Below are 115,343 nucleotides of genomic sequence, written 5' to 3' on the forward strand. Positions count from 1 at the left end.
AATGGCGTTCTGCATCACAGTATTTTTATCCGTCTGTGCATTATTTTGCATAAGATGATCCAATGATGTGGTAGGTGTTTATTTTGCTATAATAGCATTTTAATTTTATCTGGTTGTTGGCATGTTGGACACTACAAACGAAATCAATGCACTCAAGGGCTGGATAAAGGCGCAAGCCAAGGCGTTGGGGTTTGCTGATTGTGGCTTTGTCCATCCAACCAATCCCATCTTTGTAAAACAGCTTGATGCCTTGCAAACCTGGCTAGCACAAGGTAAACATGGGGATATGCTGTTTTTTGAAGACAATCATGATAAACGTGCTAACCCTGCCCTGTTAGTTGACAGGACGCAAAGTATCATTAGCGTGCGTTTAGATTATCTGGTCACGCCGCCGCCCAAACGCAGTGTACCAGACAACGAGCGCCCCAACTCAGCGATTATTGCCCGCTATGCTCGAGGACGTGATTATCATAAAACCATGCGAGGGTTACTAAAAACCCTAGCCAGACTGATTCAAGACAAACTAACCACCGATTATCCGCAATATGCCAACGACTTTGTGTTTCGTCCCTTTAGCGACTCCGCGCCTATATTTGAGCGCGCGTTGGCTGAGCAAGCAGGTTTGGGCTGGACAGGCAAACACACCTTGCTGATTCACCCACAAGCGGGGTCATTTTTTGTATTGGGGGAATTATTCACCAGTTTGCCTTTGGCAGAGGATAACAAGCAAATCAAAACTGTGTCATCGCATTGTGGCAGTTGCCGTGCTTGTATTCATGTGTGCCCGACCCATGCCATCCGCAAAACACCCACCGGGCATTATGATGTCGATGCACGGCTGTGTATTTCGTATTTAACCATTGAATTAGATGGCAAAATCCCTGTAGAACTTCGCCCCAAAATCGGCAATCGCATTTTTGGCTGTGATGATTGTCAGTTGATTTGTCCTTGGAATAAATTTGCCAAATTAGCGACGATTGAGGATTTTAATCCGCGTCACCGTTTAGATGAGGTGTCACTGCTTGAATTATGGGCATGGGATGCACAGGATTTTTTGACAAAAACTGAAGGCTCGCCGATTCGCCGCACGGGCTACGACAACTTTATGCGCAATGTGGCGGTAGCCTTGGGCAATGCACCATTTAGCCAAGCAATTATTGACAAATTGCAACAAAAACGCCCCATGCTAAGCGAAAACACACAAGAACATATTGATTGGGCGATCCAGCAACAACTTAATAAAAGTTAAAATGACGAGTTGGGTTGTTGCAAAAAGGCGATTTCCTCATCACTGGATTGTCTGCCCAAAATCGCATTGCGGTGCGGATAACGCCCAAATCTTTCAATAATGGCTTGATGCTTATATTCAAACGCTAATGTATTGTCACTGGCGTATTTTTTAAATAATGGCAACGCCTGCTGATGAATGTTTGCCGATTCCGCATGCATAAAAGGCATTAAAGCAAAATTGCGTTCGTCTTGATTTAACTTGTCAAAATCTGGCTGTTTGACGATTTCTTGCGCCAATACTAACGCCATGCCATCTTGGGCAAAAGCCTGTGAAGAATCTCGAAAAATATTGCGTGAAAACTGGTCCAATACAATGATTTCTGCCAATCGCCCTTTTGTACTGGCTCGCCAATCCCCTAACTCGCCTCGTTTGGCTTGCTCAAGTGTGGCTAAAAATTTAGCCGTTACAGTTTTATCAAAATCCTCATCTTTGGCAAACCAAAATGGCTTAGTATTTTCCTGCAACCAAAAATCTAATACCTTTTTAGCGTCCGCTGATAAGGGTTGCGCTGCTACCTGTGATTGATTGGTCATTTGCTTTCCTTTTGTAGAGTAATTATAGTGACTTGTTGGGTAATGATAGTGACAAATTTTGCTAAACAAGCGCGATTTACCTATAATGTGGCACAAATTTAGATTGAGAACAACCATGTATCCTTTTTTACGACTGGGCACCCATGCCATTAAAAGCGCGATTAAACAAAAGCAAGGTCATTCGCTTCAATTAACCGATACCAGCGAAATCACCTTGACCGCTAATATCAACGACATTGATAATTTTTTTGAAATGAACAACGGGCGTATCTTTACGCTGTTTGATTTGGGGCGAAACGATCTTGCCATTCGCTCAGGGCTTGCCAAAAAATTATTCAAGCATCGCTGGGGGCTGGTGGTCGCTGGTAGCACCATCCAATATCGTAAGCGTGTTCGTTTATTTGATAAGGTCACCATCAAAACCCGATTGATAGCTGTTGATGAGCGCTGGTTTTATATCGAGCAAAGCATGTGGGTCAAAGGTCAGCCGACTTGCTCTGCGCTGCTGCGCACTGGTATCACCAACATCGTGACAGGCAAGGTTTTGCCAACTAAGCAAGTACTCAGCGCATTGGATTATAAAGATATCAATATGCCACCTGATGACTGGGTCAAAGCTTGGTCAGATGCCGATAAAATCCGCCCATTTCCTAAAGCCAATGTCCACCTTACCAAAGATTCTGCTATCACCGAGTAACCCATAAATGCCTTTAACTTTAGATGACTTTGATTATCAACTGCCCGATGAACTCATTGCCCGCTATCCGTTAGCGGTGCGCTCCGCCTCTCGATTGCTGTATTTGCCTGCCCATGGTCAACCCAAAGACCAACAATTTGTGGATTTGCCAGAGTTGTTAAATAGTGGTGACTTGGTGGTGTTTAATGACACCAAGGTCATGAAAGCAAGGCTGTTTGGGCAAAAAGCCAGTGGCGGCGCGGTCGAAGTATTGGTCGAGCGTATTTTGCCCGATGATGCTACTAGCAGCCAAAAGCACACCGCTTTGTGTCATGTACGCGCCAGCCGCAGCCCAAAAGAGGGGCAAACGTTGAGCCTTGCCGATGGTAACATCCATGCCACGGTCATGGGGCGTGAAGACAATTTATTTTTGCTAGAATTTGACCAACCGATATTGCCTGTGCTTGAGCACTATGGCGAACTGCCGATTCCGCCCTATTTTGAGCGCCATGCCGATGACAATGACGAAACCCGCTATCAAACGGTATTCCATGACCCAACCAAACTTGCCAGCGTAGCCGCACCGACCGCAAGCCTGCATTTTGACGACAATGTATTGGCTGCATTCAAGTCCAAGGGCATCAATACCGCCTTTGTCACCTTGCATGTCGGTGCAGGCACATTTGCCCCTGTTAAGACAGAGGATATTTTGCGCCATAAAATGCACTCAGAATATGCCGAGTTGCCCCAAGCGACTGCCGATTTGATTAACCAAACCAAAGCCCGTGGCGGGCAAGTGATTGCAGTCGGTACCACTGTGACACGGGTATTAGAAACGGCGTTTCAAAAAACCACCAATTTTGAAAACCCAATGCTATCGGCTTGGTCAGGTGACACCGATATTTTTATTTATCCGTCATTTAGGTTTGGGGTGATTGATAAGCTCATCACCAATTTTCATTTGCCAAAATCCACGCTATTGATGCTGGTGTCAGCGTTTGCAGGCAGTGAGCCCATCAAACAGGCTTATCAGCACGCCATCGAGCAACGATATCGTTTCTTTAGTTACGGTGATGCGATGTTGTTGGATAAAGTGGTATAATTTCAACCTTTTATGATTTTAACCTTTTAAAAAACCTGTTACAGAAACTTTAGATTATGCAATTTACCTTACATAAAAACGCTACAGGCGAGAGCCGTGCTCGCCGTGGTACGGTTCATCTCGCTCATGGCGATGTGCAAACCCCTGCCTTTATGCCTGTCGGTACTTATGGCACCGTCAAAGGCATGCTGCCGCGGGATATCCACGAAATCGGTGCCGAAATCATCTTAGGCAATACCTTTCATTTGTGGCTGCGTCCCACCACCGATGTCATTAACAAATTTGGTGGCTTACATGACTTTATCGGTTGGAACAAGCCGATTTTAACCGATTCCGGCGGTTTTCAAGTCTTTAGCCTTGGTGCAATGCGTAAAATCAAAGAAGAAGGCGTCTATTTTCGCTCGCCCATTGATGGCGCAAAGGTGTTTTTATCCCCCGAAATATCGATGCAAATTCAATATTCACTGAACTCAGACATCGTCATGCAGTTTGATGAATGCACGCCCTATCCTGCAACGCCTAGCGAAGCGGATACATCGCTTGAACTATCGCTGCGTTGGGGCGAGCGCTGTAAAAATGAGCATGAAAAACTGGGTAACCAGAATGCTTTGTTTGGTATTATCCAAGGCAGTATGTATCGCAACCTTCGCGAAAAATCCCTAGAAGGGTTGCTCGCTATTGGGTTTGATGGCTATGCCATTGGTGGGCTGTCAGTCGGTGAGCCAAAAGAAGAAATGATGGCAGTGCTTGATTACTTACCCGATGATATGCCAGCCGATAAGCCCAGATACTTGATGGGCGTGGGTAAACCTGAAGATATCGTGGAAGCGGTACGCCGCGGTGTTGATATGTTTGATTGCGTGATGCCAACACGTAATGCGCGAAATGGTCATTATTTCACCACTTTTGGCGCCGTTAAAATTAAAAATGCGGTGCACCGATTTGACCAAAGTCCGCTTGATAGCGAATGTGATTGTTATACTTGTCAGAATTTTAGCCGCGCCTATTTGCATCATTTGTTCAAGTGCAATGAAATGCTATCGGCACAGTTGGGCACCATACACAATTTACGTTACTATCAGCGCTTGATGGCAGATATCCGTCAGTCCATTGAAGATGATAAGTTTGATGCGTTTGTCGATACTTTTTATCAGCAGCAAAACTTACCAAAACCAGATTTGCATTTGACCTAAAAAACACTTAAAAACACCTAAAAAAAAGAGCCGATTTGGCTCTTTTTTACTTTTTATAAGCTGCTGTTGATACGCTAAATAGCAATGCTATCCTTTCTTAATATCTTATCTTACCACGTTATCTGACTAAGCCGCGTTCGCTATGAATCAGGGAATCCAATAGCAATTGTACCAAAGGTTCTTGGGGTAATAGCTGCTCGGTCACTGCGACAATGGCTTCTTCTTTGGTCAGTCCTGAACGGAAAATCACCCGATAAGCCTGGCGTAGATAATCGATAGTTTGCTTTGACCAACCTTTGCGGCGCATGCCTTCGATATTAAGACCATGGCTTTTGGCAGGGTTGCCAGATACCATGTTAAAAGCCGCAACATCTTTTAAAATCAAGCTGGCGCCACCAATCAAACTATAATCATCAATGCTACAAAACTGGTGAATACCTGAATTACCACCGACAATCACATGGTTACCGATGCGGACATGCCCTGCAATCCCCACATTATTAGCCACAATGTTGTCGCTCCCAATCACGCAATCGTGCGCAATATGGGTATTGACCATAAACAGATTACGGCTACCAACGCGTGTGATGCCTTTATCTTGTACCGTGCCGCGATGAATGCTACAGGCTTCGCGAATGCGATTGTCATCGCCAATTTCTAGCCACGTCTCCTCGCCTTGGTATTTGAGATCTTGGCAGTCTTCGCCGATGCTAGCGAATTGAAAAATCTGGTTACGCTCACCGATACGGGTAAACTTGCTAACGACAACATGGGGGTGAAGCACGGTCTGTGCCCCAATTGTGACATGTTCACCAATAATACAATACGGCCCTATCTTGACCGACGGGTGTATCGTTGCAGTGGCATCAATAATCGCCGTTGGGTGAATCGTCATGAAAAATCCTTATACCAGCCTACTATTCAAGAACAATTAAAAATACAGGTTTAGCTGAAACCATAGGTAAAGCTAACCATAAACAGCAGGTTAAAATAAAAACGACATTATAGCATTTTTACTAAAGTATGCCATTTTTATCAAGGATTTTGCTTAACTTAAACAGATTTTATCGGTATAGCTTATTAAAAACGCGCCTTATTCAGACCATGTAAAAATGATGTTAAAGTCATGACTGAGGATATTGGGTACGCTGCTCTGCAATGGTGATTTCTGCACTGGCTGCCAACTCATCGCCCACGCAAGCTGTACAACTAAATTTATAGATACTGTGACGCTCCATGGTTTTTTCGGCACGTAAAATGAGCTGATCACCGGGGATGACTTGACGTTTAAAACGTACTTTATCGACCCCAGCAAACAGATAAATATAGCCATCTCTTGGTTTGACATTTTTGCTGATAAAACCCAGTACACCCGCTACCTGCGCCATGGCTTCAATCATTAAAACACCTGGCATGATAGGCTCTTCAGGAAAGTGACCGTTAAAAAAAGGCTCGTTAATGGTGATGTTTTTAAGACCGGTAATCCACTCGTTCGGTTTTACCGCAGTGACTCTGTCTAATAGCATAAAAGGATAACGGTGAGGCAGATAATCACGTAACACAACGGCATTGAGAGGTAATGTCACCCCAATCTGTGCAAGGCCAGCGATGTCTTCATCAATTAACTTATCAAAATCCATGGATATATCCTTTATACTTTTAAATATCTTTATCAAAAAAATAGATTTGTGAAAAACAACCATTGTAACGGTTTTAAGATTGAGTTTACAGTTGTTTTCTCAAATTATTTGATGGATAAAGGTAACGATTAACTTTTTGGTTTGCCAAGTTGCTTAAAATTAATATAGGCTCTTTTCCATAAGCTATTGGGCATCACTGGCATGCCTGAAGAATATACACCCGGTTGGTGAATCGATTTGGTTACCATCGTCATGCCAGTAATCGTGACATCATCACAAATTTTGATATGACCTGCAAAACCTGATGCGCCACCAATCATACAGCGTTTACCAATTTCTGTACTGCCAGCAATCCCCACACACGCTGCAATCGCCGTGCCAGCACCAATTTTCACATTGTGGGCAATTTGCACCAAATTATCGATAATGACATGATTACCGATAACCGTATCATTCAGCGCGCCGCGATCGATACAGGTATGGCTGCCTACGCTGACATGATCGCCCAATACCACTCGCCCTAATTGGTGAATTTTTTGCCACCCTACTTCATCTGTACTGCCTTTAGGGGCAAAGCCAAACCCGTCATTGCCAATGCTGGCATGACTGTGCAAGCTGACATATTTACCCAATACACAATCATGCCCGATATATACGTGCGGCGCAATCAAGCTACCTTCGCCAATCACGACATTGGGCTGAATATTGACTTGGGCCTCAATCTTGACGCCATCACCAATGACGCAGTTATCACCGATTTGGCTATACGCACCAATACGCACATTGTCGCCCAATTGCAGATTGTTACCCAAAATGGCAGTCGGGTGAATCAAACTAGCGGATAAATTAGGGTTGATTGTCTGATGATACGCTTGGGTCGGTTCAAACAATGCCGTCAGTTTGGCATATGCGGCATAAGGTGATTTGACCACGATGGCAACGCTATGGCTTGGGCTTTTTTCCTGTAAGGATGCGGGGACTAGCACGGCACCAGCGCCCGTGGTTTGCAATTTTGATTCAAATAGAGGATTGGCGATAAACGTGATATCGGTGCCAGTGGCATCCTCAAGAGAGGCGATTTTGGAAATTTGTTTCTGCAAATCTTGGTCGGTTTGCGCATCCCCTTGGTCAATGACGTCACTACCTAAAAAATCCAAAATTTGTGTGAGGGTGAACGCCATTTAATTACTCCAATCGTTTGCTTAAAATTTGCCTTAATTTTACACAGAAAATAAAAAACGCAATAGTCGAATATTGCGTTTTTGCTAAAACCTCTGAGCTTAAAAAATATTATTTTACTTGATCGTTAATCGCTTTGGTAAAATCTGCCGTTACATCCCATTCAGGTTTGACATAACTGACCGTTCTATCACGATTATCAATGAGCACATCAATATTTTTTTGACGCACAATAGTTTCTTTAATGGCTTGGATTTTGGGGAGAATTCGCTGCATCACTTCTGCCTCATTGGTATCAATGATGGACTGGATTTGACTGGCAACCTGTTCATAGTTTTGTAGGTTGGTTTGAATTTGCTTACGCAAATCATCCTTCTGTGCTTGGGTCATCTGAGCGTTTTGCGTGGCATATTGTTTTTGCAAACGCTCAATGGTGGCTTTGTAGCTGTCAAGCTGCTGCTGCTTTGGTTTGACCGCCGCTTGCACCACGCCAATTTTGGTTTTGGCGATGTTAGTATTGTTAATGGCAACTTGGGAATTCCAAACCGCAACGGTATTGGCAAAAACTGGCATTGCCAATACACTCAAAATACTCGCTGTGGCTAACTGAGTCATTATTTTCATATACATAGACCTTTTAGAATGTACGTCCAATTTCGAACTGTACATTATCGATTTTATCTTTATCTTTATCATTGAGCGGAACAGCATAGCTTAATGAGATTGGGCCAATGGGGGTAATCCAAGTGAAGCCTGCACCCGCGCTAAAACGCATGTCATTGTCTTTTTCATTTAATAGCGATACGGTATTGTCACCCACTGTGACTTTTTGGTCATATTTATTGGTGGTGTCAAACACTTGCGCCCCTTCAACAAATAACACAGGACGGATTTGGTCTGCCCAATCGCCTTTAAACGGCATCGGCAAGATTAATTCAGTACCCACTTGCGCAAGTGCATTACCGCCAATCTCTTCTGGGTAATTATCGACCCCATTATTATTCTTCACTGGATAATAACGATTACTGGTAGGGCCTAAAGTGGCATTCTCATAACCACGCACTGAGCCATAACCCCCTGCGAAGAAGTTTTCCCAGAAAGGTAAATCGTTACCATATCCTAACTTGGTATAACCGCGCAGTACGGTATTTTTTAGGAATGGTCGATAGTAGTTGCCTTGGTAGACCAGTTTTTGGTAGGTGGCATCACCAAAGGCCAGTTCCAAATTGACGTTATGTGACATACCTTTGGTTGGAAAACGTCCACGGTCAAGCGTGTTCATATTCCAGCCTAAATTTAGGCTAGCGGTATTAAATGGGTCTGATTCGAATGATTCATTGCCATCGGAGTCTGAACCTATTTCAAGATTGCCTTCGTCTTTTAAGTATTGATAGTTTGATACCGCTAACAAAGCGCCTGCTTTGATTTTGGTACTATCAAGTGTGAGACCGGCACTTAAACTCTTATTTTCATCAATCGGATAGCTAAAACCTAAGGTGCCGCCATACGAATCGGTGACATAGTTTGAAATGTTTTTGCTGTCATATTTGGTTTTGCGTGCATAGATACTGGCACTTTGCGATATCCCATCTGGGGTAAAGTACGGGTTGGTATAGCCCAAATTATAACTATCTAACGTCTCAGAACGCGATAACGAAATATTGACCTGATTACCTGTACCCAAAAAGTTAGATTGACTTAAACCTGCTTGGAAAGTGATACCACCACTTTGTGAATAACCAGCCGCAATGGTACTGGTACCTGATGGTTGCTCCTCTACTGCGACATTGATATCCACCTGATCGGGTGTGTTAGGGACAGGTTTGACATCCATGTTGACAGTTTTGAAGAAGCCTGTACGCATTAAACGCGTGCGCGACAAATCGATTTTTTCATTGGCGGCTAATGTGCCTTCCATTTGGCGCATTTCTCGGCGCAATACTTCATCAGCTGTTTTATTGTTACCGGTAAAATTGATACGGCGCACATATACAGGACGCACAGGATCAATAAAGAAATCAACATCTACCGTGCGAGTGTCCTCATTGATACGCGGCACTGGACGGATTTGGGCAAAATAGTAGCCATCGTTACCATACAATGTGCCTAGATTTTGTAAGGTTGTCGTCATTTGACGTTGTGAATAACGCTCACCTGGCTTAAATGCCACCTGCTTACGAAGCTTGTCGGTGTCGTAGTTGGGCGTACCCATAAAGTTGACATTGCCAAATTTATATTGCTCACCTTCAGTAAGATTGAGCTCAATAAACACTTTATCTTTTTCTGGACTTAAATTAATGGTGGCATCATTGATGGTGAATTTGACGAAGCCCGCGTTTTGGTACATGGCAGTGACATTTTCTAAACTTGCCGCAAGCTTTTCTTTGGCATAGCGGTCAGATTTGCTAATCACATTGATCCATGAGCTTTCTTTGATGCTCATCGCCTGTCTGATTTCTTTGTCGCTAAAATGTTTGTTACCAATCACCTTGATATCGACAACACGCGCCGCTTTACCTTCAACAAAATTAAATTTAAGCGCGACACGGTTATTGTCTAAAGGCGTTTGGGTCACATTAACTTCGCTATTATAATACCCTTGCTGATTGTATTGCTGTTTTAGCTCATTTTGGACTTGCTCAACTGTCGCCTGTTTTAATACATTGCCTTCTACGATGCCAATACGTTTTAGGCCTTCGGTCAATGCTTCTTTTGGAATCAGTTTATTACCGTCATAAGTGACATTTGCGATAATTGGGCGCTCTACCACGTCAAATACCAATTTATTGCCTGATTGGGATGCTTTAACGTCTGAGAAATTGCCAGTTTCATAGAGGGCTTTGATACTAGCTGCGATATTGGCATCGTTTGCTACTTCACCGGTATTGACAGCAAGCACGGGATAGAGGTTATCAGCGGATACCCGTGTCAATCCATTAAATTGAATATCGCTCACGGTAAAATTTGCCGCTTGTGCATACGAGGTAACGAGTGCTAACGGTGCAACCAAAAATAACGCTGAATTTCGCATATAACTTGTTTCCGAATTGACGACTGCCCAAAGATAATGCATGAAACCTGTCACTTTTAGGTATCCAAAATTAGTTATCCAAAGGTATTTACCAAAGTTTGGTAATCTAGGCTTGGTAATCTAAGTTTGGTTCGCTAAAAATGACAAATGCTATCAAAAAGGGTGACTTGATTAAACTTCTAGTAATAGTTTGTCTTTGATGTGTAGCTTGTATTATCAAAGTACAAGAGATCCGTAAATAAATTTTACTGGCATAAGGTAAGCTAAATTTTGCGTAAAGTCTAGCGAAAAAACAAAACTACAAATCAATATTTTAGCCAAATTTGGGTCGGTTAAAACAAGCGTGAGATATCGTTACCAATCGCCAACAGCATGAAACCTGCAAGCAAAACTAAACCAATATTCATTCCCATCATTTGTATTTTTTCGGGCATGGGTTTACCAAAAATAGCCTCATAGGCATACATGACAATATGACCGCCATCGAGCACAGGTACTGGTAATAAATTGAGCACAGCGAGGCTTAAACTGATAATCGCCATAAACGACAATACCGCTTCCCAACCGATGCTAAAACTTTGATTGGCGACTTTGGCAATGGTAATGGGGCCTGATAGGTTCTCTACCCCAATGGTGCCCGTCAACATTTTACCCATTGATTTGAGGGTCATGGCACTTAAATCGACAGTTTGATGCACAGATTTTTCCACCGCTTGGATGGGCGTATATTGAATGGTTTTTATATACTCAGGTGGCGGTGTAACCTTAGATGCCATTGCAGCTGCGCCAATCTGTCCAAATCGATTGCCCATGGTATCTTTTTTTGCTTGTGGCATGACTTTTAAGGGGATGATTTTGCCTTGGCGCTGTATTTCAAGGGTTAATAACTGCTCGGGGCTTGATTTGACAACTTGTGAAAACGCCAGCCAATCGCTCACCGGTTGACCGTTGACACGGCTGATGGTATCACCGACTTGCAGGCCTTGACGCGCGGCAGCGCTATTTGGGACAATTTCACCGACCACCGCAGGAATTTTTGGTTGCCACGGAATCGCGCCTAGACTATCAATGGGATTGGTTGCTTTACCCGGTTCTGCTTTCATAAAGCGCTGTATCGGCACGACAACATTGGTTTGACCCTGCGCGGCATTCACCGTTAAATTAACTTGTCCCGACTCACCCATGCGATCGGCTAACGCATAGTTAATATCCTGCCAACTTTGGATAGGTTTATTATCGACCGCAACAATTTCGTCACCAACTGTGAGACTGGTTTGACTGACGGGTGAATTGGGTAAAATACTGCCAACTTTGGTCGCCAATACTTGGGTTGGGGTGATAAATAGCAGCCAATACAAAAAAATCGCAATGAGTAAGTTCATCACCGGACCTGCTGCGACGATGGCGATTTTTTTCCAAGGTTGTTGGGTATTAAAGGCTAAATGACGTTCGGCTGGATTGACTTTGCCTTCTCGCTCATCGAGCATTTTGACATAGCCGCCAAGCGGAATCGCAGAGACAGCATAATTAATCCCAGTTTTTTTACTGGTCCAGCTTAGCAGCTTTGGACCAAACCCAATTGAATAGGTCAATACCTTGACACCGCACAGCCGAGCAACAATGTAATGCCCCCACTCATGTAGCGCAACCAAAGGTCCTAGTACCACAATCGCAGCTAAAACGGTCAAGATGAAATTCATGGCTATCCTTTTGACAAAATCACAGGCTAAAAATAATTTAACTATCGTTATCTTAATAAGTTATGTCGTCATTTTTAACGATTATCAACCAGTGTTGCCAACTATTTTTAAGCTTTTTTTAAGCGTTTAAATCGGCAATACATTGGTGTGCTTGTTCACGGCTTAGTTTATCGACCGCCAAAATCGCTTGCAATGACCCAATCGACTGTTTTTCGGCTTGCAATAGCACTTTTTCATTGATATCAGCAATATCGGTTAAACGGATGTCGCCATCCAAAAACGCTTGAACGGCTATCTCATTACTGGCATTTAAGGCGATACACGCATAGCTGCCTTGTTGCATGGCTTGATAAGCCAACCCTAGGCATTTAAACTTTTCTAAATCAGGTCGGACAAAATTTAAATTACTTAACTTAAAAATGTCTAATCGTTCCACCCCACTGCTGATACGATTGGGGTATGCCATAGCATGGGCAATGGGGGTACGCATATCAGGACTGCCTAACTGCGCTAAAAAACTACCATCGTTGTATTCAACCATGGAGTGTACGATGCTTTGCGGATGTATGACCACTTCAATCTCAGAGACCGGCATATCAAATAAAAAACTCGCTTCAATCAGCTCCAAGCCTTTATTCATCATAGTAGCACTATCTACCGATATTTTTTGCCCCATGGACCAGTTCGGGTGTTTGACAGCTTCTGCAACGCTGGCGCTTTTCATATCATCGAGTGTTTTGTGTAAAAATGGTCCACCTGAGGCCGTTAACCAAAGCTTTTTAATACCATGGTTATCATCATGAATGGCATTGCGCTGTTGTTGCACCGCGGTAGGCAAGCATTGAAAAATGGCATTGTGCTCACTATCAATTGGGAGCAATTTGGCATTTGACTGCTTGACGGCTTTAATCATCAGCTCACCTGCCATCACTAACGCTTCTTTATTGGCGAGCAAAATAGTTTTGCCCGCGTTAGCCGCTGCCAGCGTTGATGGCAAGCCTGCAGCGCCGACAATAGCCGCAACCACCATGTCCACTTCTGCTAGCGTGGCAAGCTCAACCAAACCTTGCTCACCAATCAAAATCTTGCAGCCTAGATTAGCCTCACGGAGCATCTGCGCAAATGTTGTTTCCTTTTCTTTGGAAACACAAACATAAGTTGGCTCAAATTTCTGGCAAATGCTCAACAGTTTATCGAGCCGTGAAAACCCTGTCACCCCGACCACGTTATACAAATCAGGATGCTGACTGACGACCGATAGCGTACTATCGCCGATAGAGCCTGTTGCGCCCATGATAGCAATGTTTTTTTGCGGTATAGTGTGACTTGAAGATAGCATTACAATGACCTAGTAAGTTGCGGGCAGACGGCGGTTAAACCTAACATTTTGCGTTTACAGCGGCAAATTGCCACTGTGGTAAGCATATTAACACGCGAGAAGATTTTTAAGCATCAATCAAAAAGCAGTTGCGCAAAAAAGATTGAATGAAACACAAGCTTGCATTGATTAGTGAATTAAACAAATTGATATTGGCTAGATTGGTATTGAGCACATTAATATTAAGCAGATGTGAAAATTTTTGAAAGCTAACCCAATCTAGCATTAAATTAAGCCGTAAAATTTCATCGCCCAAAACCCCAACGCAAAAATTGGCACTGCTGAAAGCTGCGAATCAATACGATCAAGAATACCCCCATGCCCTGGCAACAATGCCCCGGCATCTTTTACACCAGCATGGCGCTTTAGCATACTTTCAAATAAATCACCGAACACGGACATGATGATAGTGAGCAACGATAACAGCAAAAACAACCCGATAGCCGTCATCGACCAATCGTTTAACAACCCAAAGGATACACCAATCACCACAAGCGTACCCGTGGCAAGTCCACCCAGTAAGCCTTCCACACTTTTATTGGGTGAGACGTGCGGGGACATCTTGCGTCTACCAAGTTTTCGTCCGACAAAGTAAGCACCGCTATCCGCGCACCACACCAATACAAACACATATAGCAGCCACCAAGCTGAAAGTGACCACAGATAATACATCGCCGTGATGGCGGATGACAGTATAATCATACCGATGACGTATAAATGCTTACCATACCAAGCTTGCGTATTATTGGGATAACGGCGAATCCAGCCAATCGCTACCAACCAAATCAGCGCCGCAACCAGCCAAAAAAACACCCAAGAGGCTATACTACCAGTCAGCTTTGCTATCACCAATAACACACTGACAACCCCTAGCATCACAAGGGTATACATATAATCAATTGGCTTGGCAGGTTTGGTGGGAATTTGGGTGATAGGCGGTACATAACTGTCGGGATTTTGTTCAAGTGACGGCATGAGCTTTGACCACTCAAAAGCCCCAAAGCCTGCACCGACAAACAATAGCGGCAACATCAAAATAGGCTCGCGGGTAGCAAACATTGCAACGCCAACAATCACTAACAAAATAATGGCGGTTCTAATGCGTTCCCACATGACAATTCCTATTGATTAATTAAAAGCCCAAACCTAATAATTGCTCGCTGGTCTTACCAAATCGACGCTCACGACCCATGAAAATATCAATCATTTGGTCTAATTCAGCCGCCTTGAAATCTGGCCAAAGCGTTTCGGTAAAAAATAACTCAGCATACGCACATTGCCAAAGTAAAAAATTAGAAATGCGGTAATCACCCCCTGTACGGATTAACATATCAACGGCGGGTAAATCCGATAGCGACAGGTGCCGTGCAAAATCGTCTTGGGTAATGGCATCGGCAGTAAGCGCGCCTTGTGCCACTTGCTTGGCAACTTGGCGGCAGGCATTGACGATATCCCACTGACCGCCGTAGCTGATAGCAATCACCAAACTCATCTTAATAAAATGGGCAGTTTGCTCTTCTGCATCTTGCATAATCGCGCGTAAATGCGGCGTCAAGGCACCCCTATCCCCGATAAAGCGCAAAGAAATTTGATGACGCAGCATCCGCGGTAATTGGTCATGGACGGTTTGCTCCAGTAGCTTCATCAATAACGCCACTTCATTGGCTGGGCGCTGCCAATTTTCGCTAGAAAAAGCAAATACCGTCAACGCACGTATACCAATATCCATACAATGCTCAACCAAAGGGTCTAAATTATCTTTGCCGGCAATATGCCCGCCACCGGTTGGTAGCCCATGTGCTTTGGCATATCGGTTATTGCCATCCATAATGATGGCAATATGTTGTGGCATTGCTGCCTTTGACTCAACCATGACCTACTTCTTATGAATTGGTTCTTTTATTGGATAAATAACGATTAAACGGCCATTAACTCTGCTTCTTTGCTAGAGAGCATCTTATCAATGTTATCAATGTATTTATCGGTCATTTTTTGGATGTCGTCATTGGCGCGGCGTTCATCGTCTTCTGAGATTTGCTTGTCTTTTACCAAGGCTTTCAAGGCGTTGTTGGCATCACGGCGAGCATTACGCACAGATACACGGCGCTCTTCGGCTTCATGACGTGCCAATTTTTGCATATCTTTACGGGTTTCTTCTGTCAATGCGGGTAGTGGTACCCGAATCACTTCTGCGCTCATTGGGTTGAGACCCAAATCTGATTCACGAATTGCTTTGTCGACTGCCTGCACCATGCTACGGTCAAAAGGCTGCACTAACAGGGTACGCGAGTCTTCAACGTTGATGCTCGCCACTTGATTAAGTGGCATCTCAGAGCCATAGTAAGACACCATCACACCCTGCAAAATACCAGGATGGGCACGGCCCGTACGTAATTTGCTAAAGGCATTTTCTAAGGCTTCAATTGCCTTTTTCATTTTGTCTTCGCCTTGTTTTTTAATATCATTAATCATGTTGTATCCTTTTAAAACTCTGTATGTCAAATTTAGAAAGTATTTTAGTTTATAAACTAAACTATTTTAGTGATTGATAACTTTGGTGCCTTCTGCCTCGCCCATCACCACATGAAGTAGCGCATTGGGTTTTGCCATATCAAATACCTGCAGCGGTACGTTATGCTCACGCAGCAAGGCAATCGCAGTCAAATCCATCACGCCCAACTTTTGATCCAGCACTTGGTCAAAGGTGAGTTCGTCGTATTTGACGGCATCGTCATGGTTGTTTGGGTCTTTGTTATAGACGCCATCGACTTTGGTGGCTTTTAGAATTAAATTGGCTTCAATCTCGATGCCACGTAAACAGGCTGCGGTATCGGTAGTAAAAAACGGATTGCCGGTACCTGCGACAAACACGCACACTTCATTGTTTTGTAAATAGCGAATAGCGTTGCGGCTGCTGTAGTTTTCAGTCACTTCGCCAATTGGCAAGGCTGACATCAAACGGCATTTGATATTACGGCGCTCCAAGGCGTCACGCATCGCTAAGCCATTCATTACGGTTGCAAGCATACCCATTTGGTCGCCTGTGACACGGCCCACTAGGCCTTGTTTTTGTAGCGCAGCGCCACGATACAAGTTGCCACCACCGACCACGATACCCACTTGCACACCCAATCCTACCAAGTGCGCAATCGCAAGACTCATGTTGTCTAATACGCCTGAATCAATCCCCATATCATTTTTGCCTGCCAGGGCCTCGCCAGAGAGTTTGAGCAAAATACGTTGGTAACGGGGAGCTTTATCAGACATGGTTGACCTCTTGTTGGCTGTTAGATAGCAAATAATGCAAATGGCGAAATTTTAACAAAATTAACGGTTTTTAGATAGTGTAAAGATAATTTCAACAGTCATTTTAATTTTTACCCTGCTCTAACTTCGAGAATTCAATCGGCTTTAGCCATCAAATTATCAAGGTGCTATATTACTCAAGGCACTATATTAATGCCTGGATTAATGTGTGGCTGAATGAGAAAACAGATTAATCACAATCACACCCAATACAATTAGACTCATACCAGCGATGGCGGGTAAATCCAGTTTATTACCCAAAATAAAGTAACCAATGATAGCAGTTAACACAATACCTATCCCTGACCAAATGGCATAAGCTATCCCCAGTGGTATGATTTTTATGACTTGCGAAAGAAGATAAAAAGCAATCCCAAAACAAATCACGGTGGTGATAGTGGGCAAGGGTTTGCTAAACCCCTCTGATTTCGCCAAAAAAGTTGAACCAGTAACTTCACTAATAATCGCAATCGCTAAAAGACTATACGCTAACATTGATTGAGACATGACAATCCTTATCTTTATAAGAGTTCACCTGTAAAACTGGCAAAAAGGTCATACTCATTGGCTTCATCAATGGTGACAGTCAAAAATTCACCGACTTTAACCGATGCATCAATATTATCTACATACACGTGACCGTCAATTTCTGGCGCATCGGCATAGCTACGGCAAATGGCGATATTTTCTTCTTCATCAATCTCATCCACCAGCACTTTTAAGGTTTTACCGACTTTCTCAGCCAGTTTTTCGGCACTGATTTGTTGCTGTAGCGCCATCAGTCGTTCATAGCGTTGTTGTTTGATAGCTTCTGGCACAGGGTTCGGCAAGTCGTTTGCCGCCGCGCCTTCTATTTCTGAATAGGTAAACGCCCCTACTCTGTCTAATCGCGCCTCTTTGAGCCAGTCAAGCAAATATTCAAAATCTTCTTCCGTCTCGCCAGGGAAACCCACCACGAAGGTGGAGCGAATGACAATATCGGGGCAAATCGAGCGCCAAGTTTTGATGCGCTCCAGTACGTTTTCGCTATGCGCGGGGCGCTTCATGGCTTTGAGCACCTTGGGGCTGGCATGTTGGAATGGGATATCAAGGTATGGCAGTAGCTTGTCTTCACTCATCAGTTTGACCACAGCATCGACATGCGGGTAAGGATAGATGTAATGCAAACGCACCCAAATGCCCAGTCGATTCAGTGCCTCGCACATATCGTAAAATTTGGATTTGATGGGCATACCATTCCAAAAACTGGTTTTGTATTTAAGATCTACCCCATAGGCTGAGGTATCTTGCGAGATAATTAATAGCTCTTTGACGCCTGCGTTTTTGAGCGCAGCCGCTTCAGTCATGATACTGTCAATCGGGCGACTAACGAGGTCACCACGAAAGCTTGGGATAATACAAAATGTGCAACGGTGGTTACAACCTTCGGATATTTTGACATAAGCATAATGTTTTGGCGTAAGCTTAATGCCCGCATCATTGATTAGGTCGATTTTTGGGTCGTAAGTTTTTGATGGCGCAGGTTTTGGCACATAATGCGACACGGCATTGACGACTTCTTCATAGGCATGTGCGCCAGTCACCGCAAGCACGGCTGGGTGCATGGTTTTGATTTTTTCGGCATCTTTGCCAAGGCAACCGGTGACAATCACCTTACCGTTTTTGGTAATCGCCTCACCAATGGCGTCAAGCGATTCTTGCACCGCAGATTCGATAAAGCCGCAAGTATTGACCACCACCAAATCTGCGCCATCATAGTCACTGGCGACTTGGTAGCCATCACGGCTAAGCTCGGTGATAATGCGCTCGCTATCCACCAAGGCTTTGGGGCAGCCAAGCGACACAAAGCCAATCTTAGGCGCTTTTATCGTTGCTATATCTTGAGCCAGTTGGTGCGCCGTTTGGCTAGCGCTTTGACCTACAGTACGGTTTTCGTTATGATTGGCTTGGTGGTGGGTAGCAGGTTTATTGGTAAATTGGGGATTAAAAACTTGCGGTTGGCTTGGCATGACTATCACTTTTAAAAAATTTAATCTGACTATTTTACTCGGTTTAGATTAATTTACCAAATTTTCTAAAAAGATATTACCTGTCCAATTCCTTGAATTACAAAAATTTATCGACTTATGATTTAAAAAATTGACATTTTTAAGTTATGATAAATTTATAATTTTTATAAGCGCAAGGATTAGCAATGAACTTAAAAAATCTATTGTCAATTACCCTACCTTGTTTTGTTGCTTTGCCAGTATTCGCCCACGCGGATTTTCAAAGCCCAAGTGGCAATATCGTCTGCTCAACCAGTGTCAATAATAATCCGAATGGTGGTGTAATGTGCTACATTACTGATATGACAAACGCAAAACCTGCACAACCACGTCCTAGAGATTGTGACTTTGATTGGGGACAAGGATTCCGAGTTGAAAAAACGGGTAAAGCTACAATGCTTTGCTACAGCGACTATCCATTTGATAATCACCCAACTGTGCTAAATTACGGGCAGACACTAAAAGGTAAAACTTATCAATGTACAAGCAAAACCACTGGCATGACATGTAAAAATAACAGCGGTCATGGATTTACCTTGAGTAAAAATTCTCAAAAACTTTTCTAATTATCTTTGCAAATATAAAAAATCCGCTCATTAAATTGGCGGATTTTTGTTAAATATAAAATTTAAGGTGGCGAAATTTAAGTCAAGCTAGTAGATGTATCGATATTTGAGTTGTCAGTTAAGTTACCAATGGGTAGCTATTAAAAATGAAAAATTTGTTGTCTCTTTATTTTCTCTACTTATTTAATTATTTATTTTCATCAATCATTTTCAAAATATCTTCAAAATTATCAGTTCTCTCTGTATTACCATTATGCTCATCAATATCTTTATAATTTGCAAGAAAAAAATCTTTATTCTTCACTAAGTAATCAAAATACTGTTTTACGACTCTTTCATCATCTTGTCCATTATCGGGTATTCCTAGTCTAAAAAATTTATCAGCGAACTCTTCATCCATAAACTCATGAAAAGGCTTAAAGCCATATCCTTTTTCCAAACGATCAAAATATAGGTAATCTACTTTACAGTGTGGTGCATTTTGATAATCTACAATAGCTTCCATAATTTTTTCAATAGGGATGAAATTTATTCTTGAACTTTCTTTTGCTCCCCTTATATGAATACCAATAAGTTTGGACTTTCCATCTTCAATAGTTGCTATAAGCCCACCAGACATACCATTCGTATCTTTACCTAAATAATTTAATTTTTCAAAGAAGTAAATACTATTTTCTGAATTTAATACACCTATTATAAAATCTCTTTTTATCAATGTACTGGTTGTGAACTTATTTTCATCAAAAGGATATTCGGCATTGTTCGGCTGATGAAAAAAAGGATTAGATTCAGATGAATAACCACTTTCAAAAGAAAGTTTATTCTCGGTAAATTTATCAATAGCTAGTGACTCTATTTCTTCGAATAAAAGAAATTCTTTGACTTGCTGATTTGGTAAAGGTGGAAACAACTCTACGAGTATGATATCTTCAAAATCATAATCAGCATTATCTTTAATTAGCTGACCAATATCCCATATTATCTTCGGATAAAGAAAATCATTTGTATTATCAAACCCTTTTTCTACGTCGCTTTGAATCCTAAAAGGTGACGTATTAGGTAAATCACCATCTATGTAATCTTTCAAAACATGCTTAGCAGTTAAAAGAAAAAAAGTACCTGAATATTTTATTAGCACTCCTGTACCGTACCCAGAAAAGTAACTATCTTTGAAGATTTCTTTTTCAGAATAAGTCGCATCAGTTGTAATGTGAAAAATTCTTCTTGTGCTTAATAATGTTTTAAAAAGAGTTTGTATATCTTCATCAGACATTTAATTTTTCCCACAATTTTTCTAGGCGTTTATCTGAGACTGGCACGCGGGTTTTCATCGGCTGGGCAAACAGCTGAATCCGAAACTCCTCAACCAACCAACGATACGGCATAATTGTCTCATCATTACCCTTAACAGACAGCCTTTCCATGTGTTTATCAAGCTGATACACGGCATCAAGATCGGCATCCAAATTATGCTCAAGCCTATCGAGTCGCACCAACAACGCCTGCAAATAACGCGGATATTGCTGCCAATCTTGATAACTCATGCGATACACAAAGTCCGATAAACTCAAATCATCAAGCTGGTCTTCGATATCTTCGATACTTTCTTCAAAAATATCACGGTCAAGTAGCAGCAATTTTTGGCGAACTTGCTGCCACTGCTCATACACCGATTTTAGCTGGGCTAGTACACTTTGCCCAACGCTCAAGAAATTGGCAAGCACCACGGCTTTGGCTTGGTTAAATTCATCTAAAGTCAAAGGCAACTGATTGATGGCAATCACCAACTCTTTATCATGAATCCCTGCCGTGAATTTTTCATGGTCAAACTCTGCAACAAATTTTTCAAAAGTGGCATCAAGCGTGGCATGAATCAGCAAATCTTTGAGTCTGTCAAGCTCACCGAGTGGGGCAAAGGCAAGTTTAAAGTTTTTATCAATTTGGCTGGTAAGCTGTCTGGCTTTTGCGCCTAATTCATTGCCGATTAAAGCAAGCAAGCCTTGACGGTGTTTGTTGAGTGCCACACTGACATCGGTAAATTGCTGAATAGACACAGCCTTTTTATCGCTATAGCTTGGCTGTCCATCAGCAACCAGTGCCGAAAACTGCTTGATCATCACGCCTGCACTGTGGCGGTTTTGCATAAAGTTAAAATGCTCGGGAAACTCGCTATGTACGCCTTTACCACTGGCGACGGCTTGGCTTGTGGTGACCTGATGGCGCAGTTTTAATGCGTCAATATCTCGCCCTTTTTCAATCAGGCGGTTTTTGTCATCCACCAACGCAATTTGTGGCTGCAAATAGGTTTCAACCTCACTTGGATTAAAGTCTTTTGGCTCTACAAATTGATTGTTTGCCCCACGCACACCACGCTGGTTTAAGGCTTGGCACAGTTGCTTTATCAGTCCGCCATGGTGATTTTTTTCAAGCGTGTCAAAAATTTGTTTGGCGGTATCGGGCACAGGTACGATCTGACGGCGAATATCTTTTGGCAACGTCTTTAATAGCTGCAAAACCAGCTGATAGCGCCATCCTGCAATACCCCATAGTAATTCAACCGCATCAACCTGTGGTAAGGCAACGAGTGGGACTTTAATAGTCACACCGTCATCGTCGCTGGTCGGGTCAAAAATATACGACAGGGGTAGTTTTAAATTACCCAGTTGCCACGTTTCTGGGAAAGCTTGGGTAGCGGGCGCTTGTTCATTGAGTACATCTTTATCACTAAAAAATAAAAACTGTGGGTCCGTTTTTTCTACCTCTTTTCGCCAATCTTCAAATACTTTGCGACTTGCGATATGCTCAGGCACTCGCTTGGCATAAAAGTCATATAACTGCTCTTCATCAACCAGCAAATCTCGACGTCGCAGCTTATCTTCAATCAAGGATACATCAGCGACTTTATCTATATTATGCTGCAAAAATGGCGGCAATTTGCCCTTTTTACCATCCCCTGTGGACGGGGCATTTAAATTGCCCAACACCAAGGCATCTCGCAAAAAGATTTCTCGAGACTCAGTAAGGTTGACCCGCTCATAATTCATCAGTTGTTTGTGTACCACAATCAGACCAAACAGGCTTATTTGGGCGTATGCCTTGACATGCCCCGTTTTGGCTGACCAATGCGGCTCAAAATAATGGTATTTGAGCAAATCCCCTGCCATCGCCAAGATCCATTCTGGCTCGATTTTGGCAGCGGTACGCATAAACACCTGCGAGGTCTCAACCACCTCAAACGCCATCACCCATAGCGGATTTTGTTTAAACAAGGTACTGGCAGGAAAAATCTTGGCTTTGTGCTGACGCGCGGTGACATACTCGCCGCGTTTGGCTTTGATTAGCTTGCCGCTTTTATCGACGTCATTGACTTTTTGGGCAATGAACGACAGCAGACCTGTGAGCAATGCTCGGTGAATAGGCACATAACTGGCGGGCTCTTGGTTGATTGTTAATTTTAAACCATCCACCATTTGCAACAACTGGCTATGGGTTTGTTGCCATTCACGTAAGCGCGGCGAGCTTAAAAAATGTTTTTTGGCAAAGCTTTTACGTTGGCTGTTGGTTAATTTGTCGTTTCCATACGGACTTTGCGCGATTGGCGCGGCTTCATCATCTAGCGTTTCATTTTTTTGACGGTCAAGATCACTGTTTTTAAATTCACCGCTTTTAAATAAAGCCCCATGAATTGCCTGCCAAAGACTGAGATAAAATAAAAAATCGCTGTCGGCTTGGCGAAATAATGCGTGTTTTTGGTCAGCTTGGGTTTGCTTATCGCTCGGGCGTTCTCGAGGGTCTTGCACTGACAAGCCCGATACAATCACCAATAGCTCTTTGAGACAACCGTATTGCTCACCTGCAATCAGCATACGTGCCAAACGAGGATCAATGGGCATTTTTGCCATCATTTGACCGACTTTGGTAAGTTGATTTGGATGGCGTTTGGATTGACCTTTGCCTTTGCCTTTGCCATTGTCACTGTCATTAGCTATGCTTAGGCTATTTTCAGGTTTTTTGGTGGCAATCGCACCCAACTCTTCTAACAGTTTACGCCCATCATTGACCAGTCGATTGTCGGGTGGCTGGATAAAGTCAAAGTTTTCTACCTCACCCAGACCCAAGTTTGCCATTTGCAAAATCACTGATGCCAAGTTGGTACGCAGAATTTCAGGCTCGGTAAATTCAGGGCGGCTGGTAAAGTCTTCTTCTGAATATAAACGGATACACACGCCCGCCGCGATACGTCCACAGCGACCTTTTCGTTGATTGGCAGCAGCTTGGCTAATCGCTTCAATCGGCAGGCGTTGTACCCGCGAGCGATAGTCATAGCGTGACATCCGAGCAAATCCCAAATCAATGACGTAGCGGATATTGGGCACAGTCAAGGCGGTTTCGGCAACGTTGGTGGCGATGATAATGCGACGGCCGCCTGTCGGGTGAAAAATCTGCTGTTGCTCGGCAAAACTTTGACGGGCAAATAACGGCAAAATTTGGGTATGACGGGGGGCATATTGGTTTAAAGTATCTGCCAAATCATGAATTTGCGCTTCTGTCGCCGCAAAAATCAAAATATCCGCTTGGTCAGCATGCCCTTTGCTGGTAGCGTCTTGGTAGCACTCTTCCACCGCTGCGGTAATCGCTCGCGGTAAGTTATCTTCGACATCATCAAAGCTGTCATCATCCGAACCTGTGACAATCTCCTCCGTCAACGGACGGTAGCGCACTTCCACGGGATAACTGCGACCTTCAACCACAAACACAGGCGCGGGCGTCGCTTTTTTGGTTTTACTATCAACGCTAGAAAAATACTGGCTAAACCTTGCTGTATCGAGCGTTGCCGATGTGATAATCACTTTTAAATCAGGACGTTTTGGCAATAGACGCTTGAGATAACCCATGATAAAGTCAATGTTAAGACTGCGCTCGTGGGCTTCATCAATGATAATGGTATCATAGCGGCTCAAAAACTTGTCATGCGCCATTTCGGCAAGCAAAATACCGTCGGTCATCAGTTTGACAATAGAATCAGATGAGCCTTGCTCAGTAAAACGTACTTTAAAGCTGACTGTCTGTCCGAGCGTTTCCCCTAATTCTTCAGCAATGCGATTTGCCACACTACGCGCCGCTAATCGTCTTGGCTGTGTGTGTCCGATTTGCCCTGTTACCCCTCGCCCGGCAAGCATGGCAATCTTAGGTAATTGCGTGGTTTTGCCTGAGCCTGTCTCCCCTGCCACGATGATGACTTGGTGGTCTTGGATGGCTTTGATGAGTCTATCGGCTTGTTGGCTGACAGGCAAGTCTTCGTTGAGATGTATCGTTGGTATACTGGCGATACGGCTTTGCACCCTGTCTTGCGAGTGTTTGAGTTGTTTTTGATAGCGATCAAATCTTGACGTATAGTCTTCGCTTTCTTTGTCTTTGATTTGTTTTAATTGTTGGGCAAGGCGTGACAGATAATAGCTGTCTTTTGCCATGACAGGTAATTTCACATTTTGAGGCTTGTCTAGTTGAGGATCATTTAATGGTACAGCAGTCGATATAAGTTCTTTCATTCACTTAGGCTATTCTTATGGTAAACATTGCCTAGATAATGTGGTATGAATAAGCTAAAATCAAGCGTTATCCCTATTTTTAAGCTATCGGCTAATTATTTTTATGACATTTATTTTTTATGACATTTGTGTTTCACATGAAAGGAGAATTTATGAGTTTATTAAAAACGGTTGAAGTCATTCACAATCCCAACAATCTGCCGGTTGATAGAGCGGTGATTTGGCTGCATGGACTGGGCGCAAATGGTCATGACTTTGAGCCAGTCGTCCCTGACTTGGGACTCGATGGTAACCATGGCATACGGTTTGTATTTCCTCACGCCCCCGCCATTCCTGTAACCATCAACCAAGGCTATGTGATGCCAGCTTGGTATGATATTTTGGAAATGTCGTTTGATCGCAAAATCGACACCGCACAGATTGAACAATCCGCTCGCTCGATTGGAGATTTAATCGCACGTGAAGTCGAGCGCGGTGTATCGCCTGAACATATCGTGATTGCTGGATTTTCACAAGGTGGTGCGGTCGCCTATCAAACCGCGTTAACCTATGACAAACCATTAGCCGGACTGTTAACCCTATCGACTTATTTAGCGACCAAAGACAGCCTAACTTTAAGTGATGCCAATAAAAATCTAAACATTGCCATTCATCATGGCACACAAGACCCTGTTGTCCCAGTACAGCTTGGGCAAGAAGCCAAAGCATGGCTTGAGTCAAAAGGTTATCAGCCGCAGTTTTACAGCTATCCGATGGCGCACCAAGTATGTATGCCGCAACTCAAAATTATCGGTAAATGGCTAAATGATGTGTTGGCCTAACGATCTTTTAGCATAATTTTTTAGTATAAAAAGAGCGTACCTGACATGCTGCGCTCTTTTAGCAATTAGCCATTCATTTTTGGCAATCGTTTGAGTAAGATAAATAACCAATAATTCACCAAACCCAATAAAACAAAATCCACCAACCAAACCGCCATCAAATCCCAATGCGTTTGATAGCCGTATTTTAGTGCAACCATACCACTGCCCCCCAAATATACAAAAGTGAGCATACTTAGCAGCAATAGCGCATATGGGCTCTTGCCTTTCACGATATAAGGCGTTGATAATAGCGCGGGTATCAACCACAAAGCTTGCCAAGCAATCCCGCCGACCATAGCAGGCTTTGCACTTGCCAACCAATGCGTCAATAGCGGTACTGCCAGCAATCGAAACCCCAGCCAAACCCACCATACTATGGTTAAGCGTCGGTGGATGGGATATATGGGTTTTGGCGCAGATAGTGAGTGCGGGTCTTTTTTTCTCATAACGCTTGTTTTCTCATAACGCTTGTAATGCCTTGGCAATTTTGGCTAGACGTTGACCTTGGGCAATGGCTAATGTTTTTTCGTCCGCGCTCATGATATGGTCATGCTTTGCGCCACTGACATGGCTTGCGCCATACGGGCTGCCCCCTTGACTCGTGGTATTGAGCGCAGGCTCACTGTATGAAATTCCCACAATCACCATACCATGATGCAGTAGCGGCGTCATCATGCTAGTCAAAGTCGTCTCCTGCCCACCGTGCATGGTGCCCGTACTGGTAAATACAGATGCCGGTTTGTTTTGCAAATCCCCCGCCAGCCAAATTGTGACGCTATTATCCCAAAAATACTTCATCGATGCTGCCATATTGCCAAAATGGGTGGGGCTACCCAATGCCAGTCCCACACAGTTTTTTAAGTCATCCATGGTGGCGTACAGGTCACCTTTATCAGGAATACTTGGCGCAACTTTTTCAGTCTCGCTACTGACCTTGGGTACGGTGCGAATACGTGCGGCGATGCCTGTGCCACTGTCTTCAATACCTTGTGCGACCAGATACGCCAAATCTTTGGTCGAGCCATTTTGGCTGTAGTACAAGACTAAAATATAAGGTTGACTCATGGTTTTTTCTCACATCAATTTTGATAATTGTTACGTCAAGCTAGTTTGGGTGAATGAATTTTGATGGCAGGGTCAAGGCAATCTACTAGCCAGATTGCCAATTGCAAAACACCAAAACTGTTCACAGTAATTCAATAAACAATTTTTTTGAATATGATACCATACTGCCATACAATCACTGCCTTTTTCGCCGATTTGATGGTCAAACTTTGAAATTTTTTATCAATAAGAACTACTATGAATGAACTCATTGCCAAACTAAAAAAATTATCCATTTTTAAACATAAATGGGTGCAGTTTTTGATGTATCTTATCAAAAATTTTATCGATGATAATTGTAGCCAAAAAGCTGCATTATTGACGTATACCACGCTGCTGTCTATTGTACCGATTTTAACCTTGTTGGTTGTGATTCTCTCCACCATTCCGCAGTTAGCAGAAGCGCGTGAGCAGATTCAAAACTTAATTTTTAGCAATATTTTGCCCAGTACCGGATTACAGGTCACCAAGTATCTTAACCAATTTACCAGTAACTCATCGAACTTAACCATCATCGGTGTGGGTATCTTATTTTTTACCACCATTTCCACTTTAATGACGATTGAAACCGCGTTTAACCAAATTTGGCGCGTTGAAAAAAAAGAGACCAGCTGGCTCAATCTTGTGCGTTACTGGGTGATTATTACCCTGTTGCCTATTGTGCTTGCGGTAGTGATGATTATCTCAAGTACCGTGCAAAGTCTGAGTTTTTTAAATCAAAAGATTGGTGGTTATGGGATTGACTGGGCGATTTGGGTGCAAATCGGCTCCATTGCGATTGTGCTGATGGGGTTGGTGACCATGTATTGGTTTATCCCACGCTGCCAAGTACGTTTTAAACATGCGCTGGTTGCCGGTGTTGTGGTTGGGATTATCTTTGAAATCTTAAAACTCACCTTTGGCGCAATTGTTGACAACTTTACCAGTTATAAAGCAGTGTATGGGGCGTTTGCGATTTTGCCGTTGTTCTTACTTTGGATTTATATTTCTTGGAATATTATCCTGCTTGGGGTGCAAATCAGCTACTGTTTGACCATTTTTGAGACCAAAGAAATCTTCCCACGTCATGCGTTGTTTAGCTTGATGGATATGTTAAACGTGTTATACCGTGAGCATAAAAAAGGCAATGTCGTCACCGAAGCTGGTCTGCGTGATGTGCTAGGTCGCCAAGAGATGCCAAATTGGTACACTTATATTAGCTTTTTACAAGATAACAATCTCATCACCACCAGCGACAAAGATGAATATGTCCTTAAACGCTCGCTCGATGATTATAGTTTTTGGGATTTTTATCAAAATATGCCCTATCCTTTACCGCATGAAAAGGATTTGCGAAAACTTAAAAATAACGCGCCTTGGACTGTACAATGGATTAATACCTTAGCCCGTGGTGAAGCCATGCTCAAATATAATTTTGATGTGTCGATGGCAAGTATTTTTGATAGTATCGCACCGCGTCAGACCCCAAATGCTGAAGACATCGAGCCCGATACAGGAAAAAAAGATAAAGGTAAAGGTAAAGGCAACAAACTAGCCGGTCAACGTGAAGGTTCAGGGCTATCAGGCGGTCAAGTCAGTGACGTGGTCAATGAAGATAAACGCATCAAAGAAACTGACGCCGAGCAAGCGACTGGCTTTGATGGTACGCTTGATTTTAAAGGTCAAGGTAGCTTATCGAGTCAACCGCGTGATTTTAATGCCTTAAATAACGATGAGTTATCGGATGAATTATCACATGAATCATCAGTTGATAAGCAAACTCATGATAATCAGAAACACTTGTCAAATGATAAGGGGTTAGATGACAAACATCCGCTAAAAACGCTTGAAGAAAGTAACAGTGAATACGACAGTCATGGCGAAAACAAACCGACTTCCTCATCCACACAACATGGCAATGCCTCAGACGAGCATAAATTTGCGATTGATAATTATTTAAATGCCAATAATTTTGACAATATGCGTTGGGACATCAGTAACCTAGATGACACGAGTTTTAGCAATGAAATTACCACCACCCAAACAGTGCAATCAAAAATCCTAGCGGATGATGACGAACCAAAAGGTGATAATACGGCGGTGATGGCTAAAATTCGTCAGATTGTACCGGCTAGTGTACTCGATAGCCCGTACAATCCTTTCAATTTTATCAAATCAAAAATTGCAGCCAATGCAAGCAAAAAATCCCCGCGTATCATTACGGAAAAAGATAAGCCAAATAGCTAGACCAGACAGCTAGTTTGGCGAGTAAAAAAGGGCAGATTCTGCCCTTTTTTATTGCTTTTTTTATCGATAGCTTAAGCCTGTGTCATCTTTTTACCCAACAACCCTTTGGCGTGCATATTACGATAGACCACCACAACAATGACGACATTCACTAGCAGTATCAAAAAGTTAAGCCAATTAAACCGATGGCTCAACAACTCATAAACCTCAAGCGGCAAAAACACGCCATAGCCCAAAACGCTATACCAATACGCCCATATCTTATCTCGATAAAGACCATAGGTTTCCACAAAACGCAGCAGCGCATAGCCCACGACTATCCAAAAGGCTTTTTGCCAATTTTGGTTGGCGACCCAAGCATAGTGATTTAGGGCTTCTATTTGGTAGTGCAGTGCCATACCCATGATACGATGCAGCGCCTGTGAAACCACCCGCGCAATCCATTGCAATTTAACATGCCCTACAAAAATAATAGCCGCCACCCCTAGCGCTACCAATCCTTTTACCAGCTCATAGATAGCGACCATGATGATGGCGTTCTTGGTATGATGCCTATTAGGCACTGTCGGGGGTAACTGCTTAACTGCCTTTGGCATGATTCATTACCGTATCCAATCTTGAAACAAAATTAAAACAAGCTTCAAACAAGCCTAAAAATAGACTTGCTCGACTTTCCCTGTCAGCTCGCTATTGATAAATGGCGTATTTTTGCCTTGCGATATCATCGATTCTCTTGTCACGGTCCAAGTCAGATTGGGGTCAACCAGCACCGCACCGCCCGTTTGATAATAGCTAGCTTCAATTCCAGCGATTTTGGCAGGATTAAGTGCGATTTTTTCTACTAGCTGCTCTGGGGTCAAAATACCCTCTTTGACCAATTGACAAGCGAGCCCCATAAAAGTATCAAAGTTGCTAATACCGGGTTTGCACTCCGCAAATGGCGCTTGTTTAGCGGTTTTTGCCAATGGCTCATGGTGGCTACAAATCGCATCAATCGTGCCATCTTGCAAGCCTTCTTGCAGCGCTTTTTTGTCTGTATTGGAACGCAGCGGCGGCAACACATACGCCAAGGCATTAAAACCAATCAACGCATCATCGGTTAAATGTAATTGGTGCATCGCCACATCACAGGTCACGGGCAAGCCCCTTTGTTTCGCCCAGCGAATCAAATCAATCGATGATTTGGTGGTCAGCTGACCAAAATGTGCCGATACGCCTGTTTCTTCGACAATCAACAGCTGCTTGGATAACGCCACCGTTTCAGCAATCCAAGGAATCCCTGCCAAGCCGTGATAAGATGCGATATAGCCATCATGGGCGACGCCGTTTTTGGATAAACTGGGTTCATCAGGGTAAAAAAATACTTTGATATCATAAGTCGCTGCATAATCCAGTGCTTGCAGTAGTACGTCATCATTGGCGAATTTGCGGCGAGCATTGCTGACCCCGATGATGCCACCTTGCTTCAGCCCAAGCATATTGGCGGGTTTTTCACCTTCAAGACCTGCGGTCATCGCCCCCAATACATGCAGATGAATGCCACCATCTTGATAAGCCCGCTCTCGCAAGCCTGCCAGTAATGAGCCGTTCTCAAGTACTGGGTTGGTATCAGGTGGTATAACCACATGCAAAAAACCGTTTTTTCGAGCCGCGGCGCCTTCTGATTTTAGTGTACCATGCGACTGGTGCCCAGGTTCACGCAAACGCGCACATAAATCCACTAGCGGCGGTAATAGCCATTTGCCATCGCTGTCGATAGGGTTAAGCTGCGTGGTATCAAATTGCCAGTTGGCAGGTAAAAGATTTTGAAGCGTCATGGTTTTGCCTACTTTGGTTTTGCCTACTTTGTCATTTTTTTCGCTAAATTCAAGATGCGCTGCGTGCGGCACGTTGCCCTTGCATGGCCAGTGCCAACACCGCCATCCGCACCGCAATGCCGTTATTGACTTGTTTTAGAATCACCGATTGCTCGCCATCGGCAACAGTTGATGAGATTTCAACGCCGCGATTCATCGGTCCTGGGTGCATGACAAGCGCATCAGGTTTGGCAAGGGCAAGGCGTTCGGTAGTGATGCCATACGCTTTAAAATACTCGGATGTCGATGGCAACAGCGGCGAGCCAATACGCTCATTTTGAATACGCAGACCAATAATGACATCACAGCCAACCACCGCCGCGTCCAAATCGTTATAGACACTGACACCATAACGCTCAATGCCTTTTGGTAATAATGTCTTGGGCGCCACGACACGAATTTCTTTAACCCCCAAGGTCTTGAGCGCTGCAATATCTGAACGGGCAACGCGGCTATGCTTGATATCGCCGATAATCGCTACCGTTAATTCCTCAAACGGTCTTGGCGCTTCACGATAAATCGTGAGCATATCGAGCATGGCTTGGGTTGGATGCGCGTGCCAGCCGTCACCACCATTGATGATGGCAATGTTTGGAGTGACTTCGGTTGCCATAAAGTGCGCGGCCCCACTCGATGAATGACGCACCACAAAGATATCCGCTGTCATGGCTTCAAGATTCCACAGCGTATCCCGTAAACTTTCGCCTTTTTGGGTACTGGACTTGGCAATATCGATACTGATGACACTGGCGCCAAGACGTTTGGCAGCCACATCAAAGGTGGTGCGAGTACGGGTAGAATTTTCAAAGAACAAATTCATCACCGTACAGCCTTCAAGCTCATCACTGTTGCGGATGCTATTGGGGCGACCGGCATTGTCAGTTAAGTAACCATTGGCTTTTTCGATGATGGCCATCAGCTGGGCTTTGGATAATCCTTCTACACCGATAAAATGCCGCAAGTCACCTGTTTCGGTCAGTTCTGGCTTTGCCATCGCCTGATCAAGCTTGCTCTGTAGCGCTTCATTAGATAGGGTTTGGGTGTTTAAAATATTCATCAGCCACCTAGATTTGTTGTTATTTGTATAAATTTTGCCTATTTTACCGTAAATCGGCTGGAATAAATACGCCAATATTTTGCGATTATCGCTGATACGACGGGTCAAAAAGTGCTACAATTTGCGGCAAATTGTCTATATTTTTTTTAATTCATGAGGTCTAAATTCACCCTGCTTAATCGTATGTGATTGGGTTAAGTTGTTAATTTATAATTTTATAATAAGGTCTACTATGTCAAATCTTGAAACTTATCTTGCCGCGCAAAACGCCCAACCTGCCGTTGCCGATATCATTACCACCATTACCAAAGTCGGTATTCAAATCAGCGACTTGCTCAAACGCGGCGCGCTCGCGGATATTTTGGGCGAAGCGGGTAACCAAAATGTGCAGGGCGAAGAGCAAAAAAAGCTCGATGTCATTGCCAATGATTTGTTGCTAGACGCTTTGAGCAGTAATCCGCATTGCGCGGGTGTGGCCTCGGAAGAATTAGATAACGCCACTCCTGCCAATCAAGATGGCGACGTGTTGGTACTGTTTGACCCGCTTGATGGCTCATCTAATATCGATATTAATATGGCAGTCGGTACAATTTTCTCGATTTTACCCTACAACAACCAAGGTTACCCTGCGACAGATGAGGACTTTTTGCAAAAAGGGACGGCGCAGTTGGCATCGGGTTATATTTTGTATGGCACGTCAACTGTGATGTCAATCACGCTTGGCAAGGGTGTGGCAATGTTTAGTCTTGACCCAGACACCAAAGCATTTGTGCAAATCAAAGACCAAGTGCAAATCAGCGCAGATACCAAAGAGTATGCGATTAATGCCTCCAACTATCGCTATTGGTTGCCACCGATGCAGCGTTATATTGACGAGTTTACGGCGGGTAAAACTGGCGTGCGTGGTAAAGACTTTAATATGCGCTGGGTGGCGGCGATGGTGGGCGATATTCACCGTATTTTGTGCCGTGGGGGGATTTTTAGCTATCCATTTGACACCAAACATCCTGATAAACCGGGCAAACTGCGTCTGATGTATGAAGCCAATCCGATGAGCTTGCTGATTGAACAAGCGGGTGGTTTGAGTACCGATGCTATCAATCGTATTTTGGATATCGAGCCGACCAGTATCCACCAGCGGGTTCCTGTGGTACTCGGGGCAAAAAACGAAGTTGAGTATGTCAAAAAGCTGCATGAAGAAGTCAAATAATGCTTATCACTTCAAAAGACAACCCGACCATCAAAACTGCCCATACCCTACTCACTGCGTCGCGCCAGCGTAAAAAACTGGGCAAAACCGTGATAGAAGGCACACATTTGCTTGAAGCGTATCTAAATGCTGGTCTCACGCCCGATACCTTGATTGTCAGCGAAAGTGGTTTGCACAATGACGAAATCCATGCCTTATTAAACCGACTTGAAAATGTTAAAACTTTGACGATTAGCGATAATCTGTATAAAGAAATTCGCACGCTAGGCGAGAGCCTGCCCATCATGGCGATGATTGACATGCCGCATTTAGACTTTAATCAGCCCATCAACAGCGACTGCCTAATCATCAATGGCGTGCAAGATAATGGCAATTTGGGTACACTACTTCGCACCGCATCCGCCGTGGGAATTAAAACCATTATCTGTACCACGGGCACAGCATCGGCTTGGTCGCCCAAAACCTTGCGAGCGGGCATGGGGGCAAATTTTAGTTTAACCATTTATGAAGGCATCAGCGTAGATGATGTATTGACGAAGGTCAAAGTACCGATGTTTGCCACGAGCTCACATACCGATCATATTATTTATCAGACCGATTTGAGACAACCGTTAGCCTTGATTATGGGGCATGAAGGACAAGGCGTCGATGAGAGATTACTTAGTCAATCTGCCCCGATTGCCCTACCCCAGCCCAATGGTCAAGAAAGCCTAAACGTGGCGATAGCAGGGTCACTGTGTCTGTATGAAATGTTACGACAAAGACGCTACGCATGATTGCCATAAATAATTGCCATCAATGCCATCAGTGAATGAGTGTGACATAAATTACTAGACAGCCTGTGTTTAGTCTTTTTTGTCGTCACTATCGCCTGGTATTACCGCTTTAGCGACGGCTACCGTGCCTTTGACCACCCCTTTGGTGGTCTTATAGGCAACCTTGACAGGGACAGTGACAATTTTATGCACACACCCTTGTAAGATAACAGCGGTGGTCAGCACAAAAAGCAGGGTGGTTAGTTTTTTCATTCGTTACCTTTAATTGACTTTAAGATTGACTTTAAGAACGATAATCAGCATTGATTTTGACATACTCGTATGATAAATCACAGGTATAGACAGTATCACTCGCCTGCCCGCGACCCAGTTCAATGTGAATGGTAATTTCAGGACGCTTCATCACCTCGCTGCCACGCGCCTCGGTATAGTCTTGTGCCAAGCCGCCGCGCTCGCAGATACGCACATCATCGAGTGTTACCGCCACTTTTGACTGGTCGAGCATCACGCCCGCTTTGCCTACCGCTGCCAAAATACGCCCCCAATTTGGGTCACTGGCAAAAAATGCGGTTTTTACCAGCGGTGAATGCGCCACTTCATACGCGATTTTGGCACATTCTTCAGCGGTTTCACCGCCTGTCACTTTGACCGTGATAAATTTGGTTGCCCCTTCACCATCGCGTACAATCAATTGAGCGATTCGAATCATTACATTGTTAATTGCCTCGTAAATCGCTTGATAATGCGGGTGATTTTCACTGTCAATCATCTCCCCAACTTGTCCTGTGGCAATCAACGTACAGCAGTCATTGGTCGAGGTATCGCCATCCACCGTGATGCGGTTAAATGACTGATTCACCGTGTCGGTCAAGATATTTTGTAGCAATGATTTTTCAATGTTGGCATCGGTTGCCACAAAGCCAAGCATGGTCGCCATATTGGGGCGAATCATGCCCGCCCCTTTTGAGATACCTGTCACGGTATAGGTAACGGCATCAATCGTGACTTGTTCGCTATGTCCTTTTGGGGTGGTATCGGTAGTCATGATACTGTGGGCGGCATTGAGCCAATTGTCTTCGGTTAAATTGGCTAAGGCGCTATCTAACCCCGCGATAATTTTATCCGCCGGCAAGGTTTCCCCAATCACCCCGGTGGAGTAAGGCAATACTTGCTCGGCTGCGACACCGGTTTTTTCTGCCAATGCCACACAAGTTGCTTTAGCACGCTGTTTACCGTCTTCACCTGTGGCAGCATTGGCGTTGCCTGTGTTGACAATCAAATAACGGGGGCTGTCTTTGCCGATAAATTCTCGCAGCAACTGCACAGGCGCGGCACAAAATTGGTTTTGCGTGGTGACAACCGCGGTATTTGCGCCCGCTATGATGTCAAAAACCGTTAAGTCTTTGCGCCCTGCGTAGCGTACGTGGGCTTCGGTGATGCCAATTTTTATCCCTTTCACTGGGTTTAATTTTACAAGTTCGACATTGCCAACTGGCATGAGAGCGCTCCTTACTGTTGTTTAATTGATTAATCCAAAAAATCTGCCCAAATCGGGGCATGGTCGCTGGGTTTTTCCATGGCACGCAAATCATAGCTGACGCCTGCACCGTTGAGCTTATCCGCCAAATCAGGCGTCATCAAAATATGGTCAATCCGCAGTCCCCGCTTTGGCTCATCGTCAAATCCCTTGCTGCGATAATCAAACCAACTCAGCGCTTGACCGTCGGCATATAACGCCCGATAAGTATCATGCAAATCTGTCGCAAGCAGGGCTTGGTACCACTCTCGCTCCTCTGGCAAAAACGAGCACGTGCCATTTTTTAGCCAACGTTTGACACTATCCTCGCTAATGCCAATATCAAAATCAAGCGGCGCAATATTCATATCCCCCATCAAAATCATACTGCGATTTTCTGCTTTAAGCTGCAAGATATAGTCGGTTAAATCAGCATAGAATTTACGCTTCATCGGAAATTTGGTTTCATGCTTGCGATTTTCACCTTGCGGAAAATAGCCATTAAGCACATCAATATATTTGCCATTAAAATCATAGCGCGCATGGATAAACCGTCGCTGCGCATCGTCGCTATCGGTTGGAAAGCCTTTTTGTACAAAAATAGGTTTTTGTCGCGATAATAACGCCACACCATAATGAGATTTTTGCCCAAAAAATTCGACATGATAGCCCAATTGCTGCACGCTCTGTAGCGGAAATGCGTCATCATGTACTTTGGTTTCTTGTAGTCCAATGACATCGGGCGCGATGATATCGCGAATGGCTTCAAGCTGGTGTGGGCGCGCCCGCAATCCATTAATATTAAAACTGACAAAACGCGGCATGTGTTTTCCCCAAATTGATAAATATGTCTTGGTATTGATAAATGTGGCTTGGTTAAGCGTTAAATGCCGACTATATTAGCGGATATTGCCCGCAAGCTCAATTTGAAAGCAAATTGGATCTGCGACACTGAGGTTATGCATGATGAACCCGCAAATAGCAGGTGAAGTTTAAAAAAATTTTGGTATAATCAAAAAACCTTGCACTTTAATCACTGCCAACTTTGCAAAATATTTTTTTCAATTTTTTCTGGCGACGTGCTGACCCTAGACTTAAAAAGACAATATATGGCTCGAGTTTCTTCTATTACCCGTGTTTTAAAAATCATCGAAGCCGTGTCTGCGGCACAGCGTCCTTTATCCCCGCTGGATTTGTCTGAGATTTTGGATATTCCAAAACCGACCATGCACCGGCTGATACAGCAGCTGCAAGAGGAAGGCTTTGTGCGGGTCGATATCAATGGTACGATTGTGCCTGCATCGCGTACGCGGCATATGGCGATTCATCTATGGCAAAGTCAACAAGTGGCGATTCAGCGATTTGCGATTTTGCAAAGACTGGTGGATAAAATCGGTGAAACCTGTGGCATGGCGGTACCTTATTACGTCAACATGGTATATACCGACCGCGTACCTTGTCCTTCTGCCTTACAAGTGTATATGCCCACTGATTCGCAAGCACCTATTTGGTGTACGGCGGCTGGTAAAATCTACCTAAGTACGCTCGCAAAAGATGATAGGGTCACGCTGCTAAAAAATTTATCGTTAACCGCTATCACCCCTGCCACGATTACCGATAGGGAGGTGCTCAATCAGAGTCTTGAACAGGTAGCTAAGCAGCGCTATGCAATTTCTGATGAAGAATATATTGCCCAAGCGGTCTCAATTGCCGTGGCAATCAATGACACCCAAGGTCGTTACATCGGCTCACTGTACACAACCGCACCTAAAACGCGCAAATCCCTCGAGGACTTGATTGGGTTTGTACCTGATATGCAAAAAGCTGCCGATGATATTCGTGATGCGTTTTTTGGGGAAATTTAAATGTTATCCTTGGAGTTTTTGACAAGGTAAAGTTAAAACGCTCAAAGCGATTTTATTGATAGATTTTATATAATATGGCGGGGCTTAATCATTTGCTGCCTCATCAATGTGGCAACAAACCCAAATGCTGTAAGCCTTGATAGATACCATCTTCCCACGCAGCTGGACATACATAGTCAGCCGCCGCTTTCACATCGGGATGAGCATTCCCCATCGCCACGCCAAAGCCGACTGTCTGTAACATTTCAATATCATTCACCCCATCGCCAAATGCCATGGCATCTTTAAAATCCAGCCCCAGTTTATTGAGCGCCTGCGCAATGCCGCGCGCCTTCGAGCCTGTCGCATCTAGAATATCGATACCGTTTTTATGCCAGCGCATGATTTTTAAAGTCGAGGGAAATTCAAAATTTACTTGCGTGTTGTCAGGATGAAATGCCACGACTTGATAAATAGGTATCGACAAATCAATGTCACCATGACGGGCAGTACGGTAAGCTATTTTAAGCGAATTTAAAGCTTCTGACAGCGCATCATCTTCCGCTAACGCGATAATTTCCGTATCGGTCATGTAGGCATAGGATAAATTATTTGATTCAACATAATCGGTAATGAGTTTAATTTGCGCAGTGGTCATCGGATAATGCGCTAATAATTCACCTTGATGGTGACTGCATTGACCGTTGATGGTGACCAGCACATCGATACCCACGGTTTCAATGAGCTCATACACAGCTTTGGGAAAAACCGCACGACCCCGACCGGTGGCGATAGCGACCATGATGCCTTGCTGCTTTAATTGTTTGAGTGCCTCAATCGCGGATTGCGGCACCCTTTCTTGCTGCTTGATGTACAATGTGTCATCAATATCAAAAAAGACAATTTTCGGTTTTTTGGGGTGTGCTGTTGGCTTAGACATAATAACACTAATGCGATAAATTGGGATTGACGCTCATTCTACCCTATTTTTGGGTTAATTTTTTAAATTAACAATCACAAAAAAGCCAGGAAAGATCCTAGCTTTTTTTTGCTAAACGCCAAAAATTATTGCAAAACGTTCGCATCATAATGCGCCATAATGCTTGAGAAATCCTTATCCCCATGTTGCTCGCTATGTTTGCTATACAGCGCCGTGGCTTGGTCTGCCATTGGTGTCACCACCTTGGTATCATCGGCCGTTTGTTTGGCAAGGTTCATGTCTTTGAGCATGAGTTTACTCATAAATCCACCGGTATAACCACGGCTTGATGGCATGCTATCACCCACATCGGGGTGCGGATTACATACTTCCAGCGCCCAGTTACGACCGGTGCTGGCTGACAAAATACTGGCTAAGACTTTTGGGTCTAATCCATTTTTGGCGCCCAAATTCATGGCTTCGGCTGTCCCTGTCATAATCACGCCAAGCAGCATGTTATTACAGATTTTGGCAACTTGACCTGCACCGACCTCGCCCGCGTGAAAGATATTTTTTCCCATCGCCTCTAAAACGGGTTTGACCTGTTCAAATTGCTCAGCTTGCCCGCCCACGATAAAGCTGAGTGTCCCTGCTGCTGCCCCTGCCGTACCACCTGATACGGGCGCATCCATAAACTGAATGCCTTTATCTGCCGCAGCTTCGGCAACTTCACGCGCATCACTCGCTGCGATGGTGCTACTATCGACCAGCAGGGTATCTTTACTCACCACATCGAGCAAGCCTTGATTACCGTCTTTACCCAGATACACATCTTTGACATGTTGACCTGCAGGTAACATGGTGATGACCATATCCACCTCTTTGCTTGCGTCCACAGGTGAAGTCGCCACGTTTGCCCCTTGTTTGGCAAGGTCGTCTAGCACGGCGGTGTTTAGGTCAAATACGTTTAAGGCAAAGCCATTTTTGATGAGATTTTCTGCCATCGGTTTGCCCATGTTACCAAGCCCGATAAAGGCAATTTTTTTAATGGCTGTTTGTTGATTATTTGGCATATACATTCCTTGTATGTTGTGGTGTTTGTAAACTTTATACAGCACGTTTGGCTAATTTTGCTGAGAGTGAATCGCTTCCCAACCAAGCCTCAAATGGATGTTCGCTATTGGGAAAAGCTGACGCAAGATGTGACTGGATATAGTAGGCATCGCATTCATCAAGGGTTTTATTCCATTTTGGCGATTTGTCTTTATCAATCAGTAAAGCGCGTACACCCTCACGAAAATCGGGGTAATTGACACAATGTAGCGACGCATTCATCTCCATATATAGCACTTGCTCAAGCGATAATTTGCTGGCATGTTTAAACATCTCAACCGTTAATGCTGCGCTGACAGGACAACCGTGCTGATAAGTCTCGACCGCTTTGGTAAGCCATTTATCCGCTTCGCCGTTGACTTTGGTGAAGTTGTCATCGCGCAAGGCTGCATCTATATCATGCACTGAGCCTTTGTTTACTAGCGCTTGAATAGTATTAAAATGCTTCATCAAATGACTGTCTGCTAAATGCTCGGTATGATGAATTTTGGCTAAGGCTTGGCTTGCAATATCATGTAAATTGCTGTCAGCTTGCCAATTGGCTTGTTTTAGCGCGCCAAGCACTTTGTCGTATTCGATGCTTGCCACCGCATACTCAGCAAGGCTAGAGAAAATCGCATCGTTGGCGTTGCAGTTCGCCCCTGTCAAGCCCAAAAACAGCCCAATTTTGGCAGGCATGCGTGCCAAAAACCACGAACCTGTGGCATCGGGATATAAGCCGATGGTAATCTCTGGCATGGCAAAACGGGTGGTTTCGGTGACGATACGATGGCTACACATCGCCATCAAGCCCATACCACCGCCCATGACAATACCATTACCCCACAAGACAATGGGTTTTGGGTAGAAGTGCATTTGCCGGTATAGGCTATATTCGTTTTCGAAGAATTCAACCCCGTACGGATTGGGCTGCTGCATAGGCACTTGGGGCGGAGTGTCAATCATGCTGTCATACAGTCTGCGGATATTGCCGCCTGCACAGAACGCTTTGTCGCCACTACCTTTGAGCAAAATAGCGACGATGCTGTCATCGGTTGCCCATTTTGCAAGCTGATTTGCCATCAGTTTGCACATATCAACGCTTAGGGCATTTAGGGCTTTCGGATCGTTTAGGGTCATTGTGCCGATGTGATGACCGCAGTGGGTGGCTATCGTTTCAAATATGACGGGGCTTTGGTTATCTTCCATTTTAAATTGTCCTTCTAATTTATCAAATTATTAACGAAAGGTTTCGGCAATAAAAACGCATAATATTCTTTAAATAAATTTCCCATATTGGTATAACTTGCATAGCGTTGAAACACTGATTCAAAGCCTAGTTGTATTGACTTATAATTATCAATTTTTACATTTAAATCTTGTGAATAACCAATAATTTGTAGTGGTAAATCAAAATCAATTAAAGCAAAAACACTTTCATCAGGATTAAAGATAAAAAAAGGCGTGTTCAAGTGTGGCATATACAAACACTCAATTATCATTTCAGATAATTCTTCACATTCAACGACACAACACGAATCTCTATCGGTAGATGCCAAAATTATTTTGCCTTGAATATGATGATTCACAAGCTTAACAATAATTTCAGTTGGCGTTATATTGTCATAAATTATGTCATCAAGCTCATACGGTATCGTTAAATATTGAAAATCTTTACTTAAATTAGGCTTTGCGTCAATATCGGACTTTGTACAAAACTTTTCTAAACATAACTTATTCGCTTCATTTAAAGACAATAATTTGGCATTTTCTTCTAATAAATCTGATCGGTTTTCTGCCCATGTTGATGAATTAAAATAGTAATCGTCACTATTTAGTAAATAATAATTTCCCATTAAAATTCCTGACTTTACCTTTATATTATAATTATAATGGTGCGTAGAACGCACCTTACAGCGGTTTTTAGTTTAAAAAATTTTAAATTGGACGTATGCGATACATCCTTATAAAAAAAATTATTTCCAATTTGGAGAGCGTTTTTCTAAGAACGCATTGACGCCTTCTTGTTGGTTGTCGCCATCAAATAATTTGATAAATAACTCACGTTCCTTTATCCAGTTAAAACTTGGTGGCTGATAACGTGCCGACATAATCAAGGTTTTACTCGACGCAATCGCATCGGGAGATTGCTTCGCCACTTTTTGAGCCAATTCTAAAGCCGTTTGTAACCCTTCGCCACTTTCCACGACTTCTTCCACCAAACCAATTTGCAGCGCCTTATCTGCCTTGATACGCTCACCGCATAAAATCATACGTTTTGCCCAGCCTTCACCCACCAGCCACGGTAAGTTTTGCGTACCGCCTGCACACGGCAATAAGCCAACCGATAGCTCAGGGAGTGCCATTTGGGCATGACTTTCAGCAATGCGGATATCACACGCCAACGCACACTCAAGACCGCCGCCCATCGCATAGCCGTTGATACAGGCAATCGACACGCCACGAAAATTGGACAAGGCTTCAAACGCTTCACCAAACGCCATTGCCATCTCCGCTGCTTGACCTTTGTCACCACTGGCAAAGCTGTTCAAGTCCGCCCCTGCGGAAAAAAACTTTTCGCCATCGCCATGCACTACCAAAGCGGTGACTTGCTTGTTGGCATTTAAGTCGCTAATGAGCTGCTTTAAACTGGCTAAGCTGTCCTTTGTCCATGTGTGGGCAGGCGGATTATTGAGCGTCAAAACCGCAATGTGATGGTCGATTGTTAATTTTAAGTTGGTGTAATTTGACATGGTAAATTCCTTTTAAAATGTCTTTAAATTCATTGCAATCTTGCTAACGTCCCATCTTCCATCATTTTGCGAGACACAATCATCCGCATCACTTCATTGGTGCCTTCTAGAATTTGATGCACGCGCAAATCGCGCACATGACGCTCTAGCGGATATTCTTGTAGATAGCCATAGCCACCGTGTAGCTGCAGCGCTTGGTTAGCGATATCAAAACTCAAATCCGTGGCAAGGCGTTTTGCCATCGCACAATACGCCGTGGCATCGGGCGATTTACTATCCAAATGATATGCCGCCAATCGCACCATCTGCCGAGCCGACACCAAATGAGTGAGCATATCGGCAAGTTTAAACTGCACGTTTTGGAATTGGTCAAGGGTTTTGCCAAACTGGCTACGCTCCTGTACATACTGCACCGCACGGTCAAGGGCGGCTTGAGCAGTCCCTACCGCACAAGTGGCGATATTGATACGCCCACCGTCCAAGCCTTTCATGGCAAAGGTAAAGCCCTGTCCTTCTTCACCCAGTAGATTTTCGGCAGGGACTTTGACATCGGTAAAATGTACCGCTGCGGTCGGTTGGTTTTTCCAGCCCATTTTATGTTCATTTTTGCCGTAGCTGATGCCATCGCTGTTGGCATCGACGATAAAGGCAGACACGCCTTTTGCGCCGTTGTCAGAGGTGCGCGCCATCACCACGAGCACATCGGTCGCCCCGGCCCCAGAGATAAACATTTTTTGCCCAGTAATGTGGTAATAGTCGCCTTGTTTGACCGCTTTGGTTTTTAATGAACCCGCATCTGAGCCAGCATTGGGCTCTGTCAAACAGTAGCTACCCAATTTTTCGCCCGCTAATAATTGAGGCAAGTATTTTTCGGCAACCTCAGGTTTGGCAAACTCGCCAATCATCCAAGCGACCATGTTGTGGATGGTCATGAATGCGGCGGTTGACGTATCGCCATACGCCAGTTTTTCGAAGATAATTGCCGCATCAAGGCGCGGCAAGCCCAGTCCGCCAAAATCAGGGTTGGTGTAAAGCCCCATAAAGCCCAGTTCACCTGCGGCTTTGAACACCTCTTTGGGAAAATAGCCTGTGGCATCCCATTCGGCAGCATTAGGTGCCAGCGATTTGGCGGCAAATTGGGCAGCCAAATCGGCAAAGGCTTGTTGGTCTTCGGTAAGAGAAAAATTCATGGTAAATTCCTTTTTATGGCTAAATTACATCCATGCCATCAGTCGTTGCCAAGCGTTGCTTTAACTTAATGCAAAATCGCGACGCTTGGCTATATTGGCTATAACGTTTTTAACCTGATAGCCCAATTTAATCAGTCTTAATCACGAAATATTAACTATTAACGTCTATTTATTTTAATGAAATGGTAGTGTTCACCCCTTTACTGGCTTCATCATCAAACCAACGCGCGGTGACGGTTTTGGTTTGGGTATAAAACTGTACCGCTTGCTTGCCATAAGGACCTAAGTCACCCAGTTTACTGGCGCGAGAACCGGTGAATGAGAACATCGGTAGTGGCACAGGAATGGGTAAATTAATACCGACTTGACCCACATCAATATCTTGTTGGAATTTATGGGCTGCCGCACCTGATTGGGTAAAGATAGCCGTGCCATTACCATTTGGATTGGCATTGATGATGGCAATCGCTTCATCTAGGCTATCAGCGTACATGATATCAAGCACCGGTCCAAAGATTTCTTCCTTATAGCACGTCATATCGGTGGTGACGTTATCTAAAATAGTCGGTCCGACAAAATTACCATTTTCAAAGCCTTCGACCTTGATACCACGACCATCTAGCAGAACTTGTGCACCTTCATCTGCGCCCGCTTGGATTAGACGTTCAACACGCGCTTTAGCCGCTTTTGAAATCACAGGTCCTAAGTCTTTGTCATCTTTACCGGCTGCCACCACCAATTTTTTGGCACGTTCCACGATGTCACCCACCCAGTTTTTGGCTTCACCGACTAGAATCACCACAGATAACGCCATACAGCGCTGACCGGCGGCACCAAATGCGGCACCGGCTAGTTGGTTAAGACATTGTTCTTTATTGGCATCAGGTAGGATGACTGCGTGGTTTTTAGCCCCCATCATACATTGCACGCGTTTACCTGCTTGGCTGGCGCGGTTATAGACGTGTGTACCGACGGCAGTAGAACCCACAAATGAGATGGCTTTGATATCTGGGTGGTCACAAATGGCATCAACGGTGTCTTTGCCGCCATGCACCACGTTTAATACGCCTTTTGGAATACCTGCTTCAAGTGCCAATTCTACCAATCGCATGGTGACCATCGGGTTTTGTTCTGATGGTTTTAATACGAAGGTGTTACCGGTGGCGATTGCCATTGGGAACATCCACAGTGGAATCATGGCAGGAAAGTTAAACGGGGTAATACCTGCACAAACGCCAAGTGGTTGCTGGATATTATACATATCCACGCCAGTCGCCACATTCTCGATAAACGCCCCTTGTTGCAGGTTGCCAATGCCTGAGGCATGTTCGACGACTTCAAGACCACGGAACACATCGCCTTTGGCATCGGCTAGGGTTTTGCCTTGTTCTTCGGTGAGCATGGCAGCAAGCTCGTCCATGTTGTCACGAATCAGTTGTTGGTATTTTAAGAAGATACGCGAGCGCGTGTTGATTGGAGTTTTGCGCCAGGTTTTGAACGCTTCTGCAGCCGCCGCGACGGCTTGGTTGATTTCATCGCCGGTAGTTTGGGGTACTTTGGCAATCACTTCTTGGGTAGCTGGGTTGGTCAGGTCAATCCACTCGCTAGTGGTTGATTCGACAAATTCGCCGTTGATGAGTTGTTTTACAGTTTGGGTAGTCATCGTAACAATCCTTGTTTTACTATGTTGGGTGTATAGCGTTTGATAGCGTTAACGCGTTGCAAAACAGTGTGAATGAGTTAGGGGGTACTGTCAATCATACTTAATTACTTAAGTAGTTTTTCTGGAGTAGTTCAGCTGGAATAGTTTTGCTGGGCAGCTGCCATAGGGTTAATGACAATAATCTTTGAGGCTAGCTCACCTTTGCTGCGAGCGCCCATTTTTTTCATTAAGTTGGCTTTATGCACCTCAATGGTTCTGGGGGACAAACCAAGTAACTTACCAATCTCTTTACAGGTATAGCCATTGACTACATACTGCGCAATTTGGGCTTCACGTGCGGTGAGCTGTGATTCGGACGATACTTGCGGTTTTTTTTCAAAATGCCAAATTGCCAGTTTGAACGGGTCATCTGGGGTTAAGGTGCGTCCGTGGGTGGTTGCCCAGAATATTTCCCCTGTTTTGTGACGCATAAAGCGCTCATCGCAGTAATGCATATTGGTCTGTAATCCCAAACCTGTTAATGCTTCTTTGCCAATTTTTTCAAAATCTTCGACACTGGGAAACAATTTTTGCATCGATTGATTGAGCAGCTCATCGTGCGCATAACCGAACAAATTGGCAAAGGCATCGTTGAGCGCTTTGATACGCCGATAGCTTAATACCACTATCGGCGTGGGCGCGTGCCTAAAAGCCAGTAAGGCATAATTTTCCATGACAATCACCCCTGATTTTTAAGCCCTGACAACTTATTGGTTGGCAACTTATTAATTGCCATTAGTAATCCGCCATCGCTTGTCTGACCGCCTCAATCGCAGTTGGGTCATCAAGGGTACTCATGTCGCCTGTCTCTTTGCCTTCCGCCAGTGCCTTGATAGAGCGGCGTAAGATTTTGCCTGAGCGGGTTTTGGGTAAAGCTTTGGGAAAATAAATAGCCGCAGGTTTAGCAAGGGCGCCCAACTGTCTTGCGACTTCACCCACGATTTGCTGCTCAATGCGGAAACGGTTTTCGGTTTCTGCTACTAAGTCATGATTTTTTAGAATGCAAAAGGCAATTGGTAGCTCACCTTTAAGCTCGTCATGGATACCAACAACCGCCGATTCGGCGACTTCGGGGTGATGACCGATGGCCTCCTCGATTTCCTTGGTACCCAAACGGTGCCCTGCCACATTGATGACATCATCGGTTCGCCCTAGAATATAGTAGTAGCCGTATTCATCCATCACCGCATAGTCTGATGTTGCGTATTGTTTGCCATCGAGTAGTGAAAAATAGCCATTGATAAAACGCTCGTCATTTCGCCAAACGGTGGCCAAACAACCGGGTGGTAAAGGTGCGGCTAACACCAGCATGCCTTTTTCATTGGCTTGGCAGGGTTCGCCTGTGGTTTCATTGATGACTTTGGCGTCAAATCCAAACATCGGATAGCCAGGTGTGCCTTGTTTGTGTGGTTTGTGGTCGGGATTGCCTGCAAATTTTGGGGCATGGCTTAGGATGGGCCAGCCCGACTCAGTTTGCCAATAGTGGTCAATGATTGGCACGCCCATGTGACCTGTTAGCCACTCGGCCGTTGGCTCATCGAGTGGCTCACCTGCCAAGAAGAATGATTTTAGGCTTGAGATATCGTGACGGCTCATCCACATTTCGTCTTGTTTACGTAGCATCCGCACGCCTGTCGGTGCGGTTAACAAAATATTGACTTTATTGGCTTCGACAATTCGCCACCAAATCCCCGGGTTTGGCGTGGTTGGCAAGCCTTCATATATGATACTGGTCATGCCTGTCAGTAAAGGGGCATAGATGCTAAACGAGTGCCCGACTGCCCAACCGATATCCGATATCGCCCAAAACGTCTCGCCTGCTTTACCGTTATAGACAAAATCCATCGCAGTGGCAAGGGCTACCGCATGACCGCCTGTATCGCGCTGTACGCCTTTGGGTGTGCCTGTCGTGCCCGAAGTATATAATAGATACGATGGCGCATTGGACTCTAGCCAAACACAATCGACTTTGGCATTGTTATCAGCACTTATCGCCCGCTCGGTGGCATAGTCGATGTCGTGCGGCTCAGCAGTATATGGCATAATGCCACGGTCAATCACCAGCACATTGGTTTTGACTTTGGCTTCTTCGACTGCTTTATTGACCAAGTTTTTATAATTAATGAGCTTGCCACCGCGCAGCCCTGCATCGACCGTAATCACCATTTTGGCTTCGGCATCATCCATGCGTACAGCGAGATTATGCGAGGCAAATCCGCCAAATACTACCGAATGAATCGCCCCGATACGCACACAAGCGAGCATAGCATATGCCGCTTCCAAAATCATCGGCATATAGATGACAACACGGTCGCCTTTGTCGATGCCATGACGTTTTAGCACATCGGCAAAATAGTTTACTTCTTTATATAAATCGTTGTAAGTTAAACGGCGTTTGGCATAGTCGGTATACAGTTCAACAGGGTTGCCGAGTGCCTTAAAAGCTTTCTGAATATTGGGGTAATTATCAATCATTTCAGCATTGATTTCGGTAGACACCCACACAAAGGCATCTTGCTCTGCCCGGTTTTCAAGGTGGCGGTCGACCATGTTGTAACACAAATTGGTTTCCCCACCGACAAACCATTTGGCAAAGGGCAGCTTACTATCGTCTAAGATTTGGGTAGGTTGTTGATGCCAATAGATTCGCTTGGCTTGCTCGCCCCAAAAGGCTTGTTTGTCGTTGATGGATTGATTGTATAAGTCAGAGAAATTCATTGGCTGTCCTTAGCTAGAATCTTAACGGATGGTGAAAGTCGCTTGCAGATTTGGTTTTCCGAGGTCGGCAAAACATTTCATTGCTTGAATTCATTCCTTGAATCCACTTCATAATTTCAAATGATACGTTTTGTATCGTTTTTGAATATAGCAAATAGACTCGCTAACGTCAAGCCTTGCCAAATTAATTTTAAATTTTTTATATTTTGAATTTTTAACGATTAGTATTTCTTATGGTGATAATAGTTTGTGCTAACATAATTGTCCTGTTACACTTTTTAGACTAAAGCAAATAAGGGAAAAGTCATGAGCCAGACCAACGCCAACCCAGCTGAAAATGAAAAAAGCCTTGCACCGCCTCACGTTTTAAGCTTAACCCCTTTAAACTCGCATCCGTCAAATACGGCACTCGTTGAGCTTATCGACAATGATAAAGACTCTCCTTTGCTAGCGGACACCCAGTTACTTAGCCGCGTGCTGATAACGGTCGTTGAGCAGCAAACCTCAGAACCGGTCAAACAAACCATTAATAAACTGTTAAATGGCGAAGACCCCCAGCAAACTATTCAAGCCATTTTGCCAACGCTCAACCATCAACAGCGCAAGAATCTCATTCGGGCTTGTGGCTTATTTGCGCAAGTGTTTAACATCGCCGAAGACATGCACCATGAGCGCCGCCGCCTTGCCCACGAACAAGACGAATCTGCCTCAAAAAGTAGTTTTGCCCATGTGATTGATGAATTAAAAGCCCAAGGGATTGACAGCGATGAGTTGCAAGCCCAGCTTGATGATACCTTTATCAGTGCGGTATTGACCGCGCATCCGACCGAAGTGCAGCGTCAAACTATTTTATCACTGCGCCGTCAAATCCGTGCCTTACTTGAGCAATACCACACCGCGATTGGCTACCAACGTCATCGTATCGAGCAGCAACTAGAAGCCACGTTATTGTCGCAGTGGCAAACCAATGAAACCCGCCATTTTAAAATTACTGTCAAAGATGAAATTGACAATGGCATTGCCTATTTTGATTTAAGTTTTTTTGAAGCCCTGCCAAGTTTGTATCGCAAACTAGATTACCAGCTAAAAGAGCGTTTCCCCGACACTGACATGCCAAACTTACTTAATATCGGTGGTTGGATTGGTGGCGACCGTGACGGCAATCCGTTTGTGTCAGCCGATACCCTTCGCTATGCGTTCAAACGCCAAGCAGCTACAGTGTTTTACTTTTATCGTGACCAACTGGGCAAGCTATACCAAGAGTTGCCGCTGTCTATCCGCCATGTCAAAGTGAGTGATGCGGTACTGGCACTCTCCGAGCAATCCAAAGAAGATAATATCTCTAGAGAAGAAGAGCCTTATCGCCGCGCCATCGGGTTTATCTCATCACGTTTAGTCGCTACCTCGCATACGTTTGATTTGTCTTACGGTTGTCGCTTTGGACTTAGTGAGCCCTACGCTGATTGTAACGAGTTTTTAGATGATTTATACGTCGTTTATCAGTCATTGGTGGACAATGGAAGTGAGTTACTGGCTAACGAACGACTCACCGATATCATCCGCGCGGTGGAAGTATTTGGTTTTTATTTGATGCCATTGGACTTGCGCCAGTTTTCAGGGATTCATGCCGAAACGGTTCATGATTTGTTCAAACATGCCGATTTAGAAGATTATCTTTCTTTGTCTGAATCCGCGCGTCAACGTGTGCTACTGCGTGAATTGGCAACTGCGCGTCCTTTATACAACCCCTATATCACTTATGAGCCACAAACCCAGCGTGAGTTAGAGATTTTTCAGGCCGCAGCCGATATCAAAAATCGCTTCGGTGATAGCGCTATCACCCAAAGTATTATCTCCAATGCCGAACAAGTAAGTGATTTGTTGGCATTGGCGTTATTATTGAAAGAATCAGGGCTATTATTGGTCAAAGATGGCGTACCTATGAGCCGTATCAATATTGTGCCCTTGTTTGAAACCATTGAGGCGCTGCAAAACAGTACCCGCATCATGAGTGAGTTACTGGATAAACCTTGGTACAAATCGGTGCTAGCCAGTCGTGACAATCTGCAAGAGATTATGCTCGGTTATTCAGACAGTAACAAAGATGGTGGTTATGTCACCAGTCAATGGTCCCTATACCAAGCTGAAATTCAGCTGGTGGAAATGGCAGAAAAATATGCCATTCAACTGCGTTTATTCCACGGTCGTGGCGGTAGCGTGGGTCGTGGTGGTGGTCCGTCATTTGAGGCAATTTTGGCACAACCAGAAGGCTCAGTGGATGGTCAAATCCGTATTACCGAGCAAGGGGAAGTTATTACCGCAAAATATGCCGATGCGGGCAACGCGGAACGCAACCTTGAGACGCTGATTGCTGCAACGCTCAAAGCGAGCCTATTGCCAAGCCATAGCGAAAGCCCTGATAGCGACCTAATGAATCAATTATCGCATGAAGCCTTTAATTGCTATCGCGCGCTTATCACTCAGCCGTATTTTATTGACTATTTCTTGCAGACAAGTTTGGTCAAAGAAATTGCCAGTTTAAATATTGGCTCACGTCCTGCTAGCCGCAAGTCTTTGGCGCGTATTCAAGATTTGCGCGCGATTCCTTGGGTATTTTCTTGGATGCAAAATCGCTTGATGCTGCCAGCGTGGTATGGCTTTGGCACCGCAGTCGAAAAACTGATTGCAGATAACCCAGAAAACTTAGCAAAACTGCAACACAACGCCCAACACAGCGCCTTTATGCAAGCCATGTTATCAAATATGGCACAGGTCATGGCGAAAACCGATATCGAAATCGCCCAAGCCTATGTTGAGCTCGCCAACGATGCCACAGAAGCCAACGCTATTTTTGCACTCATTACTGCAGAATATCACCGCAGCCTTAAAGCCTTGCTAACACTGACCAATAAAGAGACGCTACTGGATGACAACCGTACATTGGCACGCTCACTTGCGCTACGCCTGCCGTATTTGAATGCCTTGAACTGGTTGCAAGTCGCTTTATTAAAACAACTTCGCGAAGCAACTGCTGATGAAAGGTCTACCACTGAAACCACCAATGAAGCGACTAGCGATAATGAAGCGTCTTATACCGCAGCGCTTAACTTGGTTCATTTAACTATCAATGGTATTGCCCAAGGCTTAAGAAATACTGGTTAGTAAGTGTTCAAAACAGCCTTAAACTACTTATTTAAAAAATCGCTGGTTGTGTACTGGCGATTTTTTTTATTGACGGTTTTTTATTGACGATTGTTTTATTGATGGCAATTAACCCAAATAAACCTTATCAAAATCCAAATGGTGTACCCATTCTCGTAGTAGCAATACCTTTGCATAAAACGCTAGGTCACTGGGCATAGCAGGCAAATCTCGCAGCGAGCGATAGCCCGCCAGCACCGCAAAAGCTTTTTCTAGCATCTCCGCCCGAATATAGCCGCCATTGTCATCTTGCTCAAACGCTAGCAAGCGTAAATCCTCTGCCCCTATCACCTTTAATAATTCATCTTTGGGCAATCTGGGTTTTAGCGGTGAAATAGCATCTTCTATGCGCATGATTGCCGTTTCCCATGCCAATTCGGTGGGCGGCAATGCGTGCAATGTCTCTGCAATTACTTTTAGCGTAAGCCCAATGTCCCATAGGTTACCTTGCAACGTTACACTGATATGGTCAGGATTTACTGTTAACACTAACATAGCATGCCCTTTTGTGATTTTGATTGATTATAACTTCATTGTGATTAAATAGCTTGATTGTCATTAAAATGTGCTCGTTGAACCGGTGGATTTGATTTTATAAAAAAAACCCTTATCTAATAACCATATAAATAAGGGGATAGCCATGTCAGAAATTCAATTTAATGCCAACTTAAAAAAAGCCGAAAGCGATGCGCCACTGACTGAGCAGCAATTAGAGGCACTGGCACAAAAACGCGCCTATTTGCAAGAGCAGGCTGAAGACATCATTGCTATTGCACAATTACAAGATAATTCTGCGCTTAACTGTTTACACAAAATCAATGTCCTAGGCGGTACCTCAGAAAAAGCTTACAGAGCGGTAAATACCCGTATCGTAACCGACCAAGACCCTCATGGCGCTTATCATGCGGTGGCAATGGCACAATCAACTTCGGATTTGCCGTTTGACGTGCCTACACTCGTAGATATTGTCATTGAGCAAGGTGAGCCAGCATTACAACTTCGGTTGTTAAAGCTATTTGATAGCCAGCCGATTGCTGCCGAGCCGATTCCAAAAATTCGTGACAGTATCAATCAGTTAGGCGATAAAGCGGTGATTGCACAGCTCAATCAGCATTTGTTAAATCGTCAGTGATACAAAAACAAAAAAGGTTAGGAACGCTCCTAACCTTTTTTATGTCTGTGCTGCTGTTATCGCTGTCCTTTTTACATTTGTGCTTTTTGCTTGTGCTACTTTGTGTGTATAAAGGCTTAGGTATAAATTAGGGGCATCTAAACGTCATGGTATATTCGTAATCATCATCGCGGGCAAGGGTTTTTTTGCTACCAAACACACTGCCAATCATGCCGATGGCTTGGTCAGCTGCCCGTCCCATGTTTTCATCCAACACGCCGTTATACTGGTAGCTATCGGTCAACACGATGGGCGATTTTCCGCGGCACTGCTCGGTTGCGATATGTAAGGCATTTAGTTTGGCACTATTTTTGCTTTTGCCTAACCCAGTGGTTTCTAGGGTGTTGTTCGCGCGCTGTAGCACGGGTAAATTAGTGGGTGTGCTTTGACAAGCAGATAAGCTCACTGCTGTTACCAGCGTGATAGTGGTGATGTTTAATAAAGACGGTTTGAGAGATGATTTCATGATCTGCAGGCTGTCCCTTTTCAATAGCGCTGTTAAAGTTCTCATCAATTATCAACAATACAGGCAAATTCACCATTTCAACAATAGAATTTGGTTGATGGCTTGTATTAGTGTGTGGTAAAAAGTGAGCCGCCGCAAGCGGTCTTACAAATCATAAAATCCGCGCAACAATTGGCTGGTTTGTTGATTTTCAAACTAGCTATTTTGGGTGAAATTGGTTAGCATGATGGGTGGTTTTTTTAAAGTTTTTTGCTTAGATTAGGACGATTATGCTCTCACCTGCCCATTCACAATCAACCCATTCGCAATTAATAGATGCCCCTTGCGGTAAGCTTGAAGTTGACGCGCTTTGGCAAGCTGACTCAACAGGCGTTGCTAACCCAAACGCCGCGTCGGTTGAGCGTGTTGCCATTCTTTGTCACCCAAACCCATTGCAAGAAGGCACGATGATGAATAAGGTGGTGACCACCATGTATCGTTTTGCCCGCGACCAAAACATGCATGTGGTACGCTTTAATTTTCGCGGTGTGGGTCAGTCAACGGGCGAGTATGGCAATGTGACAGGTGAAATCGAAGACGCGTTAACCGTGCTCCAATGGATTCATAGCCAAACCGAGGCGCGCAAGCTATGGATTGGCGGATTTTCGTTTGGCGGATTTGTCGCCGCCAAGCTTGCCCAACTTGTCAATGAACAAGGCGCATTTTTGGGAGTGGATGATTTTGACATCACGGATTTGGCCTTGATTGCCCCTTCTATTGAAAAAAACGACACCTCAGATTTGCTACTGCCCACCGCACAAACCTTTATGATTTATGGCGCGAATGATGAAGTGATTGCGCCAAGCTCGCTACAACAATTTGGGGAAAACTTTGGTATTCAAACGCACATCATTGACGATACAGGGCACTTTTTTCATGGTAAATTAGGGGAATTAAAACAGCTGCTTGAAGCGTTAAGTAGCAAATAACGCAGTTTTTATTTTATCCTAGTTCCTGATTTGTGTTTTTGATGGGTGTTTTTGATTCGGATTTTTGGTGTATTTGACATCGTAAGCTATTTGGCAGTTTAATGCCGTTTATTTAATCGCATCTATTTATTTAATACCCCTACGTCAAAGCACGTTGAAATGGAATTTTGACAACTTTTTAATTTACACTGAGAGACAACATGCCCAACTCAAATTTACGACCCTTACAACGCTATGAGCTTGCGCTAAAATCTGGTGAGTTTAGCGAAGACGCACAGCAGCGCGCTGCGATGACTTATTTGGACAATGTCTATGAACAAATCATGGACAACCGCGCCAAACAACGTGGGCTGTTTAGCTTTTTAAGACGTACTGAGCCGCCCAAAGGGCTATATATGTGGGGCGGCGTGGGTCGTGGTAAGACTTGGATGATGGATATGTTTTTTGAGTCGGTGCCTGCCGACAACAAAATGCGCCAGCACTTTCACCATTTTATGAAACGGGTGCACGCCGAACTTAACAAGCTACAAGGTCAACAAGACCCGCTACAAAAAGTCGCCGATATCATCCATAATGAAGCGGATGTGATTTGTTTTGATGAATTTTTTGTCTCCAATGTCTCCGATGCGATGATTTTGGGTGATTTATTTACCATGCTATTTAAAAAAGGCATCACCTTGGTTGCCACATCAAATATCGCGCCAAATGGCTTGTATAAAAATGGTATTCACCGTGACCGTTTTTTACCTGCCATTGCCGAAGTTGAAAAAAACTGTACGGTCATGAACATTGACAGTGGCATCGACTACCGTCTGCGCGTATTGCAGCAAGCCGAACTTTATGTGTCTCCGTTGACCAAAGAAAACATCCACTGGCTTGCCAACCGCTTTACTGCGCTAAGCAACAACCAACACATTATCCAAGACCCCATTCATATCAATGGTCGTGATATCGCCATCAAAGGTCGCACCGAAAACACCTTGTACATTGATTTTCGGGCGTTATGTATGCAGCCGCGCTCGGCCAGTGACTTTATTGAAATCGCCAATGAGTTTAGCACGGTGCTGGTGGATGATGTGCCCATACTCAACGATATTATCGCTGATCCGACAAGGCGCTTTATTTACCTCGTCGATGAGTTTTATGATCGCCGCGTCAAGCTTTTGGTACGTGCAGAACAGCCGATTTTACAACTGTATGATGGGCAAAAATTGGCGTTTGAGATTGAGCGCACGCGTTCACGGCTGTTAGAGATGCAATCAGAAGAATATCTCAAAGCGGAACATCGTTTGGATGAGATAAAAAAAGAAGATATGACCATTTAAATAATCCAAAGCCTTAATTGTTATGCAGGTGAGGGGCTTTAACGATGTATATTCCCAAAGATTTTTCTCAAACCGATTTTGACGCGGTTAAAGATTTTATTGCTCAGTCGCCATTAGCAAATATAATGGCATCAAACGGCGATTCGATTGAAATCTGCCCTGTTCCGCTACTTTGGCAAGTAGATGAACAAAATCCGCTTGGCTATTTGATGGGTCATATAGCAAAAGTAAATCCGATTGTAAGGATTGACGCTAAAAACTGGAAAGTTGTTTTCACCAGCCAAGGTCATTATATCAGCCCAAATTGGTATCCCACCAAGGCGATTACCCATAAAGAAGTGCCGACGTGGAATTATCAATCGGTGATTTTTTCGGTGACACCGCAGCTAATCACAGATGCAAGTCAAATACAGCAGATTGTCGCGACGATGACGGATTTTTTTGAACATCAGCTTAAACAAACTAACCCCAGTCATGAGCCTTGGTCTTTAAGTGATGCGCCAAGTGACTATATCAATGCCATGTGCCGCGCGATTGTGGGGGTTAAGTTGACCATTCATGATTTTGAAGCCAAATTTAAACTTAGCCAAAATAAAACCTTGGATAATCAGCAAGGGGTGATTGACGGTTTAACACAACTGCAATCAGCTTCAGCGGATAATATGGCAACGCTAATCAATAACCTCTTTAAGGAAGAAAAATGACAAATTCAGAAATTTTAGACTTTATCAAATCGCGCCGTTCAATCGGCAATCTTGTCGCCCCTGCACCCACTCATGCACAAGTCGAACAAGCAATTGAAGTCGCCCTATCTGCCCCCGACCACAAGGATTTAAACCCGTACCGTTTTATCGTACTTGAAAACCAAGCGCTCAACACCTTAGGCACGGCGTTAAAAAATGCCGCGATGGCACAAGGTGAAACTGACGAGAAAACCCTCAAAAAAGCGGAAAATATGCCGCTGCGTGCGCCGATGATTATCGCGTGTGTCACCGATTTTAAAACCCATGATAAAGTTCCCCATTGGGAACAAATAGCGGCAAGTAGCTGTGCGGTGCAAAATCTCCTGCTTGCCTTGATGGCACAAGGGTTTGCCACCGTATGGCGCACCGGTCCACTTGCCAATGCGCCTGCAATCAAACAACTGTTTAATGTAACTGCTGATAACCAAGTCATTGCTTTTGTCTATGTTGGCACAGCGGTGTCGACCATCCCGCCGCGTTCTAAGATAGACGTCACACCATTTATTGTTTATGATAATGGCACAAACTAACGGCTAAGCTAGCCGTTTTTATATTTTGCTCATGTAAAGGGTGCCCTGTTGTCAGTATTTGCAGGACAAGTGGATTCAAGGATTTTCAATGAAAAAACCCCAGTTAGCAACCAATCTAAGTGAAAATTTAGAAAAGCTGAATGTCAATCGTGAAAAAGCCAGCAAGCTGTTTGCCGACGTCATTGAAAAAGCGGTCAAAAAGTCTAAACCTGACACCACAGCGGTATTAGAGACAGACTTAGACAATCAGCTCGCCAACCAACCTGCGCCCCTCAAAATTGCCGTATTGGGCGGTGGCAGTTTTGGTACGGCAATGGCGAATTTATCGTCCAAAAATGGCTGCGAAGTCACGCTTTGGGTACGCGATAAGCGCAGCGTCAAATCGATGCAAAAAACCCATATCAACAAAAAATACTTGCCCGACCATAAGCTTGATGAGCGCCTGCAATTTACCCATGATTTGCAAGCAGCCGTCAAAGGTAAAGATTTGATTTTTGTGGCAGTGCCTAGCGCTGCTTTTCGCGAAACCTTACAAAAAATTGCGCCTTTTATCAGCGCTCAAGCCATCGTGTCTTTAACCAAAGGGATGGAAAAAGATACCTTTGCGCTAATGAGTGATGTGATTGCAGATGAATTGCCCAATGTGGCTTTTGGCGTGATGAGCGGCCCCAATCTCGCCAAAGAAATCATGAATAATATGCCGTCTGCCACCGTGATTGCCAGCCAATCTGCAGCGCTACGGCTTGCCGTGCAGACAGCGCTACACAGTGCGTTTTTTCGCGTGTTTGCCAGTGATGATTTAATTGGCGTGGAGCTTGGCGGCGCGCTCAAAAATATTTATGCCATCGCCATGGGCATGGCCGCTGCCTATGACATCGGGGAAAACACCAAAGCCATGATATTAACCCGCGCGTTGGCTGAGATGAGCCGATTTGGTGTCCAAGCGGGGGCTAATCCCCTGACCTTTTTGGGGTTGTCGGGCGTGGGTGATTTGTATGCAACTTGCTCATCGACCTTAAGCCGTAACTACCAGATTGGTAATATGCTAGGGCGTGGCATGAGCCTTGACCAAGCCATCAAAAAACTGGGGCAAACCGCTGAAGGGATCAATACTATCCAGCAGGTGAATGAAAAAGCCATGAAAGAGGGTATTTATATGCCGATTACCCATGCCTTGCACGATATTATCTATGAAGACAAAGCGCCGCTCGGAGTCGCGTTAAACTTGATGGAAGCAGGATTTAGAAGTGATGTGGAATTTGTCATGCCGCATCAAGTGCAGCCAAAGCATAACTGACAAACATAACTTTAAATATTTTTAGGTAAATACATGCAATTAATTTTAGTTCGTCATGGCGATGCAGGCGCTTATACCCTGCCAGACCATGAAAGAAATTTATCAGCACTGGGTCAAGCCCAAGCTTCACAGACTGCAAAGTGGCTTGCCGAAAACTTTGAGCCCGATCATTTTATCGTCAGTCCTTACAACCGCGCCCAGCAAACCCTTGCCCAAATCCAGCAATTTTTTCCCCATGTGCCTGTGACCACGTATGAAGGCATCACCCCTGATAACGATGCAGACATCGCCGTGGATGGGCTAGGCGAATTGGTTGGCGACTGCATGGTGGTGGTTTGTCATATGAATATCATTGCCAAAATCGCCCATATTCTCACGGATGATCCCTTAGAGGGTTTTGCACTGGCTGAAGCGCGTGTATATGATATGGGTATATTGGCACCCAGTCTTGCCGCTGAGATTAAACGCTTTGTTCCCACCTGTTAGGTGATTTAATTTGTCAATTTTGTGTAGGACACTTCTGTGATTCATATTTGGTTGCCAACTCAGCATGCTGCCTTACGTTTATGGCAACAAACCACCCAGACTTGGCAAACGGCTGACGATTGGCAAACGCTTGCGACCCTTGCCAATCTGCAAACCACCCAATCAGCCAAGCTACAAGCCTGTCTCTATTTTCCTAGTGTCAATTTATTAACAATCCAGCCTACGCTTTCAGCAAGCCAGCTCAACGCTCTGGGCGACACCGGCAGGCGCTATTTATTTGAAGATATCAGCATTGGGTCGGTAGAAGATTTACAAGTCAAAATTCAGCCGACCGCTACTAACAGCGAGTTACCCGCGTTATTTGGGCTTCATGCTGCCGATATTCATTCATGGATCAATGCTGCCTCGTTGGCGGGTATTGAGATAATCGCTTTAGTGCCAGATTTTTTGTTGCTGCCGACCATAGATACTAGAATTGATACTACAAACACGAGGGATACAGAGACAAGAGCCACGCCTACCACAAGCGCGGTGTATTACCAAGATGCAGATACCCAGTTATTAAAACTACATACTTATCACGGCATGGCGGTTAGTTTTTTACCGCTGGTACTCACCAAATTACCCATGCTAGAAACGCTATATTTAACAGGTTTTCACGATGAAACCGTTACCCAGCAATTAGCCAGTATGCCTAATCTGTCCATAGAATCGTCTGAGTTGTTACCTACCCCAATCAAAGACCCGGTCAGACATTTTTTTAACTTTGCGACAATCAAAGGTAAAACGACGCTTGCGCCTTATGCCAAAGTCATCGCCCTAGTCACTATTTGCGCGCTGCTGACAGCCTTTGTGGTCGATGCGCTTCGTTGGTATTATTACAACCAAGCACAAAAACAAGCCGCAACTTTGCTGGCGCAGCAATACGCCCAGTGGTTTCCCAATGAGCCGCTCAGTAGCAAACTTACCCTACAACGACAGTTAGCTGGCAAATTAACTACCCAGCAATCAGCCACGCCAAACGTACTTCAGACATTATCGTCCATACAGCCGGTATTGCAGCAATACCAACTGACTGCCAAGCAGCTTAATTTCCAAAATAATCACTTGCAACTGCAGCTTTTATCATCAAGCGCCGATTCATTAAATAAAGCCGTCAATGACATGGTAAACAAAGGGATAAAAGCCAAGCTAGGGTCTGTCGATGCCGCGATACCCGCTGCGATATCTTCGAATACTGTCAGTGCGGTTTCCAGTGCAGTGGCGCCAAATTCTGCTGGCAGTGCCCTTGCCATGATAGATATTGAATTGGCAGACTAAACCTACGACTGAGATGAATTTATGAAACCGCACGCCTCACTGAGCCAGTCCCTGCAAAAACTAACCACGCCTCTGGGTCATGCCTTTCAAAATTTATCACGTCGTGATCAGATTGCGCTGCTGATATTGGCAATGTTCTTGCTTTTTTTCGTGGTCGGTGTCGGTGGTTGGACGCTGCATAGCAAAGCCAACCAAGCACAAAAAAAATACGATGACACCATGGCAGATGTGTTTTGGCTACGCAGTCAAGCAGGCAACATCAATCCCAACCAAACCCAACAAGTCAGTCAAGCCGATGCTATCAAACAAATACTTACCCAATCAGGTATTGTCAATGCGCAAGTGGTCGAGAATGGCAATACTATCCAAGTTGCTTTTAGTCACGCGCAGGCCAGCGTAATCACCAATATATTTAATCAGTTTGAACAACAAGGTATTCGCATCCAGCAACTACAAATCAACCAGCCAGCCCTCGATAAACTTGAAGTACAATCTGTCTTATCTATTAACTAATGGTAAAAGTAAGTAATGTTAAAAAACCATAAAAAACGATGCACTTGGCATCGTTGTTTTGGCGAATTGGGTGATTATTTTTGCACCCACTGACGAATTTTATCACGCTCTGCTGGCGTTGCTCTCAACCATAACTGCATAAATTGATCGAGACTATCCGATGAACTGACCGTGGTCACAACAGCTTGATTGCCATATTGATTACTAGGTTGATTGATAGCGGGAATCGCGCCCCCTGATTGTCCTAAGGCATTGATGGTTTGTTGATTGGCTTCAACCGCTTTTGAGCTACCACCAAACACACCGCCTAACGCATTGCCCAACCCACTAAAAATGCTTGAACTACTGCTTGATGTAGCTTGCTGACTTGCAATGATTTGCTTGCCTTGTAGCACCGCTAGTGTGGGTTGTTTGACATATTCTTTGGCGGCATTATAGTCTTCTGGTTGACCTAGCATATCCAACACATACGTTTGATTGTCGGCAAGCTCTACAGGAACGCTAATATTGCTTGAACGTAACACATCGTGATTGTCACCGCGCAGCTCGTACAACCGATTGTACTTGGCAGTAATCACATGTTTGCCTGGCTCAAGTTTGTAGGTTTTTTGCGGCTTTGAAAGCAAGCCGTTTTTGACTTCTTGACCATTAATGGCAGTCACTACGGTATTGTCAGCAACATTCAAGGTGACTTGGGCAAATGTTTGTGTGGTTGCTAACACGCCAGCAGTCAACGCGGCAGCCGTCCATAAGTACTGTTTATTCATAGGATATCCTGTTGTTTTACATCAAACTGTTAATGGATTCTAACCCATTTATCACGCAATTCCTATGACAAACCCGGTCAAAAATCTAAAAAATTTTCGTTTTCTGCAATTTCATCAAAATCCGCCAATTCAAAATTGAGCGTTAAATTATCAATGATGTTCATCGCATCTTGAATTTTGGCTTTGGTCACTTTGTTTAATGGGGTGCGTTCCATGTTAGAAAACAATGGCTGCAATTCGTTTAACACTGCCAGCATCGCGCCGATGCGGTGTGGACCCTCATTGAGCAAATAGTCAATAATGCGCGGGTCAAAGTGCCAATGACGACGGCGTAATACCGATTCCAAAATCAGCTGTCTATCAAGCTTATCACTGCCCGTCGGCAACTGAAAAGTCGCGGCTCGAGCAAGCCTTGATAGCAAATCTCGTAGCTCAAAATTTAACGCTTTGACAGGCAAACGACTGGCAAAAATAATTTTATTGCCGTATTCTTGCGATAAATTAATCAGATGAAAAACTGCTTCTTGCCACTCAGGATGACCTTGAATTTCATCCATATCATCAAGCGCAATCACCGTGGTATTCTCTAGCGATGACAACACCATGGCATCCATGTTGGCGTTTATCAGTTCACGCAGCGATAGATAAATAACAGATTGGTCGATATCACGGAAGGATTCGCAGATAGCGTTGAGTAGATGGGTTTTACCTGTATCGCGCTCGCCGTATAGGTACAGCTGCGTCAATAGCCCTACATGCATTTGGCGCACCACATCGATGATTGATACCCAGCCTGGACCACTAAAGTCACTGATACTCGCGGACTGCTTGATATTTAAGTTTAGACTTAATTGTTCCGACATTCATGCACTCGCAATCGGTAAGATATCCCTTTTTGAAAATAAATCATAAACCACTATACACATAGTGCTGCCCAGTTAGCCGCCCTATGCTTAAAAGTTTAAAAGCAAAAAATTCAAGCGTCTAACTAAATTTTGACTATTATAACCTAAATTTATGAAATAGCTACTCACGCGCCTTTTGCCCCGTGTTGGGTTATTTCAAATTTAGTTACCTTTCTTATTTACTTTTTAAAACACTCAAGACAAAAACAGTCAATGCCATTATAGCGCTGAATGCGATGATATAACCAAAGATTGTACATGTCTTATCATTTTAGTAGTATATTTGATTATCTTTGTAATGGAGACTCTTATGTCTTTTGTTAACCAATGGCGTGATGCGAATTTTTCTAGACCATTACATATCACTATAAGCACCTTGAGCGCTATGGGGCTAGGCTTGGGACTTACCGCCTGCCAACCCACCCCTGAGACAACTAACCGAGCCAGCGACACTGCTCCTTCACCGTCTAATGTACCTGAAGTCATCATTGCCCAAACCCCAGCCAGTATCCCACCTGCCACAGTCGGGTTAAAACGCATGGATTTTCCGGTGTATTTGGCAGGTGTGCCAAACCTACTGCATCCAATTATTCCGTCAGTGCCTATCAATCGCAAATATGACAGCGATGCCAGTGATGCTAAAAAATCACCCGTCAGCTACTTTCAAGAAGTTGCGCCCTATGATTTTCAAAGCAGTGTGTACAATATTGTATTTGAAGGGCTAAAAACGGGGCAAGTACACCGGCTGTTTCCACAAGATAACTTTGTGATAAGAGCGGTGCACACGCCCTTGGTAGATTTAACCCAAGATGACAAAACATTGCAAAAGAAAGCTACCATCACGCAAACTGCATCTACCCAACCGCAAGCCGCTAAAGAAGCAACCAGCCCATTGTCAGTCAAAGTCGGCAATACCTTACTGCTGGGCTATTTTATCTATGAAGTCAAAGAGATAGCTGATGATGATGACAATAAAACCAATCTCGATCAGCAGCTCACCTTGTATTTAAGCGATTTGAATGGCAAAAATTTATTGAAACTCACGCCGAATAATCAATATTTTAAACATTATAAATGGCTGCCTGAGAGCAAGCGCTTTTATTTTTCAACCCAAGCCGATACCAACGGCGATCGGGTGATTGATGAGAATGATAAATACTTCTATTATTTCATCGATTTTTCCAAAAACGCGCAAATAGTCACGGCGTATGATTTTAGTAAGCCAAAAGCATAAAGCTTTGTTAAATTGCACCATTAAGCGCGTTTGAGACGTAACGCATTGAGCACCACAAACAGTGAGCTCAATGACATACCAATCGCAGCCAACCAAGGCGGCACATAGCCTAACGCAGCGGGTATCAGTACGATAAAGTTATACCCGAGCGCCCATTTGAAGTTTTGGGCAATAATGCGATCGGTCTTGAACGCCACTTCACGCGCTTTTGCCACGGCTTGGATTTGACCATTAAGCACCAAGGAGTCACTGGAGACTTGCGCCAAATCTGCCGCACCCGCCATCGCGGTTGAGATATTGGCAGCGGCAAGTACCGGCGCATCATTGACCCCATCCCCGACCATTTGCACGATGTGTCCTTGCTGCTGCAGCGCTTTTAAATGTTGTACCTTATCATTCGGGGTAAGACCTTTATAAACCGTGTCAATACCAAGCTCGCGCGCCACCTCAAACGCCTGAGCACTAGGATCACCGGTGAGCATTAGCACCTGCGCGCCTTGGTCTTTGAGATGTTTAATGGTAGCTAAAGCACCTTCACGGACTTTATCATGAAAATAAAAATGCGCCAGTGGTTGCCATCTTTTGCTTAGGCTATCTTGTCTTGATAAGGTCACACTGGTGCTGGCTTGGTGTTTGGTCAGATTTGGCAGTAACCCATCGTCTAATCCTGATTGAACTGCAAAACCATGATGGCCTAGACGATAACTTAGCCCATCAATCGTAGCTTGCAGACCGCCCCCCGCAATGTGTACCAAATCGCTGGTAGTGGGCAAATGCATTTGCCGAGTCATTGTCAATAAGGCATGAGCAATGGGGTGACGACTACCCACTTCAAGGCTCGCTGCAATACTTAAAAACTGGTTTTTTATCTCGTCTTCGTTTTTGGTGTCATCTTCAGTAAAATTTACTGAGGGATTTTGTTTAACACCATCCGGTACATCCAGCGTTTCAATCGCCATCAAATTGGGTTGACCGTATGTCAATGTACCGGTTTTATCAAACGCCACATGGGTGACTTCAGCGAGTGTGGTAATGGTATGCCCGCGCGTCGCCAAAAACCCTAGGCTTGCTAATCGATTGGTAGAAACGGTTAATGCGATGGGCGTGGCCAATGACAAGGCACAGGGACAAGTAGCGACCAATACGGCAACCGTTGCCCAAATGGCATGACTCGGCTCAATAAAATACCATGCCAAAAACACCATACTGGCAATCACCAGTACCCGCGCGACAAACCAGCGTGCCAGTCTATCTGCTTTTAAAGCGATTTGCGGCTTTTCACTGAGCGAGCGATTCACTAGCCTATCAATCACGCCCATTTGGCTGTCATTGGGTAATGTGGTGATTTGCATCACAAACGGCTGACTGTCATTTTGGCTACCGCCCACAATGTTATCGCCCAAGCGTTTGATGATTAAGTCACTCTCCCCGGTCAATAAACTTTCGGACACCGTGGCACTATCCGACAGCAAAACACCATCACTGATGATACTGCTACCGGCATCAATGCGGACAATATCACCAACTTTTAGCGACTGCGCCGAAACCATTTGCTCATTATCGCCCCTATTGGCAGGGTCTAAACTAAGTGACTGATAAAAAAGGTCTTTATATTGACTGGCATAGAGCGTCACTTGTGAGGCATCCATATTCTCTAGCACTAACGGCACTTCATGACCCAGCTTTGCCACCAACACAGGTTCGACGACCACCAAATCATTGGCTAAATTGGCAGCTTTTAGCCTGGCATTGTGCTCGACAAATTTACCTGCCAATAAGAAAAATATCAGCATACTAACCGAGTCATAATAGGTCTCGCCTGTGCTAGTCAATGTCGCATATAGACTTGCCAAAAAGGTAATGACAATGGCGATACTAATCGGCACATCCATATTGACTTGGCGGGCTTTAATCGCTGACCACGCCGATTGAAAAAATGGCAACCCTGCAATCAAAAACACAGGAATACTAACAAACAGCGATACCCAGCGTAAAAATTGCCGATCGTTGACGCCGATACCTGAATATTCCCCAAAATATAGCGCCACTGCGAACATCATCGCTTGCATCGCACCCAATGCAGCAATGCCCAATTGAAACAACATACGGCGATTATCTCGCTTGAGCATCGCTTCATGGGTATCTTGCCGATAGGGTTTGGCATCATACCCAATAGCTTGCACATTTGCCAAAATTTGGCTAATCGGCAGTTTTTTGTCATCCCATACCACGCGCATCCGTTGATTGGTGAGGTTGACTTGGCAAGTGTCCATGCCATCAAGACGATACAATTGGGTTTCAATCAGCCAACTACAGGCAGCACAGCGCAAATTGCTGATTGACAGCTCAGCAACGCTTTGCCCTTGCTGATGGTAAATAAATTGCGATTTGATATCATCATGGTCATACGCTTGCAGCTGATATAACGAATCAGGGAGACTGGCGGTACGATTGATTTCGCTGCGGTCAAGATAGTATTGTTCAAGCCCCGCCTCGATGATACTTTGCGAAGCAAGCTGACAGCCCATACAGCACATCGCCCGATCTTCACCCAATACATGGGTAAAAAATGGCGGGCTTGGTAGCGGATCGCCACAATGAAAACAATGCCCTTCTGCTGGTAATACAAGCTCCACATCTTGATATGTGGTAGTAAATTTGCTATCTGCCTCAATAGGCGTACGTCTAGGCGCATCGGTCACAACCGACTGCCCAATATCCGATTGTTTTGCCCCAAATTGGCTATTGTTTGGCATCATCAAACCCCCTAGGGCAAAAACCCTAACTCACCCAAAAATGACTGTTATTGTACTCCAAAACGGTCTATTAAAGTTTAAAAATCCTGTATAAACGTGGCAAAATAGCACGATGTTAACATTGTATTTTGGCGTATTTTGGGTCATGATAAAGCACTTTTTTATACCCTTGATCGTGACGCATTTTTGTATGAATTCAACCGTTATCTCTGCCGCTAAAAATCGCCAAAACTCGCCAAAATTCCAGCATGACTCAAACCAACAAGGGATGTTTATCCTAAGCTTCATCTTTGTGGTGGCAGTATTGGGCGGCTTGGTCTTGCTTGGGTTATATTTGATGCGCCAAGATAATGTCATCACCCAAAAATTTGAGGGCAAACGCTGGAACATCCCTGCAAAAGTATACTCGCAACCGTTAACGTTATCGGTGGGTAATCCCCTTAGCGATGATGAATTGGAAAATTGGTTAAATTTACTCACCTATGCCTCTGACAAAAACTATGACAATGCCGGGACTTATACCAAAAAAAATGGTGAATACTATATTCATACCCGCGAATTTAAATTTGCCGCCAACGATACTGAACCATCGCAAATTATTAAGGTCACGCTCAAAGATAACCAAATTGAAAAATTACAAAGCACCCGTCCTAATCCATCAGGTGTGGCGCGGGTTGAGCCCATTTTTATTGGCGGTATCTATCCAGATAACAATGAAGATCGCATCGTTTTAACCATCAATGACTATCCGCAGCCATTAATTGATGCGCTTGTGGCAACAGAAGACCGCAGTTTTTATCAGCATCACGGCGTGTCTATCCGAGGGATAGGACGTGCGGTTTATAGCAATTTTATGGGCGGTTCACGCCAAGGCGGCTCCACCATCACCCAGCAACTGGTTAAAAACTTCTATCTCAACTCAGACCGTACTATCAAACGTAAAGCCAATGAAGCGGTGATGGCGATTTTGCTGGAAATGCATTACACCAAAAGTGAGATTTTGCAAGCCTATATGAATGAGATTAACTTAGGTCAAAATGGCAATCACTCCATTAACGGGTTTGGGCTTGCCTCGCAGTTTTACTTTAACCGTCCGCTAAAAGAGCTTCGACTTGACCAAATGGCGATGCTCGTAGGGCTTGCCAAAGGTCCTACTCAGTACAATCCGCTACGCTACCCCGATGCTGCCCTAAAACGCCGTAACGTGGTGCTGAGTAATATGCTGATAACCGGTAAAATCAGCCAACAGCAATATGATGAAGCGTTGCAACAGCCACTGAGCATTTCTTACAATCCTGTGATTGGTAAAACGCGTTTTCCTGATTATCTCGATGTGGTCAAGCGAGAACTCACCCGTACCTATGATGCCAACGATCTCAAAAACGAAGGGTTAAGAATATTTACCAGTTTTGACCCCAACGTTCAAAAAACCGCTACCAATGCGGTCATTCAAAGCGTCAATCAGTTAAAAAAAAGTAATCCCAAACAGCTCACTAATTTGCAAGCCGCCCTAGTCAGCGCCAATCCCAACAACGGTGAACTACTTGCTGTGGTGGGAAGTAGTCGTGATTTTACCGGTTTTAATCGCGCCATCGATGCCAAACGCCAAGTTGGCTCTTTACTCAAACCGATTATTTACTTAACCGCATTTGAGCAAGGTCGTTACAATTTATCAAGCAGTGTCGATGACAGCCCAATTGTGCTAAAAATGACCGATGGTAAGACATGGACACCCAGCAATTACGGTGGCGGCAGTCATGGTATTATCCCCCTCACCAGCGCTTTAGCCAATTCCTATAACCAAGCCGCGGTACGTGTGGGCATGGAAGTCGGTATTCCTAATTTTTTAAATCAATTGTACCGTATGGGTATCAGTAGCCCATTGCCCAATTATCCCTCTACCTTGCTTGGCGCGGTGAATCTATCGCCCATGGATATGTTGGGGATTTATCAAGTACTGGCAACAGGTGGCTTGCGTCATGAAATTCATACCATTCGCACGATTATTGATGACCAAGGACGAGTGGTTCAGGGCATGGAACAAAAAAATCAACAAGTCATCAACCCCACGGCTGCCTATCTCACCAATTATGCGATGCAGCAGGTCATCAAGCAAGGTACCGCCAAAGCGGCGCTATCGCTCGGTGATAATCTCAATCTTGCAGGTAAAACAGGGACTACCAATGATTATCGCGATGCGTGGTTTGCAGGGTATAGTGGCAATGTGGTGAGCGTTGTTTGGGTCGGTTTAGATGACAATAAACCCACCGGTCTAAGTGGCGGTAATGGCGCTTTGCCGATGTGGATGAATTTTATGAAGCAGCAAAAGCTTACGCCAGTTAATCTCATCGCGCCAGGCAATATCGAATGGCTATGGATGGAAAACGGCAAATCACAATTATCCAATGAAAAATGTCCAAATGCCATCTATGTACCTGTTGATACCGACAATCTACCGCAAGATAGTAGTGAATGCGCGGTACAACTATACCAAAGCGAGCAAGAAGCAAGATTTGCGGCACAGCAACAACAGGCAATGAGTGAGTTTGGACAAAGCCAACAACAGCGGTATGACAATATTGAGCGCAGACAAACCGATGAAGATACCATTGGCAATAACCCACCTGCAGCCAATCCCTACCAAAATGAGGGTGGCTATACGGGGAATACCCAGACCAACCCTAATACCCCCAATAACGGCGGCGACCCGACCCATACCAACCAACCACTCAATGCGGCGCCGCGCTCGCAGTCTTGGTTAGAAAAATCGGTTAAAGAAATGTTTTAGAGACGATAACAAGCAAACCTTCTTATTTGCCCTTACCCTTGCCGTTAGGTGTTTTGGCTTAGGTGTGCCAAGCAATAACATGGGTGTTTTCATTTTTGAGTCACATCGCATTTTTGGCTGAATGCGTTTATACTACCAAGCCAGCGCGCTCGCCTTTTATTGTTTCATTATTTTATTTGTTATTTTTAAGGACTGTTTATGCCTTGGCAGCAATTACATATTCAATGCGAAAAATCGCAAGCCGAACTGGCGGAGACCTTGATGCTAGAAGCCGATGCGCTCAGTATCAGTTTAGATGATGCAGGTGACCAACCGCTATTTGAACCATTGCCAGGTGAATCGCCATTGTGGGATGATGTGATTGTGACTGGGCTATTTGATGGCGATTGTAATCTGGAAACTTTGAGTCAAAGTATCGCCAATGATGTGGTGGCGACGCGAGTTTGGACAAGCCGAGTGGATGACAAAGATTGGGAACGTGAGTGGATGAAGAATTACCATCCCATTGAATGTGCCAATGGACTTTGGATTGTGCCCAAATGGATGTCACCCCCTAACCCCAATGCGATTAATATCATCATGGATCCAGGCTTGGCATTTGGCACAGGTTACCATGCGACGACCCGTCTTTGTATTGATTGGCTGACAGAACAACCTTTGCAAGATAAAGTAATAATTGACTATGGGTGCGGCTCAGGTATTTTGGGCATTGCGGCGCTTTTGCTAGGCGCAAAACAGGTGTATGCGGTCGATATTGACCCCCAAGCAGTCTTAGCCACCCATCAAAATGCGGAGCGCAACAAGGTAGCCGATCAGCTTCAGGCGTTTTTACCTGAGCAATTTAGTGACTATTGTAAAGAGCAGGCTATTTTGCCCGTGGACTTGATAACCGCCAATATTTTAGCCAAACCACTAATGAGCCTTGCCCCTTATTTTGCGACATTATTGAAATCTCAAGGTAGCATTGTGTTGGCAGGTCTGATTGAAAACCAAGTGGAAGATGTAAAAGCTGCCTATCAGCCTTATTTTGAGATGGATGGCGAATTTACCTTTAGCGCGCAGGAAGATAGACATTGGCATCGCCTCTCGGGTTTTCGCCGCGAGTAGAACAAATCGCGATTCGTATAAAAAGCCTTACAAGGAGGTAAGGTCGTCTTTTCCCCGCCGAAGCCTAGTAACAGCCCAAGGACATAGCTAGCAACCTAGTGAACATAAATTCTAGGAAATTTGTTGACTTTATTTTTTATTCGTCATTAAATGATTTAACACACGACATTATTAAAAATCAAAGACGCAAACTAAAAATGCTAAAAGGGAAGTGATGTTGCGATGAATTTGTACAATGCCAAATGCCCAAACTGCCAACATGCATTTAAAATCAATGATGAACAGTTAGCCGTTAGACATGGGTACGTTCGTTGTTCCCATTGCAAAACCATTTTCTCAGCTACTGAACAACTAGAACAAAAAAAATTTGCTAACAACAATCCACTGGCAAGTCCAAACCATCATACGCCATCCGCGCTCATCGACGATAAATCTGAGTGTATTTTATTTGATGATGAGTCAGGTCTTGATGAAGCCGGTAATCCGATTGTCAATGAACCCGTTAAACCCATCTCACCATATGCCTTGTCAAAATCTTCAACTACATCAGCCAGAGCTAAATCAACCAGCAAATTAGATGACTTTGAGATTATAGACAATTTTGACCAACTGCCAAAAGCCAGAGATAGCAAGCCTAAAAAGCCAATCATTGACGATAAGGATGCAGCTGAAGCGATAGAACTTGCCCAAGATAAAGACGCTTCAGGCGATGAAAATGCTTGGCTGCAAAGTTTAATGGCGCAAGCAGATGACAACGAAGCAATGGACGACTCATCCGCAACCCACACTAAACCCAAGCGAGGCATGGATGGGGTGTTTAACACAGATATTTTTGACCAAATTGCGATTGATACGGGTAGCGAGCAACAAGCAGATTTATTAGCGTATCAAAAAAAAATTGATGAGCGCTTGTCGCAACAAGTTTCCTCGCAACAATCGCTGAATGCAAAAATTTTTAATATGGGCATTATTTGGGGATTAGGCAGTTTACTATTAATCTTTTTGCTAGCCGCGCAATATATTATTTTTAACATTAACACCTTAATCACTTCAAAAACAAACGCAGCCGTGCTATCAACTATTTGCCATAAAATACCCGCCTGTCAATTGCCTCTGGCTGATATCGAGCTTATTGATGTGCAGATGCTAAAGCTTGCTCATTCATCCAAACAAGCGGGGCAGACTGACATGATATTTACCCTGACCAATACCACAGACAATAATATTATCTACCCGAGTGTTAAGGTTTCACTACGCAGTGGCAACACCATACTCGCTCAGACTCTACTTACCCCTACAGACTATCTAGAAGCGGGTAACAACTATTTGATGCCGCATCAAATAAAACCCATTAAATTACGGATTGATTTTCCAAAAGCCAAAGTCCAAGCCGCTAATATTGAGCTGGTTTATTAAATTGTTTTTAGCTTGATTACAGCTTTGCTAAATTAAGCCCCTATCGCACCCAGTATTTATCGCAGAATTTTACATATTGTAAACAACTTAAGCTTGCTATCAGTTTCATAATTGTTTTAGTATAAGTATTAATAACTTTATTATTCGTCTTGATATTTAAGTTTTATTTAATCTGTTAACTAACGAATTATTCAATAAATTTGTCAGCAAATTTAGTTTGAGAATCTGTTATGCCCAATTCTGTTGCTTTACAAAATCGCGCCAAGTATTCCAATATGTCAGATAGCCCATCTAACCCATACACTACCCATACCCCATCGCAAACTTCTCCCAGCGCAAGCCTAGCTCATCACATTGAGCTTGTGGTACGAGAGTACTTCGATAATTTAAAAGAACAACAACCGACCCAGCTTTATGAGCTTATGTTGTCACAATTTGAAAAACCGCTGATCAGTGTCGTCCTTGAACACACCCGCGGCAATCAAACCAAAACCGCCGAGATTTTGGGACTTAATCGCGGCACATTGCGGAAAAAACTCAAAACCCACCAATTATTATAATTGATAAAAATACCCGCTTTTTTATGATAAGATATCCCCATACTTAGGGATTTATAGAGTTGGGGTATTAAAGTTAATCAGTCAGTTCGTCACAACTGACTTTTTGTTTTTTCTGCACCCAGTGTTTTTTTGTCAACGAGTCGAGTCAATTATGAATCAAGCTTATGCATTGCTCTCTGTTTCTGATAAATCGGGTATTGTAGATTTTGCTAAAGGTCTAATCACCCACGGTTTTCGTCTGCTGTCAACGGGCGGCACCTACAAACTACTCAAACAACATGACTTAGCAGTGACTGAGGTCGCAGAATACACAGGTTTTGCAGAGATGATGGATGGTCGGGTAAAAACCCTGCATCCAAAAATTCATGGCGGTATTCTAGGTCGCCGCGGCACGGATGATGCCATTATGCAAGAACATGGCATCGACCGCATTGACATGGTCGTTGTCAATTTATATCCATTTGCCCAAACCGTTGCTAACCCGAATGTCACCAAAGAAGACGCCATCGAAAACATTGATATTGGTGGCCCTACCATGGTGCGTGCCGCGGCAAAAAATCATGACCATGTCAGCATTGTGACAAGCCCCAACGATTATGCAGCAATCTTGGGTGAGCTAACAGCAAACGGTCGTATCAGTGATACCACCCGTTTTGATTTAGCGGTAAAAGCATTTGAGCATACCGCACATTATGACGGTATGATTGCCAACTTTTTAGGCAATCGCCTGCAAAGCTTTGAATCGGCTGACCAATTCCCGCGTACTTTTAACGTACAAATGGACAAAGCGCAAGACTTACGCTATGGTGAAAACCCGCATCAACAAGCCGCTTTTTATGTCGAAAAAGCGCAGGTAAATAGTCAAAAAGAAGCCAGTATTGCCACCGCCAAGCAATTACAAGGCAAAGAACTATCTTACAACAACATCGCAGATACCGATGCGGCATTAGAATGCGTGAAATCGTTTGATTTGCCTGCGTGTGTCATTGTTAAACACGCCAATCCTTGTGGTGTGGCCGTGGATGCCGACTTAACCAATGCTTATCAAAAAGCCTTTGCCACTGACCCAGAATCTGCGTTTGGCGGTATCATTGCCTTTAACCGTGAGCTGGATATCAAAACAGCAAAAGCGATTGTGGATCAGCAATTTGTTGAAGTCATCATCGCCCCAAGCATTGCCGATGGTGTACTCGATGTCACATCTGCCAAGAAAAATGTGCGTGTGTTAGTCTGCGGTGAGTTACCAAACCCAAGTGAGCGCCAAGCCCAGTTTGACTTCAAACGCGTCACTGGGGGTTTATTGGTGCAAGCGCAAGATTTGGGCTTAATCACCTTAGATGATTTAAAAGTAGTGACAAAAGTACAGCCGACTCAGCAACAATTCGATGATTTACTATTTACTTGGCAAGTCGCCAAATATGTGAAATCCAACGCGATTGTGTATGCCAAAGATGGCCGTACCATTGGGGTAGGCGCAGGTCAAATGAGCCGTGTCAACTCAGCACGTATTGCCGCGATTAAAGCTGAGCACGCTGGTCTATCGCCTGTGGGTGCGGTGATGGCATCAGATGCCTTCTTCCCGTTCCGTGATGGTATTGACAATGCCGCAGCGGTGGAGATTAAGGCGATTATCCAGCCAGGTGGCTCAATGCGCGATGATGAAACCATCGCTGCAGCCGATGAGCATGGCATTGCGATGGTGTTCACCGGTATGCGTCATTTTAGACATTAATTTTTGTTAGGCATAAAAAAGGCGAGACTGACTAGGTTTCGCTTTTTTTAATTGATAATTTTTTTCTTTTTATAGCTCTGCTAAGGTTTATAGTTTCGCTAAGGTTTGACAAATATCGAGCATCCGATTGGCGTAGCCCCATTCATTATCATACCAAGCAAACACTTTAAATTGCCGCCCCACACTCATGGTTTGCAAGCTATCAATCACCAATGAATGCGCATCATGGATAAAGTCACTGGACACCAATGGCTCATCACTGTAATCCATGATACCCAATAAATCTTGTTCACTGGCATGTTTTAACAGCTGATTGATAGCGGTAACATCCGTGGCTTTGTCAAAGGTAAATGTCACATCAATTGCCGCGACATCCATGGTCGGTACGCGGATTGAATACCCATTCACCTTGCCTGCCATATGCGGCATCACCCGATTGACCGCAGCGATACTACTTGATGTGGTTGGGATAATGTTATGCCCAGAAGCCCGTGCACGGCGCAAATCACGGTGGACTTGGTCAAGCACAGTTTGGTCAGCGGTTACCGCATGGATTTCGGTCATCATTGCTGATTCGATACCATAGGCTCGGTGCAATATATATAGTAAAGGCACGAGCGCTTGGGTGGTACACGACACACTGGACAAAATCTTTTTATCACGGCTAAGCTCATGGTCATTGACGCCCACTACGATACTGGCATCTACATGATCAAACGGAGCAGCCCCAATCATCACCTGCTTGGCGCCCGCGATAATATGCTGTGACGCCTGTTCATAGCTACGAAAATGACCCGTGCTCTCAAGCACCATGTCGATGCCCAGTTTTTCCCAAGGTAATTTGGTGGCAATGGGCTGCTGTATCAATGCAATTTTTTGCCGAAACTCCCCTTGGCTTAATAGCAAAAAATGCTGTTGTTTTTCACCCAAATCCACTGTTTTTAATTCAATATGGATATCACTGACCGCCGATAATCGACCATGGGTACTGTCATATTTGAGTAGATGTAGCAGGGTTGCTGGCTCAGCAATATCATTAATGGCGACGATATTTAACGGCTGTAATTGTAAAGGATTTTGACAAAACCGTTCGATGTAAGCACGTAGCACGTTGCGCCCAATACGACCAAAGCCATTAATAGCGATGTTAAAAGGTTTGATGGTAGAAGCATTCAATCAGGGATATTCCTTACTAGACAAGTGCTCAATTGCCATGCGGTTTTAAAAACAACAAGGCAAGTTTCACATCATTATAAGAATAGGCGTTTCTTAATTCTTCGACAATCGCGCGAATTTTGATTTTGCCATCGTTACCTTTATCGCGTTTGTCATCACGTTTAGCTATTTTTTGATACGCCTTATCAATCGGCTGTAGCCATTCGTCATCAGGTCGTAGATGCGCGATGTTGGCGCGGGGAAAATGCTCAGCAATTTTCTCGATATGCCCCATCACGGTTGATTGGGCTAGATTACGGGCTTGCGCAATTTCTGCGATGGTCAAACTTTCATCCAGCAGGGCTTTGGTTTCAAGCACCGTGGGAGTGATGACGCCTGCCGCATCATCTGCCAAAGATTGCAGCTGCTGTACAGCATGGCGACGTTTTTCAATCAGTTTTTGCTGTTGTTTGGCGCGATTTTCATACGCAGCGATTTTCTCTTTATCCAGCGTACCCCGGCATTGAATGATAAATTCACGATGAAGGTCATTGAGCTGTTTTTTACTGCGTGTCAAAAATTCACATTCTTGCTCTGCACTGATCGCCTGAAATCGCTGATCAGCGCCGCGTGCTAGGGGATCAAGCTGTAAGCTTAATTCATTGACGCCCAGTAATTGTAGCCCAGATAGCTGCTTTAACCGTGATAAAGCCACATAGCCCTGCCCTTTTTCAAAGGTTTTGGACAAATCTACTTCTGCCGCATCCAGCGTCATGCCTTGGCTTTTGTGAATGGTAATCGCCCACGCCAGCGTCAATGGGATGTGATAATAGGCAGCCAGTATTTCGCCCTCTTCATCATCAATACGCCATGAATCATATTCGGCGATGACTTTGCGACCGTCATTGAGCTCAACCAAGGGATAAAGTAACTCCGACAGTTTGTCATCAGCCGTGTCTGTTGCGGCGATATCATCCTCATCCTTGTGGTGAGTTTGTTGTGATTGACCGCCATTCACTTCATCCAGCAAGTCTGCCATATCCGCTTGTTGTTCTTGTTCAATCGCATCGAGCAAGGCACTTGCATCTGCTGCTAGCGCTTGTTCATCGAGCGGCTCAGATGGGTGCTTGTTTGATAGGCTATTGTTTGACGGGCTGTTTTTTGATGCGCTATCGTCTGTTTGTTTATTTGGTTGTTTAAGAGTGGTGGCAACAAAATCAACTACCTTGCCCATGGTGCCATTTGACACATTAAGCTCGGCGTTGTTTTTGATAAACATCACTTTTGCGCCAAGTTTGAGCACCAGTTCTGGGGTATTGCGTACGGATTTTTTTAGCGTTTCAACGAGCTTTTCATCGCCTTCTCCCCAAGCGCGAAAAGTATGCGCCGATGCGGTAAGTTTGCCAAGTTCCTGCTCATTGATGGCTTGCACGTTGACATTGTGGGTAAACAGTCGGGTACGGGTGTCGGCTAGCACATGCTCAGCCGTAGCGGTCAAAGCAGGCATGATATGGGGGGTAAACTGCTGGCTACGAATCTGATTTAAAATCGCATTTAAATCCAAACCATAATAGGTGTTACCTGCCACCGCTGTTTTGTCAGTTTTTTGACGATGCTGCTCGGATAAATAGCAAATTTGAAAATCTGCATCCAGCCAAGCTTGCGCCATAAAGGCAAATTTATCACGGTTGCTCTCATGGGGCTCACCAATCGGCGGCAACTGAAAAAAATCCCCGGCGACCAATAGCTGTATACCACCAAACGGCAATGTGTTTTCTTTGATGGCTTGTAGCACTTGGTTAATGAGCTCAAATTGCTGTCGATGCAGCATTGAGATTTCATCAATCACCAATACTTTGGTGCGCTCAATGCGCTCCACAACCACCGTGCGTTTTTTGATTCGGGCGATGTCTTTGGCGCTCAGCTCGTTACTGATGCCGATGCCCGCCCAGCTGTGAATGGTCATGCCGTTCATGTGGGTGGCAGCAATACCTGTGCTTGCCGTCACCGCCACCGCCACATCCCTTGCGCGCAGATAATGCAAATACTGATTGATGGTATAGGTCTTGCCTGCCCCTGCTGAGCCTGTTAAAAACACATTTTTACCAGTTTTAAGGATATTAAGGGCGGTGGCTTGTTTCATTGGTTATACAAAGCTTTTGTAGATAAAAAGAAGGGGTTAAAAATGAGCCTACTATAAAGGCAAAGCCGAGTAAAGGCAATGATTGACAGCACCAAAATACGCCATCAGACGCTTCACGGGTTAGTCAATCATGGTTTTGATTTGCTTGAGACTTAAATAACCAATATGCAGCGTATCGTCAGGTAGCTGATTTTTTTCAGGCTCGGTTAATGGCTGAATGGTTAATGCCACGTCTTTTGGCAGTAAATCAGCCACACAGTGAATATCATCCAAATCTAGTTGATGCTTATCATCAACATGACTGGTTGCCACGCCGCTTTTGGCGGTATCGACATTATCAAATGTATAATCTTGATAAAATGCCGTTTTTTTAACTTGCGCCGTTGCTTTACCTAGCGTCTCGGCTACCACAAGTGTTTTATAATGAAATTCTTCAAATTGACCTGGCAGATAACCGCCTAAATTGACAAAATAAAGTTGCTTGCCCTGACTATCTAATTTGTTATCTACCCTTTCAGCTGCCAATATATTATCTGCAAGCGCGTTATCTTTTGACAATCCATCTTTTGACAAGCTCTCTTTCGACAACAAAATTTGATAATCACCCACCCGCTTCACTTCTCGCCATGCGTCTAAGTGCCAGTTGTTTTTGACTGCCGGCCAGTGCTGATTGACATTCTCAATTGTTTCACTTAGGCTATTTGCAATCACAAACATCACATCATGCTGTTCAATCAGTCGTCCTTGGGGACGCGCCCCGATTTTTAACATAAATAGTTTCATAGTTATACGCCCAAATGTGTCGCCATTAAAACTTAAAAACCTGCCAACCAACATAGGTTTTTGTCACAGGTTTTATCACCACAGGTTTTTATCATTTTATCTGACAGTTATTTTTTGACCATCGGCATTTTAGCGCTTTCTAACTTTGCCAAGGCATCTGGTAGTTTATCAATCGCGGTCGCTACCACCGCTTGTGCCGCTTGCGAGATGCCTAGCTTTTGCGCGATGGTCGGTTTTTGACGAGATTGAATGGCATACAATTCGCTATCTGTCATCTTCTCTAAGATATAAGTGTCCGATGTTTGCAGGGTATCGACCAAATTGCGCGTTATCGCATCTTCACCATACCAATGCTCACCGGTTGCCACTTGTTCAACATCCAAACTCGGACGGTATTTACGCACAAAGTCTTTAAATAGTTTGTGCGTTTCTTCCAGCTCTTGTTGGAATTTTTGTTTGTCTTCTTCGGTATTTTCACCAAGCACGGTTACCGTGCGTTTGTATTTACCTGCGGTAAATACTTCGACATCGATGTCATGTTTTTCTAATAAATCATGAAAGTTAGGCACTTGTGCCACCACACCAATCGAGCCAACCACCGCAAACGGCGCCGCTAAAATTTTATCAGCCACACACGCCATCATATAGCCACCACTAGCGGCGACTTTATCAATACAGACCGTTAAGTTTAGTCCTGCTTCTTTTATACGTGCCAACTGGGCAGCAGCGAGGCCATATGCGTGTACCATGCCACCTGAGGACTCAAGGCGCACAATGACCTCATCTTCAGGTTTTGCCACCGTCAGTAGCGTGCTGATTTCTTCACGCAGTTGCTGTACTTCAGTGGCTTTTATATCGCCATGAAAATCTAGCACAAAACAATTTTTGTTGGCGGCTTTATTTTTGAATAGACCAAATTTTGAGGTTTTTTTGGGATTGTCTTTTTTCGTCAAGTCTGTAAATGCGCGGCTGATGAGTGATGTTAACCCTTTATCATCCACCATTTGCAATTGTAATTGTTGTTTGCGTTGGGCTTTGACTTTATTTAAATGGGTAACTTTCATTTCAAGCGGATGTTTGGCATTTTGAAATAGCATAATAACTCTCTAATTAAGGGCTCTAATTAAGGAAAAAATTCACACAATGGGTTTTATATAGCGTTTATTTTGCTGTTTTCAATCGCTTGTCCACACAATATTCGCGAAATGTCTGTGACAGGTATGGCTAGTAGATATGCATGATAAACCGTGTTTCATATTGTGAAATTTGAGTAAACAAGGCATAATATTCGTTTATAAAAATTTTTGCTACTTCTTACATTACGAAAAATATTGGGATTGCTTCATTATGATGCGTACACACTATTGCGGGCTTGTCACCGAAAACTTAAACGATCAAACCATCACTATTTGCGGTTGGGTGCATCGTCGCCGTGACCACGGTGGGGTTATTTTCTTGGATATGCGTGACCGTGAAGGCCTACTGCAAGTGGTCATCGACCCAGATACCCCAGAAGCATTTGCTACAGCAGATAGCGCGCGTTCTGAATATGTGCTCAAAATCACCGGTCGTGTGCGTCAGCGTTATGCCGGTACTGAAAACAAAAACATGACGAGCGGTCAAGTGGAGTTATTGGCCAAAGACATCGAAACAATCGCCACCTCTGAGACGCCGCCATTCCCCCTCAATGATGAGTTTACCAACGTTTCTGAAGAACTACGCCTAAAATATCGCTTTTTAGACATGCGCCGTCCAGAGATGCAAGAGCGTATGAAGTTTCGCGCCAAAGCCACTTCGACCATTCGCCGTTACCTAGATGACCAAGGTTTCTTGGATGTAGAAACCCCAATCTTGACCCGTGCCACCCCAGAAGGCGCGCGTGATTATTTGGTGCCTAGCCGTGTATCAAACGGTGAGTTTTATGCCCTGCCACAGTCGCCTCAGCTTTTTAAACAGCTGTTGATGGTGGCGGGTTTTGACCGTTATTATCAAATTGCTAAATGTTTTCGTGATGAAGACTTACGTGCCGACCGCCAGCCAGAATTTACCCAAATTGATATTGAAACCTCATTCTTAAGTGATGAAGATATCATGAACATTGCCGAAGGATTAACAAAAGATTTGTTCAAAACCATGATGAACATTGAATTTGATACCTTCCCGCGTATGACCTACGCTGAAGCAATGCGTGACTATGCGTCTGATAAGCCCGACTTGCGTATCCCTATGAAGTTGGTTGATGTGGCTGATATCATGCAGTCTGTGGAATTTAAAGTATTCTCAGGCCCTGCCCAAGACCCAAAAGGTCGTGTGGTGGCGCTTCGTGTGCCAAACGGTAGTGAAATTACCCGTAAACAAATTGACGAATATACTAAATTTGTCGGCATCTATGGCGCAAAAGGTCTGGCTTATATCAAAGTCAATGATGTCAACAACATCAACAACGGTGTCGATAAAGAATCAGGTCTGCAATCACCGATTATCAAAAACATGACCGATGAAGTATTAGTCGAGCTGATTAAACGTACTGAGGCGCAAACCGGTGATATCATCTTCTTTGGCGCGGATAAAGCCAAAGTCGTCAATGATGCCATGGGTGCGCTGCGTGTCAAATTGGGTCTAGACCTAAATATGCTGACTCAAGAATGGGCACCGCTTTGGGTCGTGGATTTCCCAATGTTTGAAGAAACCGAAGACGGCAAATGGACGTCGGTTCATCATCCCTTCACCAAGCCAAAAGGCACGGTTGAAGCGATGAAAAACAACCCAGAAGCCGCGCTATCTATCGCTTATGACATGGTATTAAACGGTACTGAAATCGGTGGTGGTTCATTGCGTATCAATACTTTGGATATGCAAAAAGCGGTATTTGAAGCCTTGGGTATTTCTGAAGCCGAAGCCGAAGAAAAATTCTCATTCTTACTTAACGCGCTAAAATACGGTGCGCCACCGCACGGTGGTTTGGCATTCGGTCTTGACCGGTTAATTATGCTAATGACAGGCTCACAATCGATTCGAGACGTCATCGCCTTCCCAAAAACCAAAACGGCTGAATGTCCGCTGACTGATGCTCCTGCACCCGTGGATGGCAAACAACTGCGTGAATTGGGCATCCGTATACGCGAAAAAGACAGTAAAGCGCCACAATCTTAATCAAGGTCACACCTTTAATTAGATGAATGCCCTTACTCTTCTCAAATATGTGCCAATGTGGATGCTATATCTATTGGCACATATCGCAAGCTTTATCATTTCACTTCGTCGTGACAAAAGTATCATGAAAACCGTTGATACTAACTTACGACTTGTCTATCCTGAATTCACTGAATCCCAGCGTGACGACCTTGCTAGAGCCTGTATTGCCAATCAAAGCAAAAACATGGTGGAATCGGCTAAAAGCTGGGCAATGCCACCTGCGTGGTCGGTCAAACAAATCCATACCGTGCATCATCAACAAGTTCTGATGCAAGGCTTACAAAACCCCAATGGCATGCTTGCAATTGTGCCGCATTTGGGAACATGGGAAATCATGAATGCGTGGCTCAACCAGTTTGGTGCACCCACCATCATGTATAAACCTGTGAAAGGTGAACAAGCCAATCAGTTTGTGTTACAAGGGCGTCAGCGGCTGAATGCAACTTTGGTACCAACCGATGCCACTGGGGTAAAAGCGATTTTTAAAACCCTAAAAGCAGGCGGTTTTAGTATCATATTGCCTGACCATGTCCCTGACCCATCTGGCGGTGAAGTAGTGCCGTTGTTTGGTATTCCGACATTGACCAGTACCCTTGCTAGCAAATTAGCCAGTAAAACAAATTGTAGCTTGGTAGGTTTGACCTGTGTACGCCGTGACGATGGTCAAGGCTTTGATATTTATTGTGATGAGCTAACTGACCCCGCCTTGTATGACAAAAACATGGTGACAGCGACAACCGCAATGAACCACGCCATCGAGCGGATGATTGATCGGTTCCCCAGTCAATATATGTGGGGTTATAAGCGCTTTAAACGTGTGCCAGGATTTCCCGTTATTTATAATGCCGAGCCATCCATCGCGGTAGCGGTTCGCCAGCGTTATCCAAAACTTAGCAAATCATGATATTATCAATTCACTTACTTAATATGATAATAAGTTACCTATGACTTTACCAAATTATACTTCAGCGCCGGCTTTGCCTGATGAACACCGTTACATTATTTGTATGAAATGGGGCACCAAATATGGTGCTGAGTACGTTAATCGCCTGTACAATATGGTTAACAGACATTTAACACTGCCCTTTCAAATGGTATGTTTGACCGATGATAGCACAGGGATAGATGCTAACGTCAAATGCTACCCAATTCCTGAGCTCAATTTACCCAGTAATATTCCTGAACGTGGCTGGAAAAAACTGACCACCTTTAGCCCTGAATTATACGATTTAAAAGGCACGGCGTTATTTTTGGATATTGATATTGTGATTGTCGATAATATTGATTGCTTTTTTACTTATCAAGCGCAGCACGATGACAGTGTGGTGATTATCCGTGATTGGAAAAAACCGTGGCGCATGGTGGGTAATTCATCAGTGTATCGCTTTAAAGTTGGACAAAATACTTATCCGGATTTGTTATCAAATTTTGAGCAAAATTTTGACACGATTCGTAGCCAAGTACGCCATGAGCAAGCTTACCTGTCCAATTATTTGCGTGAGCATCACCACCTTGAATATTGGGATGCGTCTTGGTGCGTGAGCTTTAAATACCAATGTGTGCAGCCATTTCCCTTAAGTTTTGTCAAACCGCCGATTTTGCCTAAAGGGGCAAAAATGGTGATTTTTCATGGTGAAGTGAATCCACCCGATGCCATCGTGGGCAAAAGCGGTAAGTGGTATCGTAAGGTATTACCAACTGACTGGATTAGGGATTATTGGCGATAACTCAACCTTTGATAGTTAAGCCTTAGATAGTTAATGGATAATTGAGCATCGGGTAATTCAACTTAAAAGAAATTTCACATAAGCTTGCGGTTTTAGGAATAATAAAAAATGGCAAACTGGTATCGTAAGTTTATTTTATTATTTAAAAGTGAAAAACGCCTTGGGGCGAATCAAATTATTGACCACTATGCCGGGCAAAATATTGAGGCGATGAAAATTCGTGTGATTGATAGTGATACTTGTTCTATCATTGATACGATTATTCAAGCTCACCCCCATTTATTAGATGATACCCAAGTGGATGAACCGATAGACCCGCTTAAGGACTATGAGCCACGGCGTATTCGCAATTTATACACGCATTTAACCACGTTGCAACTCGAGTTTATAGGACAATCTGAACTTAGTTTTTACCATGCGATACTGATTGTATTATTACGCCGTCGGTTTCAACCTGAAAAAACTTTTCAAACCTTTACCCACCTTTGGCAAACGCAGACTGACTATCTGATGGATAATTTAAGTTTACGATGGATTGCCTCTGCCTGTGATACCTTTATTGATTTTGATCCAAAACCGACTAGAAAGGCAATATTACTCAATATTATTACTTTGATTAATACGGTAAAAGTCTACGAAACCCAGCAGTATCTCTATCGTTCATCTGCCAGCCTAGATGAGGAAAAATCCGCTATTTTGTACGCCCATCATAAACCGCTGTATGCTGGTTTGACCTATTTTAGGCTAGGTAAGGACGATACACTAAAACATATGCGTGAGCGGTATCAGCATTTTTACGCTGAAGACCCTTTTTCTGCCACACTCTTACTCAAGGTGTTTGCTAGATTGCATGACCAACCTAGCGCATTCACCACATTAAAACAACTACATAAGGATGAAAAATCAGCATGGTGGTAGCCAATCATTCTTTGATACTTACCCGATCTACTCAGACAATCGCCCTACGTATTGTCAATCCTGCATTTGTGCTACCAAAAGTCTCTGATACGACAGTACATATTTTGGCGTCAGGCCCAAGCATCCAGACCAATGCCATCGACTCGCTTGGTTGTGAGTCGGTTATATTTGTAAATGGCAGTATTAGCCTGACCGAACACTATAAATTTGAAAAAATTGTGGCGTATGTTATCACTGACCCACGCTTTATTAAGCATAACTGTAGTATTCCGCTGCAGTATTATCGGGGTGGTTATCCACTGTATATCAGTGCTTTAGTGGCAGAACAACTATGGCAAGATGCGCCCGATTTTTTAGTTCAATATGCCGACCATATCTATATCATCTATCCAGTCGATAGACCGATTGATGATAGTTTGATTGCCCTTCAGCAAACTAGCCTTTTAGGCAAAATAGCTGTCACACTCAATAAACGTACCCGACTAAAACACCTAAAACATAGCCCTTATCATAGCATCAATAAAAAAATTGGGGTGTCTTGGGATATTCGTTACGGCTTTGTTGAGGGAGGAACGGTAGCGTTGGTGGCGTTACAGCTTGCTTATTCTTTAGGGTTTCAAATGATACATCTGTATGGCATTGATTTAATTAATAGCCAGCAGCCACGGTTTTATGAAAGCCAAGACAATGCTGCCCCGACCAAACTTGATAAGGCTATCACCCACCGTATCGTACCGTCGTTTGATTGGGTAGCCCACAACTATCAGCAAAAAGGCGTGCAAATTTATAACCACTCGCCCATCTCTAAGGATTTGTTTACATTTATTCCGTATCGGGCAGATTAGAGGTCACGAATCGCTCAATGTATTGGTTAGCGATATTTTTGGGTAAAAATTGCTCATTAAACGGTACGGCAAACGCCGATGGATTTGCCATTGCTTGTTCTAATAATTGGGCTAAGGCGTCAATATCATCGACAGGGACAAGATTTTGCCTTGGTAACAACTCACTAGGACCATACGGACAGTCGGTGCTTATCACAGGCGTATCCACGGCTAATGCTTCGGCAATCACTCGCCCAAAGCCCTCAAATCGAGAACTTAATACTAAGCATTTAGCGTGTTTGATATACGGATAGGGGTTAGATTTAAAGCCAGTAAATACCACCTTATCGCTAATCCCTAAATCAACCGCAAGCTGTTTGGTTTCTGCCATCAGTTTGCCTTGACCCACCAAATACAGCGGATAACGTTGAGAGGTTTTGGCATAGGCTTTTAGCAGGATATCATGGGCTTTTTGGTACTTGAAGCTGCCCACATGCACAATAAACTCCGCAATCTCTAGCGGGTATGCCTCTGCTATTGCCTCAATAAGCTTGTTATCAATCGGGTTATAAATCGTGGTAATATTCGTCAGCCCTAAGGTCGCCTTAAAATCCACCGCCACTCCTTCACTAATCGCCACACAAGGCTGCGCATGATAGGTCGTCTTTAGCTGCGCTATATCCATAGGCTTATTGCGAGCTTGGGCTAATTTCAGTTCTTGAGAAAGGGTATTACGAATCACATGAATGACATTGGGTAACTGGCTATAGCTTAACACCTTGTCCGCCCGTTCCAAATTTGCAATCGTCAAACATGGCTGACCAATATGCGTTAAAATATAGTTATCTAAATGTTTGGCAAATTGTTGGTAACGCACCCTATCACTGGGGATTAATTTAAACCACTTAAAGTTGACAATATGAAAATCGATATGTGGACTAAGCTCATATTCTGTCGTGGCTTTAAATCGGATGACATGGACTTTATAGCCCAGTTGATAAAAGCCTTCCGCGAGCGTCAATACTGACTTTTCTGCCCCGCCCCCCTGCAAGCAGTTGATAACCAACACAATGATATTTGAGGGGTTGCAGCTCACAAGTGGCTCCTTATGGTTATTCAAAGGTAAGGTTGGTCATATATAGTGGGCGTGTCGCACGCAGGACTTCACGTTTGATTTTTTGTAGCCCTGTTAAAGGTCGTTTAATTTCTTGGCTTCTGGTTGCCTGTAGACTGCTTGCCAAAGCAACTTGCGGTAATAGATGATGCTCCTGAATCACAATCGCAGGCACAAGCTGATATACAGGCAGGGCTTTGGGGTATTTTCCCACATCAAATAGCATCACATCTACTGCCTCAAGCTGGGGTAGGTTTCTGATATATTGTAATAAATACTGACAAGCGCGATGGGATAGCAGATAACCTGCCCCGCCTAAATGGCGAGACTTTAATTCATAAATCGTCCGTCTACCCTGAGGCAAGACTATCGGATGAGTCAAATGCACCCTTGGGCTTACCTTTTCTAATTTTAAAATATCGATAGCTCGGCTTTGAAAAACATCAGTTTGACGAATAAACTGCTCGAACTGCTGACCTAAAAAAATATCATCCTCGTATATCCCGATATAATCAAGATTTTCATCCACACAGCGTTGCCACAAGCTAGCATGACTTAAAAAACAGGCAATTTCGGTGTCACTAGATACCGACTTTGTGATATCAATCGCCAGTCGCTGAGCGACTTGGGTATTTTTATCAGGGGTGACCGCCGAAAAAAAAGTAAAAGGGATGTGCTGCTTAGCAAACTCTTGTTGGATATGGCTTTGCCGCTTGCTATGATGAGCGAGACTAATCACATAATTTTTTAGCATCACTTTTCTCGCTTGGATTTATTCAAAGCCAACCCCCATAAATGTCAAATACTGACGGGCAACATTTTGTGGCAAAAAAGCTTCGTTAAATGGCACATTAAACTGGATAGGATGGCTCATTAATTGGTTGATTTTTTCAGTTAACGCAGGGATATCTGCCACTGCCACCAAATTCTGCGGCGGCAAAATTTCACTAGGTCCTGACGGACAATCGGTGCTAATCGCAGGCACGCCTAATGCCAATGACTCTGCCAATACCAATGCAAAGCCCTCAAAATGCGAGGACAACACAAACCCTGTGGCGTGCTTTAGCAATGGGTAAGGATTCTTTTGAAACCCAGTTAAAATCACTTTATCTTGCAAGTTTAACGCGATAATTTTTTGTTCAATTTGCGCTTGCAAACTACCCTTACCCACCAATACCAAGGGCAATGTCTGTGCCGAATTGGCATAAGCTTGCAATAAAATTTCATGCCCTTTTTGCGCTTTAAAACTACCCACATGAATAAGATAGCCCTGTTGGGTAATGGTGGGTAAATCTGGGTTAGCTGCCTCAGCTAATACACGGGTTTTATCACGGTCGATGGGGTTATAAATCGTGGTGGTTTTGGTCGGTTCACCAAATTGACGGACAAAATCTTGCGCTACCCCGCCGCTCACACAAATAGCAGGATACTTGGTATAAATTCGTTGAAAGTAAGAAAGCTGCTTGGGCGGCAAGGTAGCAAGTTTTAATTTTTCACTCAGTTGATTATGGATGACATACGCCACCTTTTTTTGCCTTGAATAATAAAATACCTCATGTTCACGGTACAAGTTCACGAATATTGCCACAGGCTGACCAATATGTTTACTGATATAGCCATCAACCGCGCGAGCAAAAAAGAAATGCCGAATTTTACCTTTCGGAAAGCGTCGATAATTGCGAAAAGGAATAAGATGATAGATTAAATTTTCGCTTAATGTATGTTCGACAATCGGGTCAAATCGGACAATATGCACCTCAAAGCCCATCTGGTAAAAGGCTTCCCCCAAGGTCAAAACAAATTTTTCTGCACCACCGCCTTGCAGTGAATTAATCACTAATACGATTTTTTGTGACTGTACCAATGCCATTTAATACTCTATTGACTATTTAAACCAACGACTAAATAAAGAAGGTTTTTTCGCAGGGCGAGTGACCGCATTACCTTTGTAACCTTTTTTATAAGTTCTTTTTGGAAACTCGCCAAACGGCGTAGTGCGATAGTTCTCAATACTATAGCCCGCTTGTATCGACTCTTGATAGTAGGTATCGAAAACCTCAACCAAATCTTGACGAGGGTGCGGCAAAATCTGCCCATCAAACCAATGCGTTTTGCCCTCGGCTTGTAAGCGCGGTAAGGAATATTTATGGCTAAACTGCGTCCCCATGTCTGAATAATGCAAAATTCGAATATCCTCAATCGCTAAATCTTCGCCATCCACACAATTAAAGCTGTCTTGGTAGAGCTGTATGAGTTGCGGATTGGCTTTAAATTTTGCCATCATTTTGCTATGGCTCTCAAGATCGGCTTGTAGATGTGCTATAGGCTCAAGATAATCCTTGGCTTTTTGGCAATCCCATACGCAGGTGCACAGTCGCATCAAATCGCCATCACCTTTAGCCGCAAGGATCGCCTCATCAGATATCGGGTGCTGCCACAATTTAGCGATATCGTCCAACACCACCATATCGGCATCCATATAAATCGCCCGTCCGCTAAAGCCACAATATTCGGGGATTGCCCAACGAAAGCCCGAAAACGGGGTCGCCCATTTTTCGGTATGCCAGCCCTCGCCTGTTTGCGGATTGGAATACCATACGCTGCTTGGGTCACGGCTTAACTGCATCCAGATAATCTCGACAGGCTCGCTGGTATGTTTGTGCAAGCTATAATCTAGCACCATCATCTGCTCAAGGTCACTGTTATTAGGGTCACAGCCGATAAAAATTTTGATAGGTTGGTCTAAGTTCGCCATAGTTTATCCTCTATTCTCGCCAATGCGTTGCCACCCAATCAGTCGGCAAAATAAAATGGCGTAAATGCGAAATCGGTTTTTTGATTTTTTCAGCGGTGAATAACTGCCCTAAATGGTCTTTGGCATTATCGGCAGAATTTTTGTTGTATTGCCCTGCAATCGCATTTTGCGGATACAAATCACCAGGGAAAATAATAATGCGTGCATCATGAGGCAGTTTTGGTGGGATAAAATAATTTAGCGGAAATGGCTGGCGGCATTTGCGGCGAAAATGCACCACCCACTCTTTTGGAAAAAGCTTAACCCCACCTGGGGCATTACGAGTGACAAAGCGCTGCTCAAAGCGATATTTATCCGCCACGCCTTGTGGATCGGCACGGAATTTTTCTAGCAAACTAACCAAGCTACCGACTTTGAAGCGAAAACACGAGGTTTGACCTAGCTTCTCTAAGGGGTTACTTGGGTTATAAGATAAAACCGTCTGATTGTCATCACCAAAACTAAAAAAGTCGTCAAGGCTACCCACTACGACCACATCAAGATCTAAAAATAATACTGTTCCTGTGACATTGCCAAGCTGTGCATTCCAAAGCCGTGACTTAGGCCATTTACCAAGGGTATTGGTAGGCATCACAATATCACTGGGCGGCAAATCCTGACATTCTACTTCAGGACGGATGCCATCGGTATTGTCGGTAAAGCAAACAAAGCGAAACGGCGGGGTGATATTACGGCTTACCATCCCATAGAGTTTATTAACGTAATCTGCGCCATATTTGGTGCCCCATTTGATACAAATAATTTGTTTAAGCGGGGTGGTTGCACTCGATGTTGTCATGTCACTTCCAAAGTACCGATAATTTTTCAAAAAATAAGGATAGTCATTTTAACATAACTATCCTTTTATTTTCACTTATCTACTTATTATCACTTATCTACTTATTTTCACTTATCTACAATTTTACCGATTATTCATCCACGTAGCTGAGCCAGTGCGCGTATTTATCATTTTTGCCTTGCACCACGTCAAAAAATAGACTTTGTAGTTTTTCGGTGATTTCACCACGCGCGCCGCAGCCAATGACGTGGTCATCATATTCACGAATTGGGGTAATCTCGGCAGCAGTACCTGTCATAAAAATTTCGTCTGCGATATAAAATTCATCACGGGTGATTCTACGCTCATGCACTTTGATGCCCAGATCCTGTGCAAACTGTATCACCGTGCGACGGGTAATGCCGTCCAATGCACCCCCTGACAAATCTGGGGTATGAAGCTCACCGTCTTTGACCAAAAATAAGTTTTCCCCTGAGCCTTGACAAACATAGCCTTGGGTATCCATCAATACCGCTTCATCATAGCCATGACGGGTGACTTCTTGGTTTGACATGATAGATACTGGGTAATTGCTGACGGCTTTGGCTTTACACATGGTGACGTTTGGATGGTGATGGGTAAAACTTGAGGTTTTTACACGGATACCTTTTGCCATGCCTTCTTCACCCAGATAAGCACCCCAAACCCAAGCGGCAACGATGGTGTGAATGCTATTATCTTTGGCAGCGATACCCAATTTTTCAGAACCCACCCAAATCAATGGGCGAAGGTATGCCGATTCAAGGTTATTTTCACGTACCACGGCTTTTTGTGCTTGTAATACTTCTTCATACGAATAGGGTACAGCAAGCTGGAAAATTTTAGCTGAATTTAGCAGGCGCTGGGTATGGTCTTCCAGACGAAAAATCGCCGTGCGTCCATCATGGGTTTTGTAGGCTCGAACCCCCTCAAATACACCCATCCCATAGTGCAGTGTATGGGTTAATACGTGGATTTTGGCATCACGCCAGTCTACCATGTTGCCGTCCATCCAGATAAAACCATCACGGTCTGCCATGCTGGGAATTGTTGCCATTGATTACTCCTAGTGCTTTGTTTGAAATAAAAAGTGCTTTGTTTAAATAAAAAGTTTTTGTTTTAAATAAAAAGTGATGTTACATCTATTCTGGACGTTGCCCAATTAGATGATGCCATTGCGCATCAACAAAATTACGCAGCTCATGCCACTGGGCTTCATCTACCAGTATCGGCTGCTCTGCCAAAGCCAACCGATGCGTCATACTGCGGATACGAAGATAAGCGTGCGTTAGCTGTTCGCATATTTCTGCCTCGATGATGCCCGTTTTGGCAAGCGCTTCAAAGATACGCACATTGTCACTCCAAACAGCCAACGCAGGATAACTATTGGCATACGCCAAGACAGCAAACTGGGCAATAAATTCAATATCAACCAATCCGCCTGCATCTTGTTTCAGATGGAATAATCCTTGCTGCTTGGTATGCGGTTTGCTGCCCAAATGGTCTTGCATCTTATGACGCATGGTGGATACTTCGATACGAACACTGTCTTTATAACGCGGCAGACACAACACTTCTTTTCGAATCTGGTCAAATCGCGTCATCACCCGGTTATCCCCGCAAATGGCACGAGCGCGAACCAACGCTTGGTGTTCCCATGCCCAAGCTTTGTGCATTTGGTAAAGTTCAAACGCATGGGTAGATACCACCATCATACCCGCTTGACCCGAAGGACGCAGGCGCATATCAATCTCATAGACGCGACCATCACGCGTTTGGGTGGTCAAATAATTCATCAGTTTTTGGGCAAGACGTGCGGCAAACTTCATACCGCTGATGGGTTTTTCACCGAGCGTCATCGCTTCTTCATCAATATCATGAATAAACACAAGATCAAGATCTGAGCTATAACTCATCTCAAGCCCGCCAAGCTTACCATAACCGATAATCGCAAAGCCATTATGCGTTTCACTCACAGGCTCGCCTTGGGCATTAACAGGATAGCCATGTTTTTTTACCAATTCACCAAATACCCGTTGCAACGCTTTTTCAAGCACCACTTCAGCGATAAAGGTGAGTGAATCAGAGACTTTCATCAACGGTCTATCCGCCAACACATCACTCGCCGCCACTGCCAAGACTTGGGTTTTTTTGAAAAAACGAAAGGCGTTGAGTAGCCCTTCTTCATCATTAGGTTCTACCCGTAACAACTGCTGACGCAAGATGTCACTGAGTTCTGCCTTATCAGGTAAATGACGGTATTTTTCACGGATAAATGAATCTAGCAAAACAGGATAACTGACCAATTCGCTCGCAATCCAAGGGCTTGCTGCCAACATGGGAATCAATTTGGCGGCTGCCGTTGGGTTTTCGACAAACATGACCAAATAAATTGACCGACGACTTACCGACTCTAGTAGTGTCAACATTCTAGGTAACGCCACGTTGATTGCATCTTCGCTTAAATCAGAATGTAACAATCCATTGATTAGAATCGGATAAGCGGCATTTAAGCGAGTCTTGGCTTCTTCACTAAGCCCTGCGATGAGCTTACTTTGCCAAAACTGGCTTAATTTATCTTTATTGTCAGCGCTTAATTTTTGCTCAAGCTCAGATAAATTGTGCTGATGATCCACTTGCAGTTGTTCATCAGATTGCTGGCGATCACTGACCAGCTCGTCAAAAGGTATTTTTACCGTTTGGCGGTATTCATTGAGTTTGGCTAACAATGCCGCCCAATCGGCAAACCCCAATACTTGGGCAAGCTGATGTCGCTGCATGGCGTCTTGTGGTAGTCGCTGGGTTTGTTCATCATTGATGGCTTGGATACCATGCTCTAATCTGCGTAAAAAACGATAGGCTTGTGCCAATTGCTCATGGGTCACAGCATCGATAAAGCCATGTTTTTCTAATTGGCTCATCGCTTGTAGGCAGTTTTTTACTTTGATATCACTGACACGCCCGCCATAAATCAACTGAAACGACTGCACGATAAACTCAATATCACGAATACCACCCGCCCCAAGCTTGACATTGTCGGTATCTTGACGTTGTTCGACTTGGTTTTGAATCAGTGATTTCATCTCACGTAGGGCGGCAAAGGCACTATAATCGACATAATAACGAAATACAAACGGCTTGATAAGCGCTTTTAAGCTATCGCTAAAGGTGACAGGGTTGACGATTCTGGCTTTTAGCCAAGCAAATCGCTCCCACGCCCGTCCATGTTGGGCAAAATATTTTTCCAGTGCCGATAAATGAATTGCCAAATCACTGCCATCACCCCAAGGACGCAGGCGCATATCAATGCGAAATACAAAACCATCTTGGGTGTTTTTATCAAGCAGATTGATGATGCCTTGACCCCATTTGGTAAAAAATTTCTTGTTGTCGATGGATTTAGCAGCTTTTGACCCTTGTTGTTTTAACGGGTCAACGACCGTCTCACCTTGCCCCTGATGAACAAAAATCAAATCGATATCGCTTGATAAGTTAAGCTCTTCTGCCCCCATTTTACCCATGGCGATAATGGCTAAATCATCTTTATGTGTTTTATTTTTTTCATCGAAAAAATACGGCTCGCCATAGCGACTGATTAAATCTTGATACACATAGTCTTTGGCAAAGATGAGACAATAATCGGCAAATTTTGACAACTCCCATGTTAGCTGCTCTAGACTAATTAAATTTAATGCATCTTGCCAAATCCAGCGCACCATCAACAAATTTCGTAGATGGCGCAGCCCACGCATCACGCTTGCTTCATCCGCCAATTGGTAATCTTCATCCAGCGTATAATCGCGTATTAAATCTTTGATATGTTGGACATCGAGCGTTTGGGTAAGGGGATAGCTTTTTAAAAAGCTTTGTGCAACGTTTGTTTTAGTCTGCCAATACTGATAGCCAAAATTACTAGCTTGCTGTAATACAGCGATTTGTTCTATCGTCGGTAAGAGTTGCGGCATTCTAATTTCCGTGTGGCAAATAAATAAACAGACCCACCTCATCGTGGTATATATAAGTACTAAGCATTCACGCTTGCGTATCGATACAATCAATCTTGTCCAATCAAGTTTGTACAACCAAGCCAAGTTTGTACCATCAAGCGGGAGATTTTGCAATTAGCCTTGATTAAGTGCGGTTGATACAGAGTATTTTGCTCAACCTTACACTGCTTAAAAGTTATCCTTATAGCCTAGCACAAACCGCTATTGTTGCAAATTTTTTTAGCACACAAACCTATAAATACTCGTTTGCGCGTAGCAAAATGTTTGTAATAAAAATAAAAACGTAAAAAATATTGGTAGTTATCAAATTTTCATATATGATGAAAAAAACAAGGAAGTAAAAGTCAATAAATTTATGTGAATATTCGGTCTATAGTTTTTTTTGACCCTGATTTCATTCACGTGTGACTAATTTTTTAGCCGCATGTTCAATTGTAAAAAAACCAACACATTTATACTATAAACTATTTAAATCATTGAATTTTTTTATTACAACAAACAATCACAACAAACAAGGAGCGTACTGTGATGACAACGGACAACCCAACTGCAAACAAAAAAATTGCCCTCGTAACAGGTGCGTTAGGTGGTATTGGCACTGCTATTTGTCATGCGCTAATCCAAGCTGGCTATCACATCATTGCAACCTACACCCACAAAGCTGATAGCACGGTCAACCGCGGCGAAGCTTGGTTAAAAGAAGAAGGCATGAATGCCAGCGATTTCACCTTTGTTGAAACCAATCTCACCGACCATGAAGCAGCCACAAAAGCCATTCTTGATGCAATTGAAAAAGCAGGTCACATTGATGTGCTAGTAAATAACGCAGGTATCACCCGTGATACGACTTTCAAAAAAATGACTTATGAGCAATGGTCAGAGGTGATTGATACCAACTTAAAATCACTATTCACGGTCACCCAACCTGTTTTTAACAAAATGCTTGAGCAAAAATTTGGGCGTATTGTGAGTATCAGCTCAATTAATGGCTTAAAAGGTCAGTTTGGTCAAACCAACTACTCAGCCACCAAGGCAGGTATCATCGGCTTTAGTAAAGCGCTGGCACAAGAAGGCGCTAAATCTGGGGTGACCGTTAACGTGGTTGCACCGGGTTATACGGGTACTAAAATGGTGATGGCAGTGCCTGAAAAAGTGATGGAAAGCATCAAAGCAGGCATCCCAATGGGTCGTATCGCCCAACCGGAAGAGATTGCCGCTGCCGTGGTGTATTTGGTCAGCGATGGCGCTGCTTATATCACAGGTGAGACCATCAACGTAAACGGCGGTCAATACATGCACTAGTTAGCCTGCTATCAAGCTTGTCATTAGCGGTTATAAACTAAATCGGTTATGAACTAACAAAGACCAGTCATTGTGACTTGGTCTTTTTTGTTGTATGACAACATTACTAACAACCGTTAACTTACTGGCAACTTACTTGGCTGTTAATTTTTTTACGCCATCTGCCGTTGCCATCAGCAAGATATCAGCGCGCTGTGCGCTAAATAACCCATTACACACCACTCCTACTACATTGTTTAACTTTGCTTCAAACGCTGCTACCTTCTCAATGTCCAAGCCGATATCTAAGCCATAAACATCCAAAATTAAATTGCCATAATCGGTGACAAATCCTTCACGGTAGACCGGCTCACCGCCAAGCTGCACCAACTCACGCGCCACATACGAGCGCGCTTGCGGCAATACTTCAATCGGTAGTGGAAAGCCAACACCTAATTGCTGCACCCATTTGCTTTCATCCACCATGCAAATAAACTGCTTAGATGCGGCGGCAACAATTTTTTCACGGGTTAAAGCGCCGCCACCGCCTTTGACTAGCTGTAAGTGCTCGTTTACTTCATCGGCACCATCAATATATAAGTCTAACTCACCCGTGAAATTTAAATCCATCACCTCAATACCGAGCGCTTTAAGCTTATCTTCGGTGACCTTTGAGCTTGCCACAGCGCCCTTTAGGTTAACTTTTGGCAATAATTCAATGAGGCAGTTGACGGTACTGCCCGTCCCCACACCCAAAATCATGCCTGATTCGATATATTTTAACGCGTCTGCTGCCACGGCTTGTTTTTGTTGTTGTTGCGTGCTTGCATTCATCGTACTCATAGACCCAGCCTTGTTAGGAATTTATCAAAAAAATAGATAGAAAACTTAATGCTATCAATTACCCAACTTATTTTACCGTAAAAGCACTTGCAAGCTAAACCCTAAAGTCCTAATCTAATCACTTATTTTTTACTTCTCTAACGATTTGCTTTGTTTTGGTTATAAAAGCACACAGAGCGTAAAAATAAATCTTCAAACGTATTTTTCAAACTTAGGTCATTATTATGTTATCAGATTGGGTACGCCTTATCCTTCAAGCGACCGTGTATGATGCTGCTATTCAAACGCCGCTTGAACCCGCCAAAAAACTCAGTGAACGGTTTAACAACGATATTCGTTTTAAACGTGAAGATTTTCAGCCAGTGTTTTCTTTTAAGCTGCGGGGTGCCTACAATCGAATTAGCCAGTTAAGCGAAGCAGACAAAGCCAAAGGCGTGATTTGTGCCTCTGCCGGCAACCACGCGCAAGGCGTCGCCTTCTCGGCTAGCCGCTTGGGACTCAATAACATTATCGTGATGCCAACCACCACCCCCGATATCAAAGTCAGTGCGGTCAAGTCTTTGGGCGGCAATGTGGTGCTATATGGTGATAGTTTTGATGAATCAAACCGCTATGCCATTGAACGCGCCCAAACCGATGGTTTGACCTTTATTCCGCCGTATGACGATAAACTGGTCATCGCAGGTCAAGGTACTATTGCCATGGAGCTAGTACAACAATGGCGTAAAATGGAATATGTGTTTGTTGCCGTTGGTGGCGGTGGTTTAATTTCAGGTGTGGCAGCGTTTTTGGGGGAAGTCGCACCGCATGTCAAAGTCGTGGCGGTCGAGCCAGAAGAAGCAGCCTGTCTCAAAATCGCCTTAGCCACCAATGAACGCAAGCGCTTACCCCAAGTGGGGTTGTTCGTCGATGGGGTGGCAGTCGCGCAACTGGGTGAAATACCGTTTGACGTCTGCCGTATGCCAAAAAGCGATAACTCAGGTCCCGTGGTCGAGCCTGATGTGGTCACTTGTAGCAATGATGAAGTGTGTGCGGCGATTAAAGACGTGTATGATGAAACCCGCACCATCGTCGAGCCTGCAGGCGCGTTGGCGGTCGCAGGTATGAAAAAATACATCGAAGATCATAACCTACAGGGCAAAAACTGCGTAGCGATTTTATGTGGTGCCAACATGAATTTTGACCGGTTACGCTATATCGCTGAACGTACCGAAATTGGTGAGAAAAAAGAAGCGATTTTTGGAGTGACCATTCCTGAGCGCACAGGCGCCTTCTTGGATTTTTGCCGCTCACTCAAAGGTCGCAACATTACCGAATTTAACTACCGCATCAACACCAACCCCAACTATGCCCATCACGCTGCCAATATTTTTGTCGGTATCGCCCTCAAAGAAGGGGAAAAAGAGCGCAAAGCAATCCACCAGTTACTCAATGAAGCCGATGATGCCGCGATTGATTTGACCGATGATGAGGTCGCCAAGACCCATATTCGCTATTTAATCGGTGGGCACGCGGGATTAAGAGACGAGCAATTATTTCGCATTGAATTTCCCGAGCGTCCTGGCGCGCTGCTTAACTTCCTTGAAAAATTGGGCTCACAGTTTAATATTTCTTTATTCCACTATCGCAATCATGGGGCGGCTGAAGGGCGTATCTTAGCGGGCATTCAAATGGGTGAGCAAACTGCCGAGCAATTACTTGCCAAGCTGCAAGACATTGGCTATGAGTGCGAAAACCTCACCGATAACTTAGGCTATCGCTTATTTTTACAATAATTTTAACGGTTTGGACAAAAAAGGTGTCATCGTGGCGCCTTTTTTTGTGCCAAGTTTTTTATGCCAAGCTATGCACAAAATTCGCTAAATTTCAGCACGATACATAGCAAAAATAGCCATTTTCTGCTAATCTCAATACTTAAAACTTGATAATTTACCTGATAAATTAATTAAAAAATTCTGCTATAAGACAACCACTATGTCATCAAAAAAACGTTTTTTAAAACTTGCCGGTATGACTGCCAGTATCGCAGGGAAAGCAGCTAAAAATTCTATTAAGTCTTTTGCAGGCTCTGAAGAAGATAAACTCACAGCCCGTAGCGAAATGCTGCAAACCGTAGGGCTGCAAATCGCCGACACATTAGGCGAAATGAAAGGCGCGGTGATGAAAGTCGGTCAAATTGCCTCGCAGTATAAAGATGTGTTTCCGCCTGAAGTCTCAAAAGCGCTGGAGAAATTACAAAAAGACGCACCGCCCATGCCGTTTGACGTCATCAAACAGCAGGTTGAAAAAGAATTGGGGCAACCGATTGAGGCGTTGTTTGCCCAGTTCGAGCAATCACCCTTTGCGGCAGCCTCTATCGGTCAAGTCCATAAAGCGGTGTTGCCAACCGGTGAAGCAGTCGTGGTTAAAGTGCAATACCCCGACGTTGATACCAGTATCGATAGTGACTTAAAACACGTTCGCTTGGCGCTTAAGATAACTGGCGTGCTCAATATGGATAAAACCTTGCAAGATAAAATCTTTGCAGAAATCCGTGATAGCCTGTATGACGAGCTTGACTACACCAAAGAAGCCCATAATTTAGCAATTTTTGGCAGTTTTCACAGCGATGATGATGGGCTGATTATCCCCAAAGTTTTTCATAGCCATTCCACCAAACGTATTTTAACCCTATCACAAGAACTGGGTGAAAAGCTCGAAGTGGCTGCCACTTGGGACAATGACATCAAGCAAAAAATCGCCACTCGCTTATTTGATTTTAGTGCCGGTCAATTGTTCAAACTGTATCGTCTGCATTGTGACCCCCATCCAGGTAACTTTGCGTTTCGCCCTGATGGCTCGGTCATTGCCTATGACTTTGGTGGTATCAAATCTTACAGTCATGACGAAGTTGCGTTATTCAAACGCTTTGCCATTCATTGCCTGAGCGGTGATGTGACAGCGCTTGAGCAAGATTTGGTCAGCATTGGCATCAAAAAAGACAATGATGAACCACTGCCCACAGACTTTTATAACGATTGGTTGCAGATTGGTTTGACCCCGTATGGTTTTACCAAGTTGTTTGATTTATCCAAACATGCGCCTTATGACTTTGCCACTAGCCAAACCCATTTTCAAGCGATTGCCAAAGCAAAAGAGTCGCTTAAATACTGGCAAAGCTTTCAACCTGCCCCACTTACAATGATGCTTGATCGAACCATTTCTGGACAGTACTGGAACTTGGTGAATTTAAAGGTAAAAATTGATTTAAGTGAGTTGATACACCGCTATATTGATTTGCCGACATTGCCACGACCTGACGACTCGCCTCGCCCTTAGGTTTGATTTTAACTTTCAATAACATTTCCTGCGATGACATAGGTGCAACCCCCTATCAAAAATCGGGGTTGCTCGTTTATAATAGCGCACGCAAAATTTTGAAAATCAGATTGTTACGTTAGATAAAGGATACACTCATGGCCGGACATTCCAAGTGGGCAAACATCAAACACCGTAAAGCCAAACAAGATGCGGCAAAAGGTAAAGTCTTTACCAAAATCATTCGTGAGCTGGTCTCCGCTGCCAAACAAGGCGACCCAGACCCAGCAAGTAACCCACGTTTGCGTGCGGCGGTGGAAAAAGCCAACTCAGTTAATATGACCAAAGACACTGTGAAACGGGCGATTGAACGTGGTGCAGGCGGCGGTGATAATGACAACATGCAAGAAATCACCTATGAAGGCTATGGCTTGGGCGGTGTTGCGGTGATTGTCGAGACCATGACGGATAACCTCAACCGTACCGTTGGCGAAGTGCGTCACGCTTTTAGCAAAAATGGTGGCAACTTGGGTACATCAGGCTCAGTGGCTTATATGTTTAGCAAACGCGGTGAAATTACCTTTGATGATGTCTCGCTAGAAGACACCATCATGGAAGTGGCACTTGAAGCCGGGGCAACCGATATTGAAAATAACGGTGATAGTATCACCGTGGTCACTGAGCCAGAGAATTTCGGTGACGTGATGGATGCCTTAGAAAAAGCCGGTTTAAAATCTGACAACGCAGAAGTGACCATGTCCCCTTCAACCATGGCGGATGTCACTGATGTCGAAGATGCTAAAAAAATCATGAAAATGATTGATATGCTAGAAGATTTGGACGATGTACAAGAAGTCTATACCAACGTCAACTTTACGGATGATGTCATGGAACAACTCGATGATTAAGTGAAGTTTTTAAGCATAAAAAGGCTAAATGTAGATTTAGCCTTTTTATTTAGCAATTTGTAGCAGTGTCATGGTGGGGTATAAGGTTAGAAATACTCGATTAAATTCACTACCGTGATGCAATACTTCACTTGTGTCAAAAGTTAATACGCCCTTTTCTTGCTGTTCATTGGTATGAATCAATAACCAGACTTCATCCAACGCTCTTTTTTTGCGGTACGCTTGGACTTTATGCGCTTTTTTGCTCATCACCGCACCAATATCACTTTGATTGATGTAGGAATCAATCGGTAAATCTTCGTTTTCATCTGACATATCGGTAAAAAACGCACTGGGTAACCAACGCATGGTTTTGGCAATACCGTTTTGTAATTTACTACTGAGCGTAGGATGTGGCAAATCACTCGATTGCTCAATAAACTGCTGGGATATATTTGAAATATTACGGTTATCAATTTTTTGCCAATCGCCCTTGACACCTAATATCTCACCGTGACAATTAAACTGCGTTGGCGTCAATTTGGTGGACAGTTGTAATAGCGACTGCCAATACCAACGTTTTAACATTAAATTATCATTACTGAGTCCATCACGTAGTCTTGGCAAAGTGGTCAATTCGATGCCAATGGTATATTCACCTTTGTCACAATAAAAAATACAGGTAAAATCAGGCTCATTACCATCATCCGTACCCGAGATGGTTTTGGCAGGATGTAAATGCAGCATGGCTAAAAAATGCGCCAAATACACCCATTCACGCTGGCGTTTGAGCTGATTTTGCGACATCCGTATGATGCTTGGCGAATTTTTTTTATTCCCTGTCATCCATTAATTATCCGATTAGCTTATTCAATTGACTCAGTCTAACTTACCTATTTTAATTTACCTAGCCTATTGTTTCTTTGACTAAAATATATCAAAAAAATTTTACTTACTTCAACACGTTAGCTTATCAGCTCAATACGTCAAATGCATGACAATAATTTGGACAGTTTTAAAAGCTGTGTGTGTTTTTAGTAATTTACCTAACTATTATGACATTTAGCCTTGTATTTTAAGCCACTAACCTTATATAATTCACAGTTCATTTGGGGATGTTCTGGCTTCGACGCTGGTAATGAAACTCAATGATGCATGTCGAGTGAGTATGTCCACTCGTAAATAAAATATACATTTTAAACTAGTCGCAAACGACGAAACTTACGCTCTAGCAGCCTAAGGGCTGCTTGGGACGGCACAGATTGCCATTGGTCTGGTTGCTCTCCTTGAAGCGAACGCACGATGGATAGCTTAAATTGTTGTCTCGCCAATTTGAGCAAAACTTAAGAGGCTCGTGGTTGGCATCCTGACTGTCGGTTCGCCAACCATTAAAGCCATAGACAGAATCTAAACATGTAGAGTCATGGGCGTAGTGCTGGCGGACGCGGGTTCAACTCCCGCCATCTCCACCATATATAAAAAAAGAGAATGCAGTAATCTGCATTCTCTTTTTTTGCATTTTTTATATCCAATTAGCTACTCAAGATAGCATTTTTACATAAAATCAACAGGTTAGAAAAACTAGCCGATATGGTTACACAATTTATATGTTTAGCAAAATACACCCGATATTGAAGATTTTGTTTACAATAAAATATTTGAAATAACATAACTTTGTAATTAGAATACACATCCCTTAAGTGATATTAAACAATATTACTTTGTTTTTAATATGTAAATCACGGGAAATGCCCCTTGATACCTTTAAGTAGTCAGATCATTGACCACTTTAATTGATAAAAGGAACATCCGATGAAATATATCATTGCCAGTTTGTTTGTCACTACTTTAGTCACCCAGCAAGCCAACGCTGCTGTTGTTTCATGGTATGGTGGCAAGCATCATGGTCGTACCACGGCGTCTGGCGAGAAATTCAATCAACATGCACTGACTGCCGCTAGCAACGTGCATAAATTAGGTAGCCTACTTAAAGTCACCAACAAAGCCAATGGTAAAAGTGTGGTAGTACGCGTGACTGACACAGGTGGGTTCGGCAAATACGGGCGTACGCTAGATTTGTCAAAAGGTGCTTTTAGCAGAATTGCTAATCTTTCAAACGGTCTTGCAAAAGTCGACATCGTTAGATTATAGCGTTATTTTTATTAATGTATTTTGCCGTAAAAAAGGGCGCTATTAATTGATAGCGCCCTTAATGTTTTATCAATTAAGAAGTTTAATCCTCTAAAAAACGGGTATCATTCGACCATTGCTGCATTTTGATACTTTCATCCAAATATTGCTCGATAGCCGGCAAGTTAAACCCGTCGTTTTCACTGATAAAGCTAATACTCATACCTTTATTGCCTGCCCGACCTGTACGACCGATACGATGAACATAATCATCAGGACTGTCTGGCAAGGTATAATTGACCACACAAGCCACATCATCCACATGAATACCTCGCCCTGCGACATCAGTCGCCACTAAAATATTGGCATCGCCTTGACGAAATTGTGCCAAATACTTCTCGCGTTTTGCTTGGATAACATCCCCTGACAGTATCACTACTTTATATTGACGATTAAGTTTGTCATACAGGCGTTTGACTTGGTCTTTACGATTGGCAAAGACAATCATTTTCTTGGGAGAAATTTTTTCAATAATTTGCTGTAACGCCGCCAGTTTATCCGATTCCATCAAGGTGAAAAATAGCTGCTCGATGTTTTGACTGGTTTTTTGCTCGGGCGCAATCTCTACAAAAATCGGCTGATATAACCAGCGATAAGCTAAATTCATCACATCTTGGTTAAAGGTAGCGGAAAAAAGTAGGGTTTGCCGATGCGTATTGGCAGGCATCATACGAATCAACCGTTTGATATCAGGTATAAACCCCATATCCAGCATTCTATCTGCTTCATCTAATACCAAAATTTCAAGACGATCGAGATACACATGGTGCTGAAAGCAAAAATCAATCAAACGACCTGGGGTGGCAATGATGATATCGACAAAATTTTGATGTAGCTGCTTTGACTGCGTCTCATAGTCTGTGCCACCGAGCAAACAAACAGTATGAAGTTTGGTAAACTTGGTGAGCTCAAGGCAATCTTGATAAATTTGTTGAGCCAGTTCTCGAGTCGGCGCGAGCACCAGCGCACGGGTTTCTCCCAAAAAACGATCGCCATCAACCTCAGGGTCTATGGGATTATTCAGCAATTCATTGATGATGGTCAGTAAAAACGTTGCTGTCTTACCTGTACCTGTTTGTGCCTGCCCAATGGCATCTTGCCCAGCGAGTGTATTGGGCAATATTTGCGCTTGGATAGGGGTCAGCGTTTGATAGCCTAGTTGGTCAATCGCTTGTTTGAGCGCTGGATGAAGGGGTAATTGTGAGAAAGTTTGAAACACAGAGATTTAACCTATTTTGACCAATCAATCATTGGCTATGAGAAACAACAAAAACCAAGTTAATGACATCAACTTGGTTTGCAAAAAGGTCAAAAATAATACTTCAACCCCTTTTTGGCTCAACTTATTCGACTTTGGTAACTTCTTCAGCTTGAAGACCTTTTTGACCCTCAACCACGATGAATTCAACTTTTTGACCATCTTGAAGTGAACGGTAGCCGTCACCTTGAATCGCGCGGAAATGAACAAAAATATCTTCACCGCTGTTACGTTGAATAAATCCAAAACCTTTTGAATCATTAAACCATTTTACAATGCCTTGTTCACGAACTGACATATTATAACTTCCTTTAACACTATTAATGGTAGGTTTTAAAGTAGTTGCTTAACTAATCAAGACTAGTTAAGTTTAGCTACTCGCTACCTACACCTGCTAAATAATGTACTAGTTAAGCTTTTGTAATAGTTTGTTAAAACATTTCTCTACAATGTCGCTTACATAGTAAATTGTTCTTATAGCAATCATAGCATGGGTTTTTTACAAAAAAAAGTAATTTCGTAAGAATTGGTTATTTTTTTAAATGGCGATTTTTTAGGCTTATTTCAGGGTGTACGATAATAAAACTGCAGGGTTGACTATTAAAGTTGCCAATTATTTTATAGTCGGTTTGAACACATTGTATGGCATTATCTTTAGCATTTATCTTATTAATACTAATGAGTTGATTGATAACCTCCTCGCCCCATTCATCTAGCACATTATGCTTTAATTCTTTTATTAATTGCTTATCGGCATGTTGATGGGCTTTGATGGAACATTCTTTAAGTCGCCATAGTAGGTTTCGTAAAACTGCTTGATTGACTGCAGGCTTTTGATTCAACCATTGGTATTCATAGGGTGAAAAAAAGCGTGAAGCAACCTGATGACTAATTGCGCTGTCTTCAACATCAATACCGATATTTGTATAGGGTGAAATCAATACTGCGGCATGTTGGCGGCTATGGCTAAAACTGACATACCAAGTATAACCATCAGCCGTTATAAAATGATAAGGAAAGTTTGCATCCATTAACTCGCCTGTCACATTGAGCGCTTGCTGTAGCTTTTTTAGCAATTGACGACAAGACATCGACCCTGCTTTATGGGTGAATAGCGTAGCCTGTTCACCCAAATTATGGTGAATATCAATAGCCACCCAGCTATGGTGTTCGATTGGATAAAACTGCATTAGTTATATTAGTGCCTTATGGTATAAGCAAATTTAATCACGCCTTAAAGTATTTTTTTATACCAAGGTTGATTGGCTTTCTTCTTTTGTGCTTCCGCAATCGCTTTACGTTTTTTTTGATACAGTACATTATTACTGATGAGAGTGATAGCGCGAGTGTCTTGCGCGATGACTTCCCCTAAGACATTTTCAACGCTTACGGTAATGGTATAAGGGTTAGGATCGAGCGTGGTGGTTGCAATAGTATAGCTAGTGTCTTTTATGGTCGCTAAGGTTTGGTTATTGAGTTGATAGACGATTCTATCGCCTATTTTTAAACTCGGTGTCAAAGCAACGTTAATCTCAATTGGTTGACTACCCCGTCGCAGTGTTTGCCCGGCTTCAGGCGATACAATTTTTATGACATAATCGCCCTGCTGGCTTGCTGAGATGGATTGGGTCGATAAGCGATCAGTTAAGCTATCAGGCAAGCGATTGTCAGTAGCCGTACTCGCTGCATTATCAACTTCATTGTTCAAGTTATTAGATGTCGTTGTTGATTGATTGGTCATCGATGATACTTGTGATTGGGTGGGCAATTTATCTAATACGCTGATATTTTTGCTGTTTCTATTGTATTGATAAGCGGTATTGATATTATCGGTATATACCACTTGCCCCTCTGAGGTTGTCGTCTTATACACTTCAGCGTGACTTAACTGTGTCAGCAATAACACTACAGCCGTGAGTATAAAGCTATACCGTAAACCGCTATTATTATTATCCGTAGTATATTTTGTCGAAATCATATCAGCCTTCCCCTCAAAACCCATTATTACCCATATTTTAGCAAGCTTGATAATCAATCCCTAAATAATTTTGCCTATTATCCTAAAAATTTCACATAAAAAAACCCAACTTTATGTGAAGTTGGGTTTTTTGAAAAGCGAACTTATTAGCAGCTGTAGTACATATCAAATTCGATTGGATGAACTGATACGTTGTAACGCTCTACCTCTTCTTTTTTCAAGGCAATGTAAGCGTCAAGCATTTCTTTGGTAAATACGCCACCTTTGGTTAAGAACTCATGGTCGTCTTCTAACGCTTTGAGCGCAACTTCCAAGTTCTCCGCTACCGTTGGGATCAATGCTTCTTCTTCTGGTGGAAGGTCGTATAAGTTTTTGTCTGCGGCTTCACCTGGATGGATTTTGTTTTGGATACCATCAAGCGCTGCCATCAACAATGCGGCAAAGCAAAGGTAAGGGTTGGCTGCTGGGTCTGGGAAACGTGCTTCGATACGTTTGCCTTTCGGGCTTGCTACGTATGGAATACGAATTGACGCTGAGCGGTTACGCGCTGAATAAGCCAGTTTAATAGGCGCTTCGTAATGCGGTACTAGGCGTTTATAGCTGTTGGTTGATGGGTTGGTAATGGCATTTAAAGCACGAGCATGTTTGATGATACCACCAATTGCGTATAAAGCAGTTTCTGACAGCCCTGCGTATTCATCACCTGCAAAGGTGTTTTTGCCATCTTTTTGGATTGACAAATGAACGTGCATACCTGAACCATTATCACCGACCATCGGTTTTGGCATAAAGGTCGCGGTCTTACCATATTCGTGTGCAACGTTGTGTACTGCATATTTGAACTGTTGTACTTCGTCCGCTTTACGAACTAGGGTATTAAATGATACACCGATTTCTAGCTGGCAAGAGGCAACTTCATGGTGATGGACTTCAACACGACCTTCACCCATAATCGCTTCTACCGCGGCACACATATCAGCGCGCATATCTTGTGAGCTATCAACAGGTGGTACTGGGAAGTAACCGCCTTTGACGCGTGGACGGTGCGCATAGTTACCGCCTTCCATTTCTTTATCAGTTGACCAAGCGGCTTCATCAGCTGAGATGGTGTGACGCGCACCTGACATGTCGATTGACCATTTTACATCATCAAATACGAAGAATTCTGGCTCTGGACCAAAGAATGCGGTATCACCGATACCCGTTGATTTTAGGTATTCTTCAGCACGTCGCGCGATTGAGCGTGGGTCACGGTCATAACCTTGCATGGTTGATGGCTCGATAACGTCACAGGTCACAACAACTGTCGTTTCACGAAAGAAAGGATCGACAAAGGCGGTATCAGCATCTGGCATCAAAATCATATCTGACGCTTCAATGCCTTTCCAACCAGCGATTGATGAACCATCAAACATTTTACCTTCTTCAAAAATGTCTTCGTCCATGCTGTCAGCTGGATAGCTTACATGTTGCTCTTTACCTTTAGTATCGGTAAAGCGAAAATCTACCCACTTTGCTTCGCTAGATTTGATTAAATCTAAAAATTTATTCGACATTGCTCGTTTCCTTTTACGCAAAAAATGATTAAAAAAACGTTACGCCACTTTATACTCTTTTTGGCGCTGTGACAAGAGATTAACAAAGTGGTGCTTGTTGGATTTAAACTTTCAAGTTATGTGCCAACTTTTGCGCCATCATGCCAAATATTAAATTTTTATATCAAATTCAATGAGTTATTTGAGGGTTGATTTACTGATGAAGTTGGCTAACGTCACTATCTGCCTAGGTAGCCTTAAAATCGCCATGCGGCTGTGACACTTGCACCATTTTAATTAGAATTTCATCGATATTCACTTTTATGGTGCATAAAATATTTGTTTAACTATTTTAGTGAAAATCATTAACATTTATCTCTCCGACTCGGCTTCATTTCTTCGGTTTCAGTCACTTGTATAATGGTTGTGATAAAATAATTAACTAAAATAACGGTGAAGTTTTTTCATCGGCTAACCATCGTCCAACAGTTACAGCATAGGGTTTCTGGATTGCTACTTTTTATTGATAACTACGACAGTTTTGCCTACAATTTGGTACAGTATTTTGAACAATTGGGACAACCCGTTGAAGTCTGGCGCAATGATGCTTGCAGCAGTGAAGACATCATTCGTTTAAATCCCGATTATTTGGTCATTGGTCCCGGACCTTGCACGCCCAGCGATGCGGGCAATACGTTGAGTTTTATCAAAGACTGTGCCGGCATTATTCCTATATTAGGCGTTTGCTTGGGTCATCAAGCGATTGGGCAAGCATTTGGCGCCCATATCATTCGTTGCCCAACGATTATGCATGGGCGGGTGTCGCAAGTTTTTCATCACCACCAAGGGATATTTGCCGGACTTCCCTCACCTTTTAAAGCCACTCGCTATCATTCTTTAGCGATTGCGACAGACAGTTTGCCTGCTTGTCTAGAGGTTACCGCATGGTGTGATGATATTCACCCACATAATTCTCTGCCATCCCCTACTGTGATGGGCATTAGGCATCAAACATTGCCAATTGAGGGGGTGCAGTTTCATCCAGAATCTATCTTGAGTGAGCATGGGTATGCGATTTTGAAAAATTTTTTAGCTAACTATGAAAACCATGAAAACTATCAAAACGCTAACCCTTAGACTGGGATAATTGAGTTTTGCGGCTTAAAGTTTGGCTTTAAAACTTGGCTTTAAAACCTGGCTTTGTTATAGTATACTAGTACAATGATATATAAAGTGTAAGCCATAAAACTCATACGAGACTAACATGACCCATACTGTAACGCCCTATCTTGGTGACATTACCACGGCTATTGAAAACAACCAACCATTAACACAAGAGCAAACCCAACTACTACTTACCACGGCACTGGATCGCGCCATCAATACCATTGACCTGACCTATGCAGAAATGCGCGGCGTCATGCTAGCCATCATGCAAGGTCAATGCCCCGATGCCATGATGGGCGCGCTGCTTACTGCGCTGCGTATGAAAGGTGAAAGCATCGAAGAAATCACCGCCGCTGCCCAAGTAATGCGGGAGCTTGCGATTAAAGTGGATTTGTCGGATGTGCCCAACGTCGTCGATATTGTGGGTACGGGGGGCGATGGTGCGAATTTGTTTAATGTATCTACCGCCGCTACTATGGTCGCAGCGGTTGCCGGCTGCCATGTCGCCAAGCATGGTAATGGCGGCGTTTCCGGCAAATCGGGCAGTTCCGATTTGCTGCAGCAAGCGGGTATTAATTTGGCGCTAAATACCGAGCAGATTACCCAGTCGATTAAAACGCATGGTATTGGTTTTTTGTTTGCGCCCAATCACCATGTGGCAATGAAACATGCGATGCCCATTCGCCGCACCCTAAAAACGCGCACGGTGTTTAATATTTTGGGACCTTTGACCAACCCGGCGGGCGTCAAAAATGCCATGATTGGGGTATTTAATCCTTCGCTGTGCGAACCGCTTGCCAATGTGTTCAAAAACCTTGGCGCAGAGCATGTGCTAGTCGTCGGCTCAGTGGATAACCTTGATGAAATCTCACTGGCGACTTATACCCATGTGGCTGAACTTAAAGATGGCAAAGTCAGCGTGTATGATATCGAACCTGAAGATGTTGGTATCGAATCGCAAACCCTTAAGGGCTTAATTATTGACAGTCCAGCACAGAGCCTAGCGCTCATCCGCGAAGCACTGGCTAACAATCCTAATAAAACCCCCATCGCCAAAAAAGCAGCGGATATGGTCGCCTTAAACGCCGGTGCGACCATCTATGTGGCAGGTAAAGCAGAGACCATAAAACAAGGCGTAGCCATGGCACAAGATATCATCAGCAGTGGCAAAGCCTTGCAAAAAATGGCAGCACTAGCAAGCTTTACTCAGCAATTCACCTCTCATTAAATTTTTGGAAAAACCATGCCTCATCAAGCAGTCCCCTCGGTATTACAAAAAATTGTCGACACCAAACGTCAAGAACTGGTCAAAGCCAAACAACAACAATCTTGGCACGACCTTGAGCAAATTGCCGCAACGAACCGCGATGACATCCGTGATTTTGCCGGCAGTTTGCGCAAAGCGGGTATCCGTGTCATTGCAGAAGTCAAAAAAGCCTCGCCATCCAAAGGCATCATTGCCCCTAATTTCGATGCTGTCGCCACCGCAGTCGGCTATGAACAAGCGGGTGCCGCTTGCCTATCGGTATTGACGGATACGGATTATTTCCAAGGCTCGGATGAGTATTTATTGCAAGTGCACCAAGCGGTAAGCCTACCTGTGCTACGCAAAGATTTTATGATTGAGCCATATCACATTTTGCAATCACGTGCGCTTGGAGCAGATTGTATTTTGCTGATTATGGCGTGTTTATCAGATACCCAAGTCGCTGAACTGAACGAATTGGCATTAAAGCTTGGCATGAGTGTGCTCATTGAGTGCCATGACGAGATAGAAGTCGAACGTGCGTTACGCTTGCCAGCCCATCATCAAAACGTGTATGGGGTTAATAATCGCAATCTACATAACTTTGATGTGAGTTTGGACACTACCCTACGCCTAAAAACACTTTTTCCACAAGATAGCTTATTGGTGACAGAAAGCGGGATTCATTCGGCAGAGGATGTAAAATTGATGCTCGACCATGATATCCATGCGTTTTTGATTGGTGAGCAGTTTATGAAAACGGGTGATGCAGGCGCGGCATTAGCAAAGTTATTATTAGAGAGTTTATAAGATGAGTTTTAGGCACTAACATAAATTTAGTATGCTATGGGTGCTTAGAACGCATGTTACTACTATTTGAAAATTATAAAAAAGATGTTGCTAATTGAATTATTAAATCCAAAAACTCTTTCACAAAAAATTTATTTAATAGGATATTTATTATTCGTGCTTTTTATTCTTTTTAATACTATTTTGCCATGGAAAGGACGAGACTTCCCAAATCAAGCAAGCATACTTTATAGCGAGGGAACGATTAATTACAATTATCAGCAAGACGGTAGAAGTAAAAGATTATTACTTATTTTGGATAATGTAAATAATACGAAAAAAAACCAAGTGTTTGGTTGTAGCTACTCTGCTTATTCCACTCCCAGTACATCAGTGTGTATTAGTAAAAAATATATAGAAGATTATATTGGAAAAAAAGCAATATTTGGTTGGTATTATCAAACCGATTTTTTTGGCTTCCATAACCCAATACCTCAACTAGTGTCAATAAATGTAGATGGAAAATATATAAAAAGCTATGAAAACACAAAGAAAAACTTTTTAAAGATGAATATAGGTAGAAGCTTTATTTCGCTAATAAATCTTATAATTTCTTTTTTAATTTTTTATAAATTTATTTATCCCCTAGATTCAATTAAGAAGTAGCAGGGTTCGTTCCACTCACCATTTAAAATATTAACCTAAACCATGTAAAAGCGCATCCTACAAAATAACGATAAAACCTTATGAATTTGCTATAATGTCCATTTTTTCGAGATCTAAAATGGCAAATTTATTTTCCAAAGAAATGCAAGACCAGTTAAAGCAGCTTAAAACCGAACTGGGTAAAGGTCGTAGCCAAACCAAAGAGAGCGATGAAAACGGCAAACCGACTGAAACCGTGGGCTTATTGAGCAAGCAACAAGTCGCCAAACAAGTTAAAAAATATAATAGCGAACATCTGGATGATGATAAATTGCTATTTATGCAAGCCATGTCAGGCGTGCAGCCAATCAAAGATAAAAACTTGGCGGATAAAAACAACGCTGGCGCTAAGCTTGATGCGACGACGCTAGCCAAACGCGCGGCGGCGGTCGGTGGTGACGATGATAGCGGACATACATTGTCTGATATGCAAGCGCTGCTTAATCCTGTCTCTGGCGATGCGTATTTAAGTTATAAAACCGCAACGCTACAAAACAAAGTATTTAATGACCTCAAACAAGGCAAAATTCGCTGGTATGATGCCGTAGATTTACACGGTGCTACCATTGAAGAGTCGCGTGAAGCTATGAGTCAGTTGATTTTGCAGGCTCAAAAAAACAATGAAAATTGCGTGAAAATCATTCATGGCAAAGGCATTGATAGTATCTTAAAAACTTGCGTCAATGGCTGGTTGCGTCAGATTCCTGAAGTGCTTGCTTTTTGCTCAGCCCCTGCGGCACAAGGTGGCAATGGTGCAGTGTTGGTGTTACTCAAAAAACGTGAAAAAGCCAATCGCGATCAATAACCATTGTACTGCTATTTTGACTATAGGTTAAATTTTACAAAATCATGCATAAAACAATCCATGCATGATTTTTTTAACGAGATTTTTTAATTGTTAATAGTTTATTCTTAGTTTTTGTTTATAATAGGCTCTTTTTTTTCATGGATTAAATGCTCTGCATTAATCTACTCTCAACTGGCTAAAAACAGCGCCCATTTGTCTTTTGATAGCTGACTGTTTTTAACACCACTGGGTATAGGAGAAAGGTAGCTTTGAATAATACCACCACTGCGACTAATTCGCCCGCTAAATTGCAACGTCATTTAGCCCTTTGGCACATTATCATTATTGGTTTGGCGTATATTCAGCCCATGACCGTATTTGATACTTTCGGCTTGGTTTCTGAAGCCAGTCATCAGCACGTTCCAACATCTTATATTATTGCATTGATTGCTATTTTGCTTACCTCGCTAAGTTACGGTAGCATGATTCGTCGTTATCCTTCGGCGGGTTCGGCATATACCTATGCGCAAAAATCGATTCATCCCAATGTCGGGTTTATGGTGGGTTGGTCTTCTTGGTTGGATTATTTATTGTCACCGCTGGTGAATATTATCCTAGCGGTGATTTATCTTGAAGCACTGTTCCCGGATGTCAACAAATGGATTTGGGTATTTATTCTGACGGGATTTATGACCTGGATTAATGTGCATGGCTCCAAAGTCGTGGCTTACTTTAATAGTTGGATTGTGTTTATTCAGCTATTGATTATCGGTGTATTTACGTGGTTGGTGTATAGCAAATTGATGGCGGCCACCAATGCGGACGGCACTATCAATGCCGCAGCTTACCAATTATGGAGCTTAAAGCCGTTTTGGAGTGATATTGCCAATATGACGGCACTTATCAGTGGTGCAACGATTTTATGTTTCTCTTTCACAGGCTTTGACTCACTCAGCTCATTGGCGGAAGAAACCAAAGATGTGCAAAAAACCCTACCAAAAGCAATTTTCTTGACCGCATTGATTGCAGGTATTGTGTTTATCATTAGCACTTACTTTATGCAGATTTATTTCCCACAACCCCCTGATAAATATTTCCCAGATGTGGCTGCTACCCAGCCAGATATTTTGATGTTGGTCGGTGGTTCTGCGTTTCAAGCTGCCGTACTGGGCTTTGCAATTGTTACGGTGATGGCGTCAGGTATTTCTGCGCATGCCGGTGTTTCTCGTTTGATGTATGTAATGGGGCGTGATGGGGTCATTAATAAACGTGTTTTTGGTCATATTCATCCAAAATACTTGACCCCGACCTACAATATCTATATCGCGGGTGTGATTGCGTTAACCGCAGGTTTTATTGAGTTTGATGTTATCGCGCATTTGATTAGTTTTGGGGCATTAACGGCGTTTAGTTTTGTTAATTTATCCGTGATTGCGACCTATATTATCCGTGAAAAACGCTACCACAGTGCCTATGATTTATTGATGTATTTGATTGTGCCGCTGTTGGGCTTTATCAGTGTTGCGCTGATGTGGAAAGAAAGTGAGCCTATCGCCATCAAAATGGGCTTAGGCTGGGCAGTAATCGGTATCATCTACTTGGCATTTAAAACCGGTGGCTTTAAGCGTCACCCACCGATGCACAATGAACATGAATAATGGTTAAGGTGGTGAAAAGGTCAGATACGATTCTGACCTTTTTTATGTCTGTGGCTTTTGGGAAACCCCTATGTTAGAAATTTTATATCAAGATGAACACTGTGTGGCAGTCAATAAGCCTGCGGGTATGCTTGTCCATCGAAGCTGGCTTGACCGTCATGAAACCGAGTTTGTGATGCAGACCCTTCGCGACCAGTTGGGACAATATGTTTATCCGATTCATCGCTTAGACCGGCCGACATCGGGGGTGTTACTGTTTGCTTTATCGAGCGAATCAGCGCGGCAGCTGTGTGAGCAATTTAAAAACAGGCAAGTGCAAAAATCTTACTTAGCCATCGTGCGCGGATATTTGACAGTTAACGAGCAGACATCTGGGCTGATTGATTACCCACTCACACAAATTTTGGATAAAATTGGCGATAAACCAAGTTTGCAGGCGCTTCAACAAAGAAAGGTTAGTTCGACAGAAATGTTTGCTGAATCCCTTAGCAGCCCTGCTGAATTAACTTTACTGCAACCTGCGCAAACGAACTGGCAATGCTTGGCAACCACTGAGCAGCCGTTTCAAGCGCGCGCACGCTATCCCACTTCACGCTTTAGCCTGGCTAGATTGACGCCCATTACCGGACGAAAACACCAGCTACGTCGCCACATGAAGCATGTGTTTCATCCGATTATTGGCGATACCAGTTATGGCGATCATCACCAAAATCGCGCCATCCGTCAACATATCGGCGTGCATCGCTTGATGTTACATGCGCATGCCTTGGCTTTTAATAGACTGACCGACAATCGCCGTGTTGATATCACTGCACCTGTGGATACAGATTGGTTAACGATGTGTGCGCAGTTTGGCTTTCATTTACCTTATTAGCAATATCATTATTTGGCGACATTATTTACGCAACCAAGTAATCACTTACTTTGCTACCTAGAGTCGCAAATGTTGCGCCAATGCCTGCCCCCACCAAGACATCGGTGGGATAATGTAACCCAAGCACCAAGCGCGATAATGCCACCAGCATCGTAAATGGCAGCAACACCCATAACATCATCGGCACTTGATGACCTATCATGGTGGTAAACAATACCGCTTGCAGCGTATGCCCTGATGGAAAACTAAATACATCCAAAGGCCGTTCGCCTAAAGTAATGGTCTGGTGTACTTGGTAAGGGCGTGGACGCACTGTGTGTACTTTTAAATACTTATACAGCAAATAACCGCAAAAACTGCTGAGTAACACCGCACACACTTTAACAGCAACGATACTAGCGACCAGTCCTTGCGATAATAACGCTATTAGCATCACTACCGTCGATAGCGCCCAAAACCAACCATCCCCTAAGCGGCTGATGGTTTTGAAAAACTGCGCAAAAAACTTCAATTGTGACAGCAAATTTACCCGTAAACATAAGCGAGTATCCCACTGCAGCACCCGCTTTTGCAAATGATATAGCTTAGGTTTACTGTGCAAAAACTGATAATAATTGCGCATTAAATTGGGTAAGTTTTCGACAGGGCTAACAGAGGTAGAGGTGAATTCTGAATTGGCAAGTGACAGTTTGGATTTTTTTATGGGTTGATTCATGGCGCCATCCTTTTTTTGCCTATTTGAACATCACGTTTTGGAAAAAAACGCGGCAGATTCAGCAGGTCTTTGGGTTGGGTGACTATTTTGGGTTGAGTGGCTATTTTGGGGTGAATGACTATATCGTGGCTGTTTTTTTGTCGCTACAGCTACAGTCGGGTGAAGTGACTCAGGTGTGAGGGCGATTGTTGAATCCGCTAGTGGATGTTGAGCTATTGACTGAGAAGAAAAAAGTGCTGATGTCACTGGGCTAGCTGTTAGGGTTTTCGTCTGGATTGATAGCACCTCATAAAACATGGTCAACATTTCTTGGGCAGGTTTTTGCCAAGAAAAAGCAGCTACCTTTTGTCGCGCAGCTAGTCGCATCTGATCAAGCTGTTGTTGTTTAGGCAATTCACTGATCATCTCTACAAAGCGTTGTTCTTGCCCAAGCGGTACGGTTTTACCACAACTATCATCCACCAACAGCGCCGCAGCCGCATCATGATAGGCAAAAATTGGCAAACCCGATGCCATCGCTTCGGTGACGACATTACCAAAAGTTTCCACTTGACTAGCAAAGACAAAAGCGTCGGCACTGGCATAATAACTTGCCAACGCCTCACCTGTTTTAAAGCCTGCAAAAATAATGCTTGTATCATTGGCATGCCTTTTAACGAGCGCTTCTTTGTACGGTCCATCACCGACAATCACTAATTTAACATGACGATGCAGCTGCTGTAATTGTAGCGCTTTGAAGCTTTTAATGACGGTATCCATACCTTTTTCAGGGGAAACACGGCTCACACACATTAACACTGTGGTACCCTCGCCTACGCCCCAGCTTTGCCGTAATGCTTCGCTACGTTTGCTCGGTGCATAGCGCGCTGTATCAACGCCACGACCCACTTGGTACAAATGCTTGAAACCAAATTCAGCCAGCTGATGTTGGGTGGTCTGGCTTGGAATACACGTGGCATTGCACTGGTTATGAAAACGCTTCATATACGCAAGCAAAGGCACTGAGACAACTTTCCAACCAAAGTATCGGCTAAAATCATGAAACGCGGTGTGATAACCTGAAGAGACTTTAATTCTTTGCTGTTTGCCAGCAATCAGCGCCGCAAGCCCCAAAGGACCTTCTGTCACGATATGCACGATATCAGGACGAAGCTTGCGCAGCTGCTTCGTTAAAAATCGGTAACAAGGTAGCCCCATGCGCAGATGCGGGTAATAGGGAATGGGCAAACTTGGCACTTGCAAATCAGTGGTAACAGCCGCAGTATTAAGCCCTGTCATTAGGGTATGGTGTTCGACTTCATCGCTTTGTTTGGGGCGAATCAAAGTGATGCGATGACCCATCGATTTGAGTTC

At 43.8% G+C, this 115,343-nt stretch carries 102 protein-coding genes and 1 other RNA gene (2 of these 103 cut by a window edge); 44 read left to right on the forward strand and 59 right to left on the reverse strand.

The window, feature by feature from the left end; genetic code table 11:
- Positions 1-51, reverse strand: partial view of an NAD(P)H-hydrate dehydratase gene (locus RTJ53_RS02735; RefSeq protein ID WP_312275732.1) — the start only. The gene continues 1,608 nt to the left of window position 1, outside the view; the window shows 51 of its 1,659 coding nt (coding positions 1-51); its start codon is at positions 49-51; its stop codon lies beyond the left edge, outside the window.
- A 70-nt stretch (positions 52-121) separates the two neighbouring features.
- Here RTJ53_RS02735 and queG point away from each other — a divergent pair, with 70 nt between their 5' ends.
- Positions 122-1,249: a tRNA epoxyqueuosine(34) reductase QueG gene (gene queG / locus RTJ53_RS02740; protein WP_312275733.1), complete on the forward strand. Its 1,128-nt coding sequence runs from the start codon at positions 122-124 to the stop codon at positions 1,247-1,249.
- Here queG and RTJ53_RS02745 read toward each other — a convergent pair.
- A complete protein-coding gene (locus RTJ53_RS02745) occupies positions 1,246-1,824 on the reverse strand; it encodes a DUF924 family protein (RefSeq protein WP_312275734.1) in 579 nt (192 codons plus the stop codon). The two genes, queG and RTJ53_RS02745, sit on opposite strands and share 4 nt — an antisense overlap.
- A gap of 115 nt (positions 1,825-1,939) precedes the next feature.
- On the opposite strand from RTJ53_RS02745, the gene RTJ53_RS02750 reads away from it, so the two are divergent.
- Genes RTJ53_RS02750 through tgt form a run of 3 tightly spaced genes read left to right on the forward strand, consistent with a single transcriptional unit; the run spans position 1,940 to position 4,795 of the window.
- Positions 1,940-2,521: an acyl-CoA thioesterase gene (locus tag RTJ53_RS02750; RefSeq protein ID WP_201664270.1), complete on the forward strand. Its 582-nt coding sequence runs from the start codon at positions 1,940-1,942 to the stop codon at positions 2,519-2,521.
- Positions 2,522-2,528: 7 nt separating this feature from the next.
- The gene (gene queA, locus RTJ53_RS02755; RefSeq protein ID WP_312275735.1) at positions 2,529-3,602 is read left to right on the forward strand and encodes a tRNA preQ1(34) S-adenosylmethionine ribosyltransferase-isomerase QueA; all 1,074 of its coding nucleotides are present in this window, start codon (positions 2,529-2,531) and stop codon (positions 3,600-3,602) included.
- 56 nt (positions 3,603-3,658) lie between these two features.
- Complete coding sequence (tgt, locus tag RTJ53_RS02760; protein WP_312275736.1) at positions 3,659-4,795, forward strand: tRNA guanosine(34) transglycosylase Tgt; 1,137 nt, start codon at positions 3,659-3,661, stop codon at positions 4,793-4,795.
- Between the two features lie 118 nt (positions 4,796-4,913).
- Here tgt and lpxA read toward each other — a convergent pair whose 3' ends face one another.
- From lpxA to rimO, 13 genes are all read right to left on the reverse strand, one after another.
- The gene (gene lpxA / locus RTJ53_RS02765) at positions 4,914-5,690 is read right to left on the reverse strand and encodes an acyl-ACP--UDP-N-acetylglucosamine O-acyltransferase (protein WP_138018921.1); all 777 of its coding nucleotides are present in this window, start codon (positions 5,688-5,690) and stop codon (positions 4,914-4,916) included.
- 229 nt (positions 5,691-5,919) lie between these two features.
- On the reverse strand, positions 5,920-6,435 hold the full coding sequence (fabZ, locus tag RTJ53_RS02770) for a 3-hydroxyacyl-ACP dehydratase FabZ (RefSeq protein WP_312275737.1): 516 nt from the start codon (positions 6,433-6,435) through the stop codon (positions 5,920-5,922).
- Between the two features lie 128 nt (positions 6,436-6,563).
- A complete protein-coding gene (gene lpxD / locus RTJ53_RS02775) occupies positions 6,564-7,616 on the reverse strand; it encodes a UDP-3-O-(3-hydroxymyristoyl)glucosamine N-acyltransferase (protein ID WP_312275738.1) in 1,053 nt (350 codons plus the stop codon).
- Between the two features lie 109 nt (positions 7,617-7,725).
- Positions 7,726-8,238 (reverse strand): OmpH/Skp family outer membrane protein, encoded by a 513-nt coding sequence (locus tag RTJ53_RS02780; RefSeq protein WP_312275739.1) that lies wholly within the window; start codon positions 8,236-8,238, stop codon positions 7,726-7,728.
- A 13-nt stretch (positions 8,239-8,251) separates the two neighbouring features.
- The gene (bamA, locus tag RTJ53_RS02785) at positions 8,252-10,645 is read right to left on the reverse strand and encodes an outer membrane protein assembly factor BamA (RefSeq protein ID WP_312275740.1); all 2,394 of its coding nucleotides are present in this window, start codon (positions 10,643-10,645) and stop codon (positions 8,252-8,254) included.
- A 332-nt stretch (positions 10,646-10,977) separates the two neighbouring features.
- On the reverse strand, positions 10,978-12,345 hold the full coding sequence (gene rseP / locus RTJ53_RS02790; protein ID WP_312275741.1) for an RIP metalloprotease RseP: 1,368 nt from the start codon (positions 12,343-12,345) through the stop codon (positions 10,978-10,980).
- Between the two features lie 118 nt (positions 12,346-12,463).
- Positions 12,464-13,684, reverse strand: coding sequence for a 1-deoxy-D-xylulose-5-phosphate reductoisomerase (gene ispC / locus RTJ53_RS02795; RefSeq protein ID WP_312275742.1), 1,221 nt, complete (start codon positions 13,682-13,684; stop codon positions 12,464-12,466).
- 264 nt (positions 13,685-13,948) lie between these two features.
- Complete coding sequence (locus RTJ53_RS02800) at positions 13,949-14,836, reverse strand: phosphatidate cytidylyltransferase (protein WP_312275743.1); 888 nt, start codon at positions 14,834-14,836, stop codon at positions 13,949-13,951.
- Between the two features lie 19 nt (positions 14,837-14,855).
- Positions 14,856-15,596, reverse strand: coding sequence for a polyprenyl diphosphate synthase (gene uppS / locus RTJ53_RS02805; protein WP_312275744.1), 741 nt, complete (start codon positions 15,594-15,596; stop codon positions 14,856-14,858).
- A gap of 44 nt (positions 15,597-15,640) precedes the next feature.
- On the reverse strand, positions 15,641-16,195 hold the full coding sequence (frr, locus tag RTJ53_RS02810) for a ribosome recycling factor (RefSeq protein ID WP_312275745.1): 555 nt from the start codon (positions 16,193-16,195) through the stop codon (positions 15,641-15,643).
- A 66-nt stretch (positions 16,196-16,261) separates the two neighbouring features.
- Positions 16,262-16,990 carry a UMP kinase gene (gene pyrH, locus RTJ53_RS02815; protein WP_007116804.1) on the reverse strand — a complete coding sequence of 243 codons (729 nt, stop codon included), beginning with the start codon at positions 16,988-16,990 and terminating at the stop codon, positions 16,262-16,264.
- Positions 16,991-17,191: 201 nt separating this feature from the next.
- On the reverse strand, positions 17,192-17,536 hold the full coding sequence (locus tag RTJ53_RS02820; RefSeq protein WP_312275746.1) for a DMT family transporter: 345 nt from the start codon (positions 17,534-17,536) through the stop codon (positions 17,192-17,194).
- A gap of 14 nt (positions 17,537-17,550) precedes the next feature.
- Entirely contained in the window at positions 17,551-19,038 is a 1,488-nt protein-coding gene (gene rimO, locus RTJ53_RS02825) for a 30S ribosomal protein S12 methylthiotransferase RimO (protein WP_312275747.1), read from the reverse strand.
- 185 nt (positions 19,039-19,223) lie between these two features.
- On the opposite strand from rimO, the gene RTJ53_RS02830 reads away from it, so the two are divergent.
- Positions 19,224-19,643, forward strand: a complete 420-nt coding sequence (locus RTJ53_RS02830; protein ID WP_312275748.1) for a DUF6636 domain-containing protein — start codon at positions 19,224-19,226, stop codon at positions 19,641-19,643.
- Between the two features lie 187 nt (positions 19,644-19,830).
- Here RTJ53_RS02830 and RTJ53_RS02835 read toward each other — a convergent pair whose 3' ends face one another.
- Positions 19,831-20,916, reverse strand: a complete 1,086-nt coding sequence (locus tag RTJ53_RS02835) for a hypothetical protein (protein WP_312275749.1) — start codon at positions 20,914-20,916, stop codon at positions 19,831-19,833.
- Positions 20,909-25,114: an ATP-dependent RNA helicase HrpA gene (gene hrpA / locus RTJ53_RS02840; protein ID WP_312275920.1), complete on the reverse strand. Its 4,206-nt coding sequence runs from the start codon at positions 25,112-25,114 to the stop codon at positions 20,909-20,911. The genes RTJ53_RS02835 and hrpA overlap by 8 nt, the downstream gene beginning before the upstream one ends.
- A gap of 230 nt (positions 25,115-25,344) precedes the next feature.
- On the opposite strand from hrpA, the gene RTJ53_RS02845 reads away from it, so the two are divergent.
- Entirely contained in the window at positions 25,345-26,013 is a 669-nt protein-coding gene (locus tag RTJ53_RS02845) for an alpha/beta hydrolase (RefSeq protein ID WP_312275750.1), read from the forward strand.
- A gap of 65 nt (positions 26,014-26,078) precedes the next feature.
- On the opposite strand, the gene RTJ53_RS02850 is transcribed toward RTJ53_RS02845, so the two are convergent.
- Together RTJ53_RS02850 and wrbA are read right to left on the reverse strand one after the other, a co-directional pair.
- On the reverse strand, positions 26,079-26,501 hold the full coding sequence (locus RTJ53_RS02850; RefSeq protein ID WP_312275751.1) for a hypothetical protein: 423 nt from the start codon (positions 26,499-26,501) through the stop codon (positions 26,079-26,081).
- 13 nt (positions 26,502-26,514) lie between these two features.
- Positions 26,515-27,120, reverse strand: coding sequence for an NAD(P)H:quinone oxidoreductase (gene wrbA / locus RTJ53_RS02855; RefSeq protein ID WP_312275752.1), 606 nt, complete (start codon positions 27,118-27,120; stop codon positions 26,515-26,517).
- 237 nt (positions 27,121-27,357) lie between these two features.
- Between wrbA and RTJ53_RS02860 the strand changes: the two genes are divergently transcribed.
- Positions 27,358-29,385 carry a YihY/virulence factor BrkB family protein gene (locus tag RTJ53_RS02860; protein WP_312275753.1) on the forward strand — a complete coding sequence of 676 codons (2,028 nt, stop codon included), beginning with the start codon at positions 27,358-27,360 and terminating at the stop codon, positions 29,383-29,385.
- 71 nt (positions 29,386-29,456) lie between these two features.
- Here the strand turns inward: RTJ53_RS02860 and RTJ53_RS02865 are convergent, their stop codons facing one another.
- From RTJ53_RS02865 to RTJ53_RS02875, 3 genes are read right to left on the reverse strand one after another with little or no spacing between them, the layout of a single operon-like run.
- Positions 29,457-29,981 carry a DUF2127 domain-containing protein gene (locus tag RTJ53_RS02865; protein WP_312275754.1) on the reverse strand — a complete coding sequence of 175 codons (525 nt, stop codon included), beginning with the start codon at positions 29,979-29,981 and terminating at the stop codon, positions 29,457-29,459.
- 54 nt (positions 29,982-30,035) lie between these two features.
- Complete coding sequence (locus RTJ53_RS02870; RefSeq protein WP_312275921.1) at positions 30,036-31,202, reverse strand: dihydroorotase; 1,167 nt, start codon at positions 31,200-31,202, stop codon at positions 30,036-30,038.
- A gap of 49 nt (positions 31,203-31,251) precedes the next feature.
- The gene (locus tag RTJ53_RS02875; RefSeq protein ID WP_409418133.1) at positions 31,252-32,235 is read right to left on the reverse strand and encodes an aspartate carbamoyltransferase catalytic subunit; all 984 of its coding nucleotides are present in this window, start codon (positions 32,233-32,235) and stop codon (positions 31,252-31,254) included.
- A gap of 295 nt (positions 32,236-32,530) precedes the next feature.
- Between RTJ53_RS02875 and RTJ53_RS02880 the strand changes: the two genes are divergently transcribed.
- Both RTJ53_RS02880 and RTJ53_RS02885 read left to right on the forward strand, forming a co-directional pair.
- The gene (locus RTJ53_RS02880) at positions 32,531-33,508 is read left to right on the forward strand and encodes a class 1 fructose-bisphosphatase (RefSeq protein WP_312275756.1); all 978 of its coding nucleotides are present in this window, start codon (positions 32,531-32,533) and stop codon (positions 33,506-33,508) included.
- Positions 33,508-34,284, forward strand: a complete 777-nt coding sequence (locus tag RTJ53_RS02885) for a TrmH family RNA methyltransferase (RefSeq protein ID WP_312275757.1) — start codon at positions 33,508-33,510, stop codon at positions 34,282-34,284. The genes RTJ53_RS02880 and RTJ53_RS02885 overlap by 1 nt, the downstream gene beginning before the upstream one ends.
- Before the next feature lie 69 nt (positions 34,285-34,353).
- On the opposite strand, the gene RTJ53_RS02890 is transcribed toward RTJ53_RS02885, so the two are convergent.
- Genes RTJ53_RS02890 through xthA form a run of 3 tightly spaced genes read right to left on the reverse strand, consistent with a single transcriptional unit; the run spans position 34,354 to position 36,624 of the window.
- Positions 34,354-34,536, reverse strand: a complete 183-nt coding sequence (locus RTJ53_RS02890) for an NF038104 family lipoprotein (protein WP_135888080.1) — start codon at positions 34,534-34,536, stop codon at positions 34,354-34,356.
- Positions 34,537-34,567: 31 nt separating this feature from the next.
- Entirely contained in the window at positions 34,568-35,782 is a 1,215-nt protein-coding gene (gene argJ / locus RTJ53_RS02895; protein WP_312275758.1) for a bifunctional glutamate N-acetyltransferase/amino-acid acetyltransferase ArgJ, read from the reverse strand.
- Positions 35,783-35,811: 29 nt separating this feature from the next.
- Positions 35,812-36,624, reverse strand: coding sequence for an exodeoxyribonuclease III (gene xthA, locus RTJ53_RS02900; protein ID WP_007116821.1), 813 nt, complete (start codon positions 36,622-36,624; stop codon positions 35,812-35,814).
- A gap of 285 nt (positions 36,625-36,909) precedes the next feature.
- Here xthA and RTJ53_RS02905 point away from each other — a divergent pair, with 285 nt between their 5' ends.
- Complete coding sequence (locus RTJ53_RS02905; protein WP_312275759.1) at positions 36,910-37,665, forward strand: IclR family transcriptional regulator; 756 nt, start codon at positions 36,910-36,912, stop codon at positions 37,663-37,665.
- 103 nt (positions 37,666-37,768) lie between these two features.
- Here RTJ53_RS02905 and RTJ53_RS02910 read toward each other — a convergent pair whose 3' ends face one another.
- From RTJ53_RS02910 to RTJ53_RS02950, 9 genes are all read right to left on the reverse strand, one after another.
- Entirely contained in the window at positions 37,769-38,584 is an 816-nt protein-coding gene (locus tag RTJ53_RS02910) for a Cof-type HAD-IIB family hydrolase (RefSeq protein ID WP_312275760.1), read from the reverse strand.
- A gap of 125 nt (positions 38,585-38,709) precedes the next feature.
- The gene (gene mmsB, locus RTJ53_RS02915) at positions 38,710-39,636 is read right to left on the reverse strand and encodes a 3-hydroxyisobutyrate dehydrogenase (protein ID WP_312275761.1); all 927 of its coding nucleotides are present in this window, start codon (positions 39,634-39,636) and stop codon (positions 38,710-38,712) included.
- Between the two features lie 34 nt (positions 39,637-39,670).
- Entirely contained in the window at positions 39,671-40,864 is a 1,194-nt protein-coding gene (locus RTJ53_RS02920) for an enoyl-CoA hydratase/isomerase family protein (RefSeq protein ID WP_312275762.1), read from the reverse strand.
- A gap of 14 nt (positions 40,865-40,878) precedes the next feature.
- Positions 40,879-41,511, reverse strand: coding sequence for a hypothetical protein (locus RTJ53_RS02925; protein ID WP_312275763.1), 633 nt, complete (start codon positions 41,509-41,511; stop codon positions 40,879-40,881).
- A 120-nt stretch (positions 41,512-41,631) separates the two neighbouring features.
- Entirely contained in the window at positions 41,632-42,408 is a 777-nt protein-coding gene (locus RTJ53_RS02930; protein WP_312275764.1) for an enoyl-CoA hydratase, read from the reverse strand.
- A gap of 29 nt (positions 42,409-42,437) precedes the next feature.
- Complete coding sequence (locus tag RTJ53_RS02935) at positions 42,438-43,598, reverse strand: acyl-CoA dehydrogenase family protein (protein WP_312275765.1); 1,161 nt, start codon at positions 43,596-43,598, stop codon at positions 42,438-42,440.
- Between the two features lie 169 nt (positions 43,599-43,767).
- Complete coding sequence (locus RTJ53_RS02940; RefSeq protein WP_312275766.1) at positions 43,768-45,261, reverse strand: CoA-acylating methylmalonate-semialdehyde dehydrogenase; 1,494 nt, start codon at positions 45,259-45,261, stop codon at positions 43,768-43,770.
- A 131-nt stretch (positions 45,262-45,392) separates the two neighbouring features.
- On the reverse strand, positions 45,393-45,974 hold the full coding sequence (locus RTJ53_RS02945; protein WP_312275767.1) for a PAS domain-containing protein: 582 nt from the start codon (positions 45,972-45,974) through the stop codon (positions 45,393-45,395).
- Positions 45,975-46,035: 61 nt separating this feature from the next.
- A complete protein-coding gene (locus RTJ53_RS02950) occupies positions 46,036-48,018 on the reverse strand; it encodes a propionate--CoA ligase (protein ID WP_312275768.1) in 1,983 nt (660 codons plus the stop codon).
- 306 nt (positions 48,019-48,324) lie between these two features.
- Here RTJ53_RS02950 and ppc point away from each other — a divergent pair, with 306 nt between their 5' ends.
- Positions 48,325-51,180 (forward strand): phosphoenolpyruvate carboxylase, encoded by a 2,856-nt coding sequence (ppc, locus tag RTJ53_RS02955; protein ID WP_312275769.1) that lies wholly within the window; start codon positions 48,325-48,327, stop codon positions 51,178-51,180.
- A 108-nt stretch (positions 51,181-51,288) separates the two neighbouring features.
- On the opposite strand, the gene RTJ53_RS02960 is transcribed toward ppc, so the two are convergent.
- Entirely contained in the window at positions 51,289-51,714 is a 426-nt protein-coding gene (locus tag RTJ53_RS02960; RefSeq protein ID WP_312275770.1) for a hypothetical protein, read from the reverse strand.
- Between the two features lie 145 nt (positions 51,715-51,859).
- Between RTJ53_RS02960 and RTJ53_RS02965 the strand changes: the two genes are divergently transcribed.
- Complete coding sequence (locus tag RTJ53_RS02965) at positions 51,860-52,351, forward strand: hypothetical protein (RefSeq protein ID WP_219333180.1); 492 nt, start codon at positions 51,860-51,862, stop codon at positions 52,349-52,351.
- 127 nt (positions 52,352-52,478) lie between these two features.
- Here RTJ53_RS02965 and RTJ53_RS02970 read toward each other — a convergent pair whose 3' ends face one another.
- On the reverse strand, positions 52,479-52,856 hold the full coding sequence (locus RTJ53_RS02970; RefSeq protein WP_312275771.1) for a hypothetical protein: 378 nt from the start codon (positions 52,854-52,856) through the stop codon (positions 52,479-52,481).
- Between the two features lie 269 nt (positions 52,857-53,125).
- Here RTJ53_RS02970 and RTJ53_RS02975 point away from each other — a divergent pair, with 269 nt between their 5' ends.
- The 8 genes from RTJ53_RS02975 to gspM all read left to right on the forward strand — a co-directional run bounded on the left by RTJ53_RS02975 (position 53,126) and on the right by gspM (position 60,038).
- Positions 53,126-53,824 carry an alpha/beta hydrolase gene (locus RTJ53_RS02975; protein ID WP_144917536.1) on the forward strand — a complete coding sequence of 233 codons (699 nt, stop codon included), beginning with the start codon at positions 53,126-53,128 and terminating at the stop codon, positions 53,822-53,824.
- 200 nt (positions 53,825-54,024) lie between these two features.
- Complete coding sequence (gene zapE / locus RTJ53_RS02980; RefSeq protein ID WP_159374559.1) at positions 54,025-55,149, forward strand: cell division protein ZapE; 1,125 nt, start codon at positions 54,025-54,027, stop codon at positions 55,147-55,149.
- Positions 55,150-55,193: 44 nt separating this feature from the next.
- A complete protein-coding gene (locus tag RTJ53_RS02985; RefSeq protein WP_312275772.1) occupies positions 55,194-55,853 on the forward strand; it encodes an FMN-binding negative transcriptional regulator in 660 nt (219 codons plus the stop codon).
- Positions 55,850-56,422 (forward strand): nitroreductase family protein, encoded by a 573-nt coding sequence (locus RTJ53_RS02990; RefSeq protein ID WP_312275773.1) that lies wholly within the window; start codon positions 55,850-55,852, stop codon positions 56,420-56,422. Before RTJ53_RS02985 ends, RTJ53_RS02990 begins: the two co-directional genes overlap by 4 nt.
- 88 nt (positions 56,423-56,510) lie before the next feature.
- Entirely contained in the window at positions 56,511-57,719 is a 1,209-nt protein-coding gene (locus tag RTJ53_RS02995) for an NAD(P)H-dependent glycerol-3-phosphate dehydrogenase (protein ID WP_219298667.1), read from the forward strand.
- A 33-nt stretch (positions 57,720-57,752) separates the two neighbouring features.
- Positions 57,753-58,205, forward strand: coding sequence for a phosphohistidine phosphatase SixA (sixA, locus tag RTJ53_RS03000; RefSeq protein WP_312275774.1), 453 nt, complete (start codon positions 57,753-57,755; stop codon positions 58,203-58,205).
- A 36-nt stretch (positions 58,206-58,241) separates the two neighbouring features.
- Positions 58,242-59,525 carry a type II secretion system protein GspL gene (gene gspL, locus RTJ53_RS03005; RefSeq protein ID WP_312275775.1) on the forward strand — a complete coding sequence of 428 codons (1,284 nt, stop codon included), beginning with the start codon at positions 58,242-58,244 and terminating at the stop codon, positions 59,523-59,525.
- Positions 59,526-59,546: 21 nt separating this feature from the next.
- Positions 59,547-60,038, forward strand: coding sequence for a type II secretion system protein GspM (gspM, locus tag RTJ53_RS03010; protein ID WP_224053754.1), 492 nt, complete (start codon positions 59,547-59,549; stop codon positions 60,036-60,038).
- A 74-nt stretch (positions 60,039-60,112) separates the two neighbouring features.
- On the opposite strand, the gene RTJ53_RS03015 is transcribed toward gspM, so the two are convergent.
- The gene (locus RTJ53_RS03015) at positions 60,113-60,805 is read right to left on the reverse strand and encodes a DUF2057 family protein (protein ID WP_312275776.1); all 693 of its coding nucleotides are present in this window, start codon (positions 60,803-60,805) and stop codon (positions 60,113-60,115) included.
- A gap of 77 nt (positions 60,806-60,882) precedes the next feature.
- On the reverse strand, positions 60,883-61,668 hold the full coding sequence (locus RTJ53_RS03020; RefSeq protein WP_312275777.1) for a DnaA ATPase domain-containing protein: 786 nt from the start codon (positions 61,666-61,668) through the stop codon (positions 60,883-60,885).
- A gap of 352 nt (positions 61,669-62,020) precedes the next feature.
- Here RTJ53_RS03020 and RTJ53_RS03025 point away from each other — a divergent pair, with 352 nt between their 5' ends.
- Positions 62,021-62,944, forward strand: coding sequence for a hypothetical protein (locus RTJ53_RS03025; protein WP_312275778.1), 924 nt, complete (start codon positions 62,021-62,023; stop codon positions 62,942-62,944).
- Between the two features lie 20 nt (positions 62,945-62,964).
- Here the strand turns inward: RTJ53_RS03025 and RTJ53_RS03030 are convergent, their stop codons facing one another.
- Positions 62,965-65,703: a heavy metal translocating P-type ATPase gene (locus RTJ53_RS03030; RefSeq protein ID WP_312275779.1), complete on the reverse strand. Its 2,739-nt coding sequence runs from the start codon at positions 65,701-65,703 to the stop codon at positions 62,965-62,967.
- A gap of 187 nt (positions 65,704-65,890) precedes the next feature.
- Between RTJ53_RS03030 and mrcB the strand changes: the two genes are divergently transcribed.
- The 5 genes from mrcB (at position 65,891) to purH (ending at position 73,303) form a co-directional block, all read left to right on the forward strand.
- Complete coding sequence (mrcB, locus tag RTJ53_RS03035; protein ID WP_312275780.1) at positions 65,891-68,488, forward strand: penicillin-binding protein 1B; 2,598 nt, start codon at positions 65,891-65,893, stop codon at positions 68,486-68,488.
- A 198-nt stretch (positions 68,489-68,686) separates the two neighbouring features.
- Positions 68,687-69,595: a 50S ribosomal protein L11 methyltransferase gene (prmA, locus tag RTJ53_RS03040; protein ID WP_312275781.1), complete on the forward strand. Its 909-nt coding sequence runs from the start codon at positions 68,687-68,689 to the stop codon at positions 69,593-69,595.
- Positions 69,596-69,817: 222 nt separating this feature from the next.
- Positions 69,818-71,011: a DUF3426 domain-containing protein gene (locus tag RTJ53_RS03045; RefSeq protein ID WP_312275782.1), complete on the forward strand. Its 1,194-nt coding sequence runs from the start codon at positions 69,818-69,820 to the stop codon at positions 71,009-71,011.
- 230 nt (positions 71,012-71,241) lie between these two features.
- Positions 71,242-71,571 carry a helix-turn-helix domain-containing protein gene (locus tag RTJ53_RS03050; RefSeq protein ID WP_286130508.1) on the forward strand — a complete coding sequence of 110 codons (330 nt, stop codon included), beginning with the start codon at positions 71,242-71,244 and terminating at the stop codon, positions 71,569-71,571.
- 151 nt (positions 71,572-71,722) lie between these two features.
- Positions 71,723-73,303, forward strand: a complete 1,581-nt coding sequence (gene purH, locus RTJ53_RS03055) for a bifunctional phosphoribosylaminoimidazolecarboxamide formyltransferase/IMP cyclohydrolase (RefSeq protein WP_312275783.1) — start codon at positions 71,723-71,725, stop codon at positions 73,301-73,303.
- Between the two features lie 87 nt (positions 73,304-73,390).
- Here purH and RTJ53_RS03060 read toward each other — a convergent pair whose 3' ends face one another.
- The 4 genes from RTJ53_RS03060 to sohB form a co-directional block, all read right to left on the reverse strand.
- Positions 73,391-74,479: a type I glyceraldehyde-3-phosphate dehydrogenase gene (locus RTJ53_RS03060; RefSeq protein WP_312275784.1), complete on the reverse strand. Its 1,089-nt coding sequence runs from the start codon at positions 74,477-74,479 to the stop codon at positions 73,391-73,393.
- A gap of 28 nt (positions 74,480-74,507) precedes the next feature.
- A complete protein-coding gene (locus tag RTJ53_RS03065; RefSeq protein ID WP_312275785.1) occupies positions 74,508-76,601 on the reverse strand; it encodes an AAA family ATPase in 2,094 nt (697 codons plus the stop codon).
- Positions 76,602-76,721: 120 nt separating this feature from the next.
- Positions 76,722-77,384, reverse strand: a complete 663-nt coding sequence (locus RTJ53_RS03070; protein ID WP_312275786.1) for a DUF1543 domain-containing protein — start codon at positions 77,382-77,384, stop codon at positions 76,722-76,724.
- 107 nt (positions 77,385-77,491) lie between these two features.
- Positions 77,492-78,481, reverse strand: a complete 990-nt coding sequence (gene sohB, locus RTJ53_RS03075; RefSeq protein WP_312275787.1) for a protease SohB — start codon at positions 78,479-78,481, stop codon at positions 77,492-77,494.
- 250 nt (positions 78,482-78,731) lie between these two features.
- On the opposite strand from sohB, the gene aspS reads away from it, so the two are divergent.
- From aspS to RTJ53_RS03100, 5 genes are all read left to right on the forward strand, one after another.
- A complete protein-coding gene (gene aspS / locus RTJ53_RS03080) occupies positions 78,732-80,537 on the forward strand; it encodes an aspartate--tRNA ligase (RefSeq protein ID WP_312275788.1) in 1,806 nt (601 codons plus the stop codon).
- Between the two features lie 22 nt (positions 80,538-80,559).
- Positions 80,560-81,483 carry a lysophospholipid acyltransferase family protein gene (locus tag RTJ53_RS03085; RefSeq protein ID WP_312275789.1) on the forward strand — a complete coding sequence of 308 codons (924 nt, stop codon included), beginning with the start codon at positions 80,560-80,562 and terminating at the stop codon, positions 81,481-81,483.
- 40 nt (positions 81,484-81,523) lie between these two features.
- On the forward strand, positions 81,524-82,306 hold the full coding sequence (locus tag RTJ53_RS03090; RefSeq protein ID WP_312275790.1) for a glycosyltransferase: 783 nt from the start codon (positions 81,524-81,526) through the stop codon (positions 82,304-82,306).
- Between the two features lie 108 nt (positions 82,307-82,414).
- Positions 82,415-83,224, forward strand: coding sequence for a hypothetical protein (locus RTJ53_RS03095; protein WP_312275791.1), 810 nt, complete (start codon positions 82,415-82,417; stop codon positions 83,222-83,224).
- A gap of 11 nt (positions 83,225-83,235) precedes the next feature.
- Positions 83,236-84,069, forward strand: coding sequence for a hypothetical protein (locus tag RTJ53_RS03100; protein WP_312275792.1), 834 nt, complete (start codon positions 83,236-83,238; stop codon positions 84,067-84,069).
- On the opposite strand, the gene RTJ53_RS03105 is transcribed toward RTJ53_RS03100, so the two are convergent.
- From RTJ53_RS03105 to glnE, 7 genes are all read right to left on the reverse strand, one after another.
- On the reverse strand, positions 84,047-85,144 hold the full coding sequence (locus RTJ53_RS03105) for a glycosyltransferase (RefSeq protein ID WP_312275793.1): 1,098 nt from the start codon (positions 85,142-85,144) through the stop codon (positions 84,047-84,049). The genes RTJ53_RS03100 and RTJ53_RS03105 overlap by 23 nt on opposite strands.
- A gap of 16 nt (positions 85,145-85,160) precedes the next feature.
- Positions 85,161-85,916 carry a glycosyltransferase family 25 protein gene (locus tag RTJ53_RS03110; RefSeq protein WP_312275794.1) on the reverse strand — a complete coding sequence of 252 codons (756 nt, stop codon included), beginning with the start codon at positions 85,914-85,916 and terminating at the stop codon, positions 85,161-85,163.
- An 18-nt stretch (positions 85,917-85,934) separates the two neighbouring features.
- Complete coding sequence (locus tag RTJ53_RS03115; protein ID WP_312275795.1) at positions 85,935-87,032, reverse strand: glycosyltransferase; 1,098 nt, start codon at positions 87,030-87,032, stop codon at positions 85,935-85,937.
- Between the two features lie 15 nt (positions 87,033-87,047).
- Entirely contained in the window at positions 87,048-87,917 is an 870-nt protein-coding gene (locus RTJ53_RS03120; protein ID WP_312275796.1) for a glycosyltransferase, read from the reverse strand.
- Positions 87,918-87,927: 10 nt separating this feature from the next.
- Positions 87,928-88,755 (reverse strand): glycosyl transferase, encoded by an 828-nt coding sequence (locus tag RTJ53_RS03125; protein WP_312275797.1) that lies wholly within the window; start codon positions 88,753-88,755, stop codon positions 87,928-87,930.
- Between the two features lie 130 nt (positions 88,756-88,885).
- Positions 88,886-89,830 (reverse strand): branched-chain amino acid transaminase, encoded by a 945-nt coding sequence (locus tag RTJ53_RS03130; RefSeq protein ID WP_007116868.1) that lies wholly within the window; start codon positions 89,828-89,830, stop codon positions 88,886-88,888.
- 85 nt (positions 89,831-89,915) lie between these two features.
- On the reverse strand, positions 89,916-92,738 hold the full coding sequence (gene glnE, locus RTJ53_RS03135; protein WP_312275798.1) for a bifunctional [glutamate--ammonia ligase]-adenylyl-L-tyrosine phosphorylase/[glutamate--ammonia-ligase] adenylyltransferase: 2,823 nt from the start codon (positions 92,736-92,738) through the stop codon (positions 89,916-89,918).
- 570 nt (positions 92,739-93,308) lie between these two features.
- On the opposite strand from glnE, the gene phbB reads away from it, so the two are divergent.
- On the forward strand, positions 93,309-94,082 hold the full coding sequence (gene phbB / locus RTJ53_RS03140) for an acetoacetyl-CoA reductase (RefSeq protein WP_312275799.1): 774 nt from the start codon (positions 93,309-93,311) through the stop codon (positions 94,080-94,082).
- 132 nt (positions 94,083-94,214) lie between these two features.
- On the opposite strand, the gene rpiA is transcribed toward phbB, so the two are convergent.
- Entirely contained in the window at positions 94,215-94,904 is a 690-nt protein-coding gene (gene rpiA, locus RTJ53_RS03145; RefSeq protein ID WP_312275800.1) for a ribose-5-phosphate isomerase RpiA, read from the reverse strand.
- A gap of 224 nt (positions 94,905-95,128) precedes the next feature.
- Here rpiA and ilvA point away from each other — a divergent pair, with 224 nt between their 5' ends.
- The 3 genes from ilvA to RTJ53_RS03160 all read left to right on the forward strand — a co-directional run bounded on the left by ilvA (position 95,129) and on the right by RTJ53_RS03160 (position 99,109).
- Positions 95,129-96,679: a threonine ammonia-lyase, biosynthetic gene (ilvA, locus tag RTJ53_RS03150; RefSeq protein WP_312275801.1), complete on the forward strand. Its 1,551-nt coding sequence runs from the start codon at positions 95,129-95,131 to the stop codon at positions 96,677-96,679.
- A gap of 199 nt (positions 96,680-96,878) precedes the next feature.
- Entirely contained in the window at positions 96,879-98,222 is a 1,344-nt protein-coding gene (locus tag RTJ53_RS03155) for an ABC1 kinase family protein (protein WP_312275802.1), read from the forward strand.
- Between the two features lie 137 nt (positions 98,223-98,359).
- Positions 98,360-99,109, forward strand: coding sequence for a YebC/PmpR family DNA-binding transcriptional regulator (locus RTJ53_RS03160; RefSeq protein WP_060994896.1), 750 nt, complete (start codon positions 98,360-98,362; stop codon positions 99,107-99,109).
- Positions 99,110-99,154: 45 nt separating this feature from the next.
- Here the strand turns inward: RTJ53_RS03160 and RTJ53_RS03165 are convergent, their stop codons facing one another.
- On the reverse strand, positions 99,155-99,934 hold the full coding sequence (locus tag RTJ53_RS03165; protein WP_312275803.1) for a hypothetical protein: 780 nt from the start codon (positions 99,932-99,934) through the stop codon (positions 99,155-99,157).
- 265 nt (positions 99,935-100,199) lie between these two features.
- Between RTJ53_RS03165 and ssrA the strand changes: the two genes are divergently transcribed.
- Both ssrA and RTJ53_RS03175 read left to right on the forward strand, forming a co-directional pair.
- Positions 100,200-100,560: a transfer-messenger RNA gene (ssrA, locus tag RTJ53_RS03170) on the forward strand.
- 340 nt (positions 100,561-100,900) lie between these two features.
- Positions 100,901-101,239, forward strand: coding sequence for a septal ring lytic transglycosylase RlpA family protein (locus tag RTJ53_RS03175; RefSeq protein ID WP_099833808.1), 339 nt, complete (start codon positions 100,901-100,903; stop codon positions 101,237-101,239).
- An 82-nt stretch (positions 101,240-101,321) separates the two neighbouring features.
- Here RTJ53_RS03175 and RTJ53_RS03180 read toward each other — a convergent pair whose 3' ends face one another.
- The 5 genes from RTJ53_RS03180 to glnA all read right to left on the reverse strand — a co-directional run bounded on the left by RTJ53_RS03180 (position 101,322) and on the right by glnA (position 106,070).
- Positions 101,322-102,503, reverse strand: a complete 1,182-nt coding sequence (locus tag RTJ53_RS03180) for a DEAD/DEAH box helicase (RefSeq protein WP_312275922.1) — start codon at positions 102,501-102,503, stop codon at positions 101,322-101,324.
- Between the two features lie 118 nt (positions 102,504-102,621).
- Entirely contained in the window at positions 102,622-102,834 is a 213-nt protein-coding gene (locus tag RTJ53_RS03185; RefSeq protein WP_007116878.1) for a cold shock domain-containing protein, read from the reverse strand.
- A 232-nt stretch (positions 102,835-103,066) separates the two neighbouring features.
- Positions 103,067-103,726 carry a 4'-phosphopantetheinyl transferase family protein gene (locus RTJ53_RS03190; RefSeq protein ID WP_312275804.1) on the reverse strand — a complete coding sequence of 220 codons (660 nt, stop codon included), beginning with the start codon at positions 103,724-103,726 and terminating at the stop codon, positions 103,067-103,069.
- A 44-nt stretch (positions 103,727-103,770) separates the two neighbouring features.
- Complete coding sequence (locus RTJ53_RS03195) at positions 103,771-104,514, reverse strand: DUF4124 domain-containing protein (protein WP_312275805.1); 744 nt, start codon at positions 104,512-104,514, stop codon at positions 103,771-103,773.
- 146 nt (positions 104,515-104,660) lie between these two features.
- The gene (gene glnA / locus RTJ53_RS03200; RefSeq protein WP_065252507.1) at positions 104,661-106,070 is read right to left on the reverse strand and encodes a type I glutamate--ammonia ligase; all 1,410 of its coding nucleotides are present in this window, start codon (positions 106,068-106,070) and stop codon (positions 104,661-104,663) included.
- A 489-nt stretch (positions 106,071-106,559) separates the two neighbouring features.
- Here glnA and RTJ53_RS03205 point away from each other — a divergent pair, with 489 nt between their 5' ends.
- The 7 genes from RTJ53_RS03205 to RTJ53_RS03235 all read left to right on the forward strand — a co-directional run bounded on the left by RTJ53_RS03205 (position 106,560) and on the right by RTJ53_RS03235 (position 113,275).
- Entirely contained in the window at positions 106,560-107,186 is a 627-nt protein-coding gene (locus RTJ53_RS03205) for an anthranilate synthase component II (RefSeq protein WP_312275923.1), read from the forward strand.
- A 127-nt stretch (positions 107,187-107,313) separates the two neighbouring features.
- Positions 107,314-108,444 carry an anthranilate phosphoribosyltransferase gene (gene trpD, locus RTJ53_RS03210; protein ID WP_312275806.1) on the forward strand — a complete coding sequence of 377 codons (1,131 nt, stop codon included), beginning with the start codon at positions 107,314-107,316 and terminating at the stop codon, positions 108,442-108,444.
- A 15-nt stretch (positions 108,445-108,459) separates the two neighbouring features.
- Positions 108,460-109,272 (forward strand): indole-3-glycerol phosphate synthase TrpC, encoded by an 813-nt coding sequence (gene trpC / locus RTJ53_RS03215; protein WP_312275807.1) that lies wholly within the window; start codon positions 108,460-108,462, stop codon positions 109,270-109,272.
- An 84-nt stretch (positions 109,273-109,356) separates the two neighbouring features.
- A complete protein-coding gene (locus RTJ53_RS03220) occupies positions 109,357-109,917 on the forward strand; it encodes a hypothetical protein (RefSeq protein ID WP_312275808.1) in 561 nt (186 codons plus the stop codon).
- Positions 109,918-110,035: 118 nt separating this feature from the next.
- A complete protein-coding gene (locus RTJ53_RS03225; RefSeq protein WP_312275809.1) occupies positions 110,036-110,761 on the forward strand; it encodes a Smr/MutS family protein in 726 nt (241 codons plus the stop codon).
- Between the two features lie 251 nt (positions 110,762-111,012).
- Complete coding sequence (locus RTJ53_RS03230; RefSeq protein ID WP_312275810.1) at positions 111,013-112,401, forward strand: APC family permease; 1,389 nt, start codon at positions 111,013-111,015, stop codon at positions 112,399-112,401.
- A 70-nt stretch (positions 112,402-112,471) separates the two neighbouring features.
- The gene (locus RTJ53_RS03235) at positions 112,472-113,275 is read left to right on the forward strand and encodes a pseudouridine synthase (protein ID WP_312275811.1); all 804 of its coding nucleotides are present in this window, start codon (positions 112,472-112,474) and stop codon (positions 113,273-113,275) included.
- Between the two features lie 25 nt (positions 113,276-113,300).
- Here the strand turns inward: RTJ53_RS03235 and RTJ53_RS03240 are convergent, their stop codons facing one another.
- On the reverse strand, positions 113,301-113,897 hold the full coding sequence (locus RTJ53_RS03240) for a phosphatase PAP2 family protein (protein ID WP_312275924.1): 597 nt from the start codon (positions 113,895-113,897) through the stop codon (positions 113,301-113,303).
- 123 nt (positions 113,898-114,020) lie between these two features.
- Positions 114,021-115,343, reverse strand: partial view of a glycosyltransferase family 4 protein gene (locus tag RTJ53_RS03245; RefSeq protein WP_312275812.1) — the 3' portion only. 204 nt of this gene lie beyond the right edge of the window; the window shows 1,323 of its 1,527 coding nt (coding positions 205-1,527); the start codon falls outside the window, past its right edge — the gene reads right to left on this strand; the stop codon is at positions 114,021-114,023.

This window comes from Moraxella sp. CTOTU46711 (assembly GCF_031975715.1).
In the GTDB taxonomy this organism is placed as follows: domain Bacteria; phylum Pseudomonadota; class Gammaproteobacteria; order Pseudomonadales; family Moraxellaceae; genus Faucicola.

What these genes read in the sequence shown, in the direction of transcription:
- queG (WP_312275733.1), top strand. Translation starts at nt 122, where the DNA reads ATGTTGGACACTACAAACGAAATCAATGCACTCAAGGGCTGGATAAAG.
- RTJ53_RS02745 (WP_312275734.1), bottom strand. Translation starts at nt 1,824, where the DNA reads ATGACCAATCAATCACAGGTAGCAGCGCAACCCTTATCAGCGGACGCT.
- RTJ53_RS02750 (WP_201664270.1), top strand. Translation starts at nt 1,940, where the DNA reads ATGTATCCTTTTTTACGACTGGGCACCCATGCCATTAAAAGCGCGATT.
- queA (WP_312275735.1), top strand. Translation starts at nt 2,529, where the DNA reads ATGCCTTTAACTTTAGATGACTTTGATTATCAACTGCCCGATGAACTC.
- tgt (WP_312275736.1), top strand. Translation starts at nt 3,659, where the DNA reads ATGCAATTTACCTTACATAAAAACGCTACAGGCGAGAGCCGTGCTCGC.
- lpxA (WP_138018921.1), bottom strand. Translation starts at nt 5,690, where the DNA reads ATGACGATTCACCCAACGGCGATTATTGATGCCACTGCAACGATACAC.
- fabZ (WP_312275737.1), bottom strand. Translation starts at nt 6,435, where the DNA reads ATGGATTTTGATAAGTTAATTGATGAAGACATCGCTGGCCTTGCACAG.
- lpxD (WP_312275738.1), bottom strand. Translation starts at nt 7,616, where the DNA reads ATGGCGTTCACCCTCACACAAATTTTGGATTTTTTAGGTAGTGACGTC.
- RTJ53_RS02780 (WP_312275739.1), bottom strand. Translation starts at nt 8,238, where the DNA reads ATGAAAATAATGACTCAGTTAGCCACAGCGAGTATTTTGAGTGTATTG.
- bamA (WP_312275740.1), bottom strand. Translation starts at nt 10,645, where the DNA reads ATGCGAAATTCAGCGTTATTTTTGGTTGCACCGTTAGCACTCGTTACC.
- rseP (WP_312275741.1), bottom strand. Translation starts at nt 12,345, where the DNA reads ATGAATTTCATCTTGACCGTTTTAGCTGCGATTGTGGTACTAGGACCT.
- ispC (WP_312275742.1), bottom strand. Translation starts at nt 13,684, where the DNA reads ATGCTATCTTCAAGTCACACTATACCGCAAAAAAACATTGCTATCATG.
- RTJ53_RS02800 (WP_312275743.1), bottom strand. Translation starts at nt 14,836, where the DNA reads ATGTGGGAACGCATTAGAACCGCCATTATTTTGTTAGTGATTGTTGGC.
- uppS (WP_312275744.1), bottom strand. Translation starts at nt 15,596, where the DNA reads ATGGTTGAGTCAAAGGCAGCAATGCCACAACATATTGCCATCATTATG.
- frr (WP_312275745.1), bottom strand. Translation starts at nt 16,195, where the DNA reads ATGATTAATGATATTAAAAAACAAGGCGAAGACAAAATGAAAAAGGCA.
- pyrH (WP_007116804.1), bottom strand. Translation starts at nt 16,990, where the DNA reads ATGTCTGATAAAGCTCCCCGTTACCAACGTATTTTGCTCAAACTCTCT.
- RTJ53_RS02820 (WP_312275746.1), bottom strand. Translation starts at nt 17,536, where the DNA reads ATGTCTCAATCAATGTTAGCGTATAGTCTTTTAGCGATTGCGATTATT.
- rimO (WP_312275747.1), bottom strand. Translation starts at nt 19,038, where the DNA reads ATGCCAAGCCAACCGCAAGTTTTTAATCCCCAATTTACCAATAAACCT.
- RTJ53_RS02830 (WP_312275748.1), top strand. Translation starts at nt 19,224, where the DNA reads ATGAACTTAAAAAATCTATTGTCAATTACCCTACCTTGTTTTGTTGCT.
- RTJ53_RS02835 (WP_312275749.1), bottom strand. Translation starts at nt 20,916, where the DNA reads ATGTCTGATGAAGATATACAAACTCTTTTTAAAACATTATTAAGCACA.
- hrpA (WP_312275920.1), bottom strand. Translation starts at nt 25,114, where the DNA reads ATGGCAAAAGACAGCTATTATCTGTCACGCCTTGCCCAACAATTAAAA.
- RTJ53_RS02845 (WP_312275750.1), top strand. Translation starts at nt 25,345, where the DNA reads ATGAGTTTATTAAAAACGGTTGAAGTCATTCACAATCCCAACAATCTG.
- RTJ53_RS02850 (WP_312275751.1), bottom strand. Translation starts at nt 26,501, where the DNA reads ATGAGAAAAAAAGACCCGCACTCACTATCTGCGCCAAAACCCATATAT.
- wrbA (WP_312275752.1), bottom strand. Translation starts at nt 27,120, where the DNA reads ATGAGTCAACCTTATATTTTAGTCTTGTACTACAGCCAAAATGGCTCG.
- RTJ53_RS02860 (WP_312275753.1), top strand. Translation starts at nt 27,358, where the DNA reads ATGAATGAACTCATTGCCAAACTAAAAAAATTATCCATTTTTAAACAT.
- RTJ53_RS02865 (WP_312275754.1), bottom strand. Translation starts at nt 29,981, where the DNA reads ATGCCAAAGGCAGTTAAGCAGTTACCCCCGACAGTGCCTAATAGGCAT.
- RTJ53_RS02870 (WP_312275921.1), bottom strand. Translation starts at nt 31,202, where the DNA reads ATGACGCTTCAAAATCTTTTACCTGCCAACTGGCAATTTGATACCACG.
- RTJ53_RS02875 (WP_409418133.1), bottom strand. Translation starts at nt 32,235, where the DNA reads ATGGCAAAGCCAGAACTGACCGAAACAGGTGACTTGCGGCATTTTATC.
- RTJ53_RS02880 (WP_312275756.1), top strand. Translation starts at nt 32,531, where the DNA reads ATGTCAAATCTTGAAACTTATCTTGCCGCGCAAAACGCCCAACCTGCC.
- RTJ53_RS02885 (WP_312275757.1), top strand. Translation starts at nt 33,508, where the DNA reads ATGCTTATCACTTCAAAAGACAACCCGACCATCAAAACTGCCCATACC.
- RTJ53_RS02890 (WP_135888080.1), bottom strand. Translation starts at nt 34,536, where the DNA reads ATGAAAAAACTAACCACCCTGCTTTTTGTGCTGACCACCGCTGTTATC.
- argJ (WP_312275758.1), bottom strand. Translation starts at nt 35,782, where the DNA reads ATGCCAGTTGGCAATGTCGAACTTGTAAAATTAAACCCAGTGAAAGGG.
- xthA (WP_007116821.1), bottom strand. Translation starts at nt 36,624, where the DNA reads ATGCCGCGTTTTGTCAGTTTTAATATTAATGGATTGCGGGCGCGCCCA.
- RTJ53_RS02905 (WP_312275759.1), top strand. Translation starts at nt 36,910, where the DNA reads ATGGCTCGAGTTTCTTCTATTACCCGTGTTTTAAAAATCATCGAAGCC.
- RTJ53_RS02910 (WP_312275760.1), bottom strand. Translation starts at nt 38,584, where the DNA reads ATGTCTAAGCCAACAGCACACCCCAAAAAACCGAAAATTGTCTTTTTT.
- mmsB (WP_312275761.1), bottom strand. Translation starts at nt 39,636, where the DNA reads ATGCCAAATAATCAACAAACAGCCATTAAAAAAATTGCCTTTATCGGG.
- RTJ53_RS02920 (WP_312275762.1), bottom strand. Translation starts at nt 40,864, where the DNA reads ATGGAAGATAACCAAAGCCCCGTCATATTTGAAACGATAGCCACCCAC.
- RTJ53_RS02925 (WP_312275763.1), bottom strand. Translation starts at nt 41,511, where the DNA reads ATGGGAAATTATTATTTACTAAATAGTGACGATTACTATTTTAATTCA.
- RTJ53_RS02930 (WP_312275764.1), bottom strand. Translation starts at nt 42,408, where the DNA reads ATGTCAAATTACACCAACTTAAAATTAACAATCGACCATCACATTGCG.
- RTJ53_RS02935 (WP_312275765.1), bottom strand. Translation starts at nt 43,598, where the DNA reads ATGAATTTTTCTCTTACCGAAGACCAACAAGCCTTTGCCGATTTGGCT.
- RTJ53_RS02940 (WP_312275766.1), bottom strand. Translation starts at nt 45,261, where the DNA reads ATGACTACCCAAACTGTAAAACAACTCATCAACGGCGAATTTGTCGAA.
- RTJ53_RS02945 (WP_312275767.1), bottom strand. Translation starts at nt 45,974, where the DNA reads ATGGAAAATTATGCCTTACTGGCTTTTAGGCACGCGCCCACGCCGATA.
- RTJ53_RS02950 (WP_312275768.1), bottom strand. Translation starts at nt 48,018, where the DNA reads ATGAATTTCTCTGACTTATACAATCAATCCATCAACGACAAACAAGCC.
- ppc (WP_312275769.1), top strand. Translation starts at nt 48,325, where the DNA reads ATGAGCCAGACCAACGCCAACCCAGCTGAAAATGAAAAAAGCCTTGCA.
- RTJ53_RS02960 (WP_312275770.1), bottom strand. Translation starts at nt 51,714, where the DNA reads ATGTTAGTGTTAACAGTAAATCCTGACCATATCAGTGTAACGTTGCAA.
- RTJ53_RS02965 (WP_219333180.1), top strand. Translation starts at nt 51,860, where the DNA reads ATGTCAGAAATTCAATTTAATGCCAACTTAAAAAAAGCCGAAAGCGAT.
- RTJ53_RS02970 (WP_312275771.1), bottom strand. Translation starts at nt 52,856, where the DNA reads ATGAAATCATCTCTCAAACCGTCTTTATTAAACATCACCACTATCACG.
- RTJ53_RS02975 (WP_144917536.1), top strand. Translation starts at nt 53,126, where the DNA reads ATGCTCTCACCTGCCCATTCACAATCAACCCATTCGCAATTAATAGAT.
- zapE (WP_159374559.1), top strand. Translation starts at nt 54,025, where the DNA reads ATGCCCAACTCAAATTTACGACCCTTACAACGCTATGAGCTTGCGCTA.
- RTJ53_RS02985 (WP_312275772.1), top strand. Translation starts at nt 55,194, where the DNA reads ATGTATATTCCCAAAGATTTTTCTCAAACCGATTTTGACGCGGTTAAA.
- RTJ53_RS02990 (WP_312275773.1), top strand. Translation starts at nt 55,850, where the DNA reads ATGACAAATTCAGAAATTTTAGACTTTATCAAATCGCGCCGTTCAATC.
- RTJ53_RS02995 (WP_219298667.1), top strand. Translation starts at nt 56,511, where the DNA reads ATGAAAAAACCCCAGTTAGCAACCAATCTAAGTGAAAATTTAGAAAAG.
- sixA (WP_312275774.1), top strand. Translation starts at nt 57,753, where the DNA reads ATGCAATTAATTTTAGTTCGTCATGGCGATGCAGGCGCTTATACCCTG.
- gspM (WP_224053754.1), top strand. Translation starts at nt 59,547, where the DNA reads ATGAAACCGCACGCCTCACTGAGCCAGTCCCTGCAAAAACTAACCACG.
- RTJ53_RS03015 (WP_312275776.1), bottom strand. Translation starts at nt 60,805, where the DNA reads ATGAATAAACAGTACTTATGGACGGCTGCCGCGTTGACTGCTGGCGTG.
- RTJ53_RS03020 (WP_312275777.1), bottom strand. Translation starts at nt 61,668, where the DNA reads ATGTCGGAACAATTAAGTCTAAACTTAAATATCAAGCAGTCCGCGAGT.
- RTJ53_RS03025 (WP_312275778.1), top strand. Translation starts at nt 62,021, where the DNA reads ATGTCTTTTGTTAACCAATGGCGTGATGCGAATTTTTCTAGACCATTA.
- RTJ53_RS03030 (WP_312275779.1), bottom strand. Translation starts at nt 65,703, where the DNA reads ATGATGCCAAACAATAGCCAATTTGGGGCAAAACAATCGGATATTGGG.
- mrcB (WP_312275780.1), top strand. Translation starts at nt 65,891, where the DNA reads ATGAATTCAACCGTTATCTCTGCCGCTAAAAATCGCCAAAACTCGCCA.
- prmA (WP_312275781.1), top strand. Translation starts at nt 68,687, where the DNA reads ATGCCTTGGCAGCAATTACATATTCAATGCGAAAAATCGCAAGCCGAA.
- RTJ53_RS03045 (WP_312275782.1), top strand. Translation starts at nt 69,818, where the DNA reads ATGAATTTGTACAATGCCAAATGCCCAAACTGCCAACATGCATTTAAA.
- RTJ53_RS03050 (WP_286130508.1), top strand. Translation starts at nt 71,242, where the DNA reads ATGCCCAATTCTGTTGCTTTACAAAATCGCGCCAAGTATTCCAATATG.
- purH (WP_312275783.1), top strand. Translation starts at nt 71,723, where the DNA reads ATGAATCAAGCTTATGCATTGCTCTCTGTTTCTGATAAATCGGGTATT.
- RTJ53_RS03065 (WP_312275785.1), bottom strand. Translation starts at nt 76,601, where the DNA reads ATGAAACAAGCCACCGCCCTTAATATCCTTAAAACTGGTAAAAATGTG.
- RTJ53_RS03070 (WP_312275786.1), bottom strand. Translation starts at nt 77,384, where the DNA reads ATGAAACTATTTATGTTAAAAATCGGGGCGCGTCCCCAAGGACGACTG.
- sohB (WP_312275787.1), bottom strand. Translation starts at nt 78,481, where the DNA reads ATGCTATTTCAAAATGCCAAACATCCGCTTGAAATGAAAGTTACCCAT.
- aspS (WP_312275788.1), top strand. Translation starts at nt 78,732, where the DNA reads ATGATGCGTACACACTATTGCGGGCTTGTCACCGAAAACTTAAACGAT.
- RTJ53_RS03085 (WP_312275789.1), top strand. Translation starts at nt 80,560, where the DNA reads ATGAATGCCCTTACTCTTCTCAAATATGTGCCAATGTGGATGCTATAT.
- RTJ53_RS03090 (WP_312275790.1), top strand. Translation starts at nt 81,524, where the DNA reads ATGACTTTACCAAATTATACTTCAGCGCCGGCTTTGCCTGATGAACAC.
- RTJ53_RS03095 (WP_312275791.1), top strand. Translation starts at nt 82,415, where the DNA reads ATGGCAAACTGGTATCGTAAGTTTATTTTATTATTTAAAAGTGAAAAA.
- RTJ53_RS03110 (WP_312275794.1), bottom strand. Translation starts at nt 85,916, where the DNA reads ATGCTAAAAAATTATGTGATTAGTCTCGCTCATCATAGCAAGCGGCAA.
- RTJ53_RS03115 (WP_312275795.1), bottom strand. Translation starts at nt 87,032, where the DNA reads ATGGCATTGGTACAGTCACAAAAAATCGTATTAGTGATTAATTCACTG.
- RTJ53_RS03120 (WP_312275796.1), bottom strand. Translation starts at nt 87,917, where the DNA reads ATGGCGAACTTAGACCAACCTATCAAAATTTTTATCGGCTGTGACCCT.
- RTJ53_RS03125 (WP_312275797.1), bottom strand. Translation starts at nt 88,755, where the DNA reads ATGACAACATCGAGTGCAACCACCCCGCTTAAACAAATTATTTGTATC.
- RTJ53_RS03130 (WP_007116868.1), bottom strand. Translation starts at nt 89,830, where the DNA reads ATGGCAACAATTCCCAGCATGGCAGACCGTGATGGTTTTATCTGGATG.
- glnE (WP_312275798.1), bottom strand. Translation starts at nt 92,738, where the DNA reads ATGCCGCAACTCTTACCGACGATAGAACAAATCGCTGTATTACAGCAA.
- phbB (WP_312275799.1), top strand. Translation starts at nt 93,309, where the DNA reads ATGACAACGGACAACCCAACTGCAAACAAAAAAATTGCCCTCGTAACA.
- rpiA (WP_312275800.1), bottom strand. Translation starts at nt 94,904, where the DNA reads ATGAGTACGATGAATGCAAGCACGCAACAACAACAAAAACAAGCCGTG.
- ilvA (WP_312275801.1), top strand. Translation starts at nt 95,129, where the DNA reads ATGTTATCAGATTGGGTACGCCTTATCCTTCAAGCGACCGTGTATGAT.
- RTJ53_RS03155 (WP_312275802.1), top strand. Translation starts at nt 96,879, where the DNA reads ATGTCATCAAAAAAACGTTTTTTAAAACTTGCCGGTATGACTGCCAGT.
- RTJ53_RS03160 (WP_060994896.1), top strand. Translation starts at nt 98,360, where the DNA reads ATGGCCGGACATTCCAAGTGGGCAAACATCAAACACCGTAAAGCCAAA.
- RTJ53_RS03165 (WP_312275803.1), bottom strand. Translation starts at nt 99,934, where the DNA reads ATGACAGGGAATAAAAAAAATTCGCCAAGCATCATACGGATGTCGCAA.
- RTJ53_RS03175 (WP_099833808.1), top strand. Translation starts at nt 100,901, where the DNA reads ATGAAATATATCATTGCCAGTTTGTTTGTCACTACTTTAGTCACCCAG.
- RTJ53_RS03185 (WP_007116878.1), bottom strand. Translation starts at nt 102,834, where the DNA reads ATGTCAGTTCGTGAACAAGGCATTGTAAAATGGTTTAATGATTCAAAA.
- RTJ53_RS03190 (WP_312275804.1), bottom strand. Translation starts at nt 103,726, where the DNA reads ATGCAGTTTTATCCAATCGAACACCATAGCTGGGTGGCTATTGATATT.
- RTJ53_RS03195 (WP_312275805.1), bottom strand. Translation starts at nt 104,514, where the DNA reads ATGATTTCGACAAAATATACTACGGATAATAATAATAGCGGTTTACGG.
- glnA (WP_065252507.1), bottom strand. Translation starts at nt 106,070, where the DNA reads ATGTCGAATAAATTTTTAGATTTAATCAAATCTAGCGAAGCAAAGTGG.
- trpD (WP_312275806.1), top strand. Translation starts at nt 107,314, where the DNA reads ATGACCCATACTGTAACGCCCTATCTTGGTGACATTACCACGGCTATT.
- trpC (WP_312275807.1), top strand. Translation starts at nt 108,460, where the DNA reads ATGCCTCATCAAGCAGTCCCCTCGGTATTACAAAAAATTGTCGACACC.
- RTJ53_RS03220 (WP_312275808.1), top strand. Translation starts at nt 109,357, where the DNA reads ATGTTGCTAATTGAATTATTAAATCCAAAAACTCTTTCACAAAAAATT.
- RTJ53_RS03225 (WP_312275809.1), top strand. Translation starts at nt 110,036, where the DNA reads ATGGCAAATTTATTTTCCAAAGAAATGCAAGACCAGTTAAAGCAGCTT.
- RTJ53_RS03235 (WP_312275811.1), top strand. Translation starts at nt 112,472, where the DNA reads ATGTTAGAAATTTTATATCAAGATGAACACTGTGTGGCAGTCAATAAG.
- RTJ53_RS03240 (WP_312275924.1), bottom strand. Translation starts at nt 113,897, where the DNA reads ATGCGCAATTATTATCAGTTTTTGCACAGTAAACCTAAGCTATATCAT.